117 protein-coding genes and 1 pseudogene (1 of these 118 only partly in view) are annotated in these 114,519 nt (G+C 50.9%); 32 read left to right on the top strand and 86 right to left on the bottom strand.

All coding sequences use genetic code 11. The annotated features are described in order from the left end of the window. Positions 1–13: the start of a pseudaminic acid cytidylyltransferase gene (gene pseF, locus QWY27_RS11650; RefSeq protein ID WP_290198540.1), read on the bottom strand. It extends 686 nt beyond the left edge of the window; 13 of the gene's 699 nt are visible here — the first part of the coding sequence; its start codon is at positions 11–13; its stop codon lies off the left edge, out of view. Beyond that, positions 10–1,191: a UDP-4-amino-4,6-dideoxy-N-acetyl-beta-L-altrosamine transaminase gene (gene pseC, locus QWY27_RS11645; RefSeq protein ID WP_290198539.1), complete on the bottom strand. Its 1,182-nt coding sequence runs from the start codon at positions 1,189–1,191 to the stop codon at positions 10–12. Before pseC ends, pseF begins: the two co-directional genes overlap by 4 nt. Before the next feature lie 220 nt (positions 1,192–1,411). Between pseC and QWY27_RS11640 the strand changes: the two genes are divergently transcribed. From QWY27_RS11640 to QWY27_RS11595, 10 genes are all read left to right on the top strand, one after another. After that, a complete protein-coding gene (locus tag QWY27_RS11640; protein ID WP_290198538.1) occupies positions 1,412–3,202 on the top strand; it encodes an FAD-dependent oxidoreductase in 1,791 nt (596 codons plus the stop codon). After that, the gene (gene asnB / locus QWY27_RS11635; protein ID WP_290198537.1) at positions 3,202–5,070 is read left to right on the top strand and encodes an asparagine synthase (glutamine-hydrolyzing); all 1,869 of its coding nucleotides are present in this window, start codon (positions 3,202–3,204) and stop codon (positions 5,068–5,070) included. The genes QWY27_RS11640 and asnB overlap by 1 nt, the downstream gene beginning before the upstream one ends. Positions 5,071–5,102: 32 nt before the next feature. Next, complete coding sequence (locus tag QWY27_RS11630) at positions 5,103–6,083, top strand: methyltransferase domain-containing protein (RefSeq protein WP_290198536.1); 981 nt, start codon at positions 5,103–5,105, stop codon at positions 6,081–6,083. Beyond that, the gene (locus QWY27_RS11625) at positions 6,049–7,254 is read left to right on the top strand and encodes a glycosyltransferase family 4 protein (RefSeq protein ID WP_290198535.1); all 1,206 of its coding nucleotides are present in this window, start codon (positions 6,049–6,051) and stop codon (positions 7,252–7,254) included. The genes QWY27_RS11630 and QWY27_RS11625 overlap by 35 nt, the downstream gene beginning before the upstream one ends. Before the next feature lie 20 nt (positions 7,255–7,274). Next, positions 7,275–8,309: a polysaccharide biosynthesis protein gene (locus QWY27_RS11620; protein ID WP_290198534.1), complete on the top strand. Its 1,035-nt coding sequence runs from the start codon at positions 7,275–7,277 to the stop codon at positions 8,307–8,309. Position 8,310: 1 nt separating this feature from the next. Beyond that, positions 8,311–9,423 (top strand): UDP-2-acetamido-2,6-beta-L-arabino-hexul-4-ose reductase, encoded by a 1,113-nt coding sequence (wbjC, locus tag QWY27_RS11615; protein ID WP_290198533.1) that lies wholly within the window; start codon positions 8,311–8,313, stop codon positions 9,421–9,423. Further along, positions 9,420–10,553: a non-hydrolyzing UDP-N-acetylglucosamine 2-epimerase gene (wecB, locus tag QWY27_RS11610; protein ID WP_290198532.1), complete on the top strand. Its 1,134-nt coding sequence runs from the start codon at positions 9,420–9,422 to the stop codon at positions 10,551–10,553. The genes wbjC and wecB overlap by 4 nt, the downstream gene beginning before the upstream one ends. A gap of 10 nt (positions 10,554–10,563) precedes the next feature. Beyond that, positions 10,564–11,811, top strand: a complete 1,248-nt coding sequence (locus tag QWY27_RS11605; protein WP_290198531.1) for a glycosyltransferase family 4 protein — start codon at positions 10,564–10,566, stop codon at positions 11,809–11,811. A gap of 326 nt (positions 11,812–12,137) precedes the next feature. Then, complete coding sequence (locus QWY27_RS11600) at positions 12,138–13,133, top strand: O-antigen ligase family protein (protein WP_290198530.1); 996 nt, start codon at positions 12,138–12,140, stop codon at positions 13,131–13,133. 11 nt (positions 13,134–13,144) lie between these two features. After that, positions 13,145–14,194: a glycosyltransferase family protein gene (locus QWY27_RS11595; RefSeq protein WP_290198529.1), complete on the top strand. Its 1,050-nt coding sequence runs from the start codon at positions 13,145–13,147 to the stop codon at positions 14,192–14,194. Between the two features lie 6 nt (positions 14,195–14,200). Here QWY27_RS11595 and QWY27_RS11590 read toward each other — a convergent pair whose 3' ends face one another. Genes QWY27_RS11590 through QWY27_RS11575 form a run of 5 tightly spaced genes read right to left on the bottom strand, consistent with a single transcriptional unit; the run spans position 14,201 to position 19,015 of the window. Further along, positions 14,201–15,511 carry a lipopolysaccharide biosynthesis protein gene (locus QWY27_RS11590; protein WP_290198528.1) on the bottom strand — a complete coding sequence of 437 codons (1,311 nt, stop codon included), beginning with the start codon at positions 15,509–15,511 and terminating at the stop codon, positions 14,201–14,203. Then, on the bottom strand, positions 15,504–17,339 hold the full coding sequence (locus QWY27_RS11585; RefSeq protein WP_290198527.1) for a carbamoyltransferase family protein: 1,836 nt from the start codon (positions 17,337–17,339) through the stop codon (positions 15,504–15,506). The genes QWY27_RS11590 and QWY27_RS11585 overlap by 8 nt, the downstream gene beginning before the upstream one ends. A 3-nt stretch (positions 17,340–17,342) precedes the next feature. Beyond that, positions 17,343–17,492 (bottom strand): DUF5989 family protein, encoded by a 150-nt coding sequence (locus QWY27_RS15330; RefSeq protein WP_353958775.1) that lies wholly within the window; start codon positions 17,490–17,492, stop codon positions 17,343–17,345. An 8-nt stretch (positions 17,493–17,500) separates the two neighbouring features. Further along, a complete protein-coding gene (locus QWY27_RS11580; RefSeq protein ID WP_290198526.1) occupies positions 17,501–17,923 on the bottom strand; it encodes an SxtJ family membrane protein in 423 nt (140 codons plus the stop codon). Positions 17,924–17,944: 21 nt separating this feature from the next. After that, a complete protein-coding gene (locus tag QWY27_RS11575; protein ID WP_290198525.1) occupies positions 17,945–19,015 on the bottom strand; it encodes an MraY family glycosyltransferase in 1,071 nt (356 codons plus the stop codon). Between the two features lie 219 nt (positions 19,016–19,234). Here QWY27_RS11575 and QWY27_RS11570 point away from each other — a divergent pair, with 219 nt between their 5' ends. Then, positions 19,235–20,239 (top strand): SGNH/GDSL hydrolase family protein, encoded by a 1,005-nt coding sequence (locus QWY27_RS11570; RefSeq protein ID WP_290198524.1) that lies wholly within the window; start codon positions 19,235–19,237, stop codon positions 20,237–20,239. On the opposite strand, the gene QWY27_RS11565 is transcribed toward QWY27_RS11570, so the two are convergent. From QWY27_RS11565 to QWY27_RS11515, 11 genes are all read right to left on the bottom strand, one after another. Further along, positions 20,236–22,314, bottom strand: a complete 2,079-nt coding sequence (locus QWY27_RS11565; RefSeq protein ID WP_290198523.1) for an O-antigen ligase family protein — start codon at positions 22,312–22,314, stop codon at positions 20,236–20,238. The genes QWY27_RS11570 and QWY27_RS11565 overlap by 4 nt on opposite strands. Before the next feature lie 11 nt (positions 22,315–22,325). After that, entirely contained in the window at positions 22,326–23,603 is a 1,278-nt protein-coding gene (locus tag QWY27_RS11560; protein WP_290198522.1) for a hypothetical protein, read from the bottom strand. Further along, positions 23,600–24,010 (bottom strand): GtrA family protein, encoded by a 411-nt coding sequence (locus QWY27_RS11555; protein ID WP_290198521.1) that lies wholly within the window; start codon positions 24,008–24,010, stop codon positions 23,600–23,602. The genes QWY27_RS11560 and QWY27_RS11555 overlap by 4 nt, the downstream gene beginning before the upstream one ends. After that, on the bottom strand, positions 24,007–24,945 hold the full coding sequence (locus QWY27_RS11550) for a UDP-glucuronic acid decarboxylase family protein (protein ID WP_290198520.1): 939 nt from the start codon (positions 24,943–24,945) through the stop codon (positions 24,007–24,009). The genes QWY27_RS11555 and QWY27_RS11550 overlap by 4 nt, the downstream gene beginning before the upstream one ends. Positions 24,946–24,956: 11 nt before the next feature. Next, positions 24,957–26,321 (bottom strand): UDP-glucose dehydrogenase family protein, encoded by a 1,365-nt coding sequence (locus QWY27_RS11545; RefSeq protein WP_290198519.1) that lies wholly within the window; start codon positions 26,319–26,321, stop codon positions 24,957–24,959. A gap of 5 nt (positions 26,322–26,326) precedes the next feature. Then, positions 26,327–28,294, bottom strand: a complete 1,968-nt coding sequence (locus QWY27_RS11540; RefSeq protein WP_290198518.1) for a hypothetical protein — start codon at positions 28,292–28,294, stop codon at positions 26,327–26,329. Between the two features lie 101 nt (positions 28,295–28,395). Then, positions 28,396–30,933 (bottom strand): glycosyltransferase family 4 protein, encoded by a 2,538-nt coding sequence (locus QWY27_RS11535; protein WP_290198517.1) that lies wholly within the window; start codon positions 30,931–30,933, stop codon positions 28,396–28,398. A gap of 5 nt (positions 30,934–30,938) precedes the next feature. Beyond that, on the bottom strand, positions 30,939–32,171 hold the full coding sequence (locus tag QWY27_RS11530; protein ID WP_290198516.1) for a class I SAM-dependent methyltransferase: 1,233 nt from the start codon (positions 32,169–32,171) through the stop codon (positions 30,939–30,941). Continuing rightward, positions 32,164–33,387, bottom strand: coding sequence for an ABC transporter ATP-binding protein (locus tag QWY27_RS11525; protein ID WP_290198514.1), 1,224 nt, complete (start codon positions 33,385–33,387; stop codon positions 32,164–32,166). The genes QWY27_RS11530 and QWY27_RS11525 overlap by 8 nt, the downstream gene beginning before the upstream one ends. Further along, entirely contained in the window at positions 33,387–34,178 is a 792-nt protein-coding gene (locus QWY27_RS11520; RefSeq protein WP_290198513.1) for an ABC transporter permease, read from the bottom strand. The genes QWY27_RS11525 and QWY27_RS11520 overlap by 1 nt, the downstream gene beginning before the upstream one ends. Next, positions 34,178–35,593, bottom strand: coding sequence for a mannose-1-phosphate guanylyltransferase/mannose-6-phosphate isomerase (locus QWY27_RS11515; RefSeq protein WP_290198552.1), 1,416 nt, complete (start codon positions 35,591–35,593; stop codon positions 34,178–34,180). Before QWY27_RS11515 ends, QWY27_RS11520 begins: the two co-directional genes overlap by 1 nt. Before the next feature lie 132 nt (positions 35,594–35,725). On the opposite strand from QWY27_RS11515, the gene gmd reads away from it, so the two are divergent. From gmd to QWY27_RS11500, 3 genes are read left to right on the top strand one after another with little or no spacing between them, the layout of a single operon-like run. Continuing rightward, complete coding sequence (gene gmd / locus QWY27_RS11510) at positions 35,726–36,766, top strand: GDP-mannose 4,6-dehydratase (protein ID WP_290198512.1); 1,041 nt, start codon at positions 35,726–35,728, stop codon at positions 36,764–36,766. Continuing rightward, on the top strand, positions 36,767–37,660 hold the full coding sequence (locus QWY27_RS11505) for a GDP-mannose 4,6-dehydratase (protein WP_290198511.1): 894 nt from the start codon (positions 36,767–36,769) through the stop codon (positions 37,658–37,660). Then, on the top strand, positions 37,660–38,811 hold the full coding sequence (locus tag QWY27_RS11500) for a glycosyltransferase family 4 protein (protein WP_290198510.1): 1,152 nt from the start codon (positions 37,660–37,662) through the stop codon (positions 38,809–38,811). Before QWY27_RS11505 ends, QWY27_RS11500 begins: the two co-directional genes overlap by 1 nt. Here QWY27_RS11500 and QWY27_RS11495 read toward each other — a convergent pair. From QWY27_RS11495 to QWY27_RS11485, 3 genes and pseudogenes are all read right to left on the bottom strand, one after another. Continuing rightward, complete coding sequence (locus QWY27_RS11495) at positions 38,790–39,434, bottom strand: glycosyltransferase (protein WP_290198551.1); 645 nt, start codon at positions 39,432–39,434, stop codon at positions 38,790–38,792. The two genes, QWY27_RS11500 and QWY27_RS11495, sit on opposite strands and share 22 nt — an antisense overlap. Positions 39,435–39,458: 24 nt before the next feature. Then, positions 39,459–39,899: pseudogene (locus QWY27_RS11490) on the bottom strand (glycosyltransferase); the annotation flags it as partial. Then, positions 39,899–41,005 (bottom strand): MraY family glycosyltransferase, encoded by a 1,107-nt coding sequence (locus QWY27_RS11485; protein WP_290198509.1) that lies wholly within the window; start codon positions 41,003–41,005, stop codon positions 39,899–39,901. The pseudogene QWY27_RS11490 and the gene QWY27_RS11485, both read right to left, overlap by 1 nt. Positions 41,006–41,168: 163 nt before the next feature. On the opposite strand from QWY27_RS11485, the gene QWY27_RS11480 reads away from it, so the two are divergent. Beyond that, a complete protein-coding gene (locus QWY27_RS11480; protein WP_290198508.1) occupies positions 41,169–42,446 on the top strand; it encodes an O-antigen ligase family protein in 1,278 nt (425 codons plus the stop codon). 34 nt (positions 42,447–42,480) lie between these two features. On the opposite strand, the gene QWY27_RS11475 is transcribed toward QWY27_RS11480, so the two are convergent. From QWY27_RS11475 to QWY27_RS11465, 3 genes are all read right to left on the bottom strand, one after another. After that, positions 42,481–43,614, bottom strand: coding sequence for a glycosyltransferase family 4 protein (locus tag QWY27_RS11475; protein WP_290198507.1), 1,134 nt, complete (start codon positions 43,612–43,614; stop codon positions 42,481–42,483). Positions 43,615–43,736: 122 nt separating this feature from the next. Further along, positions 43,737–44,333 (bottom strand): hypothetical protein, encoded by a 597-nt coding sequence (locus tag QWY27_RS11470; protein ID WP_290198506.1) that lies wholly within the window; start codon positions 44,331–44,333, stop codon positions 43,737–43,739. 11 nt (positions 44,334–44,344) lie between these two features. Then, entirely contained in the window at positions 44,345–45,313 is a 969-nt protein-coding gene (locus tag QWY27_RS11465) for a glycosyltransferase (RefSeq protein WP_290198505.1), read from the bottom strand. A gap of 226 nt (positions 45,314–45,539) precedes the next feature. On the opposite strand from QWY27_RS11465, the gene QWY27_RS11460 reads away from it, so the two are divergent. From QWY27_RS11460 to QWY27_RS11450, 3 genes are all read left to right on the top strand, one after another. After that, a complete protein-coding gene (locus QWY27_RS11460; RefSeq protein ID WP_290198504.1) occupies positions 45,540–46,421 on the top strand; it encodes a DMT family transporter in 882 nt (293 codons plus the stop codon). Positions 46,422–46,848: 427 nt separating this feature from the next. Continuing rightward, a complete protein-coding gene (gene clsB, locus QWY27_RS11455; protein WP_290198503.1) occupies positions 46,849–48,195 on the top strand; it encodes a cardiolipin synthase ClsB in 1,347 nt (448 codons plus the stop codon). A gap of 14 nt (positions 48,196–48,209) precedes the next feature. Continuing rightward, complete coding sequence (locus QWY27_RS11450; protein ID WP_290198502.1) at positions 48,210–48,425, top strand: hypothetical protein; 216 nt, start codon at positions 48,210–48,212, stop codon at positions 48,423–48,425. Here QWY27_RS11450 and QWY27_RS11445 read toward each other — a convergent pair. The 9 genes from QWY27_RS11445 to QWY27_RS11405 form a co-directional block, all read right to left on the bottom strand. Then, positions 48,422–48,709, bottom strand: coding sequence for an addiction module antidote protein (locus tag QWY27_RS11445; RefSeq protein ID WP_290198501.1), 288 nt, complete (start codon positions 48,707–48,709; stop codon positions 48,422–48,424). The genes QWY27_RS11450 and QWY27_RS11445 overlap by 4 nt on opposite strands. Position 48,710: 1 nt before the next feature. Continuing rightward, entirely contained in the window at positions 48,711–49,031 is a 321-nt protein-coding gene (locus QWY27_RS11440) for a type II toxin-antitoxin system RelE/ParE family toxin (RefSeq protein ID WP_290198500.1), read from the bottom strand. A 66-nt stretch (positions 49,032–49,097) separates the two neighbouring features. Next, positions 49,098–49,973 carry an endonuclease/exonuclease/phosphatase family protein gene (locus QWY27_RS11435; RefSeq protein WP_290198499.1) on the bottom strand — a complete coding sequence of 292 codons (876 nt, stop codon included), beginning with the start codon at positions 49,971–49,973 and terminating at the stop codon, positions 49,098–49,100. Further along, positions 49,974–51,770, bottom strand: a complete 1,797-nt coding sequence (gene aspS, locus QWY27_RS11430; protein ID WP_290198498.1) for an aspartate--tRNA ligase — start codon at positions 51,768–51,770, stop codon at positions 49,974–49,976. Between the two features lie 105 nt (positions 51,771–51,875). Beyond that, complete coding sequence (locus QWY27_RS11425; protein ID WP_290198497.1) at positions 51,876–52,508, bottom strand: DUF502 domain-containing protein; 633 nt, start codon at positions 52,506–52,508, stop codon at positions 51,876–51,878. A 37-nt stretch (positions 52,509–52,545) separates the two neighbouring features. Then, complete coding sequence (locus QWY27_RS11420) at positions 52,546–52,983, bottom strand: FmdB family zinc ribbon protein (protein WP_290198496.1); 438 nt, start codon at positions 52,981–52,983, stop codon at positions 52,546–52,548. A 211-nt stretch (positions 52,984–53,194) separates the two neighbouring features. Continuing rightward, the gene (locus tag QWY27_RS11415) at positions 53,195–54,610 is read right to left on the bottom strand and encodes an amidase (RefSeq protein WP_290198495.1); all 1,416 of its coding nucleotides are present in this window, start codon (positions 54,608–54,610) and stop codon (positions 53,195–53,197) included. A gap of 33 nt (positions 54,611–54,643) precedes the next feature. Further along, positions 54,644–56,296, bottom strand: a complete 1,653-nt coding sequence (locus QWY27_RS11410; RefSeq protein WP_290198494.1) for a GMC family oxidoreductase — start codon at positions 56,294–56,296, stop codon at positions 54,644–54,646. Next, positions 56,293–56,787, bottom strand: a complete 495-nt coding sequence (locus QWY27_RS11405; RefSeq protein WP_290198493.1) for a GAF domain-containing protein — start codon at positions 56,785–56,787, stop codon at positions 56,293–56,295. The genes QWY27_RS11410 and QWY27_RS11405 overlap by 4 nt, the downstream gene beginning before the upstream one ends. Positions 56,788–56,946: 159 nt before the next feature. Here QWY27_RS11405 and QWY27_RS11400 point away from each other — a divergent pair, with 159 nt between their 5' ends. Further along, positions 56,947–57,732 carry an IclR family transcriptional regulator gene (locus QWY27_RS11400; RefSeq protein WP_290198492.1) on the top strand — a complete coding sequence of 262 codons (786 nt, stop codon included), beginning with the start codon at positions 56,947–56,949 and terminating at the stop codon, positions 57,730–57,732. Between the two features lie 73 nt (positions 57,733–57,805). Further along, positions 57,806–58,219, top strand: a complete 414-nt coding sequence (locus tag QWY27_RS11395) for a nucleotidyltransferase substrate binding protein (protein WP_290198491.1) — start codon at positions 57,806–57,808, stop codon at positions 58,217–58,219. Between the two features lie 4 nt (positions 58,220–58,223). Here the strand turns inward: QWY27_RS11395 and QWY27_RS11390 are convergent, their stop codons facing one another. Beyond that, complete coding sequence (locus tag QWY27_RS11390) at positions 58,224–59,459, bottom strand: TIGR03862 family flavoprotein (RefSeq protein WP_290198490.1); 1,236 nt, start codon at positions 59,457–59,459, stop codon at positions 58,224–58,226. 27 nt (positions 59,460–59,486) lie between these two features. Beyond that, positions 59,487–59,840: a RidA family protein gene (locus QWY27_RS11385; RefSeq protein ID WP_290198489.1), complete on the bottom strand. Its 354-nt coding sequence runs from the start codon at positions 59,838–59,840 to the stop codon at positions 59,487–59,489. Between the two features lie 93 nt (positions 59,841–59,933). On the opposite strand from QWY27_RS11385, the gene QWY27_RS11380 reads away from it, so the two are divergent. Then, complete coding sequence (locus tag QWY27_RS11380) at positions 59,934–62,054, top strand: acetate--CoA ligase family protein (RefSeq protein WP_290198488.1); 2,121 nt, start codon at positions 59,934–59,936, stop codon at positions 62,052–62,054. Here the strand turns inward: QWY27_RS11380 and QWY27_RS11375 are convergent. The 5 genes from QWY27_RS11375 to QWY27_RS11355 form a co-directional block, all read right to left on the bottom strand. Next, on the bottom strand, positions 62,041–62,322 hold the full coding sequence (locus QWY27_RS11375) for a nucleotidyltransferase domain-containing protein (protein ID WP_290198487.1): 282 nt from the start codon (positions 62,320–62,322) through the stop codon (positions 62,041–62,043). The two genes, QWY27_RS11380 and QWY27_RS11375, sit on opposite strands and share 14 nt — an antisense overlap. A 56-nt stretch (positions 62,323–62,378) precedes the next feature. Further along, entirely contained in the window at positions 62,379–64,145 is a 1,767-nt protein-coding gene (locus QWY27_RS11370) for an IlvD/Edd family dehydratase (RefSeq protein ID WP_290198486.1), read from the bottom strand. A gap of 93 nt (positions 64,146–64,238) precedes the next feature. Further along, entirely contained in the window at positions 64,239–65,018 is a 780-nt protein-coding gene (locus QWY27_RS11365) for an SDR family oxidoreductase (RefSeq protein ID WP_290198485.1), read from the bottom strand. A 567-nt stretch (positions 65,019–65,585) separates the two neighbouring features. Further along, complete coding sequence (gene ssb / locus QWY27_RS11360) at positions 65,586–66,062, bottom strand: single-stranded DNA-binding protein (protein ID WP_290198484.1); 477 nt, start codon at positions 66,060–66,062, stop codon at positions 65,586–65,588. 119 nt (positions 66,063–66,181) lie between these two features. Then, positions 66,182–67,117: a LysR family transcriptional regulator gene (locus QWY27_RS11355; RefSeq protein ID WP_290198483.1), complete on the bottom strand. Its 936-nt coding sequence runs from the start codon at positions 67,115–67,117 to the stop codon at positions 66,182–66,184. Positions 67,118–67,243: 126 nt separating this feature from the next. On the opposite strand from QWY27_RS11355, the gene QWY27_RS11350 reads away from it, so the two are divergent. Genes QWY27_RS11350 through QWY27_RS11340 form a run of 3 tightly spaced genes read left to right on the top strand, consistent with a single transcriptional unit; the run spans position 67,244 to position 70,336 of the window. Beyond that, positions 67,244–68,119, top strand: coding sequence for a TauD/TfdA dioxygenase family protein (locus QWY27_RS11350; protein WP_290198482.1), 876 nt, complete (start codon positions 67,244–67,246; stop codon positions 68,117–68,119). A gap of 57 nt (positions 68,120–68,176) precedes the next feature. Continuing rightward, the gene (locus tag QWY27_RS11345) at positions 68,177–69,154 is read left to right on the top strand and encodes a Bug family tripartite tricarboxylate transporter substrate binding protein (protein ID WP_290198481.1); all 978 of its coding nucleotides are present in this window, start codon (positions 68,177–68,179) and stop codon (positions 69,152–69,154) included. 3 nt (positions 69,155–69,157) lie between these two features. Next, positions 69,158–70,336, top strand: a complete 1,179-nt coding sequence (locus QWY27_RS11340; RefSeq protein ID WP_290198480.1) for an alpha-hydroxy acid oxidase — start codon at positions 69,158–69,160, stop codon at positions 70,334–70,336. On the opposite strand, the gene QWY27_RS11335 is transcribed toward QWY27_RS11340, so the two are convergent. The 3 genes from QWY27_RS11335 to QWY27_RS11325 form a co-directional block, all read right to left on the bottom strand. Next, positions 70,329–71,471 carry a nucleoside hydrolase gene (locus QWY27_RS11335; protein ID WP_290198479.1) on the bottom strand — a complete coding sequence of 381 codons (1,143 nt, stop codon included), beginning with the start codon at positions 71,469–71,471 and terminating at the stop codon, positions 70,329–70,331. The genes QWY27_RS11340 and QWY27_RS11335 overlap by 8 nt on opposite strands. 25 nt (positions 71,472–71,496) lie before the next feature. Then, positions 71,497–73,323 carry a bifunctional metallophosphatase/5'-nucleotidase gene (locus QWY27_RS11330; RefSeq protein ID WP_290198478.1) on the bottom strand — a complete coding sequence of 609 codons (1,827 nt, stop codon included), beginning with the start codon at positions 73,321–73,323 and terminating at the stop codon, positions 71,497–71,499. Positions 73,324–73,436: 113 nt separating this feature from the next. Then, positions 73,437–74,627 carry an MFS transporter gene (locus tag QWY27_RS11325; protein WP_290198477.1) on the bottom strand — a complete coding sequence of 397 codons (1,191 nt, stop codon included), beginning with the start codon at positions 74,625–74,627 and terminating at the stop codon, positions 73,437–73,439. Between the two features lie 99 nt (positions 74,628–74,726). On the opposite strand from QWY27_RS11325, the gene uvrA reads away from it, so the two are divergent. Then, on the top strand, positions 74,727–77,699 hold the full coding sequence (uvrA, locus tag QWY27_RS11320; RefSeq protein WP_290198476.1) for an excinuclease ABC subunit UvrA: 2,973 nt from the start codon (positions 74,727–74,729) through the stop codon (positions 77,697–77,699). Here the strand turns inward: uvrA and QWY27_RS11315 are convergent. From QWY27_RS11315 to QWY27_RS11300, 4 genes are read right to left on the bottom strand one after another with little or no spacing between them, the layout of a single operon-like run. After that, complete coding sequence (locus tag QWY27_RS11315) at positions 77,696–78,547, bottom strand: hypothetical protein (RefSeq protein ID WP_290198475.1); 852 nt, start codon at positions 78,545–78,547, stop codon at positions 77,696–77,698. The two genes, uvrA and QWY27_RS11315, sit on opposite strands and share 4 nt — an antisense overlap. Positions 78,548–78,563: 16 nt before the next feature. After that, positions 78,564–79,703: a deoxyguanosinetriphosphate triphosphohydrolase gene (locus QWY27_RS11310; RefSeq protein WP_290198474.1), complete on the bottom strand. Its 1,140-nt coding sequence runs from the start codon at positions 79,701–79,703 to the stop codon at positions 78,564–78,566. A gap of 54 nt (positions 79,704–79,757) precedes the next feature. Continuing rightward, positions 79,758–80,846 (bottom strand): 3-dehydroquinate synthase, encoded by a 1,089-nt coding sequence (gene aroB / locus QWY27_RS11305; RefSeq protein ID WP_290198473.1) that lies wholly within the window; start codon positions 80,844–80,846, stop codon positions 79,758–79,760. Then, positions 80,834–81,553, bottom strand: a complete 720-nt coding sequence (locus QWY27_RS11300) for a shikimate kinase (RefSeq protein ID WP_290198472.1) — start codon at positions 81,551–81,553, stop codon at positions 80,834–80,836. Before QWY27_RS11300 ends, aroB begins: the two co-directional genes overlap by 13 nt. A 79-nt stretch (positions 81,554–81,632) precedes the next feature. Here QWY27_RS11300 and QWY27_RS11295 point away from each other — a divergent pair, with 79 nt between their 5' ends. Next, positions 81,633–84,059 (top strand): penicillin-binding protein 1A, encoded by a 2,427-nt coding sequence (locus tag QWY27_RS11295; RefSeq protein ID WP_290198471.1) that lies wholly within the window; start codon positions 81,633–81,635, stop codon positions 84,057–84,059. A gap of 34 nt (positions 84,060–84,093) precedes the next feature. Here QWY27_RS11295 and cyaY read toward each other — a convergent pair whose 3' ends face one another. After that, positions 84,094–84,423, bottom strand: a complete 330-nt coding sequence (gene cyaY, locus QWY27_RS11290) for an iron donor protein CyaY (protein ID WP_290198470.1) — start codon at positions 84,421–84,423, stop codon at positions 84,094–84,096. Positions 84,424–84,455: 32 nt separating this feature from the next. Between cyaY and lptM the strand changes: the two genes are divergently transcribed. Together lptM and lysA are read left to right on the top strand one after the other, a co-directional pair. After that, a complete protein-coding gene (gene lptM / locus QWY27_RS11285) occupies positions 84,456–84,677 on the top strand; it encodes an LPS translocon maturation chaperone LptM (protein ID WP_290198469.1) in 222 nt (73 codons plus the stop codon). Between the two features lie 29 nt (positions 84,678–84,706). After that, positions 84,707–85,990, top strand: a complete 1,284-nt coding sequence (gene lysA, locus QWY27_RS11280; protein ID WP_290198468.1) for a diaminopimelate decarboxylase — start codon at positions 84,707–84,709, stop codon at positions 85,988–85,990. A 39-nt stretch (positions 85,991–86,029) separates the two neighbouring features. On the opposite strand, the gene QWY27_RS11275 is transcribed toward lysA, so the two are convergent. The 5 genes from QWY27_RS11275 to QWY27_RS11255 form a co-directional block, all read right to left on the bottom strand. Further along, positions 86,030–86,971 (bottom strand): DMT family transporter, encoded by a 942-nt coding sequence (locus tag QWY27_RS11275; RefSeq protein ID WP_290198467.1) that lies wholly within the window; start codon positions 86,969–86,971, stop codon positions 86,030–86,032. 9 nt (positions 86,972–86,980) lie between these two features. Further along, on the bottom strand, positions 86,981–88,186 hold the full coding sequence (locus QWY27_RS11270) for an MFS transporter (protein WP_290198466.1): 1,206 nt from the start codon (positions 88,184–88,186) through the stop codon (positions 86,981–86,983). Further along, the gene (ccsB, locus tag QWY27_RS11265; protein WP_290198465.1) at positions 88,183–89,514 is read right to left on the bottom strand and encodes a c-type cytochrome biogenesis protein CcsB; all 1,332 of its coding nucleotides are present in this window, start codon (positions 89,512–89,514) and stop codon (positions 88,183–88,185) included. The genes QWY27_RS11270 and ccsB overlap by 4 nt, the downstream gene beginning before the upstream one ends. A gap of 40 nt (positions 89,515–89,554) precedes the next feature. Beyond that, on the bottom strand, positions 89,555–91,609 hold the full coding sequence (locus QWY27_RS11260; protein ID WP_290198464.1) for a cytochrome c biogenesis protein ResB: 2,055 nt from the start codon (positions 91,607–91,609) through the stop codon (positions 89,555–89,557). Positions 91,610–91,748: 139 nt separating this feature from the next. Continuing rightward, positions 91,749–92,450, bottom strand: a complete 702-nt coding sequence (locus tag QWY27_RS11255; RefSeq protein ID WP_290198463.1) for a c-type cytochrome — start codon at positions 92,448–92,450, stop codon at positions 91,749–91,751. Positions 92,451–92,544: 94 nt separating this feature from the next. Between QWY27_RS11255 and yihA the strand changes: the two genes are divergently transcribed. Continuing rightward, positions 92,545–93,168 (top strand): ribosome biogenesis GTP-binding protein YihA/YsxC, encoded by a 624-nt coding sequence (gene yihA, locus QWY27_RS11250; RefSeq protein ID WP_290198462.1) that lies wholly within the window; start codon positions 92,545–92,547, stop codon positions 93,166–93,168. Next, a complete protein-coding gene (hemB, locus tag QWY27_RS11245) occupies positions 93,165–94,184 on the top strand; it encodes a porphobilinogen synthase (protein ID WP_290198461.1) in 1,020 nt (339 codons plus the stop codon). Before yihA ends, hemB begins: the two co-directional genes overlap by 4 nt. Before the next feature lie 62 nt (positions 94,185–94,246). Here hemB and QWY27_RS11240 read toward each other — a convergent pair whose 3' ends face one another. From QWY27_RS11240 to QWY27_RS11220, 5 genes are all read right to left on the bottom strand, one after another. Beyond that, entirely contained in the window at positions 94,247–95,494 is a 1,248-nt protein-coding gene (locus tag QWY27_RS11240) for an MFS transporter (RefSeq protein WP_290198460.1), read from the bottom strand. 143 nt (positions 95,495–95,637) lie between these two features. Next, a complete protein-coding gene (gene dsbD / locus QWY27_RS11235; protein ID WP_290198459.1) occupies positions 95,638–97,749 on the bottom strand; it encodes a protein-disulfide reductase DsbD in 2,112 nt (703 codons plus the stop codon). Between the two features lie 2 nt (positions 97,750–97,751). Next, positions 97,752–98,081 carry a divalent-cation tolerance protein CutA gene (gene cutA / locus QWY27_RS11230; RefSeq protein WP_290198458.1) on the bottom strand — a complete coding sequence of 110 codons (330 nt, stop codon included), beginning with the start codon at positions 98,079–98,081 and terminating at the stop codon, positions 97,752–97,754. A gap of 138 nt (positions 98,082–98,219) precedes the next feature. Then, positions 98,220–98,615, bottom strand: a complete 396-nt coding sequence (rplQ, locus tag QWY27_RS11225; RefSeq protein ID WP_290198457.1) for a 50S ribosomal protein L17 — start codon at positions 98,613–98,615, stop codon at positions 98,220–98,222. A 216-nt stretch (positions 98,616–98,831) separates the two neighbouring features. After that, a complete protein-coding gene (locus QWY27_RS11220; RefSeq protein ID WP_290198456.1) occupies positions 98,832–99,815 on the bottom strand; it encodes a DNA-directed RNA polymerase subunit alpha in 984 nt (327 codons plus the stop codon). 49 nt (positions 99,816–99,864) lie between these two features. Between QWY27_RS11220 and QWY27_RS11215 the strand changes: the two genes are divergently transcribed. Continuing rightward, on the top strand, positions 99,865–99,993 hold the full coding sequence (locus QWY27_RS11215; RefSeq protein WP_290198455.1) for a hypothetical protein: 129 nt from the start codon (positions 99,865–99,867) through the stop codon (positions 99,991–99,993). 3 nt (positions 99,994–99,996) lie between these two features. On the opposite strand, the gene rpsD is transcribed toward QWY27_RS11215, so the two are convergent. Genes rpsD through rplN form a run of 16 tightly spaced genes read right to left on the bottom strand, consistent with a single transcriptional unit; the run spans position 99,997 to position 107,229 of the window. Further along, positions 99,997–100,620, bottom strand: a complete 624-nt coding sequence (gene rpsD, locus QWY27_RS11210; protein WP_290198454.1) for a 30S ribosomal protein S4 — start codon at positions 100,618–100,620, stop codon at positions 99,997–99,999. 11 nt (positions 100,621–100,631) lie between these two features. Beyond that, the gene (rpsK, locus tag QWY27_RS11205; protein ID WP_290198453.1) at positions 100,632–101,033 is read right to left on the bottom strand and encodes a 30S ribosomal protein S11; all 402 of its coding nucleotides are present in this window, start codon (positions 101,031–101,033) and stop codon (positions 100,632–100,634) included. Between the two features lie 13 nt (positions 101,034–101,046). Further along, positions 101,047–101,412 carry a 30S ribosomal protein S13 gene (rpsM, locus tag QWY27_RS11200; RefSeq protein ID WP_259660407.1) on the bottom strand — a complete coding sequence of 122 codons (366 nt, stop codon included), beginning with the start codon at positions 101,410–101,412 and terminating at the stop codon, positions 101,047–101,049. A gap of 17 nt (positions 101,413–101,429) precedes the next feature. Next, a complete protein-coding gene (gene rpmJ / locus QWY27_RS11195; RefSeq protein ID WP_003805360.1) occupies positions 101,430–101,543 on the bottom strand; it encodes a 50S ribosomal protein L36 in 114 nt (37 codons plus the stop codon). Between the two features lie 34 nt (positions 101,544–101,577). Continuing rightward, positions 101,578–101,796: a translation initiation factor IF-1 gene (gene infA, locus QWY27_RS11190; RefSeq protein ID WP_028816445.1), complete on the bottom strand. Its 219-nt coding sequence runs from the start codon at positions 101,794–101,796 to the stop codon at positions 101,578–101,580. A gap of 9 nt (positions 101,797–101,805) precedes the next feature. Continuing rightward, complete coding sequence (gene secY / locus QWY27_RS11185) at positions 101,806–103,131, bottom strand: preprotein translocase subunit SecY (protein ID WP_290198449.1); 1,326 nt, start codon at positions 103,129–103,131, stop codon at positions 101,806–101,808. A 13-nt stretch (positions 103,132–103,144) separates the two neighbouring features. Then, positions 103,145–103,585, bottom strand: coding sequence for a 50S ribosomal protein L15 (gene rplO, locus QWY27_RS11180; protein ID WP_290198448.1), 441 nt, complete (start codon positions 103,583–103,585; stop codon positions 103,145–103,147). An 11-nt stretch (positions 103,586–103,596) separates the two neighbouring features. Continuing rightward, a complete protein-coding gene (gene rpmD, locus QWY27_RS11175) occupies positions 103,597–103,782 on the bottom strand; it encodes a 50S ribosomal protein L30 (protein WP_028816448.1) in 186 nt (61 codons plus the stop codon). A gap of 3 nt (positions 103,783–103,785) precedes the next feature. After that, on the bottom strand, positions 103,786–104,304 hold the full coding sequence (rpsE, locus tag QWY27_RS11170) for a 30S ribosomal protein S5 (protein ID WP_290198447.1): 519 nt from the start codon (positions 104,302–104,304) through the stop codon (positions 103,786–103,788). 15 nt (positions 104,305–104,319) lie between these two features. Further along, positions 104,320–104,685: a 50S ribosomal protein L18 gene (gene rplR, locus QWY27_RS11165; protein WP_290198446.1), complete on the bottom strand. Its 366-nt coding sequence runs from the start codon at positions 104,683–104,685 to the stop codon at positions 104,320–104,322. Between the two features lie 21 nt (positions 104,686–104,706). Next, a complete protein-coding gene (gene rplF, locus QWY27_RS11160) occupies positions 104,707–105,240 on the bottom strand; it encodes a 50S ribosomal protein L6 (protein WP_290198445.1) in 534 nt (177 codons plus the stop codon). 12 nt (positions 105,241–105,252) lie between these two features. Next, a complete protein-coding gene (gene rpsH, locus QWY27_RS11155; protein WP_290198444.1) occupies positions 105,253–105,648 on the bottom strand; it encodes a 30S ribosomal protein S8 in 396 nt (131 codons plus the stop codon). A gap of 11 nt (positions 105,649–105,659) precedes the next feature. Beyond that, on the bottom strand, positions 105,660–105,965 hold the full coding sequence (rpsN, locus tag QWY27_RS11150) for a 30S ribosomal protein S14 (RefSeq protein WP_290198443.1): 306 nt from the start codon (positions 105,963–105,965) through the stop codon (positions 105,660–105,662). Positions 105,966–105,976: 11 nt separating this feature from the next. Further along, the gene (gene rplE, locus QWY27_RS11145; RefSeq protein WP_290198442.1) at positions 105,977–106,516 is read right to left on the bottom strand and encodes a 50S ribosomal protein L5; all 540 of its coding nucleotides are present in this window, start codon (positions 106,514–106,516) and stop codon (positions 105,977–105,979) included. A 12-nt stretch (positions 106,517–106,528) separates the two neighbouring features. Then, positions 106,529–106,849: a 50S ribosomal protein L24 gene (gene rplX / locus QWY27_RS11140; protein WP_290198441.1), complete on the bottom strand. Its 321-nt coding sequence runs from the start codon at positions 106,847–106,849 to the stop codon at positions 106,529–106,531. An 11-nt stretch (positions 106,850–106,860) separates the two neighbouring features. Continuing rightward, a complete protein-coding gene (gene rplN, locus QWY27_RS11135; protein ID WP_163651903.1) occupies positions 106,861–107,229 on the bottom strand; it encodes a 50S ribosomal protein L14 in 369 nt (122 codons plus the stop codon). A 306-nt stretch (positions 107,230–107,535) separates the two neighbouring features. On the opposite strand from rplN, the gene QWY27_RS11130 reads away from it, so the two are divergent. Beyond that, on the top strand, positions 107,536–108,963 hold the full coding sequence (locus QWY27_RS11130) for an NAD-dependent succinate-semialdehyde dehydrogenase (RefSeq protein ID WP_290198440.1): 1,428 nt from the start codon (positions 107,536–107,538) through the stop codon (positions 108,961–108,963). 110 nt (positions 108,964–109,073) lie between these two features. Here the strand turns inward: QWY27_RS11130 and rpsQ are convergent, their stop codons facing one another. The 12 genes from rpsQ to QWY27_RS11070 form a co-directional block, all read right to left on the bottom strand. Beyond that, complete coding sequence (gene rpsQ, locus QWY27_RS11125; protein ID WP_290198439.1) at positions 109,074–109,352, bottom strand: 30S ribosomal protein S17; 279 nt, start codon at positions 109,350–109,352, stop codon at positions 109,074–109,076. Between the two features lies 1 nt (position 109,353). Beyond that, a complete protein-coding gene (rpmC, locus tag QWY27_RS11120) occupies positions 109,354–109,545 on the bottom strand; it encodes a 50S ribosomal protein L29 (RefSeq protein ID WP_290198438.1) in 192 nt (63 codons plus the stop codon). 9 nt (positions 109,546–109,554) lie between these two features. Continuing rightward, entirely contained in the window at positions 109,555–109,971 is a 417-nt protein-coding gene (rplP, locus tag QWY27_RS11115; RefSeq protein ID WP_290198437.1) for a 50S ribosomal protein L16, read from the bottom strand. Between the two features lie 2 nt (positions 109,972–109,973). Then, positions 109,974–110,771 (bottom strand): 30S ribosomal protein S3, encoded by a 798-nt coding sequence (rpsC, locus tag QWY27_RS11110; RefSeq protein ID WP_290198436.1) that lies wholly within the window; start codon positions 110,769–110,771, stop codon positions 109,974–109,976. A 9-nt stretch (positions 110,772–110,780) separates the two neighbouring features. After that, positions 110,781–111,110, bottom strand: coding sequence for a 50S ribosomal protein L22 (gene rplV, locus QWY27_RS11105; protein ID WP_290198435.1), 330 nt, complete (start codon positions 111,108–111,110; stop codon positions 110,781–110,783). A 3-nt stretch (positions 111,111–111,113) separates the two neighbouring features. Further along, positions 111,114–111,389, bottom strand: coding sequence for a 30S ribosomal protein S19 (rpsS, locus tag QWY27_RS11100; RefSeq protein ID WP_259660390.1), 276 nt, complete (start codon positions 111,387–111,389; stop codon positions 111,114–111,116). Between the two features lie 11 nt (positions 111,390–111,400). Further along, the gene (gene rplB / locus QWY27_RS11095; protein WP_290198434.1) at positions 111,401–112,228 is read right to left on the bottom strand and encodes a 50S ribosomal protein L2; all 828 of its coding nucleotides are present in this window, start codon (positions 112,226–112,228) and stop codon (positions 111,401–111,403) included. Further along, the gene (gene rplW, locus QWY27_RS11090) at positions 112,229–112,525 is read right to left on the bottom strand and encodes a 50S ribosomal protein L23 (protein WP_290198433.1); all 297 of its coding nucleotides are present in this window, start codon (positions 112,523–112,525) and stop codon (positions 112,229–112,231) included. It abuts the gene before it with no gap. Further along, positions 112,522–113,142: a 50S ribosomal protein L4 gene (gene rplD / locus QWY27_RS11085; RefSeq protein ID WP_290198432.1), complete on the bottom strand. Its 621-nt coding sequence runs from the start codon at positions 113,140–113,142 to the stop codon at positions 112,522–112,524. Before rplD ends, rplW begins: the two co-directional genes overlap by 4 nt. Before the next feature lie 3 nt (positions 113,143–113,145). Continuing rightward, positions 113,146–113,835, bottom strand: coding sequence for a 50S ribosomal protein L3 (gene rplC / locus QWY27_RS11080; RefSeq protein ID WP_290198431.1), 690 nt, complete (start codon positions 113,833–113,835; stop codon positions 113,146–113,148). Positions 113,836–114,026: 191 nt separating this feature from the next. Continuing rightward, complete coding sequence (rpsJ, locus tag QWY27_RS11075) at positions 114,027–114,338, bottom strand: 30S ribosomal protein S10 (RefSeq protein WP_003806903.1); 312 nt, start codon at positions 114,336–114,338, stop codon at positions 114,027–114,029. A 54-nt stretch (positions 114,339–114,392) separates the two neighbouring features. Then, positions 114,393–114,519 (bottom strand): EF-Tu C-terminal domain-related protein (locus QWY27_RS11070; RefSeq protein ID WP_494338397.1); only part of this gene is annotated, 127 nt, incomplete at its 5' end.

Below are 114,519 nucleotides of genomic sequence, written 5' to 3'. Positions count from 1 at the left end.
CAGCGATCTTCATGCGTCCAGCATTTCACGCAGACAGCGAACAACGTCATTTTCTTGCTCTGGCGTCATCGCAGAGAACATGGGAATACTCAATGCTTCTCTAAAGTATTGCTCTGACTCTGGACAATATCCTTGCTTGAAACCCATCGCTTCATAATAAGGCTGACGGTAGACAGGAATGTAGTGCAGGTTAACGAGAATGCCTTGTCCATGCAGCGCATCATACGCTTTGCGCTGAGTGAGCTCACCGTCAACAAGCTTGAGTCTAATCGGATATAAATGATAACTAGAGTAGCTATCAGGATGCTGCCATGGAGTCTTTAAAGGCAGATCCGCCAAGGCTGAGTCATAACGTTTGGCGATAGCCTGACGTTGGCGCACAAATTCGTCTAGTCGGGTCATCTGGCTCAAGCCTAAAACGGCCTGTACATCGGTCATTCGATAATTAAAGCCCAGACTAATCTGCTGATAGTTCCAGATTTCGTCTGCAGGTCTGGCATGCATTTTATTCGCATCGCCGGTAATCCCATGACTGCGATGTCGATTCATCCGACTCGCTAATTCGGGATTATTAGTCATGGCCATACCACCTTCGCAGGTCGTGATGATCTTGACAGGGTGAAAACTAAAGACAGTAATGTCACTATATCGGCAGTTACCGACGGGCTCACCCCGATACTTGCCTCCGATCGCATGGGAGGCATCCTCGATAATCTTGAAGCCAAAGCGTTGGGCAAGTAAGTGAATCGCGCGCATATCCGCAGACTGACCACACAGGTGCACAGGCACCACCACTTTGGGTAGACGACCTTCACGTTCGGCAATCAATAACTTGCTTTCAAGTGCCTGAGGACACATGTTGCAGGTGCGTGGGTCGATGTCAACAAAATCAATTTTTGCACCACAATACAGTCCACAATTAGCAGATGCAACAAACGTAATAGGGCTAGTCCAAAGCCAGTCTCCAGGGCCCACCTCAAGTGCCATACAGGCAATGTGTAAGGCCGAAGTGGCACTGTTGACGGCCACCGCATATTTCGCACCGCAGTATGTTGAAACACTTTGTTCAAAAAGCGGGACTTTTGGTCCTTGTGTCAGAAACTCAGAGCGCAGAACTTCTACGACCGCATCAATGTCAGCTTGTGAGATGTCTTGACGACCGTAAGGGATAATAGGTTCAGACCGTCTCAATTTAGAGCTTCCTCTGGTTTTATACTCAACAAAAGCATTTTATCCTAACAGTTTTTCCCATAGTCATTGAGCCGCACCACAACAAAATTATGGCTTACGAAATAATAGCGTGCACCAAATTCAAGCCTACTTTTTCGAAAGCGATTACTATACTGTTTTTCGCAGTAGTACGCGCTATGCAGGCTTTACCCATAAAGCATATCTTTGAGAGCTTGACCGAATGCCTTCGACGAACAATTCAAAAAAAATGAAATTTGGGATCATTGGCTCAGGCGGGAGTTTCGGCTCTAAGTTAATTAAATATTTGACAGCATTTGGGGAGATTGCCTGGGAACGCAGAGGCAGTGACTGCGAATGGCCCGAACAAATCGTTGACTGGGTATTTATTGCGTCGCCTAATTTATATCATTATGAGCAAGCAAAATATTTTTTAAGCGCAGGGGTGAATGTTTTTTTAGAAAAGCCTCCGACACTTTCTATTTTATCGCTCGAAAACTTAATATCCACTGCAAAAAAAAATAATACGCATTTATATATTGACGATGTATTTTTATTTCGGAATGATATTGCCTTACCTAAAAATTTGAAATCAAAAGAAAATATTAATTGGAGCAAAACAACCGGTAAATCAGGTGCATTATTAGATCGCTTGACATACCATCATCTTTATTTATTAAATCGAGTGACCAACGACAATAGCAATATTGATAATATTATTGTTACAAGCAAAAAACCAGCACTTTTGGATTTTACTTTTAAATATAGTGGCACAACGATTTGTGCGAAGTACGAAGATTATGCCAGCCTAGCTAAACATATCTTTTTGGATATAGAGATTGAACCCAATACTGGCATGGCAATAAAAGCTATGCTCGAGTACATATTTTCCGGCAACGCCAATTTTTATGAAAATAACTCGACTGCCTTGTGGGTGTTACAACAACTCACTGAATTAAAAAAACATCTACAGCCTCGCATCGCGGTAGTTGGCGCCGGCCTTTTTGGTTGTACGGCAGCGCTAGAGCTGTCCGCTGCGGGCTATCAGGTCGATTTGCTTGAAAAGCAAAAGGACATCATTCAAGAAGCTTCCGCGATTAATCAGTATCGCGTCCATCGTGGTTATCATTATCCCCGCTCTGACGCGACGGTCAGTGAGTGTTTAGACGCCATTCCTTTGTTTGAGAAAAGTTATGGCCAAGCGATTATGCGCAATCAGGTCAAAGAAAGTCTATATGCAATTGCCTCACGGGATTCCAAAACCAGTGCCAGCCAATATCTTGATTTCTTAAATCGTCACAAACTTGAATATGAAGTCGTTGAAAGCTTACCGAATACTGATTTAACGGTTAGGGTTCGGGAGGACCTCTTTGACCCAGTCAAAATAAAAGATATTGTTGCCAATCGATTATTTGGCTCGGGTGTGACGGTCAAATGTGGAGTCCAAGCCACGAGTTCCCTACTGGATGATTATGACGGCGCTATTATTGCCACATACTCCCGTCAAAATACTTTTGCTGAAAAATCATCCTCTTATCAGTTTGAATTGGTTGAAAAGCCTATCTTCCAATTGCCTGAACAATACCGGGGACGCAGTATCGTTATTTTGGATGGCCCTTTTCTTTGCATCGACCCCTACTCAAATACCCCTTACCATGTCATGGGTAATGTAGTCCATGCCATTCACCACGCTAGTACGGGTTTCGCGCCTGAGATATTGCCAGGATACGAGGCGGTCCTCAACAAAGGCGTGGTTAAAAATCCACCAATGAGCAAAGTGAAAGAATTTCTTGAGTCCGCCAAAGAGTTTTTCCCTGGCATTGAGGCCTCAGACCATATCGGATCAATGTTTACAGTTCGAACGGTCTTGCCCTATCGTGATGAGGATGATGCACGTCCGACTGTGATTCACTTACTTGCCCCACAAAGGATTGGGATTTTTGCGGGCAAAATATGCCACTCGGTGGCGGCCGCGAGGGCGGCTAGGGCAATATTGGATGAGGGTCAGTTGTAATGTGCGGCATCATTGGCATAGCATCGTTGCGCCCTGTCCAGCGCAGAGAGTGGCTGCTGTCCGGCAGGAACGCCATGACGCACCGCGGACCAGATGATGCGGGCCTATGGTGGTCTGACAGCGGTCAAGTGGGACTCGCCCAACGAAGACTGTCCATCATTGATTTGTCTGCTGCGGGTCATCAGCCAATGCAAGACCCGAGCCAACAGCTCACCATCGTCTTTAACGGGGAAATCTATAATTTTGAGGATTTGCGCAAGGAGCTGATTGCGAAAGGGATCACCTTTGTCTCGCACTCCGATACAGAGGTCATTCTTGCTGCGTACAAGGTGTGGGGAACGGACTGCCTGACCCGCTTAAACGGCATGTTTGCGTTTGCACTTTATGACGCTCTCAAACAAACCTTATTTTTATCGCGGGATCGCGCTGGCGAAAAACCCCTTTATCTGTATCAGGCTCAAGGTGAGGTTCGGTTTGCCTCCGAACTGAAGGGATTGTTAGAGGATCGGTCTATTCCAAGGCGGATCAATCGCGAATCTGTCGACTGCTACCTCTCTTTTGGATCGGTACCTGGCGAGCGTTGCATACTGGAGGGATTCAACAAACTCCCTCCCGCCCACGCGCAACTCTTTGATCTAAAAACCGGCAAACACAAAACATGGCGCTATTGGCAGCTTCCTGAGCTTGAGTATGCATCGGATGATAGTCCGACCTCCGACGCAGAGCTGCTCAATGAGCTTGAGCAGCTCCTTGAGGACTCAGTTCGCAGACAGCTCGTGGCTGATGTCCCTGTCGGGATCTTGCTGAGCGGTGGCGTGGACTCAAGCCTAGTCACTGCGTTGGCTGTGCGCTCCTCGAGCAATGTGCAAACCTATAGCGTAGGTTTTCCTGGTCATGGGGCATACGATGAGACCGAGCACGCCCGCCTCGTGGCAAAGCATTTTGGTACAAAACACACCGAACTTGTGCCCGAGCCCTCAGGTGCAGATTTACTCGTCCGGCTCGCCAGACAGTTTGATGAGCCAATGGTTGACTCCTCAATGATTCCCACTTTTCTTGTCAGCCAACTAGTTCGGAAGAGTTGTACTGTGGCCCTCGGTGGAGACGGCGGTGACGAGTTATTTGGTGGCTACGGTTATTACAGCCGTTTGATCTGGCTGCAAAAACGCCTTGGCTATGTACCGCAAGGCCTGAGGCGCTTGGTTTCAATCGCCTCAGAAAAACTTTTACCAGTTGGCCTCAGAGGTAGAAATTGGTTCCAAAGTCTTGGAGAAAATCTAGAGACGGGCTTACCCCTGATTTCGGGTCTCTTTGATCAAACGACACGCAAAAGCCTGATGGCCCGTTATCCAGGCTGGCAAACCGTAGCGGAAAATATTTTGAGTCAGCGCGTGCCTGTTCATCCAGACCTCATCCAGCGTGTGACGCGCATGGATTTTCAAAACTATCTGGCCGAAGACATCCTAGTCAAGGTGGATCGTGCGAGTATGTTGAACTCGCTTGAGGTGCGCGCCCCATTTTTAGATCATCGTGTCATTGAGTTTGCCTTTGGCCGCGTACCGACTCGACTCAAAACAACGGAGACAGATAAAAAAATCATCCTCAAACAACTGTGTGAAAAATTGTTGCCCCCTGAGTTTGATCGTCAGCGCAAGCAGGGATTTTCCATCCCCTTGGCGCAATGGCTCAAAGGGGGGGAGATGCGCGAGTTGTTCTATGATATTTTGGAAAGATCAGATGGCCTCTTTGATCAAAAAACAATCTCAGGACTCCTTAAAGGGCAGGATCGTGGACGAGGCAATAGCCAACGCTTGTTTTCACTGGTCATGTTTGAGATCTGGCGCAGAGAATACGAAGTATCGCTTTAAAAGTATTGCTTTAAATACATAAGGTACGTTGAATGAAACAAGAGCTGCTCAAATTGCTGCGCTGCCCAGTCTCAGGACAAGGCCTCGTCCTGCATCCTGCCCCTTCCTCTGACACAGAAATCGTCGAAGGCAAGCTCGCGACAGGAGACGGCAAGTTTTCATACCCGGTGATGAGAGGCATTCCCCGTTTTGTCCCCCAGAGCAATTATGCAGACAATTTTGGCATGCAATGGAATCATTTCCGCCAAACCCAGCTCGATAGCTATTCGGGTTGCAAAGTTTCGTTTAACCGCTTTTGGAAAGCGACAGGATGGTCTGCTTCGGATTTAAAGGGAAAGTGGGTACTTGATGTGGGATGCGGTGCGGGACGATTTGCTGAGATTGCCCTCGAAGCTGGAGCACATGTTGTGGCCCTGGACTATTCAAGTGCTGTGGATGCGTGCTTTCTAAACTTAAAACACCACCCAAATCTTCATGTCGTTCAAGGGGATATCTATTCTTTACCCTTTGCTACAAACACGTTTACCTATGTCTATTCGTTAGGGGTTCTTCAACATACCCCCGATGTGCATAAGGCCTTTGCGTCCTTGCCTCCTATGGTCGCACCCAACGGCTTTTTGTGTGTCGACTACTATGAAAAGTCTCTCAAAGGCGCCTTAAATCCCAGGCATTTCTTAAGACCTTTGACTAAGAGAATGTCAAAAGCCACCCTGTTTGCCACGTTGCAAAAAACAGTACCCGGCATGCTAAAGCTCAGCGACCTCCTTGGAAACGTGCCGGCGATCGGATCTTTACTAAAAAGGATCGTGCCCGTTGCCAATCATTTTGATGGGATTGGACTCTCCCCACAACAAAAGAAAGAATGGGCCCTGCTAGACACCTTTGACTGGCTATCGCCTCAGTATGATCAGCCCCAAAGTGCCTCCACGGCAGAGGCCTGGATGATTGAAGCGGGACTCAAGCATATTGAAATACTTCGTGCAAGCCATCTCGTCGCGCGCGGGAGGAAGTAATTTGTCCTCAGACATCACCATTGGCATCGATGCTTCAAACCTAAGACGTGGCGGTGGTGTCACGCACTTGATTGAAATATTGCGCGCAGCCGACCCTACTGAACAGGGTGTATCCAAAGTGGTTGTGTTTGGTGGGTCGTCAACGCTTTCACAGATAGAAAATCGGCCCTGGCTGATCAAGCGTGCCCTGCCTGCGCTAGATGGCGGCTTGATCTCTCGATTATTTTGGCAATGTTTTACACTCACTTCGTTATTAAAAAAGGAAAATTGTTCAATATTGTTTGTCCCTGGAGGTAGTTTTTCCAGTTCATTCAGACCTGTCGTGACAATGAGTCGAAACTTGCTCCCCTTTGAGACTGTAGAAATGAACCGCTATGGCCTTTCGATGATGGGCTTAAAGCTCAGGCTGTTACGCTTTGGTCAAACACGCTCCTTGCGTGCAGCGGATGGCGTCATTTTTTTGACAGCCTATGCAAAATCGGCGGTCACCCGCGTCACAGGCCGATTAAAAGGCGTCGTGACGCATATTTCTCATGGGCTGGATTCGAGGTTTCTACGTGCCCCAAAAGTTCAAAAAAACATCACTGAATATAGGCCAGGCAACCCCTACCAATTACTGTACGTGTCTATCATTGACCAATACAAGCATCAGTGGTGTGTGGTAGAGGCAGCAGCCCTGTTGCGCAAAAAAGGCATTTGTCTGGCTCTCAATCTGGTCGGACCTGCCTATGCACCGGCACTCGAGACATTAAAACAAAGTATGGCGGCGCATGACCCCGAGGGCACGTGGATCCACTATCACGGCGCCGTGAACTATCAAGAATTGCATCATATTTACGCTCAAGCTGATTTGGGTGTTTTTGCGTCCAGCTGTGAAAATATGCCTAACATTTTGCTTGAAACTATGGCGGCTGGATTGCCGATCGCTGCATCGAATAAGGGCCCTATGCCCGAGGTGCTCGGTGATGCGGGGGTGTATTTTGACCCAACAAACCCTGTAGAGATCGCACGTGCGCTAGAAACGCTTATACACTCGCCTGAGCTCAGAATGCATAACGCGGCCAAAAGCTACACGCGTGTTCAACAGTTTTCATGGCAGCGCTGTGCCAAAGAAACCTTCGCATTTCTATCCATGATGGCCCAGCAGCATTCTTTTCGAAAATACAGTTAATTTTGCCTTAGGACTCCCTTATGTTGACCAACAAAACTTTACTCATTACCGGGGGCACGGGCTCATTTGGTAGTTCTGTATTAAGCAAATTTGTTCATACCGACTTAGCTGAAATCCGCATTTTTAGCCGTGATGAAAAGAAACAAGACGACCTGCGCAGACGCTTAAATAACCCAAAAATTAAATTTTATTTGGGAGATGTCCGGGATCCTCAAAGCGTTGACAATGTCACGCGCGGCGTCGATTTTATTTTTCATGCGGCCGCACTGAAACAGGTCCCTTCTTGCGAATTCCATCCGCTCGAAGCTGTCAAAACCAATATCCTTGGCACAGACAATGTACTTGAAGCGGCCATTAAACATCACGTTCAACGTGTCATTTGCTTGAGCACGGATAAAGCGGTCTACCCCATCAACGCCATGGGGATCTCAAAGGCCATGATGGAAAAAGTGATGATCGCCAAATCACGGGGTGTTGGCTCCTCCAACGTGGTGATCTGCGGCACACGTTATGGCAATGTGATGGCATCGAGAGGATCTGTCATCCCCCTCTTCGCTGAGCAAATCCTATCGGGTCAGCCCATTACGATCACTGATCCCTCCATGACGCGCTTCATGATGACGCTTGATGATGCGGTCGATCTTGTTTTCTTTGCCTTTAAGCATGCAAAAAACGGAGATATTTTTGTCCAAAAATCGCCTGCTGCAACGATTGAGACCCTCGCGCGTGCTATGTGTTTAGTCATGAATAAGCCTAACCATCCGATTAAAATCATCGGCACAAGACATGGTGAAAAAGTGTATGAAACGCTGGGCAGCCGAGAAGAAATGGCCTCCGCAGAGGACTTAGGTGACTATTTCCGCTTGCCACCTGATTTGAGAGACTTAAATTATGGGAAATTTGTCGAGCAGGGTGAAACACGCATCACAGCCGCCGAAGACTACCACTCTCACAATGCCGAGCAGCTCGATGTCGCTAGGATGAGCCAGCTACTGCGTAAGATTAATTTTATCCAGGCCATATCTCAGGGTGAGTCTGCTATTCCAGAGGATTGAAATGCGCATTTTGATCACAGGCTCAAAGGGATTCATTGGAAAAAATTTATCCGTGCGGCTTTCTGAAAAGAGAGAGCTTGAGGTTTTAACTTTTGACCGTGGCGAGTCACTCGAGGTCTTGCGACAAAAAGTAATGCTTGCTGATGCAGTGATACATTTAGCAGGTATCAATCGACCGACTGATCAGGCTGAGTTTTTTTCTGGCAATACCGAACTCACTGAAACGGTTTGTCAGTGCATTAAAGACTCTGGGCGTACTATTGCACTGCTCCTGACCTCATCAACTCAGGCGATGATCGACAACCCCTACGGCAGCTCTAAAAAGCAGGCCGAAATTGCCGCTGAAAAACTCGCCCTGGACACAGGCAATCCTGTGTCAATCTTTCGCTTGCCAAATGTTTTTGGAAAATGGTGTAAGCCCAACTACAACTCTGTAGTAGCAACTTTTTGCCACAATATCGCCCATCATTTGCCCATACAGATTCATGATGGGTCTAGGCAACTCAACCTCGTGTATATCGATGACGTTGTGAATGCCTTGATTGAGACCTTGACCCATCCACCTCAAGGCCTTGCCTGGCCCGTGGTCAAGCCTGTCTATCAGGTATCGGTTGAGGACCTTGCCGCGCAGGTCCAGCGCTTTAGTCAGGAACGCAAACAACTCCTCACAGATCGTACCGGCGTTGGGTTTACTCGTGCGTTGTATTCCACGTATATTAGCTATCTGCCGACGGATGAATTTTCGTATTTAATCCCTAGCCATTCCGATCAGCGGGGTACATTCGTAGAAATGCTCAAAACCCGCGACTCGGGACAGTTCTCTTTTTTTACTGCTCGGCCCGGTGTCACACGTGGTGGGCACTACCACCATACAAAAACTGAAAAGTTTTTGATTATCAAAGGCTCTGCCCGTTTTGGCTTCAAACACTTATTAACAAATGAGACTGTTGAGATAAGCTGTAGTGACCAGAAATATCAGATTATTGAAACAATACCTGGTTGGGCGCATGACATCACCAATGTCGGAAACGAAGATTTGATTGTCATGCTTTGGACAAATGAAGTGTTTGACCCTCAACGCCCAGACACGACCAGCATGAAGGCCACAAAATGAAAAAACTCAAGGTCATGACGGTTGTTGGGACACGGCCTGAGATTATTCGACTGTCTCGTGTCCTGGCTCGCCTGGATGAGACTTGCGATCATATCCTCGTTCATACGGGTCAAAATTATGATTACGAACTTAGCCAAGTCTTCTTTGAGGATTTAGGCATTCGAAAGCCTGATTATTTTCTAGATGCTGCAGCGGCAAGCGCCAGCGCCTCTCAGACCATCGGAAATATTATCAGCGCGATGGACCCTTTGTTAAAAGAAGTTCGCCCTGAGGCGATGCTGATTTTAGGAGATACGAATAGCTGTCTCTCCGTCATCCCCGCAAAAAGACAAAAAATCCCCGTCTTTCACATGGAAGCAGGCAATCGTTGTTTTGATCAGCGCGTGCCCGAAGAAATCAACCGCAGGATTGTTGATCATACCGCGGATGTCAATCTGACCTACAGCAGCATTGCCCGTGAATATCTCTTGCGCGAAGGATGTCCGCCTGATTTGGTGATCAAAACGGGTAGCCCAATGGCGGAGGTTCTCAATTTTTACAAAGACAGGATCCAAACCTCTCCAGTCTTATCTCTCATGCAGTTAAGCAAGAAAAAATATTTTGTTGTGAGTGCCCATCGCGAAGAAAATATTGACGCCCCTGCTTCATTTCATAAGCTCGTGAACGTACTGAATACGCTTGCACAAGAATATCAACTCCCTGTGATTGTCTCTTGCCACCCAAGAACTAAGAAAAAATGTGATGAAAATAAAGTGGTCTTTCATCCACTCATCAACATCATGAAACCAATTGGTTTTCACGATTATGTCAAACTACAACTGGATGCGAAGGCAGTTCTGTCCGATAGCGGTACGATTACAGAGGAGTCCTCGATTTTAGGATTTCCCGCATTAAATTTGCGCGAGGCACATGAACGGCCTGAGGGCATGGAAGAAGCCGCTGTCATGATGGTTGGACTTGAGATCGAGCGCATTCGGCAAGGTTTATCTATTTTAGACAGTACGCCCTCGAACATTCAGGCGACAAAACATGTCTCGGACTACGAGGCGCTGAATGTGTCCGAGAAAGTCGTCCGATTAATTCACAGCTATACCGACTACGTAAACCGCGTCGTTTGGAAAAAATATTAATCGTCTCTAAATGCGCATCCTCATTGTCACGCAGCGGTTTTGGCCAGAAAATTTCAGGATTAATGATCTGGCGACAGAGCTTGTCAGTCGTGGTCACGAAGTGACCGTGTTGACAGGCCTACCGAGCTATCCAGAGGGGCGGGTATTCGATGACTTTAAGGCTGCACCTGAAAAATACTCACAATATCAGGGTGTCGATATTGTTCGTGTCCCCATCATTTCTCACAGCACGCAAAAAATCAAACTGATATTCAATTACGTAAGCTTTGTACTGAGTGCCTCAGTCATCGGCGCCTATAAATTACTAGGCCAAGGCTTTGATGTGATTTTTACCTACGAACCATCGCCTGTGACAGTCGGGATACCGGCAGCAGTTTTTCGCAAACTCAAAAGTGCTCCTATGGCTTTTTGGGTTTTAGATTTATGGCCTGAAACACTTTCAGCTGTTGGAGTGGTACGCAACACATGGATTTTAAAAATGGTTGGGCTGATGGTACGAGCCATCTATCGCAATTGCGACTTGATTCTTGCCCAGTCTAAAAGCTTTATCGGTCAAATTCGAACATATACGCGCGCAGACAAGAGAGTTGAATATTTTCCGAGCTGGTCTGAAACAGGCTTTGAAGAGAACCACGTAGAACCTGCCGCGGAAATTGTCACAGATCCTGAAACATTCAATATCCTATTTGCAGGCAATATTGGTGCCGCGCAAGATTTCCCGAGTATTTTAGCGGCGGTCAAACTTCTACAACATCACACCCACATTCGTTGGCATATTGTGGGCGATGGCCGAATGGCACCGCAGGTTCATTCTTGGATCGCCGAACATGGGTTACAAAACAATATTGTCATGTACGGTCGCTTTCCTTTAGACAAAATGCCTTCGTTTTTCAAGCATGCGGATGCGCTGCTGGTGAGCCTGAAAAATGACCCCATTTTTGCAATGACGATCCCTGGTAAATTGCAAACCTATCTCTCTGCAGGCATTCCCGTGCTCGGCATGTTGGATGGGGAAGGTGCGGATCTGATTAATAGGTCGCGGGCCGGCCTGACGTGTCCAGCGGGTGATGCGACTGGTTTGGCAAAGATTGTGCTAGAAATGTCTAAAATGCCAGAGGCTCAACGCAAGGCGATGGGCAAGCAAGGCAAAGAGATCATGTCGCGTGAGTTCGACCGAACGCATTTGATTGATCAGTTAGAACAGTGGTTGCTGGATCTCAAGCAAATGCGAAACGCTTGTGATAGGAACTTAAATTGAAACCATCCTTTATGAAACCCCTCTCCTCTCTGCTTTCTACTTTCGGTACCGCTGGCTCGAACTATCGACTATACGGACTGGTGTTGCTGTTTTCATTTTTTTTAGTCCCCGTGTCTTTCTCAGTCCGAGGAGATAATGTCTCGAGTAATTATGCATTTGTCCTATTTCCCGCCATTGCTCTTTTGTTTGGCCAAAAACTACAAATGCCCTCCAAGACTATTTTGTCCTTGATCGCCATCTACATTTCTATTTTTATTGTTTGCTTTGCTTATCAAGATGATCTTCTCAAGTACTGGGACCGACGACTCATCAGTTTTATTCTATTCATGTCACTGTTTACGTTTTTCTTTGTCAAAATTGATGAGGAAATGTACACGGCATTTAAATACGCCATTATTTTAGTTTCCTTCATCTACTCGATGAATTCGATTTATCTCTATTTTGCCCATGGTGGCTCAGCTTTTGTTTATAGCAAGATTCACCCCATTGTGCAGTCCCAACGCTATGGTTTTATCTTGCTGTTCGCTTTTTGGCTCATCATTTTTGAAAAGACTAAAACACCCAGCGGCTTATTTTTAAAATTATTGATTATTTTCACAATCTTTAACGGCTTGGGCTTTACCTTTTCACGCAGCAGTGTCGCGGGGCTCTTAGTCTCTACTGCCCTCTTGTTTTTACTCTTGTTATTAAAACTTTGGACGTACCCCTTAAAGGACATCCCCCGAAAAAATATCGTATGGATGCTTTTCAGCATCGCTTTCGCGGCATTGGTAATCACAATTTCATATCATCTGATGCCCGCATACTATCAATATTTTTCTGAACGCTTTTTCAGGATCAGCATTACTCCGATGAGGGTAATGGATTTTTTTCCGTATGCTTTTTTTCCACCCTACGATACGACGGTATACCTCTCTCGCGATACATCCGAGGGCTACCGTATTTATATGATTACCGAGATCTTTAAATATCTGAGTAGTCACCCGCTTTTTGGCTCTGGTTATCTGGGTGTATGGATTATGTTCTCGGATCTTGCCGGATCAGCCCACAATCAGTTATTAGATGTTCTATTCAGAACGGGTTTTGTCGGTTTTGCCTGTTTCCTGTTTCTTTTATACAGGATCATTAAATTTAATCTTTTCTATCGCCATTGGGCCGTGCTGCTCAGCCTGGCCGGGATTTTAACAATCGGCATGTTCCATGAAACCTTTAAACTTAGTCATGGCTCTTTTGTTTTCGCATTCTTAGTGGCCCAAGCATTTAATCATGCTAGAGACACAACCATACCCGAGGCTCGTACCAAGGGAGGCATCTTTCAGTAATGAGTGCCCTGATGACATCACCGAAAATGATCTACGTAGGGAGCTTAGCCACCAGTCCTGATCGTGACTCGGGCTGGATCAGAGAGTTTCGAGACTTAGGCTGGGAAGTACTGAGTTTAGATACGAATATTGAACTGAAGGGCGGCTTTATTGTTAGAAAGCTCAAGAGACGCTTGCAGTGTTCTGCAGAGTATGTCGCTCTTGAGCAGGCGCTCATCGCACTTGCCGATGCAGAAAAACCATTGTGGGTGCATTTTAGATTACCCACAGAGTTCAGTAAAAACACGATTGCACAATTAAAAGAGCGCAATATCATCGTTACCCAATACTGTAACGACGATGCCTTTTCTACCAAAGCCCCAGTTGGTTTGTATCGTAAATTTAGAAATGCATTGCCTCTGTTTGATGGCCACTTTGTGTTTCGACATCGAAATCTTCGTGACTATCGCTCAGCTGGTGCACGCCATGTCGAGCATTGTCCACCCACCTTTGATCCCATTGCCCACAACCTCAATCAACGCGCAGCAGACGGCACTTTTATTGCTGATGTCGCCTTCGTGGGCCACTACGAAAACGATGGACGTTTGGCTTACATAGAAGGCTTACACCGTGCGGGTTTTCACCTCATTTTGAAAGGGGGAATGTGGGAGTCTGCCATTAAAAATGGTCCGCTTGCGAGCTTTCTTCCGATGGATCATGCTTTTGGAGATGAGTACAACCGTATATATGCAAATTCGATCGCGGGCTTATGCTTTTTTTCTAAAATTAATAACGATGAGTGGACACGTCGAGGGCCTGAAATTATTGCTGTGGGAGGACTGCTTGTTTGTGAGCGTACGGCCGAGGCGCAACAACGGTTCAAAGATCGAGAAGAAGCGTTTTTCTTTTCTTCCGTCGATGAGCTCGTCGAAATCGTTGGCTTCTTAATTAAAAACCCATACGAGCGTGAAAAGGTGCGCGCGGCTGGATATGCACGCCTAATGAGTGGCGGGTACACACTGACAGATCGAGCGCGCCAAATTAGCCACTTTGTCTCTGAAAAATTGCAGCGCAAGACTTGAGATTTTTTATTCGGCTCTCAGGGTGGCATCTGAGCGTGTAAGCCAAAGCATGCCCATCACATACACCGCAGAAAAAGTCACAAGCGCAGCAATCACGCCATGAATACCTGCGATCCATGCCCCTACGACGTTCAACACAACACCCAATACAGCCGTGCCGATTTTGACTGTCAACAAGATCCGTGGACGCACTTCACTCAGTACTTTGAGCACCAGCATTTGACCGGTTGCAAAAAGTCCACCGGCCAATACAAACCAGGGCAACAAATACGAATGCCCCCGAAACTCTGGACTGACAAAAATCATGAATATAAATCGATGCAGTCCCCACGTGATTAAAAATGCGACTACAGTTAAGGCCATCATGGTGTAGGTCACCATCATATTGATACGGTGTACCGATACAGTGCGCTGTTGATCAGTCGCATCCCCTGCACGACTGAAAAATATTGGCGTCAAAAAACTAGCTAACAGCCCAGACAGAGTAATGATGGGCACATAGCCCAACTGAAAGAGTACGGCGAACACTCCAACCTCTTGGGTACTTGAAAATATCTCAAGTGCCCAGCGATCAGACGCCTGCTGAGCCCAGGTGAAAATTCCCCAGGCTGAAAATGGCCACGCATACGTCCAAATCTGTCCTTGCCAGTTTCTCGATGCTTTCTGCGCAATAGTCTTTTCTTGTTTTTTTGGCGGGATGGCATATTTAAGCATGGCATTATTTGACAGAAAGACAATGGCAGCTGAAAGCAAATAGCCAACAATCACGATGGTGCTAGATGCACCAAGCAGTACGGTCGCCAAATAAACGAACACAATTTTAAAAATCGTGTCTAGGGAGTTATTAAAAACAACAATGGGACGATTGCGTGCCGCATTTTGTATGTCACCAAAGACGCCGTTGTAGTTACTCACGATTGAAAAAACGACCGTGACAAAAACAAGGGTGACCCACTCTCTGTATGATGATGCGGCAACGCCGATGAGCAACAGAACACCGATCAGTATTGTGACCAGTGCTGCATACTTGAGTAATGTGTAGGATTGAGAGAGATAGCCATCGAGATCTTCACGGCCTTTGGCGATCGAATAAAAGCGCCCAATGCCAGAAATAAGCCCACACATCACGACTTGGTTGATCAGGTTAGCGACGGTGAGCGCGAGTGCGAGTTCGCCATACTGTCCTGGACTCAGATATTCCGTCAGCAGTCGAACCAATGCCAACGAGCCGATGATGGAAATCAGCGCCCCAGTCACTAGCCACAAATTCTCGGTGACGAGCCGCCTCAAACGCGCAGTATCGAGATCCCTAATCAAGTTCGTACGCGTTTTTGTAGTCTAGAACAAGACTGGGGTCTTGCTCTTCCTTTCTGACAATGCAATTGCCTATCGCGAGCCATTCAATGTCGGTTCCCATCAAACATCGAAAAGCATCTTGAGGTGTACAGACAATCGGCTCACCTCTCACATTAAAAGAGGTATTGACCAAGACGGGACAACCTGTTTTTTCTTTAAAGCGCATGATCAACTGATGGTAGCGCGGATTGGTCTCTCTATGTACAGTTTGAATACGTGCAGAATTATCGACGTGCGTGACCGCAGGAATTGAGGAGCGCGGCACGTTGAGCAGATCAATACCAAAAAGGGCTCTGTCATCGTCAGAAATAGGAAGCTGATGGTCCCGCTGAACTTCAGCAACCAACAACATATACGGACTATCCACATCAAGATCAAACCATTCCTGAAGATCTTCGCGCAGGATACTAGGCGCAAATGGTCTGAAAGACTCTCGGTACTTCACTTTTAAATTAAGTTGCTTTTGTACAGAGGGGGATCTTGGGTCAGCGAGAATCGAGCGTCCGCCTAGGGCGCGAGGACCAAACTCCATGCGTCCCTGATGCCAGCCTACCGCTTTACCATCTGCCAGCGCCTGTGCCGTATGTTCGATCAGTTCTTCGTCCGAGACAGTCGTAAATTGTGCGCCGACCTCTCGTAAACCAGTCTCGATTTCCGCTTGGGTATAGCTCGGCCCAAGATACGAACCCTTCATCGCATCCCCGTCACTCACGTTGCGGGGAGCATTTAACTTTAAATGATACACACTGTAGGCGGCACCAATTGCACCGCCGGCATCTCCGGCCGCAGGTTGAATCCAAATCTGATCAAAAAAACCTTGCTTGAGAAGCTTGCCATTGGCCACGCAATTAAGCGCGACACCGCCAGCTAAGCACAAGTGCTTGAGACCGGTCTCTTGCCGAACGGCTTTGGCCAGTTTGATGGCGATTTCTTCAGTCACGACCTGAACTGAGGCGGCTAGGTCCATTTCTCGTTGTGTCAGCCTGCTCTCAGCCGCGCGAGGTGGACCTCCAAAGAGCGCGTCAAACCTCGAATTGGTCATCTTGAGCCCGGTGCAGTAATCAAAATACTGCATATCAAGATGAAAGGACCCGTCCTCCTTGATGTCGATCAAGTGCTCCTTGATCAAATCGGCATAAATGGGCTTGCCATAGGGCGCGAGACCCATGATTTTGTATTCGCCAGAGTTGACCTTAAATCCCGTGTAATACGTCATTGCGGAATAAAGTAAACCTAACGAGTGCGGAAACTGTATTTCACGATGTATGGACAGGTCATTGCCTTTGCCAACCGCGAGAGAGGTACTGGTCCACTCGCCGACACCATCCATCGTCAATACCGCGGCCTCTTTGAAGGGCGACGGGAAAAATGCCGATGCGGCATGGCTGAGATGATGTTCGGAGAAAAGTAGTTTCTTTTCCCAATCCACACCATCCCCAAGCTCCCGATTCAACGTTGAAAGAATACTGCTTTTTTGAAAAAGTTTGTCCTTGACCCAAACGGGTAAAGACATGGCAAAACTCTTGAAACCACGTGGAGCAAATGCCAGATAGGTTTCAAATATACGTTCAAATTTCAGAAAAGGCTTGTCGTAAAAGACTACAAAATCAACATCCTGAACACGTAGTTTTGCCTCTTTCAAACAATAGCGGATCGCCTGTAGAGGGAAATCAGAATCATGCTTTTTCCGAGAAAAGCGCTCTTCCTGAGCGGCGGCAACTAACTCACCATCGACCAATATACAAGCAGCCGCGTCATGGTAATAAGCAGAAAAACCAAGGATTCGCATAAATCAAAACAGTGTGTAAATAAACGGCGCAAACACAGACCCTTTCGCCGCAAGCAATAATCCGCCAATTAAAACAATTAGAAAAATAATCGGGGCTAACCATAATTTTTTGCGAACACGCAAAAATGCCCATAGTTCTTTAATAAACTGCATACTGCCACCTAAAACTGATTATGAAAAGAATCGCCCTTTGGACTCGGTGATTTTCTGTCCATCCAATATGTTGGCTGCGAACGAAGTGCCTGGCGCTTGAGCCTGAGCTCATCTCGCCCGAAGACTCGCCCAATAAAGGCAACTGGAGTGATAATCAGAAAAAAAATGACCCCTAAAACGATGGGGCTGATAATTTTTCCCAGTAAATCTCCAATTAAAAACCACGCTTTGTTTAAAGGGGCGAGAAGCCTAGGCTGAATGACAGTAATCACACCACACATCAGTGCTGCAATGGCGAGACTCAAACTCCATGCATCACCTGTTGCGAGTAGTAAATAGCAAAAAAAAGCAGCGGCAGCCAATACAAAAGTTAAGAACCAACCGAAGCGTGTATTAGAAGGCAGAGGATAGGGATGATTTGTATCGATCATTTTCAGTGGCGGTTTCAAGTGTCAATTGAGCCGGAGTACCCATTTAAATCGGACTAACCGCATGTAAATCAATGCATACAATACGGCGCAAAACAAAAAACTTAACGCTAAATATAATGTATTCATCCTAAAAAGTACTGAAAGTCCTGCTGGAATCGCTGCATAGAGCATCATAAATGGCAGCACCAGTGAGTTCTGTGTCAGTGCCGACTGTTTAGGAAAATGGATTTTTACGAGACGGGCCCACACCAAGCTGTGCAAATGCAAGCGATCTGGATGGCTCAAACTGCGTGTGCGTGCAAATCTGCGCAACATCGAAAACAAAACCTCAAGCACAGGATACGCACAAGCCAATAACGGTGCAAAGGCTGAAATGGCATTATTCCTGACGACCAGCATCACCGCAATCCAACCAAGTAAAAATCCAAGAAGATAGGCTCCGCCATCTCCTAAAAATATCTTTCCCAACGGATAATTTACAAGCATAAAACCGCCTGTGACGCTCGCCACAATGACACAAAAGCGGGTCAAATTGACGTCCCCTGCGGCATAGGCCATCAAACCAAGTGCGCTGAGACAGAGCATGACTGTTGCACCTGCTAGTCCATTCACGCCATCAATGATGTTAATGGAATTGGCGACACCGCCAACAGCAATGGCGGTGAACGCAATAGAAAAAGGGGCGAATGCCAATAGCGCATCCACACCCCATACGCCAACAGAGCGCAAACTGACGCCCGTCAACAACCACGCAATCAAACCGCTGGCAATCGTCGCCAGTAAGCGCTCTGATACCGAACCTCGCTTGGAGATGTCTTCAACTGTGCCAGAAACAAAGGCTGGAATAGATGCAATCAGGACAGGCCCCATCAGCTGCCGCATGGGACCAGGAGCAAAAAACCAGGCGACCATCAACCCAAAAATGATCGCTACCCCCCCAACCCTCGGCGTAGGCATCACATGAACCTTTTGTATGCCATGCGCGGTGTCCATCGTATGCTGGCTGTGTAAATGCTGCGTCAGGACAATCAATTGACAAATTAGAAAGGTCGCAAGGGCTCCCACAATCAGCGTTAAGTGAGGGACATTCAAGGTCACAATAGTCCTTTGTCACGTTCAAAAAAAAGAGAACCGCCCTTAATGAAAGAGCGGCAAAAATATTCTCTATAGATGGAGCTTAATTGCTCAACATTGAGCAATTTTACGACATTTGTATAATGAACTCAGGTCAATATTGAATCATCGAAAATTTCAGTTATGAATGGCGTACGGTCTCATCCCACCAAGCTATTTGCCGCATTAATATTACTGATGTTAATCATCGTTGAGCTGATCTGTTTTGGCTTGTACAAGCTCAATCCAGGCGAAATGCTTGATTGGCGGTATTATTCTTCAGCTTTTGAGCATACAAGCAAATCTACACTCCCTTTCGGATGGTCGAGTCCAGATGGCTTGCCACGGCCGAGTCAAGCACAATACCCCACGATCTGCGCTAGGGCCTTCGGTGATTCGTTTACATACGGTGAAGAGGTCTATAACCCAGAGCAAGTATGGACCAGCTTGGCGTCAAGCGAATTGGGCTGCCGTATTGAAAACTACGGCGTGGGCGGATTTGGTACGGATCAGGCGCTTGTCCTGTATGAATCGCTTCCGACGAATACGCCTATCGTCATACTGAGCATATATTCTGAAATGCTGCGCCGCAATCTCGCTGCGTCATGGCTATTTTATGCAGGACAAAAAGACAGAGCGCTCAAGCCTGCTTTCAAACTCAATCATCAAGGTCAAGCAGAGCAAATATCTTGGCCGAGCGACGCCTCCATCAATGAGCATAAGAAATATCACCGCCACGATCTATTTTTTAAATCTTATGACATCAAATTTCCCTATTTCTGGCATCTGTCTAAAAGTATTTTTTATCAAATTAAAACCCGTCTAGAAAATAAAGGAATTTTTTTTGATAAACATGCTAATACACTTCCTCTTCAGTTGGCACTCCTCGATGCATTTACCGCTCAAGTCGCAAATCGAGGCTCAGAAATGGTTTTAGTCTTTTTACCCTCTATCGCCGAACTCACAAATAATGACTTGAGTTACCGCACACAAATGAACGCCTACCAAGCGAAACATCCTAAAGCCTGTGTGATTGACGCTGCTCCTGCACTTCTTGAAGCCATGAAAAAAGGGATAGGCGTTGCCGCGCAATCATGGCATTACAACGAAAACGGCAACGCAATCGTGGCCTCAGTTGTTGCCAAGGGGATTAAGGCTTGCAATGCAACAAAGCCTCTACTGAAGACTGTTATTGGTGGCTAATTTTTAAGCCAAACGATCTCTTGCACCACTATGCCCATCCTCCGCGGATCGGCATTGACCCCCAGGTTCTTGGGAGTAAAGCATCTTGATGTCGTAAAGATGAGCTGTCTCAGCGTTTTGGAGCCGAAATCCTCAAAAGACACGACGATAGATTGTGGGCTCACTGGACCAAGCTCGTTGCGCAAAGTTTTCAGCTTTTCCGATGCATCTGGAGTCTTTGCACTCACCTCAAGAGATAACGGTACACCTTTTAAAAAGGGCTGGGACTCGCGAATGTTTAAGATCACACCTTTAGCATCAGCGGGGACATTCAAAACAAACATACCTGTTGTCCAATCGTCCGTTTTCAACTCAGTCGGGGCATAGCACCGGGCACCATAAAGGTAAGGGAACTTGCCAAAAGAAACATACACTTCACGCACAATCAACAAAACCAAAATCAAACTAAGAGGTAGAGCCCACCTTGAAAGGTGCTGGAACTTTATGTGATGAGCTTTAATGTCCTCATGCAACGGATTGATCTGAATATTTTGAGCTGAGTCAACGATGCGCTGCGCCTTCACGTACAACACTGCAATACATGCAGCAAACAAGAAGAAATTTTCTCTAATTAATAAAGAATGTGCAAAGATATTTCCCAAACCAAAAGCGATTAGCATGGTCCCCACAGGGAGTAGCCGTCGCGATCCTTTAGCACGCAAAACTGGAACGATAATCACTGCGGCGAAAACAATAAAACCAACTACTCCTGTTTCAGCCAATATTTGTAAAAAGTAATTGTGCGCATTTTCACCATTGATCGCGGCTAGAAATTTGGATCCTGAAAACTCTAGCGTCCCTGACATCCTATAAAACGTGCCCAAACCTAATCCCATCAAGGGGAAAGATTCAAACATCCGGATCGCGGCTCGATAAATCTCTGCGCGATGACCAAAATGGGCATTCAATGCCTCAAGATTGTGGATGTGTAATCGGGGTAAACTTTCTATATATTGAATGAACCATAACGGAATGATCGACATTCCCCATCGGTGAAAAATATATACGGCACCCATTCCAAAAAATATCGCTGTCGTGGCCATAAATACATACGCCTTATCCCGACGCCAAAGCCACCACCCCGCTAGCATCAAATAAAACATGCACGCTAAAAGTGCAGAGCCTCTAGATTTGCTAACAGCTAAACCAACGATACCCATCAAGATCGCCGCGGTGATTAACCAACGGCTGATTTTTGTATCTTTTAAAAAATAACAACCACACGCTCCCACAACGCCTAACAACATGTGTCCAGAAAACGCATGGATATCAGGCTGAAAGCCTGTCCCGGCGAAACCAAAGCCCTGGTAGTAACGATTCCCAGAGGCTGAAGAATGAGGCAAACCCAATCCTGTTTTTGATTGCAATACTGACCACAGCGCCGAAACAATCACCCCCCAAAGCAAAGGCTTGAGTACGGTGTCTTCTGGTCGTTCATCTTCGCCCAGTATTTGCAGCACGCAGGCAATAAATGCAATGGCCAAACCGTAGCTAAAAAAGTCGACAAGCGGATAATAGTCATCTCGCCAGCCGATGCTAGACAAATGCAATGCGTTGTATTTCAGACCGGCAAATGAAAAGACCGAAGCGGCTTGCCATAAGTTTCTGGCAATCGCCAACACCACGGATATAGTTAAAACAATGCAGGCCAGCGAGATCGTGGGTGGCAATGCCCAAGAAGTTCGTCCTTGGGTGGGGAGGGTCAGATATCGAACCACGGTCCCCACAACGAAACCTGCAATCAGATCAAAACCAGACAAGGTGCGCTTGACTTCTAACAGAGGCAAAATCGCTGCAAACTGTTGGTTGATCGTAGGTGTGAGTGGCAACAAAAAGATAACAATACTCAACCCTAAACTGCGTGAAAACCATCCCAATAAAAGCGCTGCAAAAAAGTACATCCAAGCATGTACCGGTATTCCAACAGCACCTTGACTCAGGTTATTACCCAATACAACAAGCGTACAAACTGCCGCCAAGGCAAGCGCAAACCATGACGAAGTCTGTATTCCTTTTTGTAGTGCAGCGCTAAACATGCGCAACCGCATCAATCACGACCCAAGCGCGCAGCAGCTCGCGCTTGCATAAAGATGCTTATAAGCAACGATAACAACAATGCCAAGGCTAAACCCATCCAAGCACCTTTTTCAGCATCTTTGCGTGGGTTAGGTGCCTGGCTAATATGAGCGGGTGTCTCTTTGATGAGACTATTATTAATCGCTTTATTCGCGAGCAACTGCGCGCGTAAAGTATCTAGCGGAATCAAACGGGCAGGATCATTTGTACTAAGCCTCTCGCGCATCGTTGCCTCTATTTTTAAAAGCTGCTCAATCGCCTGACGCGCCACAAACTGATGGCGCAAGATCTGCTGTGCCTCGTCCACAAACGTTTTCATCAATGCATTTTGCTGCTGTTTGACAGCGAGGGTTGCCAATTGCTCTGTCATGTCATCGATATCGATGCTGTTCGCAACGAGTTGAGAGGATATGGGTAAATATTTAATGAGTGCCGCATCCGTGATCGCAACAGATTGCGTGGGCTGGACTGGAAAATCTTGCTGCAGACGCAACAGTTTTTTCTGACGCGCCTCTAATACACTCAACTTGAGCTTAAGAGCCTCTCTCTCACTAGCAAGCTTGACCTCAGTATTCAATACATGTTGGGAAATCGAATCGATCAAAGCACGATAACGCAGCATCGCAAGAGCATTGAGGGTAGCGTCAGCGGTCACATCTGCGCGAGCGATTGCCTCCTGAGGCGTTTTTCCCCATGCCCGAACATGTAATTGAGAAATGCGCGCCGTTTCAGAAATCGCCCGAGCAAGAAACTTTAACTCTTGCTTTTCTTCGCTAGGTTTGCCCGTGCCAACAATCATGCTGTTGATGGCAAGGAGCTCCTTCGCCTCATGTGCAGGCAAAAATTTAGCTGGAGTGATGTGATGAGCAAACCACCAGCTAGAGGCCATCGAAGCTGCGACACCACGCATCTCAGCATTGGCTGGGTCTTTATCAGCAACCACCTCTCGCATAAAATCTGCCAGATTTCTCTGAGTTTCTATCCAAGCAATCAGGTCAAACGGAACGTCCTCCCGAGACAGGGGATCCATGGCATTCGGGATTGTTTCAAAACCACGATGTACATTCAAAACTGCTGTGGCCATATAGATGGCATTAGATCGAGAAATACCAAAGGCTATCAATGCACCTAGCAACGCTCCCGCAATATAAAAAATCCAACGCTTGCTGAGGTATCTGACAATATCGTAAATAGAAATAGAAATTGAATTGATTTCTTTCATGTTGTGCGCCGCAAAGGGTTGTTTCATACTTTAAACACCAATACTTTATTGCCCCAATAACTCAACATGAGTTGCATCAGCGTTGCAATAAGAAAGCCCGTCAAGTAATGGTGTTGATAATAGTCTGTCCAGACAAATAATAATCCAGCATGCAAGAGTGCGATACTGAGATACAAAAACAGAAATTTAAGCAGTTGTGAGGCGACTGTTTCTGCCGAGCTTGAAAAAACATAATAACGACTGCCAATAAACGAAGCCGCAATCCCAAATATGGCGGCTACACCATTCGCCATCCCGGCCGACGACCACTGTAAGACCTGAATATTAAAGACTAATACACCAAAATGCACGGCCGTCGCTACCGCACCATTCATTAAAAAGCGGAATGCGCGTTGCCGTATCAACCAAGAAATAGATTGAATATTTAGACTCATTCAAGCGTTTGCTTAAAATAAGCGATCGTCTTCGCAAGTCCTTGCTCAAGCGGCACCGTCAACGACCAGCCCAGCAAATGTTGCGCTTGAGAGATATCAGGCCTGCGCTGCTTAGGATCATCCTGCGGCAACGGCAAATGAATAAGTTTGCTTTTAGAGCCCGTTTGCTTCAATACTTTTTCAGCCAACTCAAGCATCGTAAACTCACCTGGATTGCCCATATTGATCGGACCAACAATCGATGCGTCGGAATTCATGAGCTTGATGAACCCTTCGACGAGATCATCCGCGTAGCAAAAACTACGTGTTTGTGAACCATCACCATAGATGGTTAGATCTTCGCCCTTTAGCGCCTGAACAATAAAGTTACTCACCACTCTGCCATCATCGGCAGCCATCCGTGGACCGTACGTATTAAAAATACGCACAACCTTAATGGGAATGCCAAGTGTCCGGTGATAATCAAAAAAGAGTGTTTCGGCTGCCCGTTTGCCTTCGTCATAACAGCTACGCGGGCCGATGGGATTGACGTTACCCCAATAGCTTTCGACCTGCGGGTGAACGGCTGGATCACCATAGACCTCAGAAGTCGATGCTTGAAAGGCTTTGGCACCTGTTCTTTTTGCCAGCTCCAGCACATTGAGGGCACCCAGCACAGATGTTTTCATTGTATGGACCGGGTCATACTGGTAGTGCACGGGTGATGCGGGACAAGCGAGGTTATATATCTCATCTAAGGCATCGATCGCAATAGGTTCTGTAACATCTTGGGAGAGCAATTTAAAACGTGGATGCGGCTTGAGGTGTGCGATGTTTGCCTGGCTACCTGTAAAAAAGCTGTCCAAACAGATGACTTCATGGCCCTGTGCGATCAGCCTGTCGCACAAGTGAGAGCCTAGAAATCCTGCACCGCCAGTGACTAATATTTTTTTCATAATGGGTGAGTTTAGTTGCGGCCAACGCCACTGTATTGAAATCCCAGCTGTTTAAATGCCGTTGCATCCAAATGGTTGCGGCCATCAAATATCACCAACGACTTTAATCTGCGCTTGAGGTCTTCAGGCTTGATTGCACTGTACTGTTTCCACTCAGTGACTAAAACAAGACAATCCGCGTCTTGCGCAGCGTCTAACGGCTCCTCTACGATGGTGAGATAACCACTCCGTATGAAATCAGAAAATACTTTCTTGGCCACTTCGTTAGCAACGGGATCGTGCGCAACAACGCGCGCACCAGCAACGCATAGATCTTGAATTAAATCGATCGATGAGGCCTCTCGCATATCATCCGTGTCGGGCTTAAAAGCTAAGCCCCAAACACAAACCGTTTTTCCGGCAAGACTCTTGCCGAGCTGAGCAACGATTTTTTCAAACAAATATTTCTTTTGCTTTTTATTGCGAGACTCAACGCCGTTGAGCACCATCGGCTCAACCCCAACGCTTTGAGCAATACGGACCAAGGCCTGAACATCTTTTGGGAAACATGAGCCACCGTAGCCACAGCCCGCTTTTAAAAACGCAGGTCCAATGCGGGAGTCCGAGCCTACACCCTGTCGAACAGCCTCCACATCAATGCCAAAGCGGTCACAGACCGTTGCGATCTCGTTCATAAAAGAGATCCGGGTCGCCAGCATAGCGTTTGAGGCGTACTTGATCAGCTCAGCTTCTTTGACACCCACGGTCAAGATTTGATGTTCATTTTTGACATAAGGCTTATAAAGCGAGAGCAATTGCACTTTCGTTGCCTCGCTCTCTGCACCAATGACAATCCGGTCAGGGTTAAAGAAATCGTCTAGTGCTGCGCCTTCTTTGAGAAACTCTGGATTGCTGGCGACATCAAAATCAATAAAGCACTTACGCTGGAACAACTCCCAGGCAACCTGGCCTTTGACCAGCTCTGCTGTCCCAACTGGGACGGTAGATTTATTGATCACAATGGTTGGAGACCAAATGATCTGGCCAATCTCCTTGGCGGCGGCCAAGACATAACGCAAATCTGCCGAACCATCTTCGCCTTGTGGTGTACCGACGGCGATAAAAATAAGTGTCGATGTCGCGTCTGAGCTCACTGCATCCGGAACGAGCGTTTTTAATCCCGATTCAATGCTGTTGGAGAATTTCAAATGTCCAGAGGCCACAGACGTATCGACAATCTCTTTCAGACCCGGCTCATAAATCGGGATCTCACCGCGCATCAGCATCGCAATGCGTGTTTGGTCTACGTCTACACACACCACTTCGTTCTGTGTACTAGACAAGCAAGCCGCGGTCACCAGACCCACATATCCTGCACCGACAACAAGAATCTTCATGAGTACTACCCTTTAACATCAATTTTTATTGAAGGAATCATCATTCCTAAATCGTGAAACCAGCGCACACCTTCCTGTACCAGGGTGACCTCAAGCAAATAGCTACCAGTTGCGGCAGGACGCGGGATCGTAAAGACTTCCTGATGGACTGCATCTGGTTTTAGATTAAATGAGAGATCTCTGCGGGTTTCCCAAGCGGGATCATTCATACGCTGCCCCAATTTATTTAAAGGAACATATCGCCAAGATAATCTAACAGGGCCTTTACCGAGCAAAGTGGAAAACGCAACGTTGAACCGATTTCTAACCACTAATGTTAGCCGAAGACCCTCTGCGCTTTCCACCGTACTAAGATTTAATTCAATATTTTCTGCTGCCTCGCCTGTAATCACCCAACCCGCGCTCACCGAAGGCTCGTGCGCACAGCGCTCTCTTGTCAGCGTCAATATTTGGCGTTCTAGACTTGATTGATTAAGCGTAGAAGTCGGGTATTGGGAAAAATAGTCATTTAATCGCTTCTTATATGAAATACAGGGATCTGGTGGGGTATAGCCCCTGGGCGCATTGCCTGAATAACCATTGAGCGTTCGTAACAGTCTGTCTTGTGCCACCACCATCGCATCGACTTCAGTAAAGGCGAAATGTTCGTCTTTTTTCTGAGTCAGATAAAGAATGGCATCCTGAGGGATATTGGCAGGTAATAGTTTTTCAACCTCAGCTTTCCGCTCTCGCCAAGCCGCAACGGGAGAGTTGTAAGGTTTGTACATGACGGTTTCAAGCGTCAGCACCAAAACCGCCACCATCAATAAAAGTGCACCAGTCAACAGATTCGGCTGTGACTGACCCTTCCATTTCTGATGGATCGCCTCAAAGGCCGCCGCCACCAAAATAGCGAGAGGCAGCATCATCACCAACACGATTCTGGAGACCGCTCTAACTGAGCTTAATCCTGGCACCTTCAACACCAGGTGATAAAAAGAAAACGATCCAAACAGCGTCGTCAACAGAATCAAGGCTAACAAAGTGATCGCTGCAACTTTTACGAGCGAGCCGTTATTTTCAAGCCGCCAGGCCAGCACACAACCCACAAAGGCGATCACACTGATTCCAAGGCCAAAAAACATTTGATGCTCGTGGCGCATCGGGATACCTGACACCCAGCTCCCCACCCAACTCGACAGCACAGACCGATCCGCCACAAGATAACTCTCAGGGCGCGGGAGCATCGTCATAATCTCCTCGACACTCCGACGAAAACCATACTGAAGAGAAACACTCTGATATTTATAGAGCAGTATTGCAACCAAAATAGCGCAAATAAAGATCACGCTACAGCTCATGATCCCAGATCGCGTGATGCCACTCGCTCTGAGTTGTCGCAGTTGGAATATTGTGCGTTGAGGATTGACGGCCCAATAAACGACAGCCGTTGTGAACAACAGATAGGCGAGGAACACGCCAAGATAAATGGAAAGATAAAATTGCACCGCACCCCAGGCTGCAGCTTGGGCGAGATAGACTGAACGACCACTCAGCAAAAACTGATAAAACGCGTAAAACGCGAGTGGAATCGCGAAGCGATATGTCAGCTGTGCATGCGCCTCTTTATGCAGCACCGCGAGACCAAATGCAAAGGTAAAAGCCCCGGCTGCAGCGGCGATGACTGAAAAGTTGAGTTTTTTGAGGGCGTAATAGCTTGCCCAGAAATTAAGAATGACGGCCACTGCAAACCAGCCGGCGTAGGCGTACTCGCGATCAAAACCCATCACTCTGATCAGCGCGTAAATCCATCCTGTACCAAAGTGGTTATCGCTAAAGGCGAGCGTTCCCTCAAAAGGATAAAAGAAAGCTGGACTCCACAACGTTGGGGCAAGCCCTGTCATCCACTGATACAGATGCTCTAAAACATAACTGTTGAATCTCGGATCGCCCAAGTCGCCTGGCAGCGCACGAAACCAATCCAGGGTATGCATGAGATAACCAAAGAATCCCATGGAGAAAATTGCAAGTAGCCCTAACCGCTCAAATCGCAGTTGTCGCCTGGCAGCTACGTTAGTGGAGGTAGAAAAGTCACTCATTGTGATGACGATCTTTGTAGGACGGCAACGATCTGCTCAACGCTTTGTTGCCACGTCAACCAAGGCATAGCCTCAGATTTCGGATGTGCGTCTTGCGCACGAAGACCGATCCATCGACGTATTGCTACCGCCATTGATTCTGGGTCATGCTGATCAGGGAAATAATAAGCATAGGTGCTCGCAACCTCCCTGAAAACAGGAATGTCCCGCGCGATAATAGGGAGACCCAGTTTCGCCGCTTCGATTAAAGGTAAGCCAAAGCCCTCATGATGACTCGCAGCAATCAGGCAATCCGAAACATCGTAGATCTTTTGCAAAAACTCATCGCTCACCCCTGAGAGCCAAAATAAACGCTGCCCAAGCTCTTTGTGCTCGCGGATCATCGCCATCAGCGTTTCTTGATCCCAGCCGGGCTTTCCAACTAAAACGAGATTGACATCACAACCGTCTTTCCACAAAACATCAAATGCTTGAACCGCCTGCATGATGCCTTTTCTTGGCTCAAGCGTTCCCACCATCAAGAATGTACTTTTACTTGCTAAAGCAGTGAGCACTTCGTCTGCATTGTCTGGCAGTCCGGTAGACGGGATCGATTGGTTGATATCCGCTCCCAAATGAAACCAATTGATCTCCAGAGGGCGCTTGGTCGTCAGATCCCTCGACGGCAATGCTCGAGCAACCTGCTCAGCAACCGTTGCGGAAATACATAACAAGTCATCCCCACGCGCAATGAACTCAAGCCACTGCGTGTGAACCTGCACCACGTGTGGTGGGAATAACTCGGGTGCGATGATCGGCAAGATATCGTATACGACAAAATGCGTATGAACGCCAATTTCTCGTAAATGTTTGAAAAAAAGATCCTGCTGAAGAACAAGATAGTTCAAATCCAAACCTAAAAATATATCACCGCTATAAACCTCGATCCAATCATCGTGTTCATTGGTAGGAGGATGACCCAAAAGACTCGCTGTAAATTGTTTTGCATGACGATAGCCGTGAACACCAGGCAAGGTATAAACCAAGTGCACCATATATCCTGCAGGCGGGTCATTTAAGAGGCCTGAGGCGATGCTGCGCACGACACGCTGTATGCCTGTTTGAGTGTCTCTTTGCGTCAACTCTGATACGTCAACGAAAAGGTGTTTATTTTTTGTTGCGCGATGATTTTGAGTTAAGGCCTTCGCCACAAAACGTAAAGACTGCTCATCCGGTGGGGTATCTGGAATGGATGCAATTTCTCTACATACCTGGGCGACATATTGCTCCTCTGCGGTATGTGTTTGTATTGCTTCGGTTGAGTGGTTCCTTTGTTCAAACCAGTCTTCAATAGCGGTTAACGCACTCTCTGCGCTGCGATCCCAAGAAAAGTTTCCCGCTTTTTCTATACCAACCCGCCGAAGATCTTGGCGCAGTGCATGATTTGATAAAACTTCAGTTATTTTGCGCGAAATCGCTGTCGAGTCGAAAGGATCAAACAAAGCATCTGCTCTTCCGATCACCTCGGGCACACTTGAGGTATTTGAACCAATCACAGGAGCCCCACACGACATTGCCTCAAGCGCGGGCAATCCAAAACCTTCATGCCAAGAAGGAAATACAAAAAGCTCGGTCATGTTGTACAGAGCAATCAATTCACGATCATCCACAGCGCCAGTAATCACAACTTCATGACTCGTGAGACCACAAGACTTAATTTGCGCCTCGAAACCCTGTCGGTGTACGTGGGGAAGTCGGCCCACGATCGCAAGCTGGTATTTCCCCCGTAAATCGGGAGGCAACATTGAAAACGCTTCGATCAGTCGTAAATGATTTTTACGCTCGTCAGAAGCGCCGGAGTACATCAAAAATGGTTTGGTCAGACCGAACTTGAGTCTCAGGGCGAACTTTTCATCTGATGCGATTTCAAGAGGCTTAAAGCGCTCATCTACTGCGGCATAGATGTTTTTGACACGCTCAGGCGGGGCATGTAAATACTGAATCACTTCTTGACGCGATGAATTGGAAATCGCAAGAAAAGCACTTGCTCTGGAAAGATGCGTTAAGCGCTCCATATAAAAAGCTTCAAACCTCTGGTGAGGTTTGAGATATACATCGCGCTGCATCAATGGAATGAGGTCATAAAGCGTCACAACGGTCGGCACGCCTTGCAGCGGTCCAACACCAATGCTGTGCACAGCATCGTCGTCATACCCTTCGATCATGCTGGTGATGTGAATCACATCGGGTTTCAGGCTCGCAATAAAGTCTGCGCGCAAGACTTCGGCGACACGTCCACGCCAAGCGTTGTCAGGATTGATATGCGCAACCGGCCCAGGAGCAAACCACACTCGGATATTTTCTTGTGGCAACAAGCCCCAGAATGCCGCCCGAATAGGTTCAATGGTTTCAGGAAACATACCATTGAGAACAATCAAGACCTCATGAGCTTGACGACGCTTTACCATCGCCAGTGCGAGCGCAAGCGAATATCGGCCTATACCTCGGTGACGGCTCGCAGTTTGTGCACCTTGCAAGTCAATAACAATTCGCATGCGATCTATATTCTCTTTTTTATTTCAATTTTTAACGTGTCCAACGTCTTTTCAGCCCTAAAGCTGCACGGACCTAATTGCAAATAGCTGTTTTGAAGTGCAACAGGGGGTAATTCATCCGTGCCAGAAACACGGCTAGACAACTTCTTAAGTAAATACTGTGCATTGAAGGCTTTCAATCCCGCTTGCGTCCAACTAAAAAGACGGGGGTAAGCTCTTAAAACTTTAACAATTAAGCGAATAAAAGGTCTTGCGATTTTTTTTATCAATAACTTCAGCCTTGTTGCAATCCCATGCTGTTTAAGCAGACTAAGTTGATGGCTAACCCAACGCAAGGGGGCAGTTAATTTCCATGAGTGGCTATTGTGAAGGGCCACCAAGGCCCGTTCAGCTTTCATAGCTTCGCGCATGGACTCCTCCGCCCTTTTAATTGCTTCCTCCGCTCTTTGAAGGGCTTGCTGTGATAAGGCTTCAGCATGTCCGAATTTCAATCGCAGTTGCTCATCAAATTTTGTTGAAATCATAGGCAAAGTCACGCCACGCTCAACAAAAAAAGCTGCACTCGTTTGTTCAGCGATAATGCTTGGTGCTTGGGATTGCGCGATCAACGCATAATCAGGACTGACATTCGTAAAAATATCAATCAATTCAAGCGCATACTCTGCTTTTTGAGCAGGCTCTTGAAGTCCTACCATCTTGATTTTCGAATAACCACCCACGTATTCAGGAAGGAATGCTAGTAATAGCGGAGGTATGGGTTTGACGTGAGTGGGATCAAGGTAAAAACTGGACGTACCAACGATTAAGTTTTCAGGGTTAGGCGTTTCAAAAATCAATAGTCCGGCAGGAACTAATACCCTCTTGGCCTCTTCAACCAAAGCCAATAAAACCTCAAAAGGAATATGTTCTATCAGATGGAACGCTGAAACAATTGCCTGGCTTGAATCAGGCAATTGCCGCAATGCTGTCAGTGCGTCCATTAATTCTGTCTTGAGATTTAATTCTCTGCACGCCTGCAACATGCCCTCATCCAGATCAACGCCGCGAGCATTAAATCCGACCTCGCCAAGCAGCTCAAGCCATTCTCCACGTCCGCAGCCTAAATCAATTGCCTGAGCCTCAGGATAGATATCCAGTAACGGCTTAACGAAAGGCATATAAGCCTCAAGCCTTCCTTTAATCAGCTGGCGTGAACCTCTATGCTTATCCTCGAAGGCTCTATAAAAATTTTTACTCATTTAAGAGCTCTACTTTTGGAGGCAACCACGTTACGCCGACAAAGCGGGACTGTTCGATATTGACAACATTAAAAATCAAAGCCAAGTCTCGCCACTCATAGTTTTTAGAAATATGTGTATCGGTGGTGTGTAGTGCTGTTGCGATTGAGTAAGTTCCCTCACCCAACATCATTGGAAAACTAAAGTGATAAATAAATTTTTGACCAGCCTCTACTTGTGTAAGCGGCTGCTTCAAGAAGTGCGTGTTCGTCCCGAAAATAGATTGGCCCAAACGATCTTTGATCAAATAGCCAAGAACTAACTCTGGCAAGGCATCGTTAACTTGGATTTCTACACGCAGGGTCACCTGTTGACCAACACCGACAACCTCAATGGGCTCTTCAACATTATTAAGTAATGCTATTTTATAAACGCTCGCCTCGCCGCTGCCGGAAGTCGTCTGAATCTTTCCTTGTGCATTGACTTCTTGGCGTACTGTTTTATTTTCACGTTTAGCCAGCAGAGCATTGTAATAATCCATCACACTTTCAGGATCACCTTCCATCGCAAGACGACCGGCATCGAGCAATATGGCCCGATCGCAAATCCCTTGAATAGCACCTCGATCATGAGAAACGATCAATAAGGTTGTACCTTCGCGCCGAAACTCTCGGATGCGTTCAAAACTTTTATGTTGAAAATAAGCATCGCCGACAGATAATGCCTCATCCACAATCAAAATATCCGGACGGTGTGCAGTCGCAACGCTAAATGCCAAGCGCATTTGCATGCCGCTTGAGTACACCCGCACCTGTTGATCCATATATTCACCAATTTCAGCAAAAGCCTCAATCTTGGGCATAAGCTGAGTGATCTCCTCTACGCTGTAGCCTAACAACTGCCCAGACATGTAGGCATTTTGTCGTCCAGTAAAGTCCGCATGAAACCCCATGCCTAGCTCAAGCATCGCCGCGACACGCCCTGAGGTATGGACATGACCAGTGGTCGGTGTCGTCGTTCCGGTGATCATTTTTAGCAGCGTGCTTTTACCTGCGCCGTTAATGCCTACAATTCCGACAGCTTCCCCAGAGTTGATCTTGAAACTAATATCTTTCAAAATCCAATGGAGCTGGTGCTTTGACTTAAAAAAAGGAAATACCCACTCGGCCAACCGCCCCCAACGCGATGGATATTGTTTGTACGCCTTACCAACATGATCAACAACGATTGCGCCCATCAAAGTTCATCCACCATTTCGCCAGAGCGCTTTTTAAAAAGCAAAAATCCCCACACGCAAAAAAATACAGCGAGCAAGGTCAATGGCCATAAAGAACTCCAGTTCGGCCCGCGGCCATATACAACGATGTCTTGATAGGCAACCATCAAATTGACCATCGGGTTATAGGCAAGATAAGCCCTCACTGACTCAGGCAAAATCGCCGCTGGATAAACAATCGGCGTAAGCCAAAACCAAAACTGTATGACAACACTAAAAAACTGTCCCACATCTCTGAAAAATACATTTAATACACCAAGCGTAATTCCTAATCCAATTGAAAAGGCAACCTGAATGATCAATAAAGGAATAAGCGATAAATAAATAAATCCAGGAAAGCTGCCGGAGATAATCAAAAATATCGTAAATAAACCAAAAATGATAAGAAAATTTAAGGTTGCATTCGCCACGATGACAACGGGCAAACATAATCGTGGAAAATTAATTTTTTTAATTAAATTGGCATTTTCTATGAAAACATTTTGAGCACGTGTCACAATTTCAGCAAAATACCCCCAGGTCAATACGCCTGTGCATAAGTAAATACTATATGCATACTGGCTTTCAATACCTGGTAATTTTGCCCGCATGATTTGAGTAAAAATCAGGGTGTATACAATAATCATTGCCAGCGGATTAATCACCGTCCATGCGGCTCCTAGCAACGAATTGCGATATCTCGACTGAAACTCTCTTTTGACACTACCGAAAATAAAGCTGCGATAGGCCCAAATACTAAATAGGATGCGCATTAAATACGCCCATAATTGTCTTGAAATCTCACAATATCATCCTCGCCTAAATACTGCCCACTTTGCACTTCGATCAATACAAGATCTATCTTTCCTGGATTTTCAAGTCGGTGTTTATGTCCAGCAGGAATAAAAGTGGACTCATTTGTGACAATTATGAGTTCTTTTTCACCGTTTACAACTTGTGCCATACCCTCAACAACAATCCAGTGCTCGCTGCGATGATGATGCATTTGTAGTGAAAGCGAAGCGCCAGGCTTGACGACGATTCTCTTGATCTTGAAATGCAAGCCTTCTTCAAGAATTGTGTAAGTGCCCCAAGGACGATGCACTGTGCGGTGCAATTTATATGACTCATGTCCAGCAGACTTTAATTGAGCGACGATCTGCTTTACGTCCTGCGCGTGAGACTTTTCTGCAACTAACAAAGCGTCAGGCGTATCAACAACGATCAAGTCTCTTATACCGACTGCCGCGACAATACGGTCCTCGCTGCGCAAATAGCAGTTTTGCACGTCATGTATAAAAACATCGCCTTGCGTATTATTTCCGTTGAGATCTGTCTTCGCTAGATCTCCGAGCGCACTCCATGAGCCAATATCACTCCAACCAATGCTACACGGCACAATGGCCGCGCGCTTTGTTTTTTCCATCAAGGCATAGTCAATCGAAATATTGTCAACAGCAGAAAATCTCTTTGGATCTAATTCGATCCGGTATTCTTGAGTACCCTCAATACATACTGATTGAGTCAAACTTTCCTCAACAATGCTCATCAAGTTTGGCGCATACTGCCTCAGTTCACTGAGTAAAGTTTCTAATTTTGCGCAAAACATTCCCGAATTCCAGAGATAACGCCCGCAATCCAGATAAGTTTGAGCAGTCGCCGCATCGGGCTTTTCCACAAATCGCATCACATGATGACCCGATGCCTCGATGTAGCCGTAACCAGTATTTGCCTCTGTAGGCTGTATCCCAAAGGTAACAATGCTACCGCTCATGGCTAACTCTATTGCTTGTTCAACGGCTTGATTAAATGCTGTCAAGTCAGCAATAAGATGATCTGCCGTTTGAACGAGTAATATAGTTTCTGGCTCATAGCGCACCACACACGCTAGGGCAGCTGCAGCTATGGCAGGTGCTGTATTTTTACCCTCTGGCTCAAGAATAAATCCTAGTCGGCAATTTGTCTGCCCAGTGCTTCTGTATTCATCCAAAGTCTTGAAATATAAATCCCGATTAGTAACTGTCAGGATTTCTTCTACTTTTGATATGCCTCGCGCCCTGAGAAAAGATTTTTGCAACAAACTTTGGCCATCTGACAACTGTATAAAAGGCTTTGGGTGTAGTTCACGAGATACTGGCCAGAGCCTAGTTCCGGCCCCACCTGAAAGAATGATTGGTACAATTTTCATGTAAGTATATTTTTTTATAGCAACGATCAAGATGAAGTCATTCTAGCGCATATGGATTGCACCTTAGGTAGGTCTTGCCTAGAGCAATGGTTATAATAATTATCAATTTAAAACAATAGGTTAGGTAACGGCGTGATAAACAAAATTGCGATTGTGACGGGCATCACTGGTCAAGACGGAGCATATTTAGCTGAGCTTCTTCTCAAAAAGAATTACTTAGTTTACGGCACCTATCGCCGCACAAGTTCTGTCAACTTTTGGCGCATCGATGAACTTGGTATCCAAAATCACCCTAACCTTAAGCTCGTTGAGTATGACCTGACCGATTTATCATCCAGCATCCGACTTCTTGAGACTACACAAGCAACTGAAGTTTATAACCTAGCAGCACAAAGTTTCGTTGGCGTCTCATTTGAACAACCTCTTGCAACAGCCGCCATTACAGGCATAGGTCCCGTCCACTTGTTAGAGGCGATTCGTATTGTCAATCCCAAGGTGAAATTTTATCAGGCCAGCACGTCTGAGATGTTTGGAAAAGTGCAGGCTATTCCACAGATTGAAGAGACGCCTTTCTATCCTCGCAGTCCCTACGGTGTTGCAAAGCTCTACGCCCATTGGATGACCATCAATTATCGCGAGAGCTACGATATTTTCGGCGCAAGCGGCATTTTGTTTAATCACGAGTCACCCTTACGCGGTCGCGAGTTTGTCACTCGGAAAATTACAGACTCTGTCGCCAAAATCATGCTTGGTCAACTCGACACGCTCGAACTAGGCAATATGGATGCCAAGCGCGATTGGGGCTTTGCTAAAGACTACGTTGAAGGCATGTGGCGCATGCTTCAAGCAGCCGAACCTGATACCTATGTGCTTGCGACCAATCGCACAGAAACTGTTCGTGATTTTGTCACGATGGCTTTTAAAGCCGCTAATTTCGAGCTTGACTGGAAAGGCTCTGCAGAAAATGAAACAGGTATTTGTATTAAGACAGGCAAGACACTCGTTCGAGTCAATTCCAAATTTTATAGGCCAGCTGAAGTAGATCTGTTGATCGGTAATCCAGCCAAAGCCAAAACAAAACTTGGCTGGGAACCTAAAGCTTCGCTTGAAGAGCTCTGCAAAATGATGGTGGTAGCCGATATCGACCGTAATCGAAAAGGTTTTTCTTTCTAAATGAGTGACGTCGATCAAAAGCGCGCACTCATCACGGGCTTAAGCGGCTTTACGGGTCGCTACATGGCTGCAGAGCTCCGTGCGCTTGGCTATCTGATCTGTGGGATCGGCGAGTCTTCCACTGAGGGCTTGTCAATCAAAGCCGACCTGACTGACTTATTATCTTTACAGGCTGCTATCGCTCAAATCAAACCACATGTCGTTGTCCATCTCGCAGGCATCGCGTTTGTTGGACATAGCCAGCCTTCGGCTTTTTATGAAGTCAACTTGATCGGCACTCGAAATCTCCTGCAAGCCCTCGAACCTTATGCGAATCAACTAGAGTGCGTCCTGTTGGCAAGCAGTGCCAATGTGTATGGTAACGCCCAAGAAGGTTTGATCGCCGAGACACATCCTCCTAACCCGTCTAATGATTATGCCGTCAGCAAGCTTGCCATGGAGTTTATGGCCAAGACCTGGATGCCTAAATTACCTATCGTCATTGCGAGACCTTTCAATTACACAGGGATCGGTCAAACCGACAATTTTCTTATCCCAAAGATTGTTTCCCATTTTTTACGTCAAGAAAAATCTATCAATCTCGGTAATCTCGAGGTCTGGAGGGAGTTTAACGACGTACGAGATGTGGTGAGCGCTTATCGGGAATTGCTCCTAAAAAAACCACTCGGAAAAACATTTAATGTGTGCTCCGGAAATTTGATATCTCTGCGTGAAGTGATGTCTCTAGCGTCAGACATTACAGGGCATCAAATTGAAATCAATGTCAATCCTGCTTTTGTCAGGGCCAACGAAGTCACCCGCTTAGGGGGTGACTGCACCCAGCTCACACAACTCTTCACAAACTGGGATCCTCGACCATTATCAGACACGTTGGCGTGGATGCTGAACAAGTAATGCTTAACGTCGGTTTTGGAGTCACTGCGCTTTGCAAGGGTCTGAACAACGGATCCCTAGACGGAATTGGCACTTACAGCAGAGAGCTGATGTCACAATGGAAGAGATCCGATCCGCTCAATGCGACACTAGAGCCTCCTAGGCTGATACCCTTTTCTTTTGGATCTCTGAACTGTCAAAGTCTTGCACCTGCGCCAATCAAGCTTGCGCCTTACCCTTTGAGCGCGGCGTGGTCTGTGGCGACTAAAAGAGGATTTTGTGGGTTAAGTCAATTATCCATAAAAGTCGACCTCATTCATGCGACAGATCGCTACGTTCCTAAATCATCCACCGTGCCGGTCGTCGCCACGATCATGGACGCCTTGCCACTTTCTCACCCCGAATGGTCCAGAAGTGAGTTCAGAGCGACTAAAAACTTTCTATGGCGTCGCGCTTTAGATTGGGCCGACAACATCATTACGATTTCGGATTACTCAAAACAACAGTTAATTCAATGGGCGAATATTTCGCCAAAAAAAATCACTGTCATTCCGCTGGGTGTCGCACCTGAATGGTTTGAGTGTGTCTCTCAAAAGCGCATCCATCATGTCAAGTACCAATATGCGCTACCAGAAATGTTTTTTATTTCTGTTGGGACCTTACAGCCCAGGAAAAATATCGCGCGCACGATTCAAGCGCACAGAATGTTGCCTGAAACCATACGCAAGAGAGCGCCTCTAATCATCGTCGGCAGTGCGGGGTGGAAATCTGAAGAAGTACTCAACCTGATTGACCAAGAAAAAATAAATGGCAGTGTGCGATGGTTACAGCACGTGCCACACGTAGACCTTTTACCTATCCTCACGCTTTCGAGCGCCTTGGTGTTCCCATCTTTAGCGGAGGGCTTTGGTCTGCCCGTCCTTGAGGCCTTTGCGGCGAACGTCCCGGTCATTACCTCTAATACGACCTCCCTTCCCGAGGTCGCTGGAGATGCAGCGATATTGATCAATCCACTTGATGTACAAGAAATTTGTATAGCGATGCAACGTTCTCTTGAGGACAATACTCTCGTGGAAAAGAACAAAAACCTAGGGCTCGCGCGAGCACGTCAATTTACTTGGGAAACATGCGCAAAAGCAACCTTGGGTGTTTATCGTAAAACGCTTTTATAGGTTTCAATATAGCGTTCGGCCATCGTCTGTGCACGAAATTTTTCTAGGTAGCGCTTCAGTGCCCCCTCACCCCAATGTTTCGTTTTTTCGGGGTTTTCCCAAAATATATCAAGTGCTGTTCTAAAGGCCACTGGGTCTGATGGCTCAACAACCAGCCCTGTCTGATTGTCCCGATTAACATAACTTGTGCCTGTTCCAATTTCGCACGAAATCATTGGCAGGCCCTGCTGAGCAGCTTCAATTAGAACGATACCAAAGGCTTCCGATGGCAAGTGAGAGGGGAAAACAAATCCGTATGCGGCCCGCATGAGACTTCGCTTTTCAACGTCATTGACCTCGTCAATAAAAAACACTTTCTTCAATCCTAACTCTTTTGCCTGGGATCTTAAGGCCTCTTGTTCGTTACCCCTTCCTACAATCACAGTCGGATAGTCACGGCCATGCAGGGCATCTAACAAAACATGCAGACCTTTATAGTAACGAAGGCCGCCAAGAAATAAGAAAAACCGCGGGCCATACTGTTGCCGCCAAGCTTGAACGGCCTTGTCATCCAGTGCTAACTGAGGGAAATGCTCAATGCCGTACGTAATCAACTGAGTTTTGTCATGAAACTTTTTTAGCACAGGACTCGAATGCATGATGGCAGGCGAGGCTGCGCATATCACTGCCATCTTTGAAAAAAATTGATTCCTAAGAGGCGCATAGAGTTTATTTAGAAAGGGCTGATTCACAACGTCTGAGTGATAGCTCAAGACCGAAGGTTTATTGACTCTTGATGCCAAATAACACATATCAGCAAACGGCCAAGGGAAATGCATATGCATGACATCTGCCCAAGCCGCTTCACGGGAAAAATGTGAAAACATGCTAAGCGAAAATCCAGTTGATGCAAGATACAAATCCTGCTTATACCGTTGAACAATGAACCCCGAAGGCTCAGTATCCTTTCGCGGCTGTCCAGCAGTCAAAACGATGACTCTATTTTCTATACCTAATGCCTGAGTGTGACTTGCAAGTATTTTTACGACCTGCTCTATGCCGCCATAGGTATCCGGGGCGAATGTCTTGAAAACATGTAGTACCCGCATTAACTATTTCTCTTCTTCTTTTGTAATACGAGCCATTTGGGCATGCGAAATAAAACTAATCGGCGATATAAGACCACATAACTCACCGCAAAAAGAAATACAAAAACCATCAGTACGTGAGGATACTGCCAAAACAAGACAGCAGGTATTGTCCCCATTGAAGAAAGGACCCATAAATAAGGTGAGGTCATCGCATTTCGTTGAGTGATCAGCCTCGCTTCGTCCGAACCGACCGCCCATCGCACAAGCCTTTTGTACACAAGCATATGGAGGTGAACACCATCAGGGACACCGGGGGACTTTCCTCGGAGCAGTTTTTTGCGGTAAATGGAAAAAAGGGTTTCAAATACCGGGTAAATACAAAGCAATAAAGGAAACCATGGGGACACCTCAGGATGTCTTGCGAGCATCAGAACAGAGATCGTACAAATCATGAAACCAATAAAATAGGCCCCACCATCGCCTAAAAAGATGAGCCCTTTTGGATAGTTCAACAGCAAAAAACCACAAATAGCACCGATCATGCCCACTGAAGCCACCAGTAACAATCGGTCTCCGAGGTAGAAAGATACATAAGCTAAACCTGCAAAAATCATTGCAGAAACAACTGAAGCTAAGCCGTTATAGCCGTCGATGATATTGATTGCATTGGCAGAGCCAGCGATCGCAAATATAGAAACCGTAAATGAAATAACCGTAAATTGTAATAACCAGTCAATGCCGATAATGTCTAATCTGGTCACAGCGGCTCCAAGCAGGGCATAGGCCAAAGCACCGCTGGCCAACGCCAATCCTAGTCGAACTCGGACGCGAACTTTCTTGGAGATATCCTCTGCCAATCCACCGAAGAAAACCGGCAAACTAGCCACAAGCAATAAAATTAAACCTTGAATTTCATCACCATCTCGATACGCTGCAATGACGCACGTACCGAGCATTGCAAAAAACAAAGCGATACCACCTACGCGGGGAACCAGTTGAGTATGGAATTTCTGGGTCCCCAAAAAGTCACTATCACTCGTATAGCGACCATGAAAGCGATGGGACTTCACCAAGAACAGGGTGCTGATTAGTGACAACACAAAAGTACCTAAGAGGTAAGTCATAAAAATTATGCGCTCTTTTGTAAGGAAGCGTTAAAATTTTCCTTTTGGCAGATCCCTTGCTTGGTATGCGTTAACTGAGTGCGTATCATAGTAAGAATTGCTTAACTTTATTTAGCCAGCTCATTTAAGGGACAGGCTATAAATTTGTCCCGGTAGAATCATAATGCTTTTGAACCGCATAGCTATGCGCTTAGTACCCCTGCTCATTGCCATGCTGCCCATCATGACCCTGAGCAGCATCGGCAATGTAAGCGCAGCGGCCTTTTTACTCGTTTTTTCAGCAGCTTACCTTTGCGTATCAAAATTTGAGCTCAATGACGCAAAATATTATTTTTCACAATACGGATATCTTGTTCTAGCTCTTTTTTCAAGCTCCCTAATTATACTGATATCAAGCGCCTTTCATGGAAAATTTAGCGGCCCAGACTTAGAGCGCTCACTTCGTCTCGCAGCTGGAGTCGCGTTGCTACTGGGTGCGTGTCTTAAGCTCGAAATTGACACCCTAAAGCAATCTATTTGGGGATTCATGCTTTCTGTCTGGGTCGCGGCTGGGTATGTTTTTTGGCTATTTTTACAAAATACAAGTGTTCGTCCCGAACTCAGCTTTATACATAATGCCCTGACTTACGGTAACCTTTTAATGCTGATGACTGTACTGTCAGCATTTTCAACTCTATGGAAACTGACTAAAAGTCCGAAGTTAGAAGCAGGCTTTAAGCTGCTCACAACAGCTGTTGGATTACTTAGCGTAGCAATTACTGAAACACGAACTGCTTGGGTAACCTTGCCGGTTTTCTTATTCATTGGTGGTCTAATTTTCTACAGGCAGCTAAATAGTAAAAAATCCATAATTTCCCTCTGCCTAGGACTGGTAGTCATCACTGGCGTATTCCTATCAAACTCCACTTTTCATGAGCGCATTAAATCAGGCGCCCGTGAAACAATGGAGTGCCTGTCAGTCAACACTGTTGCATGGACTTCTGATTGCATCAGACTGCAGCTCTGGCGTACCTCATGGATAATGTTCAAAGAAAATCCGCTCTTAGGCAGTGGCTCCACGGCAAATTTCCCTAAAAAGCTTAAAGAGCTTGCCACTGTTGGGGTAGTTTCTCCACGTGTTGCAGAAGAATTTGGTGAAGCACATAGCGAAAGCATGCAGACTCTCGCGGCTTACGGTTTTTTTGGTTTTCTAGCCTTATTACTCGCTTACTTTGCACCCGCTTATATTTTTTTACGCCGTATTATGACACGCGGATCTCCCCAGTCAGTCAAGGTCTCTGCGGCAATGGGGCTTGCAGTCAGTACAGGATTTTTTATGTTTGGCATCACTGAACTGATGTTTAGAGCCATGCATGTCGTCAGCTTTTATGCCGTCATGATTGCATGGCTACTTGCGATCTCTGACCCGCAAAAAAACAACCTACTACATAGGAAATGCTAAAGATTCTGAATGGCTTGAGCACAAAATACTTATTTCAAATAGCAACACTTTTATATACATTCAAGGTTTGTTGTGCGCAATGCGCCCAAGTAAATGATAAAGATCGCTTTCTTGCTCGAACAGCAAGGTCATGGCATAAATGCTGATCACTCGTGATTGCTTCTAGCTGTATCCGCAGTTTTTCTGAATCGTTCGGGTCGATCAAAATGCCTGTATCACCTACGACTTCTGGCAGTGTCGATACGTTTGAACAGATAACAGGCGTACCGCTCGCCATCGCCTCTAAAGGAGGCAATCCGAATCCTTCGTAAATAGAAGGATATATCAACGTCGTCGCACCAGCCATAATTGTCGCTAAATCATCTCGCGTTACATAGCCCAGTTGACGGATGTAGCCGGCACGCTGAAGGGGTGCAATCAACCGCTCTATTTCGGTGGAGTGCCAACCCGTCATCCCAATCACTACAAGTGGAAATCGTTTGCGAATTGAATCGGGCAGAGCTCCATAAGCCCTAATGGCTAGACTTAAGTTCTTTCTGGGCTCCAGCGTGCCAACTGTTAAAAAATAACTTTTATGCACAAGTCCATGCGTACGTAAGGTGTCTTGAGTTTCGCTCTCTGCCCTTGGCCTAAAAATCGACTCAACCCCTAAAGGAATAGCAGTGATTTTTTCAGGGCTCACACCAAAAGTATCAATAATTTCTTGTCGCACAAACTCAGCGTCAGTAATTAAAGCACTAGCTTGACGCAATGCTTTATCGAAATAACGATTCATCATTAAAACGCGCTCTGCCGGATGTGTTTCCGGGTAACGAATCCATGACAAGTCATGTACGGTAATGACAGTCGGACCGCTGAATCTAAGTGGCAAATAATTTGGCTCATGATAAACATCATATCTGCCAACTTTAGCTTGCTTAGAAAATTTATATTGGCGGTACAAACGGCTTATTTGTGTGTAATAAGGTGTAAGTCTCTTGACTAGAGGTGCTGCCTGCGCAAGACCTGGTGGCTTGGATACGATGCGCTTCTTATCCCAAAAGGTTCCATAGAAAAAATCAGTTTCCAAGTTTGGGGTCTGTAGAAGCTCGCCCGCTAAATGAAAACCATACTGGCCTATGCCGGTTAACGGACTCAGTAAAGCCGTTGCATTGAACGCCAAGCGCATATGATCACTTTATAAAAAACTTCTCGTATGATTTACTAAATCTGCTTACCAGGAAAACCAAGAAAAATTAGATGATTCAGTAGCTAAGCTATGAAACAAGTAATTAGAAAACGACCCAACAGTCACCTACACAAATAGTCTGTTCGCTCAAGGCTATTTTGCATCGGTGAAGTCAAGTCACTAGTGTAAGCATCGCCGATCAAACGATTTTTGGGCAATAGATTTTGTCTAATCCAAGTAGTAGTGCTGGCGACAAAGTGACCCCATTTTGTCAATTTAACGCAACCATTTTCAATCACGATCGTTCCAGATTGCTGCTGCTCAGTGAGACGAATATCAACTAGCCGATGCTCCTTCATGTACTCTTCTTTGAATACAACATCAAATGCAGCTAACTGAATCCCCCCATGGCGCTGTTGAAGTTTTTCTAAAATATACATAGAAAGAGAACGATCGATCACTGTTGGTACAGAGATGGCAAATGCATAGCCCAATAAAAGACAGATTAAAAACATCTGTAGCTTTTCAAAAATAGAAAATACGCCGAACCACTTTACTGTAGATGCAATGATCAATGTAACAAGTGCAGCCAATACGCCATCGCCGATCGCGCTATAAAACACCACATCCACTTTAAAAAACCAGCTGTGAATGACGTAAATGGCCATCAAAGCGATGACAAATACAAATATAAGAGTAAAAAATTTTAAATATTTCATCAGAAACTCAGTTAAATACTCTTTGTATAACTTACATGGTCAATATAGTTACGGTACTGCTGAGGTGATTCTGCGCCTCCTCGCATGACCCCGCCCAGCATCAGTGCAACCAGCGTCAAGGCACCCGTTTGTAAAAATACGATCAACAAAATCCCAATTGATACTGAAAACCAACCTGGTGTCGCAAAACCAATGACTTTCAACACTGTCGCCAAAAGTCCCGCAGCGATAGACAATGCAGCCACTAAGGCACTAACGATTCCAACACGCACTAAAACATCTTCAGCGAAAATCATCACGGCTCTAAAGCCATGCAAAGCTAAACCCGTGAAATTCATCTTACTTTTGCCAGCATAACGGGGGCCACGATCAATCGGCTCAGATTGTGTGCGTAATTTGGACAGCAAAACACAGCCAGCCAAATGCGTCCAAAGCTCCTGCATCGATGTCAGTCGTCTGACTGCTGCGGGTTTTAGAGCAACAAAGTTACCAAAGTTAATTTTTCTACCTGTAAGCAAGCGAAACAAGAACTTGTACAGTACATAAAACAACTTGAAATGCATCGTTTCCATTCTGCTCTTACGCTGCGCCACAACAGCATCAATGTCATCGGATTCAAGGGGGGCAATCAATTGCGGGATCGTACTCGGCAAATCCTCTCCATCAGAATCCATCACAACTGTGCATGGAGCATTAGGGAAATTATCTGCTACGTAATGCAATCCAATTGAAATCGCTCTCTGATGACCAACATTGCGTCGCAAATGAATAACAACTCCCGGTAAGCCGATTTCATCTAAATGCTCAGCATTAATAGGATTTTTAAGGGAACCATCATCAACAGCCACAATAAAAATTGAATTCCCGTATTGGGCATAGAGCTCGCGAAACAGCTGCCCAGCAGCTTCACGATCCTCGTAAACGGGCATGACGATGACAAGGTGATGTGCTTTTGCCGAAGCAACTAAAGAAGGGGTCATACGGACACTAGTAGTCACAGGACTCGACATAATTAGCACAGTTCTCCACAAGGGGATTAGATATAAGAGTAAAACAACTTCAAATACTCATCATTAACTTATATCAATTTTAAATTATCCTATGATTTCGTTTCGGATTGTTTAAATGATTCCGTGAATATCTCATCTAACTCTATTGCTGGTGTCTTATTTAACCCGCATCATCTCTTAAAAGCTTCACCCAATTATGCGCCGCACCGATGTCTACACCATGTTGTTACTTGCTGCGATCTGGGGTGGCTCTTTCTTATTCATCAGACTCTCTGTCGAGGACTTTGGTCCTGTCGCCCTCTCGGGTGCGCGCACGCTCATTGGTGGACTTTCGCTGCTGCCTGTCCTGTTTTTAAACGACAAGCTTTCCGTGATCCGACGTTATTGGCGCTCAATCATCATCGTCGGGCTGTTCAGTTCTGCGCTTCCCTTCATCTTTTTCAACTTCGCCACCATGACCTTGCCGGTCGGCACAATGTCGATTATCAATGCGCTCACGCCACTCTGGGGTGCCGCGATCGCCTGGGTCTGGCTCAAGGACAAGCTCCCGCCCCTGCGCATGTTTGGCCTGATGGTGGGCTTTGCCGGCATCCTGGTGCTGGTCTGGGACAAGCTGTCCTTTAGCGACACCGCATCGACCTATGCAGTCATTGCAGGCGTGGCCGCTCCGATCTTTTACGGGATCGCGGCGAGCTACACCAAGAAATATCTGATGGACGCCGACCCGATCGCGACTGCAGCCGGATCGCTGATCGCAGCGGGCATTGTGCTGCTCCCGCTCACGCTTTACACCTGGCCCGTGGCGCCGATTTCAACCACATCCTGGGCAGCCTTGCTCGGCTTGAGCTTGCTTTGCACGGCGATTGCCTACGTACTCTACTACCGCTTACTCATCCGCATCGGCCCGCCACGCGCCATGACCGTGACGTTTTTAATTCCCGTGTTTGGCGTGTTTTGGGGCTCATTGTTTTTGGGGGAAAGCATCACCCTAAGGGTCGTGCTCGGTGGCGGAGTGATTTTGCTGGGAACGGCGCTTGCGACAGGGTTTGTGGGTAGGCGGCCTGCACGAAAAGCATAAGGGAAAGCAAAAATTATCACCTATAAACGATAATTTAATTTTATCGCTTTTAGGCTATATAAATGCGATCGCAGGCGTATTTGCTTCGATCTTGTCAATAAGCTAGCAACATTCAGTTGCAATTCTTGTACTGTGGTGTTTACGTATCTAGGTGTTCGAAAGGATTGAATCTAAGGGATTGTTGGCTCAGACTGAGAGGCACTAACTATCAAAAGGGAAGCTTGTGATTTCGCCTGTTTTGACACAAATCGATTTAATCAACGCAACAGCTCAGTTAGAAAAAGCTATCCTTGAGTCAACTCTAGAACTTAAGTCTGACTGTCGTATTTTCAAATGGTGTTTCGGCATTATGCTTCCCACCATCATCACACTTCTATTACCTGTCCTGCATAGTGCCTACCAACAGCTGCTAGGTCATTAACCCGAAATGCAGCTCGCCCATCCTCATCTGCGTTGGAAAACCGGCAACGATGTTTCTCTTTTAGAAAACGGAACTCAACTTTTTCCTGCTCTCTGCGCAGCTTTTGATGGAGCGAAGAAGAGCATCCATGTCGAGATGTACATTTTTCGACTCGATATCGCTGGAAAGCAGCTGCTCCACCATTTGATGTTGGCTGCCAAGCGTGGTCTCAAGGTCCGGGTAGTGATTGACGGCTATGGCAGCGCTGCAGAGGATGAGACGATCGCACGTGCACTTAGGGCGGCGGGCGGGCAGTGCAGGATTTATCGGCCTGAGCCGAAACGCTTCACGTTGAAATCTTTTGATTTCATGCGCCTGAGGCGACTACACCGCAAAATCGTTGTCGTCGACGGCACGGTGGGATTTGTGGGCGGGATTAATTTTGAGGACGACTACTCCACTGCAGATCCTGATGTGCGCACAACCGACCCGCGCTATGACTATGCAGTGCGTGTAACCGGTCCGATTGTGACGGACCTCGTAGAGGCAATTGATCTGTTGTGGTTACGCACTCGAAAGTACAGCAAGGCAAACAATGGCGATAGCTCCTCTGACATCGAGTCAGGCCTTCGCCCGCAAAAGGTAGCACGCAGTTGGCGACCTATGCATCTCAAGCATTTGCGTATGCGACTGAGGTACTTTAAAAGAAACAGAGGCTCAACGCGCGCCCTCAAAGCAGCCAACTCATCAGTGAATACTCAAGTTTCACCCACTGCATCCCCTATCAGCCCAGTCAACATGCGCGCTGCTGTGATCTTGCGTGATAACTTGCGTTACAGGCGGACGATCGAGCGCACCTATTTATTTCATATCGCTGCGGCGCAAAATGAAATCATCATCGCAAACGCATATTTTCTGCCCGGCGGAAAACTCCGACGCGCGCTGATCGATGCAGCAAGACGCGGCGTCAAGGTTCGCCTCCTCCTGCAAGGCAAAATCGAATATCAGATGCAATATCACGCCACACGCTGGATCTATGATTTGTTTTTACGTGAAGGCATTGAGATCTATGAGTACCTGCCAAGCTTCCTGCACGCAAAGGTCGCCGTCATCGATGGCGTGTCGTTTGTAGGTTCATCCAACCTCGATCCCTTTAGCTTGTTGCTGGCTCGAGAGGCGAATGTACTCATCGATGATGCGGGTTTTACTGCTCAGCTGCGCCAGTCGCTAGAAAACGCCATGACACGAGGAAGTCAGATTATTGAGCTCACCCTCTATGGCCGTCGACCTCTGCTAGGACGGATTGCTGATGGGCTGAGTTATTTGCTGCTACGAATCGGTGTGGCGCTTTCTGGCAAGAGTGATCATTACTAAATTATTGACAGAGTATGTCTATAAAAAATCGACTCATAAAAATCAAAATAGATCTTTCTTCAAAATCCTGCGGTAGGATCGACACACACCGAGTGGATGCCACAACTGAAGAAGAGATTGAAGCTCAGATCGTTCAAGATGACAAAGAAGCAGAAGCTGCTTCAAAAATTAGGCTCAAATCAACTTTATTTTCGCCAAAATTAAAAAAGAATCGAAAGGTTGATTCTTAATGTGCTGATACTGCCATTTTTAAACCTGTAGCATTCAGTACTGCAAACAATGTTTTGATCGTTGGATTTCCGCGTGCGGATAAGGTCCTATAAAGACTCTCTTTTGAGAGATTTGTTTTTTCAGCGACTTCTTTTATCCCGCCTCTGGCCTCAACAACTAGTCTCAGCGCTGTCAAATAAGTTTTTGGGTCATCGTCCTCGATAGCCGCATTGATGAATTCCGCAGCGAACTCGGCATTTTGTAATTGATTAGTTAACCACTCATCATGATTCACGGTTTTCATTTCATTTCCTCTCTTTCCAATCTTGCCAGCGCACAATAGCGCGTTTGATATCAGATCTCTGTGTCCGCTTATCACCACCTTCGCAAAGCAAAATCACTTTCCCATTATCTATTGCGTAATAAATGCGATAGCCTGGTCCCGTATCAACACGTAACTCCCACACTCCTTCGCCGACAGGTTTACAGTCACCAAAATTGCCATTGTTAAGACGAACCAATCGTGCAGCGATACGAGAGCGTGTCCGTATATCAATAACTGAGTCTAACCAAGCTCCGAATAAATCATCACCAGAACTATTTACGTAATGCTTTAACCTATACATTATGTAATTTTAGCTTATAAGCTAAAATATTGAAAGCTCAATTTGCACGCTTTATCGTTTTCAAACTCAAGGCAACTCTAACTCCGCCAAGATTGGCGAATGATCCGACAACTGTGACCAGGGCTTGCCCCTGAGCACGCGCGCACTTCTCACAGCAAAGCCTCGCTGATAAATACGATCCAGCCTCAACATCGGAAACGCGGATGGAAACGTCCTCGGAGGTGGCAGCATGCTCTGCTGTCCCGGCATCATGAGTTGATTCCGCCGTTCAAGCTGTCGACCCACGACACCGGCGCGGATCTCTTCCAGACTCTCTCCACGCCACACGCCTTTCAAATGGTGCATGGACTCTTTGAGTCTGGGCGCGATGCCATGTGTGCGCGGTGAGTTGGCAAACACCTCGTACACGCCAAGCTGTTCGACAAAAAACGGCGCGAGTGTGTCTTTCCAGTCGTTAAAGTCACCGGCAATCAGAATAGGCGCGCCTTCGGGCACCATACGGTTGATTCGCTCGGCCATCACTTCGATCTGTCGGCGACGACCGCCGGCAAACAGTCCGAGGTGAACGACAAAGCAATGCACCTCTCGCCCCCCCACGCTAATCACGCCATGCAGCAAGCCGCGCTGCTCCAGCCGATGATCCGAGATGTCCTGGTTTTCGTAGGTGAGGATGGGATGGCGTGAGAGTAGCGCGTTACCGTGATCGGTTTTGCTACGGATGGCATTACAGCCATACGCGCACTCCATATGCAGCGCAGCGGCGAGTGACTCATGCTGAGCGTGCAGGCGCAGATGTTTATCATTGCGGCCCTGCACTTCTTGCAAAAACATCACATCGGGTCGCAGCCCATGCAGGCCGAGTCGTAGCTCCCCCATCGAGTCGCGCCCCGCAAGGGAGCGGCCTTTGTGGATGTTGTAGCTAACGACACGGAGCAGTGACATTTAGCCCTGTTTGACTTCTGGCTGACGCAAACGGATATGCAGTTCCCGCAACTGTTTCTCGTCGACAGGCGAGGGCGCTTGAGTGAGCAAGCACTGCGCGCGCTGTGTCTTGGGGAAAGCAATCACGTCGCGAATCGATTCTGCACCGGTCATCATGGTGACGATACGATCCAGACCGAAGGCGATACCACCGTGTGGAGGCGCGCCATACTGCAAGGCGTCGAGCAGGAATCCGAACTTGAGCTGTGCTTCTTCTGCGTCGATTTTCAGGGCGCGGAATACCTTGCTCTGGACTTCTTCGCGGTGAATACGCACGGAGCCGCCACCGATTTCCCAACCGTTGAGGACCATGTCGTACGCTTTCGCGATCGCCTTGGACGGGTCGGTCGTCAGCAGATCCTCATGGCCGTCTTTAGGGCTGGTAAACGGATGGTGTGCGGCGACGTAGCGATCTGCTTCTTCGTCGTACTCGAACATCGGAAAGTCCACGACCCACAGCGGCTTCCAGACATCGTCGAACAAACCGTTAGCTTTGCCGAACTCGCTATGACCGATTTTGACGCGCAGAGCACCAATGGCATCGTTGACGACTTTGGCACGATCCGCGCCAAAGAAAATCAAATCGCCATTTTGTGCGCCGGTGCGCTTGATCATTTCTGCCAGCGCGGCATCGTGGATATTTTTGACGATCGGAGACTGCAAGCCATCACGGCCGGTGGTGATGTCGTTGACCTTGATCCAGGCCAAGCCTTTGGCGCCATAGATCGCGACAAACTTTGTGTAGTTGTCTATTTCGCTACGAGAGATCGCGCCGCCCCCAGGAATACGTAATGCCACGACACGGCTGCCTTCGGTGGTGGCTGCTTGGGCAAACACTTTAAAGTCCACGTCTTTCATGACGTCGGTCAAGTCCGTGAACTCAAGCTTGACGCGCAGATCGGGTTTGTCCGAGCCGTAGAGTCTCATGGCTTCGCTGTAGGCCATGATGGGGAAGCTTGCGGGCAGGTCAACGTTTTGCACGGCCTTGAAGACGTGACGGATCATGTCCTCAAAAATCGCGCGGATCTCGGTCTCGTTCAGGAACGATGTTTCACAATCGATCTGTGTGAATTCCGGCTGACGGTCGGCACGGAGGTCTTCGTCACGGAAACACTTGGTGATCTGGTAGTAGCGATCAAAACCCGACACCATCAACATCTGCTTAAACAGCTGCGGTGACTGCGGCAATGCAAAGAACTCTCCGGCATTGACACGCGAGGGCACGAGATAGTCGCGTGCGCCTTCGGGCGTGCTCTTGGTGAGCATGGGCGTTTCGATATCGATGAAACCGAGCTGGTCAAGAAACTTGCGCACCTCGATCGACACGCGATAGCGCAGCATCATGTTGCGTTGCATCTGACCACGACGCAAATCCAAAACGCGGTGCGTCAGACGCGTCGTCTCGGAGAGGTTCTCGTCGTCGAGCTGGAATGGTGGCGTGACCGACGGGTTCAGGATCTCGACCTCGCGGCACAGGATCTCGACTTCGCCCGAGGCGAGGTCGGGGTTGGTCGTCCCGGCGGGACGCTCTCGCACGAGACCGGTGATACGAATACAAAACTCGTTACGCAGGCGCTCCGCCGTGGCAAAGCCCTCGGCATTGTCGGGATCAAACACGATCTGGGCCAGACCGGCGCGGTCGCGCAGATCGATAAAAATCACGCCACCGTGGTCGCGGCGACGATGCACCCAACCAAAAAGGGTGACAGTTTGACCAAGGTGGTCACGACAAACCTGACCGGTGTAGCAGGTACGCATGCAAACTCCAAAAGATCGTACAAATAGATCTGACAATTATTAATCGGGCAGTACTGATTCGTTTAAGGCAAATTCGTTTAGTGCAAACTCTGTACAACTTAGATATTACTCATTTGGCGGCAAGGACTTTTTTTTCGAAGCGGATGCAGCAGGCGCAGGCGCGACGACTCCCATCGAAACAATGTATTTCAACGCGGCGTCCACCGACATCTCCAGCGGATGGACCTCGCTGCGCGGCATCATCAAAAAGAATCCTGAGGTGGGGTTGGGCGTTGTCGGTATGTAAACACTCACATGGTCGCCAGGTAGCAATCGCGCAACCTCTCCGCTCGGCGCCCCCGTCAGCAGGCCGATAGTCCAACTACCCTGACGTGGATACTGCACCAGCACGGCCTGGCGAAAGGCCTGGCCGTTGGGCGCAAGCAGGGTGTCGCTGACTTGTTTGACGGAGTTGTAAATTGAACGCACGAGCGGGATTCGGCCAAGGATGTTCTCCCAAAGCTGGATGATCCCGCGCCCCAGAAAGTTGGCCGCCAAAATCCCGGTGACCAACACCACGACAATCACGACTGCGACTCTAAAGCCGGGAATATCGTGGCCAAACAAAGCCTGGGGCGATAAAAATGCCGGCACCACGCTCTCCAGCGTGTTCACCGCCAAACTCAGTACCCAAAGGGTGATGACCAGCGGCACCCAAATCAGCAAACCTGTGATGAAGTACTTTTTAAAGGATCGCATGATGTGGGTGTTATTAAAAATATGTGGTGCGGCAGGCCTAGGCAGCCGAGCCACCCGCAGCGGGCTTGCCCGCCGAAGAGGGTGAAGAAGCGGGTGCAGAGGCGGGCGCAGAGGCTGGGGCTGATGAGGCTGCCGGTGCAGGGGTAGATGCAGGTGCAGTTGCACTGGAGGCGCCACCTGAACCACTCGCCGAGGCATCAGAGGAAGCAGACGCTGCAGCCGCCGCGCCATCCGTGCCTGTGACAGCGGGTGCGGGCTCGCTGGTTTTAGCGCCGCCCTTGTCCCCGCCGCCGTTGTTACGGAAGTCAGTGACATACCAGCCCGAGCCTTTGAGCTGAAAACCCGCAGCGGTGACCTGTTTAGCGTAGGTCTGCTGATGGCACTCTGGACAGACTGTTAAAGGTTTGTCGGAAATCTTCTGCAGCACGTCTTGGGCATGACCGCAGGCAGTGCATTTATAAGCGTAGATTGGCACGATGAAACTCTTAGACGCGAAAACGAGGGAAAGCTTTGTATTTTAACGGCTTTTCAGCCGAAACCCTCATAAACAGTCATCAAACCCGCATCCAATGCGTGTTTGATGACCGCTTCATCGTGCAATCCTGCCTGTTAGCTGCGCATTTTCTGCCCATTACCTGCCGATTACATGCCCGTTAACTAAGCATGACCTAAGCATGGCCTGCCTTTTAGATCCCCAAAGAAGACAAATCCGGGCGCTTCAGATGCCATGAGGTCGCTGCCTGAAAGGCCATACCGATGGTCACGAGCGTGCCATCGTCAAAAGGCTTGCCCAGCAACTGTGCCCCGAGCGGCATGCCGTTGTCAGCAAACCCTGCCGGCAGGGACATGCCCGAGCAACCCATGTAGTTGCCGGCACGGGTAAAGGCGGCCATGGGTGTTTTAGACTCGTCGACCTCGGTCAACGGGCAGGCGCCAATTGGAGCGCTAGGCGACAACAGTGCATCGACGTTGCTCATCCAGTCGGTCCACGCCGCAATGGTGCGGCGATGATCTGCGATCGCGTCTATGTAATCGGCGCTGGAAATATTACGTCCGGACTGTACACGTTTACGGACAAACTCGCCAAACGGACGTGCAGCATCGTCGATATAGGCGCGATGGATCGCATAGGCTTCGGACGCGATAATTTGTCCATTGCGCAACATCATGTCATTAAAATCAAAGGGGAAAGGCTTTTCAACAATCTGTGCGCCGAGCTCGACTAGGACGCGACGGGTGTCATCGAGCATCTTGATCACATCCTTGCCCAAGGCGATCGGGTAATGCTCGGCCGGGAACATCGCGATACGGAATCCCGCCAAGGGCTTGGGACCTGCCGCAGGCGCCTTCCAATGGAACATCGGACGATTGCAGCTCGTTGGATCAAGCGGATCCTCGCCCGCCATCAAGCCTGTCAAAATCGCGGAGTCCTGCACATCGCGTGTCATCGGTCCGATCGAGTCCAGCGTCCCGGACAAGGCCAGCGCCCCATGCAGGCTAATCAGCCCGCGGGTGGTTTTTTGACCGGTAATGCCATTCAGTGCCGCGGGAATACGCACCGAACCACCCGTGTCCGAGCCCAGCGCGGCAGGCGCCAGACCGGCTGCGACCGCCACACCCGAGCCGCTCGACGACCCGCCGGGCACGCGGTGCGTCTTCAGATCCCAGGGGTTCCAGGGCGTACCCATCACGGGGTTGGTTCCCCAGCCACCAAAAGCGAACTCCACCATGTGTACCTTGCCCAGCATCACCATGCCGGCGCGCATCAGGCGCTCGACTGCCGTGCAGGTCGTGGGACTGCGACGATTGATCCAGTCCTGCGAACCACCCGTTGTGATTTGTCCCTCGATCTCGCAGAGATCTTTGACTGCCAGCGGCAAACCATCCACCACGCTCAGACTGTAGCCCGAAGCACGGCGCAAATCAGCCGCGCGTGCCTGCGTCAGCGCACTCTCTTCGTTCACACTCACATAGGCATGGAGCTTGCCATCGGCTTTTTTAATCCGGCCCAAATACTCGCGTGTGATTTCTTCGGAGCTGTATTTTTTTTGCTGCAGACCCTGCGCAAGCTGAGTGAGAGTGGAAAATGCGAGATCGGACATAAAGCCTCCGTAGAGTGAGTGGCAGGTTTGTAATCAAGTATTTTGTAAAAGAATGAGTCTGGCTGCTTTTTCCGCGATCATCATCGTGGGCGAGTTCGTGTTTCCAGAAGTAATCGTCGGCATAATCGAAGCGTCGGCCACGCGCAGACCTGTCAAGCCGTGCACGCGCAACTGATCGTCCACCACCGCGTGCGCATCGTGTCCCATTTTGCATGTCCCGACCGGATGAAAAATCGTGGTGCCAATATCGCCCGCGGCTTTTGCAAGCGCTTCTTCCGTGTCCTCGGCACCTTGTGCATCGATCGTGACGCCAGGCTTGATTTCCACTGGCTTATACCGTGCCAACGCCGACTGACCCACAATGCGACGCGTCAGCCTGATGCTATCGGCTGCGACATGTCGATCCTCTGGGGTTGAGAGATAGTTACAGAGTATTTCCGGGGCCTCTGCCGTGTCGGGCGAAACGATGTTGACGTGACCTCGACTGGTGGGGCGCACATTACAAATCGATGCGGTAAACGCTGGAAAATCATGCAGGGGCTCGCCAAAACGCTCAAGCGACAAAGGCTGCACGTGATACTCGACGTTGGCCCGCGTCTGCTCGGGACCGGACTTGGCAAATACGCCAAGCTGCGACGGCGCCATACTCATCGGGCCGCGACGCGTGAGCAAATACTCCAGTCCGATGCGCGCCTTGCCGATCCAGGAGTTAGCCAGCGTATTTAAAGTGCGCGCGCCTTCAATGCGATAAATCATGCGCAGCTGCAGATGATCCTGCAAGTTTTGTCCCACGCCGGGCAGCTCATGCACAAGCGGAATCCCTAAAGGGCCCAGCAGGCTTGCAGGACCGATACCCGAGGCTTGCAAGAGTTGTGGCGTCCCGATCGCGCCGGCCGCCATCACGACTTCGCGCGCCGCGCGGGCTTGATGAATCGCACCGTCCCGAATGAATGTCACGCCCGTCACGCGCTTGCCTTCCATACACAAACGCGTGGTGCGCGCCCCCGTCAACACGGTCAAATTCCGGCGATGCTTGATCGGACGTAAAAAAGCTTTGGAGGCGTTCCAGCGGAAACCCGCACGCTGGTTGACCTCGAAATAACTACTGCCTTCGTTGTCGCCGCGATTGAAATCAGGCGTCGGCGCGATCCCGGCCTGTGCTGCCGCCTCGCGAAACGCATCGAGGATTTCCCAGGACAGGCGCGCAGGCTCGACGCGCCACTCGCCCCCCGCTCCATGAAACGCGCTCTCACCCGCGTGATGATCTTCCATGCCTTTGAACAATGGCAGCACATCATCCCAGCCCCAGCCTTTATTTCCCAACGCGGCCCAACCGTCGTAATCCGCACGCTGGCCGCGCATGTAAATCATGCCGTTAATCGACGAGCAGCCGCCCAGCACGCGACCGCGGGGGTAACCCAGCTCGCGGCCGTTGAGGCCCGGATCGGCCTTGGTCCGAAAACACCAGTCTGTGCGGGGATTGCCGATACAGTACAAATACCCGACAGGAATGTGGATCCAGTGCCAGTTATCCGGACCACCGGCTTCGAGTAGCAACACCCGGTTGTTTGGATCGGCGGACAGTCGATTGGCCAACAGGCATCCTGCAGAGCCTGCGCCAACGATGACGTAATCGAATTCGAGTTGACCGTGCGTGTTCACGCTTGTTTGATTTGTTGTGCTCATCGAATACCAAATACCGAATCGAGATAAATTTGGCACAGCGTCTCCATGCCGCTTTGATCTTGTACATCAAAGCGCGCCGGAATTGGGCTGTCTACATCCCAAACTCCAATCAAACGTCCCTCGCGTATCAGCGGCACCACGATTTCGGAGCGCGAAGCGGCATCACATGCAATATGGCCGGGAAAGGCATGGACATCGGGCACCAGCTGGGTCTTGCGTGTGGTGGCCGCCGCACCGCACACACCTCGCGCCAACTGAATACGCAGGCAAGCAGGCTTGCCCTGAAACGGTCCAAGTACCAGTTCGGTTCCATCGTAAAAATAAAAACCGGCCCAATTCAGATCCGGCAAGACATGCATGACCAAAGCGGAGAGATTGGCTGCATTGGCAATACGGTCCGTCTCACCCTCCATCAGCACCCGCGCCTGTTGAGCAAGCTGTTGATATTGCTCGGGTTTAGGCAAATGCGATAGAGAGGAGGCATCAAACATGAACGTGTCGCTCAATGGGGATCGATGAAGGTCGATGGAATGGATCGTGAGTCGATTTTAGCCATCTTGAACCTGTAGACAGCGGCAACACCTCACGCCATAATGTGGAACACCCTGCCATATACTGAACTGTCACCTCTGCGCTCCATGAACACTGTTATGCCAGCGATCAAATCAGGTACTCAGGTCGTTCAGCGTGTCGCGGCACTGCTGCGTGGTGTCTCCGCCCGCAATCGTGTCGGCGCGCGTCTCATCGATCTCTGCACGGAAATCAATATCGAACGCCCGACGGCGCATAGGATCTTGCAAGGCCTTGTGTCCGAGGGGCTCATTCGTCAGGATGAGTCTACCAAGCGATACTTTTTAGGCAATGTCATTTACGAAATGGGCTTGGCAGCCAGTCCGCGCACCAATATGCGCGACCTTTGTCATTCGCACCTTCAACAAATCGCTCAATGCACGGGTGATACTGTCTTTTTAACGATCCGCGCGGGCTTTGATGGCGTCTGTATCGATCGAGCCGAGGGCGCTTTTCCGATCAAGGTCTTTGTGCTCGAGGTCGGCCGTCGTCGCCCGATCAACATCGGCGGCGGCGCACTCGCGATCCTGAGTTTTCTCGACGACAACGAAATCGAGCGCATCCTGAAAATCAACAAAGACCGCTGCGTCGAAAAGTTTCCCAACTATTCAGAAGCCGAAGTACGCAAAAATATCGCTCGCGCACGTGCGCGCGGCTACATCGTCAGTGAAGTGATCGAGCTACCCGGTGTGCGGACAGTGGCCGTTCCAATCTTCGACAAAAATAATCACCCCGTCGCCGCCATTAGCGTAGGTACCTTAAGCACCCGCATGGACAAAGACCGCATCGAGCTCGTACTGGACTCCATCAACAAAGCCATCGAACAAATCCAACCAAATTTGTTGAATATCGAAGCAGAGAATTAAAGGCCATAGGAGAGATGAATGGCTTCACTTAAAATGAAACATTCATAACGATTGACTAGATAGGCTGCAAACAATGCCAATACCTCTTGATTTGTCGGCCTTGTCAAAAGTTGTATCTCGGCTGGATGACGGACTGAGTCGACACCTTTCTTCGCCACAAGATTTGCAACTACAAGATGGGCTCATACTTAGGGTAAAAACCACCTACGAACTGAGCCTCGAGATACTTCGCCGCAATGTCTTCATGCATTCAAGTTATGCAGATCAACATCGACGCATGACTTTTGAAAACATCATATGTCATGCGCGAGAACAGGGTCTGATTAAAGGGGATAACCAAGACTGGCTTGTTTACCGTGGCATGTACCTCAACGCGAAACACGCCTATACAGAAACTGCTGCACAACAAGCGTTGATGGTTATTCCAAGATTTTTAAATGAGGCGAGAAATCTACTCTATACGCTGCTATCGCGCGCCAAGGACTAAGCATTCAAGGCTGCTCAGTCAACCACGTCAGCACTCCTCTGGCCGCCCATTGCCCGGACGCCATCACGCCATTGAGCAAGTAGCCGCCTGTCGGTGCCTCCCAATCGAGCATCTCGCCTGCACAAAACACACCAGGTAGATTTTTCAACATTCCATGCTCAGTCATGCCCTCAAACTGAACACCCCCTGCGGTGCTGATGGCCTCATCGATTGGACGACACGCATTCAACACAATCGGTAAATTTTTAATCCCGAAGGCAAGCTTATGCGGGTCGTTAAATACCTCTGCAGATAAACGCTCACGCAACAACGCCGCTCGCACTCCCTGCAAACCGAGTCGCGTACGCAAATGCGAGGACATCGAACGAGTGCCGCGTGCACGAGACACCTCGTCGAGCACGCGCTGTGGGCTATGGTCCGGCAAGAGATCCAGTAACAACATCGCTTTCCCGCGTGTCAAAATCCGCTCGCGTAACGATGCGGACAAGGCATAAATCGCGCCACCCTCGAGCCCATGCTGCGTCACCATACATTCACCGCGCAAAGGCGCAAGTTTGCTGCCCTCGATCCGAAACTGCGCAGTTTTAATCGGCTCTCCCGCGCACTTTTCCACAAAATGCGCAGACCACTTTGTCTCAAATCCACCGTTGCTCGGTAGCAAGGGGCTCAGGGGCACACCTTGTTCTTTGAGCCAAGGCCACCACGCACCATCAGAACCCAGTCTGGCCCAACTACCGCCCCCGAGCGCGAGGACTGTCGCATCAGGCGCTGTCGTGATTTCACCCTTGGGCGTATCAAATCGCAACTGCTGCGTATCGTTCCAACCTAGCCAGCGATGCCGCATCAAAAACTGCACACCCTCGATGCGCAAGCGGTGCATCCACGCGCGCAACAACGGTGCAGCCTTCATTTCATGGGGAAACACACGCCCAGACGAACCGACGAACGTCTCGATCCCGAGCGCATGTACCCAGTCACGCAATGCCTGGGCATCAAACTGCGCGAGCATGCTTCCCATTTCCGGCGCGCGGGCACCATAACGTGTGACAAATTTCTCAGTAGGTTCGGAGTGGGTGATGTTTAGCCCACCCCGGCCCGCCATCAGGAACTTGCGACCAACCGAAGGCTTTGCCTCGTAGACCCGCACCGTCAAGCCCTTGCGGACCAGCGTTTCCGCAGCCATTAAACCTGCGGGACCTGCTCCAATGACAGCAACGACAAAGCTTTTCTCTGATGACAAGTGATTTCCTAATGGATATTTTTACGATTACTTTTTGGCAGCTGTCACGATGACTTCGACCAGCAAGTCTGGTGCAGCCAGTTTGACTTCACCCGTTGCGCGAGTCGGCAATGCGTTTTTAGGCGCCCACTCGGCCCAGACCGAGTTCATACCCTCAAAGTCCTTGGTAATGTCTTTCAACCAGATCTGTACAGTTAACAGATGATGTTTATCCGTGCCTGCACTGGCGAGGTGGCCATCGATCTTTGCAAACACGTCACGGGTCTGGGCCACGATGTCGCCTTTCACGCTCGAGGTAATGCCTGCGACATACACGGTATCGCCATGGACCACGACTCGGCTCAGACGCTCGTTGGAATCAATGCGAGTAATTGCACCCATCGTTATTCTCCTGATTGAAAAAAATTCAACAAACTAAAAAAACAAAAGTCAGTGTAGCTGTAATATTTACGCAAACATAAAACAGAGACAACAATGCGCCCGAATGACCCTGCCCGTATCGCCAAACTCCTCAATCCACAATCCGTCGCCGTCATCGGCGCCTCTGATGATCCCTCGCGAATTGGCGGGCGACCCATTGCCTATATGCGTGGGCAGGGCTATCAGGGCAAAATTTTTCCCGTTAATCCAAATCGCGCGACGGTGCAGGGTCTCACCGCCTACCCCAGTGTCGCAGCGCTGCCCGAAACGCCCGATGTCGCCATCGTGATCGTACCTGCCTCGGCGGCACTCGAGTCGGTCACGGCGCTAGCCGAGCGAGGGTGCGCGGCAGCGATTTTATTTACGGCTGGATTTGCTGAAATCGGTCTCGAGGGTGCGCTTGAACAGCAGAAATTAGTCGATGCCGCACACAAGCATGGTATGCGCCTGATTGGTCCCAACTCGCTTGGTGTCATCAATCCCTGCAACCATTTTTATGGCACGTTCGCGACCGGCTGTGAGTTGGCCTTTCCCAAAGCGGGTAGTGTGGCCATCATCAGTCAATCCGGTGCTTATGGCGCGCATCTGATGGCAGTATCCACAGCCAACGACATCGGCCTCTCTGCCGTGATCTTGACCGGTAACGAAGCCGATTTGACAGTGGGCGATATGCTGCAAATGGTCGTGGAAGATCCCGCCACCAAAGTCATCATGCTTTATTCCGAGGGGATCAGGGAATCTGCGGGCTTGCTCGCAGGCCTCGATGCTGCGCGTCGCGCGCGCAAACCCGTACTGATGATGAAAGTCGGTCGCAGCGCCGTGGGCAGTGCGGCCGCCCAGTCACACACGGCCTCGATCGCGGGAGACGATCGTGTCACCGATGCCGTATTGAAAGAGTTTGGCGTCCTTCGCGTACAAACGACCGAGCAAATGCTCGATATCGCACGTCTGGCGACACGCGGTATTTATCCCGCCCACAATACGCTTGGCGTGATCACCGTCAGCGGTGGCGCCGGAGTCATCATCTCGGATGCCGCAGACGCCATTGGCCTGGCCATGCCGGAAATGCCTCAGGACTCCCAAGAACGCTTGCTGAAACTGCTGCCCTTTGCGGCACCACGCAATCCTGTCGATGTGACTGCGCAGTATCTCAACGAGATGTCTTTAATCAGCACCTTTACCGATGCGCTGATCGCCGAAGGCAAGTACACCTCCATCCTTGGGTTCTTTACCTATACGGGTGGTGCGGCGAGTGTCGCACCGCGCCTGCGCGAACAACTCAAGATCGCGCGCAGCAAACATCCCGACTGTATCTTTGTGTTGTCACTCATGGCGTCTCGCGAGCAGATTCGCGAATACGAAAGCGATGGCTTTATTGTCTTTGAGGATCCGTCGCGCGCTGTAGTCGCGATCGAGGCCATGGGACAGTTTGGTCGCGCCTTTGCCAAAGCGCCTGCTCAAGCCGCACCGACACTCGCACCCATTACGCTTCCTCAACAAAACCCCTCCGAAGCGCAAGCCAAACAGCTGCTTGCGCTCGCTGGCATCGCCTCCGCCCCCGAGGAGGTTTGCACTTCGGTTGAAGCCGCCATCACCGCCGCAAAAAAGATCGGTTTTCCCGTGGTGATGAAAATCGTCTCGCCCGACATCCTGCATAAATCAGAAATCGGTGGCGTGCTGCTCGACATCAACGATGAAGCCGCTGTGCGAGAAGGTTTTGCTTTGTTGTTGCAGCGTGGCAAAACTTCTGCGCCCAACGCGCGACTAGACGGCGTACTTGTTGCCAAACAATTGAAAGGCGGCGTCGAATGCATCCTGGGCATTCATCAAGATCCCGTGTTCGGTCCGGTTGCGATGTTTGGACTCGGTGGGATTTTTGTAGAGATTCTGCAAGACGTCGTGCTGCATCGCTGTCCATTTGGACCCGATGTTGCCGAGGAAATGATCCGCTCGATCAAAGGCGCACCTTTGCTGCTTGGCGCCCGTGGACGACCTGTGGCCGACATCAAAGCGCTCGCTGAGATGCTCTCGCAACTCTCGGCCTTTGCCGTTGCCGCCGGCCCACGCCTGCAATCCATCGACCTCAACCCCGTCCTCGCGATGCCACAAGGACAAGGGGCGTATGCGGTGGATGCAGTGATTGAAGTGACTTTTAAATCGCTTACAGGCGAATAGCCTTTTCAAGAGCAATCTTTGCAAACGGCCTGTTCGCATCAGGAAAAATCGCTAAATCAATTTTTCTTTCACCGAGCTTTTCATGCAGTTGGGCCAAAATCTCGAGCTTTTTCATTAACCCGATACGCTTTGATAAAACGAGCAAGTCTATATCGCCACCCCGGGCAGTGTCATCTGTTCGAGAACCGAACAGATAGACCTCTGCATCGACGTCAGCCTGATGGATGGCATCATGAATCGCAACTTGTTCTGGCACAGCTAAGCGCATCTCAATCCTCCCTCTAACAGTACTGACAATCGAAACAAATAAAACTCACGTTTATTTTACTTCGCCTTGGGCACTTTCCCTGTCATGGGTGGCATCAGGAAATCAAAGTCGACGCCTTTGTCTGCCTGGGTCACGCTCTCAAGGAAGAGCTTGCGATAACCGCGCTGTGCCGTCGGGATCACAACGGGTTTGGCCGCGCGACGCTTGGCGAGCTCTTCGTCACTGACCAGTAATGCCAGCTCGCGGTTTGCAACGCTTAGTCGAATGCGATCTCCGTTCTGCACATAAGCCAGGGGTCCGCCGATCGCCGACTCGGGCGTCACGTGCAAAACGATCGTGCCAAACGCTGTGCCGCTCATGCGACCATCCGAGATCCGCACGATGTCCTTGACACCTGCCGTGGCAAGCTTTTTAGGAATCGGCATGTACCCCGCCTCGGGCATCGTCGCACCTTTGGGACCGATGTGCTTGAGCACCAGAATGTCGTCTGCAGTCACATCGAGATCGGGCGAGTCAATCCGGTTGGCCATATCCTCGAGGTTTTCAAACACGACTGCACGACCCTCATGCTCCATCAGCTTGGGATGTGCGGCCGACTGCTTGATAATCGCACCACCCGGCGCGAGATTACCCTGCAACACCGCAATGCCGCCCTGGGGGTAAATCGGGTTGCTCGCGGTGCGCACCACGTCTTGCTTGAAACCTGGACCTGCCGCTTCGATTTCCTCGCCGAGAGTGCGACCGGTTACGGTCATCGCATCCAGATGCAGCAAAGGCTTAAGCTCACGCAGCAATGTTGCCATGCCTCCGGCGTGATGGAAGTCCTCCATGTAGTGCTGACCCGACGGCTTGAGATCCAACAGCACGGGGGTATCGCGGCCCATGCGATCGAGTGCCTTGAGATCCATTTCGAAACCCATGCGTCCCGCAATCGCAGTCAGGTGCACGATGCCGTTGGTCGAACCGCCAATCGCCAGCAAAACACGCATGGCGTTTTCAAAGGCTTTTTCCGTCAGGACTTTGTCGATCGTCAAACGTTTGCGCGCAATCTCGACTGCCAGCGCACCACTGCGTTCCGCCACGCGGATACGGTCCGCAGTGACAGCTGGTGGAGAGGCTCCGCCAGGCACTGTCATGCCAAGCGCCTCGGCGATACAGGCCATCGTACTGGCTGTTCCCATCACGGAGCATGTTCCAACGCTTGCCACCAACTGGCTGTTCACATCGGCGATTTCCTCGGCATCGATTTCCTCGGCGCGAAACTTTCCCCAGTAACGGCGGCAATCCGTACAGGCACCGACTCGTTCGCTGCGATGTGAACCTGTCAACATCGAGCCCGTGATCAGCTGCACGGCTGGCAAGCCCGCTGACGCGGCACCCATGAGCTGCGCGGGGACTGTTTTGTCACAACCTCCGATCAACACCACGGCATCCATCGGCTGGGCACGCAAAAGCTCCTCGGTATCCATCGACATGAGGTTACGCAGATACATGCTGGTCGGGTTGGAGAAACTCTCGTGAATCGAAATCGTCGGAAAATCCATCGGCAATCCACCAGCGAGCATGATGCCGCGTTTGACGGCCTCGATCAGCTGGGGTGCATTGCCATGGCAGGGGTTGTAGGCGCTACCCGTATTGGTAATCCCGATCACGGGACGCTCAAGTGCGGAGTCCGTATAGCCTGCGCCTTTAATAAAGGCTTTACGCAAGAACAAGGAAAAACCACGGTCGCCGTAATTGGCGAGGCCTTTGGACATCCCCTCGCTACTTGCGGCGGGATTCAGCGAGTGGCCTTTGTTTTCTTTGTTCTTTTCGTCTGACATGGTGTGTACCTGAAATGGAATAAATGAGATGAAAAAGTGAAATAACTGAATCAGCTTGATTGCAATGCGAGAATTAAATCAACATTAATTGAATCAAAGTGTACCGGGATAGATACCACCATCCAACACAAGGTTTTGTCCCGTCATGAACCCGACACTCGCGCTGCATAAAAACGCGCACGCCTGTCCAAACTCGGCAGGTGTGCCAAAGCGCTTGGCAGGCACTGCCAACATGCGTGCGTTCAAAATATCCTCGACGGACTGACCTGTTTCGCGAGAACGCACTTCGGCATTTTGCAAAATGCGATCGGTCGCAAAGGGGCCGGGCAAAAGGTTATTGATCGTGACGTTATGCGAAATAATCTGACGCGCCAGACCCGCTACAAAACCAGTCAGACCCGCGCGTGCGCCATTGGACATGCCCAGGCTCTCGATCGGATGTTTGACCGAGGCGGAAGTAATGTTGACGATGCGACCAAACTTGCGCGCGATCATCTTGTCGACCGTCGCGCGAATAAGCTCGATCGGTGTCAGCATATTGGCGTCCACAGCTGCGATCCAGTCCTCACGGCTCCAGTCACGAAAATCGCCTGGCTTGGGCCCACCTGCGTTGGTGACGAGGATATCGGGGTCCGGACAGATCGCCAACACCTTTGCGCGCCCTTCGGGCGTCGTGATGTCGGTGGCAACCGTTGTCACCTTGACGCCCGTCTCGGCGCGAATCGCCGCCGCTGCAGCCTCAAGCGCCTCTTGACCGCGCGCAAGCATCACAAGCTCAACACCCTCGCGCGCGAGCTGTTGGGCACAGCCCAAACCCAAGCCCTTGCTTGATGCGCACACAATGGCACGACGACCTCGAATGCCTAAGTCCATATTTTGTCTCCAGAGTTTTTATTTTGTTTAGGTGATGCAGCAGCTTAAATCAAAAGAGATGTGCGAGTTTAGCCATCGCGCTAATGATTGCAATTAAAGCGGCGATTTGTGTGCCCATCATCCAGATAAACTTTCTGTCCACATCACGTCGTAGGGATCCAAGATCGCTATGTATTAATGACATTGCGCTATGCATCTCGGTACGAAGTCCGCTGATTGAGCTGTTGACCTCATTACGTAATCCCGAGAGAGAATGGTGCATTTCACTACGCAAGTCAGCAACAGAATGATGCATCTCAGACCGTAAGTCAGCAACGGACCTTTCAAGATGATCCATTGATTTGCACGTCTGGGTGGCGGTGACTTCTAATGTGGTGATTCGTTTTTCCATGTTGTGATGGTAAAGGAGTCACTCCAAGCATTCAATCGTAAAACTTCGTATTTTTACGATCGTGCACTCACTTTTTTGTAAGTAATTATTTCATTGAGTGGAGCAACATAAACGGAGCGTAAAAACGGCGGTGCAACTCTGAAGTTACACCGCCGCATCCAACCTATCTAATTACTTTAAAACGGAATGTCGTCATCCATGTCCGTCAGGTTCGCTCCGCTGGCTGCGGGAGCCGCTGGGCGCTGTGCCTGAGGCGCGCGGGCTGGACGCGGCGCGCTTTCGCCACCGCCGCCACCCATCGAGCCGCCATCGCCACCATCGCGACCACCGAGCATTTGCATCTGGTCGGCAATGATTTCTGTTGTGTACTGGTCGACGCCTTCTTTGTTTTGCCATTTGCGTGTTTTCAAACGGCCCTCAATGTACATGGGGCGACCTTTTTTCATGTACTCGCCAACGACTTCGGCCAAGCGGTTGTAAAACACCACGCGATGCCATTCCGTTTCTTCGCGGCGCTCGCCTGAAGTTTTGTCTTTCCAGCTGCTGGTGGTTGCAATCGACACGTTACAAATGGCGCCGCCATCTGGGCTGTAGCGGACTTCGGGGTCGCGCCCAAGATTGCCAACCAGTATTACTTTATTGACCGATGCCATGCCGATCTCCGTTTTAAAAAATATTCAATTCATCAATGCCCTGACGGGCGCGTTCGAGGCGCTATCATTGTCCGGTCGGCCTTTTGGCGCCAGACGCAAAACTACGCATTGCAGACAGTTTACGGCACGTTTTGATAGGCGTGCCAGTCCGCCGCGGCAAACCATTGACGCAAAAAGTCCAAAAATGTTCTGACGCGCACGGGCAAATTTTTTCGACTCGGGAAAACCGCATAAATATCAACGCCAACCGGGCGAAACTGGGGCAACACACTCACCAGACGGCCAGCCTGGATATCCTGCATCACCATATAGGTGGGATGCATGGAGATACCGTGTCCAAGCAAGGCGGCATGGCGAAGCGGATCACCATAATTGGCGCGAATCGTGCCGTGGACGCGAACAGTTGTTTTGCCACCGGATTGTCCGGTCGTTGAGTCGCCCAAAAAGGTCCAAATGTTGGTGGGCGATTTCAAGGCATGCACCATGCAATCATGTGACGCAAGATCGGCAATCGTCTTGGGTGTCCCCCGTCGCTTCAGATAATCGGGCGATGCCACCAACAGCTGAGGCACGACGGCCAGGCGCTGGGCAACTTGGGAGGTGTCCTTGAGTGAGGTGGCGATCCGCACCGACATGTCCAGCCCTTCGGCCACGAGATCGGTGCGTCCATCGTCAAGATAGAGCACGACTTGAATATCCGGATGCGCCGAGGAAAAGGCGGTGATGATGGGCACGAGATGAAACGCGCCAAACGAAGGGGGGGCGCCGAGCCTTAGCATGCCTTTGGGCTCTTTGACTGACTGACGGACCGCGGCATCAATGCTGTCGACCCGATCGAGCAGTTCGCGGCCGTTTTCAAGCAAGGACAGTCCAGACTCCGTCAGGCTGACGCTTTTAGTCGTGCGGGTCAGGAGCTGAACGCCCAGTGACTGTTCAAGCCAGGCGATATGCTTGGTCACGTTCCCCTTGGCCATGCCAAGCCGCTGGGCAGCGCCCGAAAAGCTCAAGCCCTGTGCGACCTCGATAAAAACTTCGATTGCTTTGAGTTTGTCCATGATGTGGGTCAATTATAGGCATATTGTTTCCATTTCGAGAACACTCATTTCACAATTCGACCCTATTCCGGACCTCACTAAACCGCTAGACTTTCGCATCTTAAAGAATCAAAACGGGGAGCAATCATGCAAGTGACACCTAGCGGACAAGGACTCGGCGCGCGCGTGGAGCAGTTCGATGTCTCCAAACCCCTGTCCCAGGAAGACTACAAAAAAATCGAAGGGCTGCTTGGACAGTACGGTGTGCTGTGTTTCCCAAAACAAAACCTGACCGGGGCACAGCTCAAGGAATTTAGCAGCAAGTTCGGCACCCTCGAGGTGAACGTAGCCAATATGTATCAGGAGCCCGGACATCCCGAGGTCATGATCCTGTCCAACAAAAAAGTCGATGGCAAGCCTATCGGTCTCGGCGATGCGGGACAAGACTGGCACACGGACATGTCCTACAGCAAGATGATCGCGTTTACCAACGTGCTGTACGGCATCGAAATCCCCCACCGTAACGGAGAGCCGCTGGGCGGTACGGAGTTTTCAAATATGCGGGCTGCATATTTAGCTCTCCCCGAAGAATTAAAGAAAAAACTCGACGGCATGACGGTGCTGCATGATTTCAACAAGTTTTGGGAAAACATGCGCAAGCAACCCGGTTGCACCCGTCCGCCTTTGACAGAGGCGCAGCGCAAGGCAAAACCACCGGTGTCGCATCCAATATTTTTGACGCACCCGATCACGGGCGACAAAATTTTGTATGCCAATCCGGGTTATTCGATCCAGATTAATGAGTTGCCACAAAAAGAGAGCGACGAGATTCTGGAGTTTTTATTCGCGCACCAGTTGCAACCACAGTTTCGATATCGGCACCGCTGGACGGCGGGGGACGTGCTGATGTGGGACAACATGGGCACGATCCACAATGCGATTGCCGACTACGGTCCGGACGAACACCGCTTTATTAAGCGTTGCCAAGTCATGGCGGATCGGTATTTTCCCTTGGCGGCGTAGCAAGACGGGTGGGCAGGCTGTTAAGCTCACTTCACAATTTTTATAACTGGAAGACAAATGAAAAAATTCCTCCTTGGCGCCTGTCTGGCGCTGACCACGGCATTGCCTCTGACCAGCGCGGCACAGACCTCCAACTATCCTAATCAACCCGTGAAGATGTTGATTGGTTTTGCCGCGGGCGGCCCAACCGATGTGATTGGTCGTATTCTGGCTCAACACATGTCAACGGATCTGGGGCAATCAGTTGTGGTTGAAAACCGCACGGGCGCAAACTCGCTGATCGCGACGCGCGAAGTCGCAAAAGCTAAGCCTGATGGCTACACGGTGCTGTTCGCTTCGCTGTCGCACAACGTCAACAAGCTCTTGTTGGGTGACAAGTCTGAATACGATCCACTCAAAAGCTTTGCGCCTGTCTCGCTGGTTGCCAACTTGCCTTTGGTCATCGTAACTGCGTACGACTCGCCTTACAAAACACTCAAGGACTTGCTCGACAAAGCGAAAAGCGCCCCTGATGCCATCAGCTATGGCTCGGCAGGTAACGGTGGCTCGGCTCACCTCGCCGCTGCGATGATGGCCACGATGGCGAATGTCAAAATGGTCCATGTGCCTTTCCGTGGCAACGCGCCGGCCTTGACGGAAGTCATGTCGGGACGTGTGTCCTTCATGTTCTACCCAATGATCGGTATCGCGGGGCATGTTGAAAACAAACGCATCCGTGTATTGGCGGTCGGCTCTTCCCAGCCAATGCCTGACTTTCCGGGGGTCCCCACAATGGACGCCTCGGGCTTTCCAGGCTTTGAACAAACCGCGCCCTGGATCGGTATGTTGGCGCCTGCCGGCACACCACAGCCGATCGTGGACAAGCTCAATGCTTCCATCAAAAAAGCCATGGCCAATCCCGAAGTCATCAAGCGTATGAAAGACCTCGGTGCTCAACCTGTGGGCGATACGCCTGCCGAGTTCAGCCAGTTTTTGCTCAAGGATATGGAGCGCTGGGATCGTGTGATCAAAGCCTCCGGGATCAAAGCTGAATAAATCGTGAATCTGGATCGCACAGCAGCAAGTGCGTATAGTGTGGATGATCTGCGCGCGGTGGCCAAACGCCGTTTACCGCGCGCGATCTTTGAGTTTTTTGACGGCGGCGCCGAAGAAGAAGTCACGCTACGCGACAACATCGACGCCTTTCGTCGTCTTCGCATCGTTCCCAAAGCGCTGAACGATGTTTCCAAGGTTGATACAACGACCGAACTAGTCGGTGGTCCCTCGGCTATGCCGCTTGCCATTGCGCCTACCGGTGCCGCGGCCTTCGGCCGGCATGGTGCGGACATCGCGATTGCGCGCGCCGCAGCGGCAATGGGCATCCCCTACTCACTCTCGACCTCGGCCACGGCGTCGATCGAGCAGATCGCCGATGCAGCACCTGGTCGCTTATGGTTTCAGGCCTATATCCTGTCCAACAAAGAAAAACTCGCCTCACTGATTCAGCGTGCCCGCGAGGCTGACTACGAAGGTCTGATGATCACGGTCGACTTGCCCGTTGGCGGTAAAAGAGAACGCGATTTTCGTAATCACTTGGTGTTTCCTTTCAAATACACGCCACGCAATGTGCTGGACTTTGCTCTTCATCCGGGTTGGTCGCTGCCCATGCTGTTGAAAGGCGCCCCCGAGATGGAAAACATCAAAGAACTCAAACGCGACAATCAGGGAGGCAAGAAACTCGCCTCGTCTGTCGGTAAAAATTATGACCCGGCCTTTGATTGGCAACAGTTGCAAATCATGCGCGATCACTGGCCGCGCAAACTCATTGTCAAAGGCATCATGCGTCCGAGCGATGCACAGCGTCTGGTCAAAATGGGCGTGGACGCAATCGTCGTCTCCAACCATGGCGGCCGTCAACTCGATAGCGCGCCTGCAACCGTTGATGCCCTGCCCGCAGTCGTCGCGGCAGTAGAGGGGCGGGTCCCTGTGTTGGTGGATGGTGGTGTGCGACGGGGTGTGGATATTTTGAAAGCACGCGCGCTCGGTGCGCAAGGCGTACTGACCGGCCGTGCCACGCTTTTTGGTGCCGCAGCAGCAGGCTTGCCGGGTGCAACGCGCGCGCTGGATATTTTGAAGGACGAATTTGTCCGTGCCATGCAGCTAAGCGGTGTCAGCAAGGTCGCTGACATCGATCAGGACTTGCTGTTCAACCCCGCGTCCGCGCGTAGGTTTAATTAGTCGCGCGCAAAGTCTCGATAAAATTATTTTCGAATTTCGCAGCTTCGACATGCATACAGACTTGTATCGGTTGTCCACGCTCGGACAACACGGTCGCACCTGCAGCGGACTCGCTCAACGCATTTCTTTTTTGCCCGATGGCATTGATCAGGGGAAATAATTCCTGAGGCTGTCCGTTTGGCAGACCTGTATCGCGCCCTTTGTCTGTCACGACTGTGAGTTTTTTCTCATTCACCAAATCGCACAACTCAGGGTGTGCGGCAATCGCGGCGGTCAGAGGGTCCCAATGAAAATATTCGCCATTGGTGGTGGACTGGACGATATTTTTAAAAATCCGATGTGCGAACGCCTCGAGTGGATTGGGGTTGCGGTTGTCCAGGCGTGCGATAAAGTCTTTTGTCAGAGGGACTTTATTGGTTGCGTCCAAGGGAACAAGCAGGATGGGCACGCCGCTTTCAAAAACGATTTTCGCGGCGACTGGATCAATGTAGTAATTCCACTCGGCCTTGGTATTCGGATGATGATCTGTAAAGCCATGCACTCTCAAGTTACCACCGGTCGTGACCGCGCCGCCCATTGAAATGATGCGCCTGATTTTCGACTTCAAGTTTGGCTCCGCTCTAATTGCGGTGGCGATATTTGTCATGCTACCAATCGCCAAAATATCGACAGGCTCTTGACTCTCCCGCAACAAATGGGCCAGCAACGTCGGTCCGTCCCACTCCTGCTTGCCAGTGATCACTCCGGGTTTTTTCTCTCCCATCATGTCGGCCCCGGTCTCTCTCCAGATTTTGGGATAGGAAGCAAAACCATCCAGAGGCCAGTTGGAGCCGCAACCAACAGGCTTGTTTGCGTTTTTGGTTGACTTGCTCAGCAGATACTGCGCATTCTGAGAGGCATAGGCACAGGAGGCCAGGCCATTGCCAACGATCGTGATGCCACGCAAATCCACATGCGCATTCTGCGCAATATAGGCAATCGCCAGCCAGTCATCCGTACCCATGTCTGTATCGATAATCAAGGGGATCTGCTTTTTGGCTTGCGCATGGGCCGGTGAGCCGACCAACAGCGCGGCAGCCATGCACACAACAATCAGGGAAACAAAGCCAACCAGTGATTTCTTGATGTTCATCATGTCGCTCGCTCAGAGTATGAACGTGTTAAACGGCTGGGCACGTATGGCAGGTCACCCGCTTTTTAGGTGCAGGCATGGGAGATGATTTTGTGAACTTGTTGAAATAGGCGACGATTGCTTCGATATCGACATCACCCATATCCTGCAATCCGGTACCCTCTTTAAAGACGGTGAAATTGTCTCCGCCTTCTTCGGCCAGGAACGAGTCCGTCACAATCCGATACTTCTTTTTCAGATCAATAGGCTCCTGATTGGGACCGATCCTGATAGAGTCGACCAAGACCAAGTCTCCCTTGCCGCTAGGTTTACCCGGACCTCTGGACACGTCCCAGGTATAGGTCAGCGTCGCGCTTGGCTGTAAAAGCCTGCCACACATATTGACTTGGTTCACCACCAGAGGCTTGTTCTTGCAGTTGGGTTCCTCCCACTGCTGTTCAAGCAGGCGAATCAATTGTTCACCTGTCAGGTCGACATAAAACAAATTGTTGCCAAAGGGCGCGATGCCAAATAGCTGGTCATACGTCACGGGACCTGCCTGACGCAATCCGCCGCGCACGCCGCCCGGATTCAACAAGGCGATATCTGCTTGAACAGAGGCCGGTGCGCTTGCTAAGTAAGCATCCGCAATGACGTCTCCCATTAAATGCTCGGCATTGTTATTTCTGGAGTTTGTGCCGGCGATCGTGATCATGGGTAATGGTGCGGCAATGTAGCCCTGGATCACCGCGCGCTTTTTCTTGGAGATCTCGTCATAGCGCTGGACTTCGCGATCAATCTCAGGGTCCTTGCTCAACACGGTATATCCGCGTGGCAGTTTTTTATTGTTCTCTGTGAGCACAGGGATGTTATCGGCCTTTTTCGAGACAACGCCCTTTCCTGGCACAATGTCCAGCGTCATATCGGTCACGACGTTGCCGTAATAGTTTGCCTGGGTAAACAAAATACCCGTCTTGGGATCGGTACAGACGTACTCGCGGTGAGTATGCGCGCTCAACACCGCATCGACATTTTTAAGCCCTTGAACAATCGGGATGATTTGTCCGGTGAGACCGGGACAGGTTTTATCGTTCAGTGTTTTGGCTGTTGTGCCGCCCCCTTGGTGGAGCAAGACAACGACCGCCTCCACGCCTTGCTTTTTCAAGGCCGACGCCTGGGTATTGATCACCTCGATCTCGTCCAGAAAAGTAAGCCCGCCTGCGCCGCGGGTGGCCTTGGGTGTGTCACGCAAAGTCACGCCCACAAAGCCGACTGTCACATCACCGAATTTCTTCGTAAAGGTCGCGGGGAACAAAAGCTTCTGTGTGTCTTGATCAATCACGTTTCCCGCAAGATAAGGAAACTGCGCGCCTTTGAACGCGCCATCTTTGACACAGGTATCGACACCGATTTCTTTGCCAGGCGCGCAGCCACCGTTTTGCAAACGTAAAAGCTCCACCTTGCCGCGGTCAAACTCGTGATTACCCACGACAGAGACTTCCATTCCCATCTGGCCCATGATGTTGATGGTCGCTTCATCCTGAGTAAAAGATGAAATCGCGGGAGACGCGCCAACCAAATCTCCCGCACTCACGACGATCGCGTTCGGATTTTCCGCTTTCAGTTTTTTAATCAGGCTGGCGATATAGGCCACCCCACCGACCTGCACCCTGACTGGACTATTCGGTTGATCCGGATCACTCACATACAGTTCTGCATTGTCCGCACGATTCAAGTAACCATGGAAGTCGTTCAACGCAATGATTTTGACTGAAATGGCACCCGCCTGGCTTGAGCGATCTTGAGGCGTTGTGCAGCCTGTGATGATCAACAAACCCAACAAGGCGAGCAGGGGTGTGCGAAAAATTTTATTCATGGCAGGGCCGGTTGACCTAAAGATGATCGATCTCTATGCGTGAAGCATTGATCCTTAGGTCAGGATTCTAAAGACAATCATTTCTTTAAAAATCGACCAATTCCGACATTTAATCAGTGCTTCGCACTAAGGGGCTTTAAGCCCCAAGTCACCACCAGCCACAAGGCGGAGAGTCCGCAAGCAGACCAGAATACCGCGCTTGCTCCACCCAGTACCGCGACTGAACCGCCCAGTGCACCCCCTAAAAACAAACCAGCGGCTTGTGAGGTGTTGTAAAAACCCAGAGCCAGGCCCTTGAGCTCGGGCGGGGCGACACGCGACACCAGTGAGGGTTGTAACGCCTCCAGGACGTTGAACATCACAAAAAATCCTGTCAGCCCAAAAGCCAGCAGGTAAAAGTTCTGGCTGGCCCATGGCAAAAACGCACAGACCAGCACAAGGCCCGCAACAGCCAGGCGCAGCATGGCACGGTGCGCACGCCGCTTTTCCGCGACAAAAATAGCCGGCACCATGAAAATGAAGGAGCCAAAAATAACGGGCAGATAAACCTTCCAGAGTGATTCGGCATCAAGGCCACCGAGCTTGAGCAACAGCGGGGGAATCACGACAAACATCGCGATCTGGATCAGGTGCAAGCAAAACACACCAAAATTAAGCCTAAGCAAATCTGTGTGAGTGAGCACTTGCCTTGGCCGAGCGGGATGCAGGGGCTTGGGCGTAGGAGCGACGACCGGCACCACAAACCGCGCCACTGCCAGACAGACTACCCCCAACAGGGCGATTGTCCAAAACAATCCCGCCAGGCCTGTCGAGCCGACAATCAAGGGGGCGATGACCAAGGACAAGGCGAAGGACAAACCAATCGATCCACCCACCATCGCCATGGCGCGGGTACGCACCTCGGGTCGCGTCGCATCAGCCAACCACGCGGTCACCGCTGCGGAAATGGCGCCCGAGCCCTGGATCGCACGGCCGATCGTGACCCACAAAATATCGTCCGACAAGGCACAGACAACGCTCCCGATCACAAACAGAGTCAAACCTGCCAGCACCACGGGACGGCGCCCCCAACGATCCGAGGCCAAACCGAAGGGAATCTGCATAAAGGCCTGTGTCAGACCATACATGCCGAGGGCGATGCCGACCCAAAGCGGGTCATGTCCGCCTTTCAAGCCTTGTGCGGCCACGGCAAAGACCGGTAACAACAAGAACAAGCCCAACATTCGGGCGGCGAACAAGCTGGCCAAGGCCACGCTGGCACGGCGTTCAGTTGGAGTCAGGGATAAAGGAGTGTGTTCGGACATCAAGAATCTAGGGTCAGGAACTTAAATCAGAGTGAAGGGGTATCAGACGATTGACGCGCCAGCACGGTATAGTACCAAGTTGGCTTTCAAAAACGTGTCATGGACGAAATCCGAATCCGGGGTGCTCGCACCCACAACCTCAAAAACGTGTCTCTGGACCTCCCCAGGCACAAGCTCGTAGTCGTCACGGGCTTGTCTGGCTCGGGCAAGTCTTCGCTCGCCTTCGATACGCTGTACGCCGAAGGGCAACGCCGCTACGTCGAGAGTCTCTCGGCTTACGCCAGGCAGTTTTTGCAGTTGATGGACAAACCGGACGTGGATCTCATCGAGGGGCTGTCACCCGCGATTTCGATCGAACAAAAAGCGGCGGGCCACAATCCACGCTCGACAGTTGGCACCATCACCGAAATTCACGATTATCTGAGACTGCTTTACGCGCGTGTCGGAACTCCGTATTGCCCCTCTCATGGTTTACCGCTCGCGGCACAAAGTGTCAGCCAGATGGTCGATAGCGTGCTGAACTGGCCTGCGGAACGCAGGCTTGCCATCCTCGCGCCGATCGCGCGCACCCGCAAGGGCAGTTTCGACGACGAGTGTGCGAGTTTGCAAGCGCAAGGTTTTGTTCGTGTGCGCGTCGATGGTCAGATGGTCGACCTCGACAGCATGCCAGAGCTCAACAAGAATGAAAAACACGACATCGATGTTGTGATCGACCGTTTACGGATCAAACCTGAGAGCAAACAACGCCTAGCCGAAAGCTTTGAAACGGCGCTGACGCTGGCGCAGGGTCGCGTGGTCGCGCTCGACATGGACACCAACGAAGAGCATCTGTTTTCCAGCCGTTATGCGTGTCCGGTTTGCAGCCACAGTCTACCTGAGCTCGAGCCGCGGCTATTTAGCTTTAATAACCCGGTCGGTGCCTGTCCGAGCTGCGATGGTTTGGGACATGTCGGCTTTTTTGATCCCAAACGTGTGGTGGCCTTTCCGGAGCTCAGTCTCGGTTCAGGCGCGATCCGGGGTTGGGACAAGCGCAACGCCTTTACCTTTTCCATGCTGTCGAGCTTGTCGACGCATTATGAGTTTGACATCGAGGCGAGCTGGGAAAGCCTGCCCGAGGATATTCGACAAATCGTGCTGTATGGTTCGGGCGATGTCGAAATTCCCTTTTTCTATCTGAATGAAAGTGGTCGCAGTACGGTCAAGCGCCACACCTTTGAAGGTGTGATTCCAAACCTCGAGCGTCGCTGGAAAGAAACAGACTCCTCTGCCGTGCGCGAAGAACTTGGCAAATATCGCGCGGTGCAAACCTGTCCCGACTGCCACGGTTCACGCTTGCGCGCCGAGGCACGGCATGTGCGGATCGGTTCTGAAACCATCGCGCCGCCGAAATCTCTGATCGACACGCCCGAAGGCCGTAATTGGCAAGAGCAGGGGCTGGCCATTTACGAAGTCGAGGCGCAACCGCTTTCGACCTGTTTGAAATGGTTTCAAACACTCCAGCTCACCGGTGCGCGGGCCGAAATCGCGCAGCGGATCGTGCGGGAAATCGAAGCGCGATTAAGCTTTCTGAATAATGTCGGCCTGAACTATCTTTCTCTTGATCGCAGCGCCGACACCATCTCTGGTGGTGAAGCGCAACGTATTCGTTTAGCCAGTCAGATCGGCTCGGGCCTGACGGGCGTGATGTACGTTCTCGACGAACCCTCAATCGGTCTGCATCAGCGCGACAACGATCGTCTGATCGCGACGCTGCATCATCTGCGCGACCTGGGTAATAGCGTGATTGTGGTTGAGCACGATGAGGACATGATTCGCGAGGCTGACTGGGTGGTTGACATGGGTCCCGGTGCCGGCGAACACGGCGGGCAGATCGTTGCGCAAGGAACGCCCGAGCAGATTGAGCACAATCCGGCTTCGCTGACGGGTCAATACATGTGTGGCGCGCAGGCGATTGCCGTGCCAAAGCGCCGCCCCCTCGAAGCTGAACAAAAATGGCTGGCGCTCACAGGATGCACAGGCAACAATCTCAAGTCCGTCGATCTGCGTATCCCGGCGGGAAAGTTTGTTTGCATTTCTGGCGTATCGGGCTCAGGCAAATCCACGCTCATCAATGACACGCTTGCCGTGGTCATGTCGCGCGCGCTTCACCACGCGCAAGCCGAACCCGCACCCTATGAGAGTCTGGCGGGTCTCGAGCATTTTGACAAAATCATCAGCGTTGACCAGAGTCCGATCGGCCGCACGCCGCGCAGCAACCCCGCAACCTATACAGGTATGTTCACACCGATTCGTGAACTGTTTGCCGGTGTCCCCGAAGCCCGCACGCGCGGCTATGATCCGGGTCGGTTCAGCTTTAATGTCAAGGGTGGTCGCTGCGAAGCCTGTCAGGGCGATGGCGTAGTCAAAGTGGAAATGCACTTTCTCCCGGACATGTATGTGCCGTGCGATGTCTGCATGGGCAAACGCTATAACCGTGAAACGCTTGAAATCCGCTATCGCGGTCGCAACATTCACGAGGTGCTCGAGCTGACTGTTGAGCAGGCACTGACGTATTTCGAAGCCGTACCTGCCATTGCGCGCAAGTTGCAAACGTTGATGGATGTGGGCTTGTCGTATCTGCGTCTCGGGCAAAGTGCCACCACGCTCTCTGGCGGCGAGGCCCAACGCGTCAAGCTTTCACTTGAGTTGTCCAAACGCAGCACGGGTCAGACCTTTTATATCCTGGATGAACCCACCACAGGTTTGCATTTTCACGACATCGCCTTACTGCTGCGCGTGTTGAATCAACTCGTTGAGGCCGGTAATACGGTGGTCGTGATTGAACACAATCTCGACGTCATCAAAACCGCTGATTGGGTCATCGATATGGGTCCCGAAGGCGGCAATGGGGGTGGACAAATCGTTGCTCAAGGCACGCCCGAGATGATCGCAGCCTGCGCAGCGAGTCACACCGGACATTACCTTGGCAAGGTCTTGTCACTTCAGCTCAAGCGAAGCGTAGTCAAAGCGGACAGTGTCAAAGCGAGCGGTAACAAAGCGGACGATGCCAAGGCTGACAGCCTCAAAACTTAAGGCAAGCCAAGCAGGCGCAGTGGCACTGCCGCGCTGGACGGACACAGCCCGGACTCGACAAGCGGGAGTGCCGATTCGCACATTTGCGCATCGCTAAAGCGATCCGCGGAATAGGGGCGTCCGACATCCGCTTCGGTGCCGGGCATTTGTTTACCATCCCAATAGCCCCAGGCGACCTTGACTGAAGTGGATTGACGGCAACCGCCTTGCGTCTGTGCGTCGCAGGCATTGAACAAGGCTGTCAGGGCATTGCCAGGCGAAGGATGACCGCAAACGGCCGCTTGGGTCTGGAGCACACCACCGCCTTGTACCGTACCCTGTATCGAGACGACGGTCGCGAGCCATCCCGACGCACAATAGTTATCAAAAGAAACCTTTGGCGCCAGGCTTGCGCTCGTCGACAAATAATAGGCCTGAACCTGGCTGGTCACCTCGCGACCCGCGCGCGTGTCAGCAAATCCCATTGCACACTGATCACGTACGCCCATTTCATTGGCCTGACACACTTGCACAAGCGCCAGACGCTGCTCGCCTTCTTGCGCCTGACCACTGGTCATCACAGCAGCTGCCTGACCAGGGGCTTGTATTTGAGATTGAGGAGGTGTTTGAGACGGCATTTGATTTTGAGCCGGCATTTGGCCAGATGCTTCAGCCTGCGGACTTGTCCAGGATGGCGCGGCAGCCTCAACGTTCGTCGTGGGAGGCGCCACGGGAATAGCGACTGCAGCCGTGGGGGCCTCGGCGCGATCGACTGTTCGAATTGGCGCAGCGGCCTGTTGTGCGCAAGCAGACAACAAACCAATACTCACGATGCTCACAGCCAATAAACCCAAGCGGGTGGATGTCATAACGTTCTCCCTGATACTAATCAAACTGATTGCCCATCCGAAACAGCCGGTGGTGCTCACGAATCGCGTAGCGATCCGTCATCCCTGCGATGTAGTCGGCAATCGCGCGTGCCTGTGCGCCCGGCTGCTCATGCCGGTAGTCGGGCGGCAACAAACGGGGTTCATGCACGAATGCATCGAAAAGCTCTCGCACAATCCGCCGTGCTTTGTTGGTCATTCTCATCACCTTATAGTGACGATATAAATTTTCAAATAAAAACCTTTTTAGCGCATCGGCCTCTGCGCGTAACGCGGGTGAAAACGCAACGAGCGGTCCGCACAAACGGGCGGCATCTGCATGCGCGGGGGCGGCTGCCAGCAAGTTCGCTTGCGTCGTCTGTGTCACATCCGTAATCAAGGTGTTAATCATGCTGCGGATCGTCTCGGCCACGACACGACGCTCGTTCAAGCCGGGCCACTTCTGTGACATCGCTGAATAATGACGCATGAAAATAGGCACTGCTTGCAACTGCTCAATCGTCAACAAGCCGGAGCGCAGCCCATCATCTATATCGTGATTGTTGTATGCGATTTCATCGGCGAGATTGGCGAGCTGCGCTTCAAGCGATGGTTGGGTGCGGTCAATGAACCGCTGACCCACGTCACCCAGCAATCGTGCGTGCGCCAGTGAGCAGTGCTTCAACACGCCCTCGCGTGTTTCAAAACAAAGATTCAAACCGTTGAACGCCGCATAGCGTTCCTCAAGCTCGTCAATGACGCGCAAACTTTGCAAGTTGTGTTCAAAGCCGCCTGCCTCGGGCGCGAATTCGCGCATGCACGCGTTGAGTTCGTCCTGTCCGGCGTGACCAAAAGGGGTATGTCCCAAATCATGCGCCAGCGCGATCGCCTCGGTCAGATCTTCGTTTAACCGCAAACTGCGCGCCAGTACGCGCGCGATCTGCGCAACCTCTAAAGAATGTGTCAATCGCGTGCGAAACAAATCGCCTTCGTGATTGATAAACACCTGTGTTTTGTACTCAAGCCGCCTGAAGGCTCCGGCGTGAACAATTCGGTCACGATCACGCTGAAACTCGCTACGGTTCGTTGGCGCGGGCTCTGGATAGCGACGCCCACGACTATGCTCGGAATATGAAGCATAGGGTGCTAACTCAGACATCTCGGACTCCCTTGACTATCAGGCAGGTCGGCATTTCGCCGAGCGTGCTATCTCTCAAGCTGTATTGCGCAAAATCACGCGCTCCACCAACTCCGCGGGAGCGCCACGACGAATCGCTTCACCGATTTTGGGCATCAGCACAAAAGTGATTTCTCCCGCACGGGTTTTCTTGTCGCCGCGCATCAGAGACAGCCACTGTTCGACGCCGCCCAGCCGCGGACCGACTGTCGGACAACCAATCGCCTCGACCAGTTTGCGCACACGCTCGACATCTGCGCGCGCAAAGCCTAACAACTCCGCAGACAAATCAGCCGCCATGATCAGGCCGGTACCCACCGCCTCTCCGTGCAACAAAGCGCCATAGCCAGAACCGGCTTCAATGGCATGTCCAAACGTGTGGCCGAGATTCAGAATCTCGCGCAAACCACTTTCACGCTCGTCTTGTGAAACGACCCATGCCTTGAACTCGCATGAGCGTCGAATCGCCTGCGCCAACAGGTCGGGATCGCGTGCACGCAAACCGCCCGCGTGTCTCTCGCACCATTCGAAAAAAGGCGCATCAAGAATCAAACCGTATTTGATGACCTCGGCCAAGCCTGCAGACATTTCACGGTCAGGCAAGGTTTTCAACACATCAGTATCAATCTCGACCGCGATCGGTTGGTAAAACGCGCCAATCATATTTTTGCCAAGCGGATGATTGACTGCAGTCTTGCCGCCCACAGAAGAGTCGACTTGGGACAACAACGTCGTCGGGACCTGCACAAAACGCACACCGCGCATGTAGACGGCCGCGGCAAAGCCCGCCATATCGCCAATGACTCCGCCACCCAGCGCGACAATCACCGTACGGCGATCAAGTTGCGCGCCGAGCATGACATCAAAAATCTGATTCAACGTTTCCCAGGTTTTATGCGCCTCACCATCGGGCAAAATGATCGGGACGATGCGCTTGCCGGTTTGGGCAAGCACCTGCCTGACCGTATCGCCCATTAGTTTATCGATGACGGGGTTGGTCACCAGCGCGATGGAAGTGGCATCAGCCGGAATAGTTGCCGCAAGCGTGGCCAACCGGCCGGGGGCAATGTGGATGGGGTAATGACCACCCGGGGTTGCGACCTGGACGGTTTCTACGGTGTGCATGGCTTGTTCTCTTCTGGATGAGTGGCTGCAAAATCGGCGCGCATGCTGGCCGAGGAGTTGCCTGGGCGGCTTTGTGCGCCATGGTCGATCTGCTTGTTCACGCTCTGCAGACGTTCAACGATATGGGCCACTAAATGATTGACCGAAGTCGTTCCCGTATCGACCACGATATCGGCCACTGACTCGTAGAGCGGCTCGCGTTGCCCAAGCAGCGTGCGCAATGTCGCCTTGGGATCCGGGGTGGCAAGCAAAGGGCGATTGCGATCCCTGCTCGTGCGGCGATACAGCTCCTCGACGCTTGCCCGCAAATACAGCACGATACCGCGACTTTTCAAGGCAAGCCGATTTTCTTCGGCAAGCACTGCGCCCCCGCCCGTCGCCATCACGATATTCGGCTTGACGGTGCAATCATCGAGCACTTGGCACTCACGTTTACGGAACCCTTGCTCGCCTTCGATCTCAAAGATCACAGGGATGCGCACACCGCATCGTGCCTCTAACTCATGGTCGAGATCAATGAACTCTCTATTTAGTACCCGGGCAAGTGCCTTTCCAATCGTTGTCTTGCCGGCACCCATCATCCCGACCAGAAAAATCGGGCTGTCATGCTCCAGCAGACCTGCATGTTGGGGCAGATCCTGGGGCTCAAGGACTGGATTCAAGTCGCCGGAGGGGGTGGGCTCGGGCGCAAGCGTGTCATTATTCATCTCGCCATTATCCCATTGACCGCCCCGAGTCCCAAACAGATCCGGGCAAACCCTCGCAAAACCTTTAAAATATGCGGCAATGAGCAAATATACCCATCCCCACGACGAAGAAGACCAGACTGCGGACAAGCCGAAAGGCTCGTTTCTAGTCAGGTTTTTACTGAAATTCACGATCCTGTCCGCAGGGCTCGCCCTGTGTGGCGCCTTATTGCTTGGCATGGCGCTCGCGCTGGCGTGGCCGAACCTGCCGGATCTCAATGCGATGACCGACTATCGGCCACGTGTGCCTTTGCGCGTCTACACCGCTGACAAGGTACTCATCGGCGAATTTGGCGAAGAGCGTCGCAATGTGCTGCGCTTTGACGAAATTCCCGATGTGATGAAATCAGCCGTACTTTCCGCAGAAGACGATCGTTTTTATCAGCACGGCGGAATCGACTGGATCGGCGTGGTGCGCGCGGGTCTGACCAACCTGATTTCCATGCAGAAAAGCCAGGGCGCCAGCACCATTACGATGCAGGTCGCCCGAAATTTTTATCTTTCCTCTGAAAAGACCTGGTCGCGCAAGTTCTACGAGCTGTTGCTGACCTTCAAAATCGAAGCCAGCCTCTCCAAGGACCAGATTCTTGAGCTCTACCTGAACCAGATTTATCTGGGTCATCGCGCCTACGGTTTTGCTGCGGCTTCCCGCGTGTATCTGGGTAAAGAACTCTCGGAAATCACCGCTGCCGATGCCGCGCTGCTCGCAGGCATCCCCAAAGCGCCTTCTCGCTTTAATCCGATCGCCAACAAGCCCCGGGCGATCTTGCGCCAGCGCTATGTGCTAGGACGGATGCACTCGCTTGGCTATTTGACCGAAGCCGAATACAAGGCGGCGTTGGCACAGCCCGTCGTAATCAAGCCCTCGCAAGGCACGCCCGCAGGTGGTTATGCGGTGCATGGCGAATACGCCGCCGAGCTCGCTCGCCAGCTGATGATCAGCATCTATCCGGATAATGTGTACACGCGCGGACTGAACGTCTACACAACCATTCAATCCAAAGACCAAAAATGGGCCTATGACTCGCTGCGGGAGGGTGTGCTCGACTACACCCGTCGCGCGCCGTATCCCGGCCCTGAAGCGCAGCTCACTCTGCCCGCGGGCTTAGAAGACAACGCGGCTAAGCTCGATGAGTTTCTCGATGAGGTGTTTGACAAACACCCTGACCGCACCGACCTGCTCACGGGCGTCGTGCTCTCGGTCAAGCCTAACGAGGTGCGTGTCGCCCGCAGCTCTTCGGACATCATTGTCATCAACGACAAAAAAGCGCTTGGCGTGATCGCACGCGCCCTGAATCCGAAAGCACCGGCCGCCCAGCGTCTGCAGCGCGGCTCCGTGGTCTATCTGCACAAAACACCAGCCTACTGGGAGATCATCAATCTCCCGGCAGTACAAGCAGCCTTTGTGGCGATGCTGCCCCAGGATGGCGCCTTGCGTGCCATGGTGGGTGGTTTTGACTTCTATCACGGTAACTTCAACCGTGTCACCCAAGCCTGGCGTCAACCAGGCTCGGCCTTCAAGCCTTTTATCTACGCGGCTTCTCTCGAACGGGGCCTGACGCCTGGCACGATGATTTCGGATCAGCCCTTTGAGCTCACAGCCGAACAGACCGGCTCCGGAAAGGCTTGGACGCCGAAAAACTACGGGGGCGAATACGGGGAAATGATGTCCATGCGCGAAGCGATCGCGCGCTCTAAAAACATGGTTTCCATCCGGATTTTGCAAGCCATCGGGCCGCAGTACGCCCAGGACTTCATCGCCCGTTTCGGCTTTGACAAGGCCAAGCATCCCGCAGTCTTGCCCATGGCGCTTGGCTCGGGGGCTGTCACGCCCATGCAGCTTGCCGCCGGGTTTTCTGTCTTTGCCAATGGCGGCTACCGCGTCACGCCTTATCTGATTGATCACGTGACCGATGCCAATGGCCAGGTCCTGATGCGTGCGAAGCCTACCGTAGCGGGCGACTCGGCCGCGCGCGCGATTGATGCACGCACCGCCTACGTGATGGACGATATGTTGCGTGGTGTGGCCACCTCCGGCACGGCGGCGCGCTCCAGACAAGTCCTCAAACGTGGCGACTTGGCCGGTAAAACAGGCACCACCAATGATTCAGTCGATGCCTGGTTCGCTGGCTACACCCCCCAGATCGTAGGGGTGGCATGGCTGGGTTTTGACCAACCCAAATCCCTGGGCTCACGCGAGACCGGCGGTGGCGCTTCCTTGCCTATTTGGCTGGGCTACATGCAAAACGCGCTGAAGGACTTTCCAGAACAAAAACGAGGTCCACCGCCTGAAGGCTTGATTATCGAGGGCGGCAATATGTATTTCAAAGAATTCCCGCCCAAGGAGTCTGTCAGAAGTCTGGGTGATCCGAAACAAGACTCGCTGGGCGATTTGCTCGAGAGCTTAGGCGGTAGCGAAAGCAGCAGTAGCCGTGGGGGTAATCAACGCGAGCCGCTTGGCAACTAACAAGCTGCCGGATAGCGGGTCGCGCGATGACGACTTAAAGCTTGACTGAGAGTTTTTGTCCGGTTTCTTCGGAGCAGATTTGCGAAAGCAGCTCGTGCAAGTCACTGCCGCCACGCGTGTCTTTCCAGTGCTGGCCGTCGAACTTGTAGTGAAAACCGCCCGAGCGAGCCGCCAGCCACATTTCGTGCAAGGGCGCCTGGCTGTTAATGACAACCTGGTGACCGCTTTCAAAAATGAGGTTCAACACGTTACCGTTGCGCTTGGTTTCAACATCGAGATCCATTTGTTCAAACCAATGATCGGCTTGAGCCTCTATTGCATCTAGAATGGCGGTTGCGCGTGTGTGAAATTCAGTATCGTTCATAATCCTTATCCTCAAAGTTGAGGGAGTGTGCAGTGATTCGCAAAATCCATCGTCGTCGTTTTGCAGGCATTGTAGCGATGCTCACCCTATCGGGGTGGCTGGCTGGCTGCGGCTTTAAAGGACCTCTTTACATGCCTCCGCCCAAACCCACAACGGCAAAGCCTGCTCCAGCAACTGTGGCTATTGTGCTTGAGCCCATGCGCAAAACACCGAATACCCACAGCACCAACATGACCGCCTCAACGCTGCTTTAATGTCCGAATCAATCATCGTCTCACACTCTATGACAACCGCCGCCACACCCGCAGGATCACCACACTTTCACTATCGCAATGGCGAGCTGTTCGCCGAAGGTGTTGCGCTGTCGACTCTCGCTCAACAACTCGGCACCCCTCTCTACGTTTATTCACGCGCCGCGCTTGCGACAGCCTGGGCATCGTACCAAGAGGCCATCGGCGCGCATCGTGTGCTGGTGTGCTTTGGGATGAAGGCCAACTCCAATCTCGCCGTACTCAAAGAATTCGCACGGTTGGGGAGTGGATTCGATATTGTCTCTGGCGGAGAGCTTGCGCGCGTCATGGCCGCAGGCGCCAACCCTGCCAAAGTCGTTTTTTCCGGCGTTGGCAAACAAGACTGGGAAATGCAAGCCGCACTTGAAGCGGGCGTGAAGTGTTTTAACGTTGAATCGATCCCTGAGCTCAAGAAACTTTCTGCGGTCGCCACGCGTCTTGGCAAGGTGGCCGCGGTATCCCTACGGGTCAATCCCGATGTGGATGCCCAAACGCATCCCTACATCTCCACCGGCCTCAAGGAAAACAAATTCGGGATTGCCATCGAAGAAGCGCCTGCAACATACCAGCTCGCTACCACGCTACCCGGGATTCAGGTCGTCGGTGTCGACTGTCATATCGGCTCGCAAATCACCGAAGTCAGTCCCTATCTGGATGCGCTCGACAAGCTCCTCAAGCTCATTGAACAATTGGTCGGCATGGGTATCGCGCTCAAGCATTTAGACTTGGGCGGCGGACTGGGGATTCGCTACGATGACGAAACACCGCTTGCGCCTAAACGACTGCTCGACAAAGTGTTCGCGGAGCTCAAGGCTCGCGGTTTCGATCATCTCGAACTGGTGCTTGAGCCGGGCCGCTCACTCGTTGGCAATGCCGGCGTGCTGCTCACAACCGTGCAGTATCTGAAGCTGACAGAAGCGCGTAATTTTGCGATTGTGGACGCTGCGATGAATGACTTGATGCGCCCCGCCTTATACGAAGCCTGGCATGGGGTGTTGCCACTCAAGCCGCGCGTCAGTGAGCATACGCTGTACGACGTTGTCGGTCCGGTTTGCGAAAGCGCGGACTGGCTTGCCCGCGCGCGCCACCTCGCGCTGCACGAGGGTGATGTGCTAGCCATCGAGTCGGCTGGCGCCTATGGCTTTGTCATGGCGGGCAACTACAACAGTCGTCCGCGTCCGGCTGAGGTCATGGTCGATGGCGAACACTTTTATGTCATCCGCCAACGTGAGACCTTTGCAGACCTCATTCGGGGCGAGAGCTGCCTGCCGGATTAAGGCTTGCGTATTAAGGCTTGCGGACTTACGACTGCGGGATTAAGTTTTGCCGCGTTGAACCGCCCTGAGTCTGAGTGAGGCGATCAACATCGGTAACGTCAGTGCCAAGCCTGCCGACACAATCAGCGCAATGCCTGCAAACGATTGCAGGTTTGGCATCTGTCCGAAAAAAAGCTCGCCCAGTATCACTGCCAGGGCTAATTGAAAATAATTCAGTGGCGCCAACGTCGAAGCAGGAACGCGCTTAAAGGCCAGGATCAACAAATACTGGCCAACGCCCCCGCATGCGCCCATCACAAGCATCTCCAGCAGATCACGGCCTGTGGGCCACACCTCTGGCCAAAAAACAAGCATAACGGCAAAACCCATGAACCAGCAGGTGCTGGCTGCGTAAACAAACATCTGCTCGCTTTCCACACGGTTCGCCAGCTTGCGGGTCAGCAACTGCACCAGCGCATACGCACAGGCTGAAGTGAGCATCAGCGCGCAGCCGATCAGAGACAAATCACCGCCAGGATTCACGATCAGCAACATCCCCGCCATGCCAACGAGTACGGCGGCATACTGCTTCCAGCTGACACGCTCACCCAGCACAAAAGGCGCGAAAATCACCACGATCAACGGTGCGACAAAATAGATGGCAGTTCCCTCCGCGAGCGGCAAATACTGCAGAGCAGGAATGAAACAAATGCCCACCACACCTAGCATCGCGCCACGCAGCACAAGCAAGGCTCGTGACTCTTTAGGCGCGAAAATGGAGACGCGTTTTGCACGCATCACGGCGAACGCCAGCACAACAATCACGGAGTAACGCGCCATGTTGACAAGCGGCGCTGAGTAGCGATGCACCAGATCTTTGGCCAAAGCATCGAGCAAAGAAAAGCATGACAGGGCGCACAAGAAGATCCCGCAACCCACCAGCCACTGACGTTGCTGGGACAACGTGCTCGAGTCTGACAAGCTCTTGGCGGAAGGGGTCATGTCGACAAACTAGTTAGTGTCAACTGTAGGATTGCGATAGAGAGGGACCAACAGCATCAATATCAACACACCAAGCAAAGCCATCACGCCATAACTCAAGCCATAGCTGCTCAGCAGGCCTGCCAGCACACCAAATAGTGGCGGGCCCACCATGACACCTAAAAAGGTGATGCAAAGTGTGCCACCCGTGGCAATACCTGCCTGGCCTTTAGGCGCTTGCCTCGCGATTTCAGCTAAGAACACGCCATTCCAGCCGATTGCTGAAGATCCAAAAATGACCAGCACGGGAAACAGGAACCAGGGCGAAGACTCGGGTCCCAGCAAAGCGGTTCCCAACGCGCCAATCACCAACATCACGGCAATCACGATCAGCATCATGGTCGCACCCAGCCAGCGATCGGACACATAGCCCCACAGCATACGACCAGAAACGCCAGCGGCCTGCGCGACAGTCAGCGCACCACCTGCCGCCACCAGACTCCAGCCCAGATCTTCATACAAAAATGTCACCAGATAGCCCATGAGTGCCATCTGTGCAATCGAGAACATAAAGGACATGTACGACAATTTACGCAAGGTGCGATGACTGAAAATCAGCTTCAGAGGCAACACAAAACTTGTCGCCAGGGATGGCTTCACGGTTGGATCCCGATCATCGTCCAACCCCTCGCGCAAGGGCTGTACGGCCCAGGCACACAACGCGCACGCGATACCTGCGCAAATAAAAGCCCATTGCCAACCGATCCAGATATTGAGAGTGGGTACCGTCGCCCCCGCAATCATGCCGCCCAGGGGCACACCGGTCTGTTTGACCGAAAAAACGAAAGATAATTTTTCCGCGGGCGTAGATTTAATCAACAAGTGTGAGCTTGCGGGAGTAATTGGACCGTAGCCTGCGCCAATAAACAGCGCGCCCAGGGCAATGGTTTCCACATAGGGCATCGCACAGAGAAACAGGCCGATCGCGGCTAAAACAAGTCCGGACTGACTCAGCCGAATCGCGCCCCAGCGTTTGACCGCCGCTCCGCCCAACAAGGTCGCCACCATCGCGCCGAAATAGGCGAGCGAGACATAGGCTCCCAGATAATTTGTGGATATTCCGACATCTTTGGCCACCGCCGGTGCAACCACCGGCAGGTTTAACAAGGCCATCGCAACAAGAGACTGTACTGTTAGGGTCGCGAGCAACACGACCCAAGGTTTAGCTGGCGTCAAAGCGCACCATAAGAATGAAGACCTGAAAGGAACATGTTAACGCCCAAAAAGGCGAAACAGGTCACTAACAGACCAACAAGTGCCCAATATGCGGCCATCGTGCCACGCAAGCCTTTCATGAGGCGTAAATGCAACCATGCGGCGTAGTTCAGCCAAACGATCAGTGCCCAGGTTTCCTTGGGATCCCATTGCCAATACGCACCCCAGGCATCGGCGGCCCATAAGGCGCCGAGAATGGTGGCAACCGTAAAAAAGGCGAAGCCGATCGCGATCGCACGATACATGATGTCATCGAGCACCTCAAAAGAAGGCAGCCGGGCGGCAATGGGCGCACGGAACATCAAAATCGTCCCGACAATCACCGCACCGATCCCGAAGTAAATCATCCAGGTCGCGGACAAGCCTTCCGTGCGGAACACCATGGGCTCGGCAGCCAGCAGTACGCCGAGGATAAAAAGAGGTGCCAGCTTGAGCCAGGACTTTGTCTGACCATGCTGCTTGACCAGATAGGCAAAACCCACCATGGCTGCCAGAGAAAAAGTGCCATAGCCGATGAAGTTTGCCGGTACGTGGATTTTCATCCACCAGCTTTTCAGGGCCGGCACCAGAGGCTGGATCTGATAGGCCTCGCGTGTGAAGGAATACCAAAGCAAAAATACGACGGAAGAGGTGATGACCAGCATCACAAAACCGCCCAGCGCGCGCGTGCCGTAACGGCGCTCGTAGTAAAGATAAAACAGTGCGGTGACCAGCGCGAACAAGACAAAGACTTCGTAAAGATTGCTGACCGGGATGTGACCCAGGTCAGGCCCCATCAAATGTCCCTCGCGCCAACGCACCAGCATACCTGTGGAGCCCGCAAAAACAGCGCCCCACGTCAAAGCCGTCCCCAACCAGGCCGCTGTCACACTCACAAAGCCCGCCCAGTAGCAAAACGTGGCGATCACAAACAGCACCGACATCCAGAGAATGGCCGACTGGGAAGAAAGCAAATACTTTAAAAAGAAAACCTGTTCAGCGCGGGCCAAGTCACCCTGATACAGCCAGATCGCAAATAATGAGGCCACCGCCATGGCGATCATTAAGGTTCGCAAGGGTCGCCACAACCAACCCAGCCAAGTCAGTGCAGGTACCGTCAGCACCAAAATGGTTTTCTCGTAAACATCCATCGACTGGCTATATTGATTCAGCGCGAAGCCTGCTCCAACAGCCAGCAAGATAAAAAAGAGTGCATCCGTCCAGTCGGGGCGACCGCGCTCGATGCGCCCATCACCCGACTCCGACAAATCATCCCAATCGTTTGCAACAGCAGCAATGGGTTCATTCATAACGGTATCTCAATGATCAGTGTTGCGGCGTGCCGGTCGGCTAGCCTTGGTTCAGGCGCGCCAACGCCTGCTTGAAACGGTCGAACTCACGATTGAAATCGAGTGTACGCTTTTGCGAGGTCATAGCCGCCAATACTCTCGTACCGCCTGTGGTCTCAGCGGGGCGCAACCAAACCCAGATACGGCGGTCTCGCACATAAAACATGGTAAATATGCCAATGATCAACAACAGGCAGCCGATATAGACCGTGATCTTTCCTGGCGTGCGACTGACTTGAAATACGCTGGCCTGAACATGCTCAAATGTTTTCAGCGACATCATGATTGGCGAAGGATAAAGCGCGAGATCAGAAAGGCCCGCTACAGCAAGCCTCGACCAGTCTGCGACCTCTTCCATTTTTTCAGGCGTGTAATTGACAGGCGCCAGTCCCGCACGCTCGCGCGCAACATTTCTCAACTCTGCGATCGAGGAACCGAGCAGGCGAATAATGATGTCTGCCGCACGGCGCTGCTCGGCTTCGGGCACATTTTTTTCCAAGAAGTTTGAAATCGCAAGCAATCCGCCTGTCGCAAAAGTATCCAACGCCCGCTCAGCAGAGATTTGGAGTGCTTTTTGTTCTTCAGGGCTACCGCCATAGTTTGCCACCAAGCGTTGCGTCGCCAACTGACGGGCCGCGGGATCAGACAAGGCGGCTCTCAAGCGTATAAAGTCACCCATTGAGCTGTCTTCGTCGACAGGCAAACGTAAATAACGGAATCCTGCACCGCCAGGCTCCTGAACGCCCGCCAGCATCACACGCGCACCATCTAACTCAACTGGCACCATGTAATTATGAAAGAGCGTCGCCTGACCACTTTCATCAATCACGCGATACTCCACACTGGGACCAATATTTCGCAGATTTTTATTTGTCTTACCTGCAGCGCTTCCGGTAACGGCTGCAACATGCTCACCAAAAGGCTTTGGAGTGGAGGGATCCCCGGCAGACAGATCCTCGACATTGATCGGACGCAGCTTGGTCACCTCGACCTTGAGCGCTTTGCCAGCCGAAGTCATCGTGACATCGCTGGACTGCCCCACGCGCGACTTCAACTCGAAAGGTTTATCGCTCGGACCCGCGAGTGGATAGCCCACCAGCTCCACCAGACTGCCACCATCGTCAAAGCTTGATTGATAAACCGTCACGCCTTTGAAATGCAAAGGTTCGTTGACCTCGATCGTGGCATCGAACTTTTTACCCGTATCGGGATCCGTCACCTCGACAATGCTGGCAAAGCGGCTCGGCATACCCGTAGAGTAATAATCCACGATGAATTTTTTGAGCGCGATGCTGAAAGGCAGTGGTTGCACCAAAGCACCATCGTCAATATTGACAACAGCAGAATCGCGCGAACTGCCTTCTGGGATCAGGACGTTCGCACGATAGCTTGGGTTATTCACAGACAAGCGACCACGCTCAGGCACATCTGCAATCAGCATATTTTCCACGATCGGGGTCTTGCCCATGAGCCAGACCTGCAGACGCACTGGCAACTCGCTATCCAGTAAGCCACCCACGCAGATGATCACAATCGAGGCATGCGCAAAAATATATCCAAGTCGATTTCCGCTACCCCGTTTTGCGGCAAGCAAAACCGAATCGCCCTCATCGCGTTGACGCACGGCATAACCCTGGCGCTTAAGCCAAGCCTGAACTGAAGCCGTTGCCGCAGGGACTGCTCGCGTCGTGTCGAGCTCGACCCGATGGTGAAAAGACTGCAGGCTAGAGGTCCGAATGTGCTCACGAAACGATCGCGCTTCTTTGAGCATTTTGGGTGCATTGCGGATCAGACACAGGCTGGTAGAGGTCACGAGAAACGCCATCGTGACCAGGAACCACCAGTTGTTATAAATATGCCAAATCGAGAATTTGTTGAAGACATCGAACCAGAACGGACCAAACTGATCGATATAACTGTTGGCGGAACGGCCTTGGGGAATGACCGTACCAATGATGCTAGCCAAACAGATATAAACCAACAGACTAATCGCAAAGCGCATCGAACTCAGGAGCTCGATGAAATTAGCCAGTGGTCGTGAAACAGTCTTTGTCATGATCGATTCATTGCCATGGGTGCAGATGATTGAACGGATAATTCTCCGCGCGAAAAAAAAGGGGTGTCTGTGCGACCCCCCTTTTTACTTCCAGTCTTGCGCTAGACGGTTTCGTTCGTATTGCGACCGTAGTTTTAACTTAGCGCAAACCAGCTGCGTAATCAGACACTGCTTTGATATCCGCATCCGACATGCGATCGGCGATCTGGTTCATCATCGCTGAGTTGCCGCGGTGCCCGGAACGGAAAAGCTTGAGCTGATCTTCAATGTAAGAAGGGTATTGTCCACTGAGACGTGGATATTGTGCCGGAATACCAGCTCCATTGGGCGAATGACACCCTGCGCAAGCAGGGACATTACGCTCGGGAATGCCGGCACGCCAGATTTTCTGACCACGCTCAACCAGCTTTTCATTGGTAGCGGTTGCAGGCTGGGTCATCTTTTGCAAAGACAGAAAATATGCAAGGTTATGCATATCGGCCTCAGTCAGCGGAGTCGCCAACGCCTGCATCACCGAAGGCGCGCCATCGGCACCCTTGCGCAACGCTGTCTTGGCGCCTGCTTTGATACGAAACTCGACGAGCTGCTTGTACAAATACTCGTGCGACTGAGCGGAGAGGTTGGGATTAGCAGGGATCGTGCTGTTGCCGTTGGCTCCATGACAGGAGGCACAGGCCACAATGCCACGCGCCGCATCGCCCTGCTCATAGAGCTGGGCACCCTTGGCCGCGTCAGGCTTGGCGGGACCCGTGACAGGACCGGCAGCCATACTAGTGGAGATGGCAGACACCCCAAGCAGCAACCCGCTCACAAGCACTACCTTGGACAGCACACGCTTCATTGAAGACCTCGACGCTTGTAATCTATATAAAACAACAACTTCCAAACCCTAGATTATACAATAGCGGTTGAGCTTATTCTTAATGGCCTTCCTTGTGTCCATATTGCACCGCGCTTCGTTTTTCACATCAGCCGCCCGGCTGGATCAATTACCCTATCCCGGTGCCCCGGAAGTCTGCTTCGTGGGGCGCTCCAATGCGGGCAAGTCCACAGCGATCAACGTTCTGACCAATCAAAAGCGTCTGGCGTTCTCCAGTAAAACCCCTGGACGCACCCGGCTCATCAATATGTTTGGTTTGCCAGATCCCTTAGATCCCGAAGGGCATCTCGGTTTTCTGGTCGATTTGCCCGGCTACGGCTACGCTTCAGTGGCGCAGCGCGCCAAGGAGGAATGGGCCGATATCCTCGGGGGTTATCTCCAAAGCAGAGAGTCCTTGGCTGGGATTGTTTTGCTCATCGACATCCGTCGCGGTGTCACTGAGCTTGACCGACGGTTGGCCAACTGGATCGCACCCACCGGCCGGCCGGTCATGGCCTTACTGACCAAAGCCGACAAGTTTCCCTATGGCCAACGCATCAAGGCCGTCTTTGCCGTTAAAAAAGAGCTCGAAGACATCGGTGCGCTGAACGCCATACCATTTTCTGCCACCGCACGAATCGGGCTCGAAGAAGCCACTCTCCAAATCGAAAACTGGATCTCACCGAAGGTCGTACCATGACAACTCCACACCTCATCCTTGCAGACTTTCCCGCTAATCGTCCCCGTCGCTTGCGTCGCGATGACTTTTCACGTCGATTAGTGCGCGAGCACTCACTATCAGTAGATGACCTGATATATCCAGTTTTTGTTGTCGAAGGCACAGGCGTGCATCAACCGATCGCGTCGATGCCAGGCGTGCACCGCTACTCTCCCGACACGATTCTGGAAGTAGCGCGCGAGTGCGTCGAGCTCGGCATCCCTGTGATGGCGCTGTTTCCCGTCATCGATCCGTCGCTCAAAGCGCTCGATGGTGCCGAGGCCATCAATCCCAAAGGACTGATTCCGCGAGTCGTCGCCAGCCTTAAAAAGCACTTCCCGGAGCTGGGCTTGCTCACAGACGTCGCTCTCGACCCCTATACCAGCCACGGACAAGATGGTGTCATCGATGAAAACGGCTATGTCATGAACGACATCACCGTCAAAATCCTCACCCAACAAGCTTTGGTTCAAGCCGAAGCAGGCGTTGACATCGTCGCGCCCAGCGACATGATGGACGGCAGAATCGGAGCGATTCGTACCGCTCTCGAAGCAAACAATTTCATCCACACCCGCATCATGGCCTACTCGGCCAAGTTCGCCAGCGCCTTTTATGGGCCGTTCAGAGATGCTGTGGGTTCGGCTGCCAATCTGGGCAAGTCCAACAAGCTGGTCTATCAGATGGATCCCGGCAATATCGACGAAGCGCTGCGCGAGGTGGCCGCAGACCTACGCGAGGGCGCGGATATGGTTATGGTCAAACCCGGCATGCCTTATCTGGATGTTTTACGTCGTGTCAAAGACGCTTTCCATGTGCCAACTTTCGCTTATCAGGTCAGTGGCGAATACGCCATGCTCAAGGCTGCCTCCGCAAATGGCTGGCTCGATCACGACAAAGTCATGATGGAGTCTTTACTGGGCTTTAAGCGCGCGGGGGCGGATGGCATTCTGACTTATTTTGCTCCGGCTGCCGCCAAAATCCTGAAAGGGCTTGAATAAACAGGGAAGAATGATCAGGAGGGCGGCGCCAGTCGCTCAAACGATCATGAGCGGTGCAAGTTTTATGTAACACTCGTTTTTGCAGCGTCGCGCAGGCCAGCCTGGTGCAATCTCAAGCGCCAGGCAAAAAACCAGGCTAACACAGGCAGACCGACAATCCCGACCGGGAACACCGCGGATAGGCCAAAGTTATCGCCTATCCAGGCGCAGGCCGCCACGCCAAGCGACTGTCCTAAAAATAAACACGAGGCAAATAAAGCCACCGACGAACCGCGCGCAGTGGGTGCCATTTGTGTCGCATGCGTCTGCAACACGGCGTGCAGAAAATAATAGCCCAGCCCGGAAAGAATACTTGCCAGCACGCCCCAGTACCACACCGACGACAGCATGAAGGCCGCGTAGGCAATCGCCATCGTCAAACCACCGGTCATGGCCAGTCGACGCTCGCCTAGCCAAGTCACAAACTGATTGGCGCGCAGCGCATACATCAACGCACCAAGCGCGAAAAACCCACTAATCATGCCCGCCCAGGAAACAGGGATGCCATGACGTTCATGCAAAAAAGCAGGCACGAAAGCGAGCGGTCCAAAAACTAAAATGCCTTCGATACACACAACCACTAAAACCAGGATTGCCCATCGCGTCGACACGACCTGTTTAAGAGGGCCAAGTATGCTGTCGCCTTTTGCCGGCGTATGGACTTTTTCTGGAACATTTTTAAGGCGTGAGATCAACAAAACGCCCACAATGAGATAAACCGCCGCCATCCAGACAAAAGCCCAACGCCAACCAATCGTGTCTGCAAAAATCCCACCTAGCAGTTGGCCGAGCGCCAGACCGGAAATCGATCCAAGCAAAAACCGCGCAAGTGTTGCTTGCCGTTGTTCATACGGCACATGATCACCAATCCAGGCCATCGATAAGGGCACAATTCCCGCCGCCGTGGCACCGGATAGCAACCGACCCATTTCAATGACCTCAAGGCTCGGCGCGAACACCACGATCAAGGCGCCCATCGCACAACCAAGCGTCGCAAAGGAGACCACGCGAAACTTTCCGTAGCGATCACCAATCGGTCCGTAGAAAAACTGCATGATGCCGTAAGCAATCGCGAACAAAGTGACTGTTCCCGATGTTTGCGCCGTCCGCACACCAAACTCTTGTGCAAAGACAGGTAAAAGCGGATCACAAATCCGAAATGATGTCGACGCGGCACAGGCCGCTAAAGCAAACAGGATAATGACCGAGGTTGTCGATTTTTGTTGTTCGGTATTTTGTCCACTGTTTTTAGTTTCTGCTGCTTCAGTCATGTTGTCTCGTTGGCTTTACTTATTTTTGAGTATTTTTACTTATTTTTATTTATTCATACTTGCATGTTTATCACGGCGTCGCCACAGCAATTTGAAACGTTTATCACTTCATCTTTGGAGCATCTTAAAGCTTAAGCGCACGATTAAGGTTTGAGTGCGCGATCCAGACTCGCTGCGAAACGTGTCGCATCCTGAAATCCCACGACTCTGATATCTTTTCGTTCAATGCCGCCGGGTTTAAAAAATATTATCCCAGGCGGGCCAAACAAGCGGAATTTTTTCATCAGTGCGCGATCGTCCGCATTATTTGCCGTCACATCGACCTGTAGCAACAACATCTGGCTCATCCGCTGGGCGACACGGGGATCGACAAACGTGAAAGCCTCCATTTCCTTGCATGCCACGCACCAGTCAGCGTAAAAATCCAACATGACAGGGCGCGTAGATTGTTCGAGCAAACGCTCTAATTCGGCTACAGTTTTAACGCGCTGAAAAGTCGGATGCGCCGAAGTTGAGCGGCTATTTGTTTGTTGACTGCCACCGATCAGGCCAGGCGAAGCTGTTGCAGCTGTCGATCCTATTAGTCCAGTTTGTCCTGCTGATCCTGTTAAGCCTGTTAAGCCTGTTAAGCCAGTTACGCCTGTTGCTAACAATTGCTGCTTACCAGAGGTGCTCGACACGCCTGCAACACCTGAAGCGCTTGTGACTGACGTTGCAGCAGTTGATTGACTAACAAGCGAAAGATGATGAAGGGGTTGCAATAAAGAACGTCCGCCGCTCGCAACACCTAGTATCCATACCGTGCTCAGTACGATCAATAATAGTCCGAGCGTTTTCCGACATGCCCCGCCGATCCCGGAATCAGCCGTCAGCGGCTCAAACGGACGTAACAGCACCGCGGCAAACATCGTCAGCACAGCCCAGCCTATGATTTGTAATGTGGTTGGCAACAGAGGCGTCACCATCCACCAGGCCGTCGCCAAAAGCAACAAACCAAAAAACTGTTTGACGCCCTCCATCCACGCGCCAGCCCGCGGCATCAATTTACCTGCCGAAGCGCCCATCAACAGCAAAGGTACGCCCATCCCCCAAGCCATCGCAAACAGCGCCGAACCTCCTAACCAAACATCGCCAGTCTGAGAGATATAAAGCAGGGCGCCGGCCAACGGAGCGGCGACGCAGGGGCCCACGATCAGTGCGGATAAGGCTCCCATCATGACCGCTGCGCTCATCCTGCCACCGAGGATATGCGAGTTCTTCGCCATGAGACGAGACTGAATGGCGGAGGGCATTTGCAACGTGTACACATCAAACATCGCAAGAGCAAGCACAGCGAGCAATAATGCAAACAGACTCAGCACCCAGGGTGTTTGAAGCCAGGCCGCCAGCCCCGCGCCACTCAGCCCCGCAGCGATGCCCAGCGCCGTATACACAACTGACATCCCAGCGACATACCCGAGCGCAAGCGCAAACCCTCGTGCTTTTGATACATGCTGTTGTTCACCGACTAAAAGAACCGACAGGATTGGCAACATCGGTAAAACGCAGGGAGTCAATGCGAGCAAAAGTCCCAACACAAAAAACAATAGAACGATTTCTACCGCACCGGTTGATGACAAAATATCTGCCAGGCCAATGTCGCTGCCTCCAAACAATAGCTCAGACCAATTACCTTGCTTGATACGATCAATCAAGCCCAGCGAAATTGGCGTGTACTCAAGTAAATATCCGAGTGGCTCAGACGTTGCCTGCATCTTGACGATGAAATCCATCGGCGGATAACAAATACCCGCCTCGGCACAACCTTGTCCAGTGACTGTGAGAACAAATGGGGTTGCTTCAATGTCTTTGGGCCATGCCGTGATCGGAAGACTCATCACAACGTCTTTGTCATACACCTCCATCTTTCGATCAAACGTTGGATCGTATTTGACCTTGCCTGTTGGAAAGATTGCATCGCCAAGCTTGACGACATCCGTATCGATCTTGAAAGCAAACTGCTCTTTGTACATGTAGTAACCGCGAGCGATCTTGAAATTAAGGCTGACCACTCCGGGGGCGGACATGTGTGCTTGAAGCACAAAAGCTTTTTCAGGATCGAGGAAATCTTGCTGCTGAGCCCTCGCTGTCGTGAAAAACAAAGCGGCCATCATGCCAACGAAGAGCCAGATGCTCAAGCGCCAAACGCTTTTCATCCAGCCGTCTGGACTGAGGGCTCGTTCTGCTGTCGATGTCTCGCGTTTTACTCTATTCATGACTAGTTTCCGCTTGTCAGGCTTCGCACCCACTCAAGATAGGGCGGGTGACCGCCCAGTACCGGCACGACAAGCGCCTCAGGGACGTCATAAGGATGAAGCTCCACAAGTCGCTCGATCAAGGCGTGTTGCTTGTCTGTTGTGGTTTTGATGACCATGGGAATCTCTTCCGCACCCTCCACCTCTCCCTTCCAGCCGTAAATCGATAACATTGGCGTTCCAATATTCACACAGGCAGCGAGATTTTCCTCAATCAACAGGTGCGCGATCCGTTTGGCCAACAGCACATCAGGCGCATTGGTCATCACCATTACAACGTCTTGCTCAGGCATAGCGATTCGCCTCAAATGACTATGTTGGTGATTGTATCGACAACACGAATCTTCAGGATACAAAAAAGCCTCGGAATCCCGAGGCTTTTAAGCTTTTAAGTACAGACTCCGGTTCATCCCAGAGCTTGTAGATATTTCTTATTCTGCGGCAGTCTCTACAGCTGTTTCTTCAACCACTGGACGGTCAACCAACTCCATGAATGCCATGGGAGCGTTGTCGCCTTGGCGATGACCCATCTTCAGAACACGCGTATAACCACCGTTACGGCCTGCATAGCGAGGACCGATTTCAGCAAACAGTTTGACGACGAGTTCGCGATCACGCAAACGGGCAAAAGCCAAACGCTTGTTTGCCAAAGTTGGTGTTTTACCCATTGTGATGAGTGGCTCAACGATACGACGCAACTCTTTAGCCTTAGGCAAAGTCGTTTTGATTGCTTCGTGTGTCAACAGAGCAACTGCCATGTTGCGGAACATCGCAAGGCGGTGGCTGCTTGTGCGATTGAGTTTACGTAATCCATTGCCGTGACGCATGATACTTTCCTTATTGAATCTATTAAGAGCACATTCGCTCTGGATATTCAGCTCTTCGATCAGCAAAAAATGTGCTGCGGGCCGATTGGTATTGCTGGGTATTTATAAAAACTAAGTGCTAACAACTAAGTACTTACAACTGAACACTTAATAAGCCTTCCATTCTAACACTGCCAAAAGGCACAAGGGATTTAGGACCCCTGTGCCTATTGAGCATTATGGTCTTTCAAGGCCCATTGGTGGCCAGTTTTCCAATTTCATACCGAGAGTCAAGCCACGTGCAGCAAGGACTTCCTTGATCTCGTTGAGTGACTTACGACCCAGATTAGGTGTCTTAAGCAGTTCATTTTCCGTACGCTGAATCAAATCGCCGATGTAGTAGATGTTTTCGGCTTTCAGGCAGTTCGCTGAACGAACGGTCAACTCGAGATCGTCCACAGGGCGCAAGAGCACTGGATCAATCTGTGGAGCACCACGGCTTGGGGCCTCGTAGGAGTCACCCGCACCTTCGAGGGCTGCAAACACGGAAATCTGATCCATCAGAATACGAGCGGACTGACGAACTGCTTCCTCTGGGCTGATAACGCCGTTTGTTTCGACATCAAGCACAAGCTTGTCGAGGTCGGTACGCTGTTCAACGCGCGCGTTTTCAACAGCGTAGCTCACGCGACGCACGGGGCTGAACGATGCATCGAGAACAATGCGTCCAATTGTATGAGCACGGTCATCAATCAATGCACGGACGTTACCTGGAACGTAGCCGCGACCTTTCTCGACCTTGATCTGCATTTCGAGCTTGCCAGAATCCGTCAATGTCGCGATGACCTGAGTTGGATTGACAATTTCAACATCGTGGGGAAGTTCAATGTCAGAAGCGTAAACTGGACCGGCGCCTTGCTTGCGCAGCGTCAAGGTCACATCTTCACGGCTGTGCAGCTTGAACACCACGCCTTTCAAATTCAAGAGAATATCGACAACGTCTTCACGCACGCCGGGGATCGTGGAATATTCATGCACAACACCAGTGATCTGAACTTCTGTCGGCGCGTAACCGGACATCGATGACAAAAGAATTCGGCGCAGAGCGTTACCAAGCGTATGGCCATAGCCACGCTCGAACGGTTCCATGATGATTTTGGCGTGATTGGGGCCGACTGGTTCGACTTCGATCGAACGTGGCTTTAGAAAACCTTGTGACATTGCTGTGGTCCTTTTTCAATACCCTCGGCTCGTTACACCGATAAGGCTGATGGATAAGACAAAAGAGTCGCCAGAATTGTGCAGCGACAATATTACTGCTCAGACAACATTACTGCTCAACAAACAAATGTGTGGCACACGCAGCGCGCAAAACACGCTGATTGGCCACACACTTTAATGATTAGCGTGAATAAAGTTCCACAACCATCGATTCGTTGATGTCGCGCGCGACGTCTGCACGATCTGGAACCTGCTTGAACGTACCAACCAGCTTCGTTGTATCAACCTCAACCCACTGGGGGAAGCCGTTGCCAGAAGCGAGATCCACTGCCTCGCGGATACGAGCCTGCGACTTCGACTTTTCGCGAATGGCGATCACATCACCAGACTTGATCAACATCGAAGGAATGTCAGCTGTGCGACCATTCAACTCAATCGCGCGGTGCGAAACAAGTTGACGTGCTTCTGCACGCGTTGAGCCAAAACCCATACGGTACACGACGTTGTCGAGACGCGACTCAAGCAACTGGATCAGTTTTTCACCAGTGTTGCCTTTCTGACGCTCAGCTTCTGCAAAATATTTGCGGAACTGTTTTTCCATAATGCCGTACATGCGCTTGAGCTTTTGCTTTTCGCGCAGCTGCAAACCGTAGTCAGATGTACGGGCACCAGAAGTGCGGCCGTGCTGACCAGGCTTAGAATCAAGTTTGCACTTTGACTCGAGCGAGCGGCGTGCGCTCTTCAGGAAAAGATCAATGCCCTCGCGACGCGAGAGTTTGCATTTGGGACCGGTATAACGTGCCATGTGGGTTCCCCTTAGATACGACGACGCTTAGGTGGACGGCAGCCGTTGTGCGGTACGGGTGTGATATCGGCAATGCTCGAAATCTTAATACCCAACGCATTCAACGCACGGACAGACGATTCGCGACCTGGGCCTGGACCCTTGATGCGAACTTCGAGTGTCTTAATGCCGTATTCAATCGCCACCTTGCCAGCTGTTTCTGCGGCAACCTGTGCAGCGAACGGCGTGGATTTACGTGAGCCTTTGAAACCAGCACCACCAGACGTTGCCCATGATAGGGCATTGCCCTGACGGTCAGTAATGGTGATGATCGTGTTGTTGAAAGATGCGTGAACGTGCGCAATGCCGTCCGACACATTCTTTTTAACCTTTTTGCGTACGCGATTTGCGCCGCCGGCAGAAGCTTTAGCCATCTTCTAATCCTCTTTATTTCTTCAGGCTAGCAGCAGCGCGACGCGGTCCCTTACGGGTGCGGGCGTTGGTGCGAGTGCGTTGACCACGTACGGGCAAGCCGCGCTTATGACGCATGCCACGATAGGTACCCAGGTCGATCAATCGCTTGATCGAGAGCTGAACTTCGCGTCGCAGATCGCCCTCAACCGCAAACACACCTACGTGTTCACGGATGCGTTCGAGTTCTGCGTCGGTGAGATCCTTGACCTTTTTGGACAGGGGCACACCAGCAGCTTCACAAATTTTGCGAGAGCGAGTGCGACCGATGCCAAAAATGGCGGTCAGGCCGATCTCGGCGTGCTGATGTGGCGGAATGTTGATGCCAGCAATACGGGCCATGACTGTTCCTTGATGTATTAACCTTGACGCTGCTTGTGACGCGGGTCGGTGCAAATGACGCGCACAACGCCGTGACGTTTAATGATTTTGCAGTTGCGGCAAATCCGCTTAACCGATGCCATTACTTTCATGGTTGACTCCTGTTATCTTTCGTAACCCGGCCGCTCATTTGGAGCGGAATACGATTCTGGCGCGCGTTAAGTCATAGGGTGTGAGCTCCACTGTGACTTTATCGCCCGGCAAAATCCGGATGTAATGCATACGCATCTTGCCGGAAATATGGCCTAAAACTACGTGGCCGTTTTCCAACTTGACACGGAATGTTGCGTTAGGGAGATTCTCTAGAATCTCACCTTGCATTTGAATGACGTCGTCCTTTGACATTGCTCTCGCTTATCTCATTGGTATATTCGCGCCCTTGAAGTTGGCCTTCTTGAGCAGTGAATCGTACTGGTGAGACATCATGTAGGCCTGAACCTGTGCCATGAAGTCCATCGTAACTACAACAATAATCAGCAATGAGGTGCCGCCAAAGTAAAACGGTACATTCCAACGCATGACTAAAAACTCTGGAACCAAACACACCACCGTGATGTACAAGGCACCAGCCAACGTCAACCGCATCAAAATCTTGTCAATGAAGCGGGCGGTTTGCTCACCAGGACGAATACCGGGAACGAAAGCACCACTTTTCTTCAAGTTGTCTGCTGTTTCTCGGCTATTGAAAACAAGCGCCGTGTAAAAAAAGCAGAAGAAAATAATAGCGGCTGCGTAAAGCGTAATGTAGAGAGGCTGACGAGGTGCAAGTGCAGCTGCCAAATCCCCTAACCAACGCATACTTTCAGCACTTGAGAACCAGCTAGCGATCGTTGCTGGAAACAAGATGATCGATGAGGCGAAAATTGGAGGAATCACACCTGCCATATTCAACTTCAATGGCAGATGAGAAGTCTGTCCACCATACACCTTGTTACCAACCTGACGCTTAGCGTAGTTCACGGTAATCTTGCGCTGACCACGCTCGACAAGCACAACAAATGCGGTTACGAGCACGGCAAGCGCAACAATAAACAAGGCTGAGAAACCTGACATAGCATTGGTGCGAACCAAATCAAGCAGACCTGCCAATGCACTTGGTAAACCAGCAACAATTCCGGCGAAAATCAGAATCGAAATACCGTTACCCAAACCTCTTTCTGTAATCTGTTCGCCCAACCACATCACAAACATCGTGCCAGTCACCAACGTAACGATCGTGGTGACACGGAACATAACACCCGGCTCTATCACGAGACCTGGCTGCGACTCTAGAGCGACTGAAATACCCACTGCCTGGATCAGCGCCAACGCAACTGTACCGTAGCGGGTGTACTGCGTAATCTTACGGCGACCTGCTTCGCCGTCTTTCTTGATTGCTTCGAGGGTAGGTACGACTACCGACATCAACTGCATAATGATCGATGCAGAAATGTAGGGCATGATCCCCAAAGCAAAGATCGAGAATCGCTCTAGCGCACCGCCAGAAAACATGTTGAACAGGCCGAGAATCCCGCCCTGATTTTCACGAAACAAGTCAGCCAACGCATCTGGGTTGATGCCTGGGACAGGAATGTGCGTGCCTAGGCGGTAAACCACCAGTGCGAGCACCAGAAACACGAGACGACGCTTTAAATCGCCGTAGCGTGATCCTGACTTTCCTGCGGACTGTGCTGTTGCCATTCTCTAATCCGTCTTAAGCAATCGAGCCGCCAGCGGCTTCGATCGAAGCACGCGCGCCAGCAGTCGCGCCAATGCCCTTGAGGGACACTTTGCGTGACAATTCGCCAGATTTGAAAACCTTGACGTAACGCACTTGAGTACCCACTACACCAGCTTGCTTGAGCACCTGCACGTCAATTTCTTCAACGGGCAAAGCTTGCAAGTCAGACAAACGGACCTGAGCATACAGGTGACCGTCAAGTGTAGAAAAGCCGCGCTTTGGCAAGCGACGCTGCAAAGGCATTTGACCGCCTTCGAAACCGACTTTATGGAAACCACCGGTACGTGACTTCTGGCCTTTATGGCCGCGACCAGCTGTTTTTCCCAAACCTGAACCAATTCCGCGACCAACGCGACGCTTTGCGTGCGTTGAGCCTTCGGCTGGCTTGAGTGTATTTAATTGAGTAATCGACATCGTGATTCCTTTCAGACGTCCGAGACGGTCACGAGATAATCAACTTTGTTGATCATTCCGCGAACTTCGGGAGTGTCTTTCAGCACTTTGCTGCTGTTGACACGACGCAGACCAAGGCCACGCACTGTGTCGCGATGATCCTGCTTGGTACCAATGGTCGAACGGACCAGGGTGACTTTGACTTGTTTTTCAGCCATGATTTACCCCAAAATCTCTTCGACGGTCTTGCCGCGTTTAGCAGCAACTTCCGACGGTGTGAGCGATGCGCGCAGGCCATTCAGCGTTGCACGAACCATGTTGTAAGGGTTGCTTGAGCCAAGGCTTTTCGCCACGACGTTACGCACACCCATTACATCGAAAATTGCGCGCATTGGACCACCGGCAATCACGCCAGTACCTTCCGCTGCAGGCGAAATCAAAACTGTCGAAGCGCCATGCTTACCAACAACCGTGTGGTGCAATGTACCGTTCTTCAAAGCAACTTTGAACAATTCGCGACGCGCCTGTTCCATTGCCTTTTGAACTGCGACCGGCACTTCACGTGCCTTGCCTTTACCCATTCCGACACGACCATCGCCATCACCGACCACGGTCAGTGCGGCAAAACTCATGGTACGACCACCTTTAACGACTTTGCTGACACGGTTAACCGCGATCATCTTTTCGCGAAGGCCGTCATCCCGCTCTTCAGGAGCGTTCTTGCGTTGTTCTTTAGCCATTTGACTGTTCCTCGCTTAAAACTTCAGACCGGCTTCACGCGCGGCATCGGCCAAGGCTTTTACACGGCCGTGGTAACGGAAACCTGAACGATCGAAAGCAACAAGCTCAATACCAGCAGCTTTAGCTTTCTCTGCAACACGCTTGCCGATCAGTGATGCCGCAGCGGCATTGCCACCACGACCAGATTGGCCTGCAAGTTGCTGACGCACTTCTGGCTCAACGGTCGATGCCGATACCAGAACACGGTCGCCTTCGGGGGAAATAATGTTTGCATAAATGTGCAAGTTCGAGCGGAAAACCTGGAGGCGATTGACTCGCAACTCAGCGATTTTCTTACGCGTCGGGACTGCACGACGCAAACGGGAAATTTTTTTGTCCATGATCTTTCCTTGTTTGCGCGATTATTTCTTCTTGGTTTCTTTGATGATGACGTGCTCATCGACGTAACGAACACCCTTGCCCTTGTAGGGCTCTGGTGGACGATAGGCGCGAATCTCTGCAGCCACCTGACCAACAACCTGCTTATCCGAACCCTTGAGGATGATTTCCGTCTGGGTAGGACATTCGGCTTTTACGCCTTCAGGCATGGGGTGGACAACGTCATGTGAAAAACCAAGTTGTAATTTGATCGCGTTACCCTGGACAGCGGCGCGGTAACCCACACCAACCAGAGTCAACTTACGCTCAAAACCCTTGCTCACGCCTGTCACCATGTTTGCAACAAGTGCTCGCAGAGTTCCGGACATTGCTTTGGCTTCACGGGAGTCATCGGCAACGATAAAAGATAACTTTCCACCATCTTCGTTGACAATAACATTACCAATCAGCGACTGGCTCAATGTGCCCAGAGGACCTTTGACAGTAATCTGATCGGCTTTGATTGTTGCCTCGACGCCTTTTGGCAGCTCGACTGGATATTTAGCAATACGTGACATTCGGTATTCTCCTTAGGCCACGTAGCACAGGACTTCGCCACCCACGCCATTGGCGCGCGCTTTGCGATCAGTCATGACGCCACGTGAAGTGGAGACAATAGCCACACCCAGACCGTTCATGACCTGAGGAATGCTTCCGTTACCTTTGTAAATACGCAGACCAGGGCGAGAAACGCGTTCGATGCGCTCGATCACTGGACGGCCAGCGTAATACTTAAGTGTGATTTCCAGCTCAGGCTTTTGCGCTGTGCCTTTGATCTTAAAACCATCGACGTAACCTTCGTCCTGAAGCACGGTAGCGATTGCTACCTTAAGCTTGGAGGAGGGCATGGTCACCGATGTCTTGTCTACCTGCTGCGCATTACGAATGCGAGTCAGCATATCGGCGATTGGGTCGCTCATGCTCATGTTTTATTCTCCTACCAGCTAGCTTTGGTCATGCCGGGGATTTCACCCTTCATGGCCAATTCGCGCAGTTTCATGCGGCCAAGACCAAACTTGCGGAAAACTCCGCGAGCACGTCCCGTAATCGCGCAGCGGTTACGCTGGCGGATAGGGCTTGCATTACGTGGCAATTGCTGAATTTTCAGCCTTGCTTCGTAACGCTCTTCGTCGGTCTTGGATGAATCTTCGATGATAGCCTTGAGGGCAGCACGCTTGGCAGCAAATTTCTCTGCTGTTTTTGCGCGCTTTACATCGCGATTGATCATTGATAGTTTAGCCACGTCTGCGCCCCTTAGTTGCGGAACGGGAAGCTAAACGCTGTCAACAGCGCCTTGGCTTCTTCGTCGGTCTTAGCGGTCGTTGTGATGCTGATGTTCATGCCACGCAACACGTCGATTTTGTCGTATTCAATTTCGGGGAAAATAATCTGCTCTTTCACACCGATGTTGTAGTTGCCGCGACCGTCAAACGCACGACCGGAAATACCACGAAAGTCACGCACACGTGGCAAGGCCACGGACACCAGACGATCGAGGAATTCGTACATGCGCTGGCCACGCAGCGTCACCATGCAACCAATTGGGTAGTCTTCGCGGATTTTGAAGCCAGCGATCGCCTTTTTGGTCTTAGTGATCACAGGCTTTTGACCGGCGATTTTTGTCAGATCAGATACAGCGTGATCAATGACTTTTTTGTCAGCAACGGCTTCTGAGACACCCATGTTCAAGGTGACTTTTGTGATGCGTGGAACCTGCATCACACTCTTGTAGCCAAACTGTTCGCGCATTGCGGGAGCAATTTTTTGCAGATAGAGTTCGTGAAAACGAGACATCTTGTTCGCCCCTTAAGCTTTCGCGCCAACGGGTTCACCGCTGGAACGAAATACACGTACTTTGCGGCCGTCAACTTCTTTGATCCCAACGCGATCACCTTTACCGGTGGCGGGATTGAACAGCGCAACGTTCGAAATATGGATCGGCATTGTCTTTTCGATAATGCCGCCGGTTGTACCCTGCATGGGGTTAGGACGAACGTGTTTTTTCACCATATTGATGCCTTCGACCAACACATGGTCTGCATCAAGACGGGCCAACACGGTACCGCGACGCTTTTTGTCACGCCCTGTCAGCACTACGACTTCGTCGCCTTTGCGGATTTTGTTCATTTAATGGCTCCTTACAGCACTTCGGGCGCCAGGGACACGATCTTCATGAACTTCTCACCACGCAATTCGCGCGTGACGGGTCCAAAGATACGCGTGCCAATGGGCTCGAGTTTCGCGTTGAGCAAAACGGCAGCATTGCCACCGAAACGGATCAGTGAACCGTCTTTACGACGGACACCCTTAGCCGTACGCACAACAACTGCGTTGTAGATTTCGCCTTTTTTAACGCGCCCACGTGGAGCTGCGTCCTTGACGGTAACCTTGATAACATCGCCGATAGCGGCATAACGGCGCTTGGAACCGCCGAGCACTTTTATGCACATGACAGAACGTGCACCAGTGTTATCGGCCACGTCCAGCGTGGTCTGCATTTGGATCATGATTTTTCCTGTTCCAACTTAACCAAAAATTCCACATGCTGTTGCATGCAGTCAAATCAGTCAGTTTTGGTCCCGTTAGGTGCCACAGGGCACCCTGGGTTGAAATCTGCTAATTTTTTCCTGCTTTTCGGGCTGCTTTATTTAGTTTGGCTATGCTTTTATGGGCTAGCTTCTTTAAATACGCCACACGAATTGCGGGAAAGCCGTGCAGTATATCGTAGTATTTTTTTTTGTGCAAGTGGCTTTCAGATATGTCATATTATCTGTCTAGCGCCTTTGCCAACTTTTCGTTGTATTGGAATCCTTATGTACCCTAAACAGTCTTTATATATCAATGGTGAGTTCATTTCCGGCGAAGGTCGCCAGTCACAGAACATCATTAATCCAGCCACCCAGGAGGTTCTTGGTCAATTACCCCATGCGACGCAGGCGGATCTTGATATGGCTCTCCAGTCTGCCGAACAAGCTTTCGCAAGCTGGAAAAAGTCTTCACCCATGGATCGCTCCGCAATCCTTCGTAAAGTGGGACAACTGACTCGTGAGCGCGCAAAGGAAATTGCGCACAACATGACGCTTGATCAGGGCAAGCCACTAGCAGAAGCACTCGGAGAGGTGGTTGGCTGCGCCGATCATTGTGATTGGCACGCAGAGGAATGTCGTCGAATCTATGGTCGCGTGATACTTCCACGTAGTCCGGATGTGCGCCAGTTGGTTTTGAAAGAACCAATCGGCGTTTGTGTTGCATTTACACCATGGAACTTCCCTTACAACCAGGCCATCAGGAAAATTTGTGCTGCTATTGGCGCTGGGTGCACCGTCATTCTCAAAGGACCAGAGGACTCTCCAAGTGCGGTGATGGCGATTGCACAGATGTTTCATGATGCCGGCCTGCCTCCTGGAGTGTTGAGCCTTGTTTGGGGTGAGCCTGCAAAAGTTTCCGACTATCTGATCCGTTCGCCTATCAGTCGTAAAGTCTCCTTTACTGGATCTGTTCCTGTTGGCAAACAACTCGCGGCTCTTGCCGGCGCACACATGAAGCGGGTCACAATGGAGCTTGGTGGCCATTCGCCCGTAATTGTGTTTGATGATGCGGATATCGATCGTGCAGCCACCATGCTTGCAAAGTTCAAAATTCGTAATGCCGGTCAAGTTTGTGTGTCGCCCACTCGCTTTTATGTGCAAAAGAAGGCTTACGATAAATTCCTCGCAAAGTTTCTGGATGTTCTGAAAAACGTCAAGGTTGGTAACGGTCTTGAGGAAGGTGTCGAAATGGGCCCGCTTGCGCATGAACGCCGGGTCCCCGCCATTTCTCGTTTTGTTGAGGACGCACGTCAACGGGGAGGAAAGGTTGAAATTGGCGGTGACGCATTGGGTGGAAAGGGATTCTTTTTTCCACCTACCGTCATTACTGGTCTCAAAGACGACTCCATGCTGATGACTGAAGAACCCTTTGGTCCGATCGCACCTGTTGTTTCTTTTGACACGCTTGATGAGGTCATTACACGTGCAAATAGTTTGCCGTTTGGTCTGTCCTCATACATCTTTACTAATTCACTTCAAACAGCGACAAAAATCTCTAATTCGATTGAGGCCGGCATGGTCAATATCAATCACTTTGGCAGTGCTCTGCCTGAGACCCCATTTGGAGGTATCAAGGATAGCGGCATTGGTAGCGAAGGGGGTTCTGAGACGTTTGATGGCTACCTTGTGACAAAGTTTGTGACACACGTCTAATTGTTATCTTATTTGGCGCAAAAATAAAAAGCGCCAAATAAAATACGAAATAAAAACACGAAAAAAAACGCGACGAAAAATCGTCGCGTTTTTTACTTCTTTTTTGATACTTAAATCACGCGTGCGGCTTCGATCAACTTCGTTGCAGTCCAGGACTTGGAGCGCGAAATTGGACGACCCTCTGCGATTTCAACTGTATCGCCTTCGTTGTACTGATTGGTTTCATCGTGTGCTTTGTATTTAGCAGAGCGCATGATGATTTTGCCAAGCACGGGATGCTTAACACGACGCTCCACCAACACTACGATGGTTTTATCCATCTTGTTGCTGACGACTTTACCAACCAACGTACGTTGACGCTTAGGTTTTGTGGTTTGAGCTGTGGTCATATTATGATCCCGCCTTCTCAGTCATCAGTGTGCGCACGCGAGCGATATCGCGACGAACTTTGCTGATCTGAGTGTGGTTTGTGAGCTGCTGAGTAGCCCGCTGCATGCGCAGACCAAATTGAGCCTTCAGCAGGCTTTCGAGCTCTTGACCGAGCTCGGCGGCAGTTTTTGCACGGAGTTCGCTTGCTTTCATATCGATTCCTTAAGTACCGAGGTGACGCGCGACGAATGTTGTAGCGATTGGAAGCTTCGCAGCAGCAAGGCGGAAAGCCTCTCGTGCAATTTCTTCACTCACACCTTCCATTTCGTACAACACTTTACCTGGTTGGATTTCAGCGACCCAATACTCTGGGTTACCTTTACCGTTACCCATCCGAACTTCAGCCGGTTTCTGCGAAATAGGCTTATCAGGGAAGATACGGATCCAAATACGTCCGCCACGCTTGATGTGACGGTTGATCGCACGACGAGCTGATTCAATTTGGCGTGCTGTCAGACGGCCACGACCTGTAGCCTTCAGACCAAACTCGCCAAACGAAACGTTAGCGCCGCGCGTAGCAAGACCGGTGTTACGGCCTTTTTGCTCTTTGCGATATTTCCTGCGTGCTGGTTGCAGCATGCTTATTCTCCTTCGGGCGCAGGCGCAGCGGCATCAGCCTTGCGCGGTGCACGACCACGACCAGCGGGACGAGCTGCCGGACGGCCACCTTCGGGCTTATCAGCACGAGGTGCGCGACGTGGGCGACGCTCTTCTTCGCGGGGCGCAGCGGTTTCAACAGGCATTTCGCCGTTAGCCAACATGTCGCCTTTGTAGACCCAGACTTTGATACCAATCACACCGTAGGTGGTATGGGCTTCAGAAGTACCGTAGTCAATGTTTGCACGCAATGTATGGAGTGGCACGCGACCTTCGCGATACCATTCTGTACGTGCAATTTCAATACCATTCAAGCGACCAGCACTCATGATCTTGATGCCAAGGGCACCCAGTCTCATGGCGTTTTGCATGGCGCGCTTCATGGCACGACGGAACATGATCCGCTTTTCAAGCTGTTGCGAGATGGAATCCGCAATCAACTGAGCATCGGTTTCTGGCTTGCGAATCTCTTCGATGTTGACGTGAACTGGCACGCCCATCAAACGCTGCAAATCAGCTTTGAGACCTTCGATGTCCTCACCACGCTTACCGATTACGACACCTGGACGAGCCGAGTAAACGGTGATGCGTGCATTTTTAGCAGGACGCTCGATGACCACACGGCCAACTGAAGCGCTTTTAAGTTTCTTTTTGAGGTACTCACGGACTCGGATGTCGGAAGCAAGCATGCCACCGAAATCTTTGTCGTCTGCGTACCACTTCGAGCCCCAATTACGTGTAACCGCAAGGCGGAACCCAATCGGGTGAATTTTCTGACCCATCGTGACTCCTTAGGCTCCGACCTTCACAGTAATGTGGCAGGTCTGCTTTTCGATCTGGTTACCGCGCCCTTTGGCTCGTGCGGAAAAGCGCTTCATCGACTCAGCCTTGTCCACGAAAATCGTGGTGACTTTGAGTTCGTCGATATCTGCACCGTCGTTATGTTCGGCGTTCGCGATGGCCGATTCAACGGCCTTCTTGAGGATGCCTGCGGCCTTCTTGTTAGTGAAGGTCAGGATGTTTAATGCCTGCGCAACTGATTTGCCACGGATGAGATCCGCAACGAGTCTTGTTTTTTGCGCAGAGATATGCACCCCGCGGATAATGGCTGTGGTTTCCATTGCTTACCTCTTGGCCTTTTTATCTGCAGCATGACCCTTGAACGTACGGGTCAGCGCAAATTCGCCGAGTTTATGTCCGACCATGTTCTCGTTAATGTAAACGGGAACGTGCTGGCGGCCGTTGTGAACAGCAATCGTCAACCCGATGAACTCGGGAAGAATCGTTGAACGACGCGACCAGGTTTTGATCGGCTTCTTGCCTTTTTCGGCGACTGCTACCTCGACCTTTTTGATCAAGTGTGCATCGACGAATGGGCCTTTCTTGACTGAACGTGACATGATTCGCCCTCTTATTTACGCTTGCGGCGCTGGACGATCATATTGTCCGTCCGCTTGTTGCTACGGGTCTTGTAACCCTTAGCTGGGGTACCCCATGGGCTACGTGGCTCGCCGCCTTCACCGGTACGACCTTCACCACCACCATGTGGGTGATCAACCGGGTTCATTGCGACACCACGGACCGTGGGACGAATACCGCGCCAACGAACCGCACCGGCTTTGCCGATTTGGCGCAAGCTGTGTTCTTCGTTGCCGACTTCACCGATCGTTGCACGACATTCAATGTGCACGCGACGAACTTCACCAGAGCGCAGGCGAACCTGAGCGTAAGTGCCTTCGCGAGCCAACAGAACAGCCGATGCGCCAGCGGAGCGTGCCATTTGAGCACCCTTGCCAGGCAACATTTCGATGCAGTGAATCGTTGTACCCACCGGGATGTTGCGAATAGGTAAGGTGTTACCAGCGCGGATGGGGGCTTCTATACCCGACAACAGCGTTGTACCTACCTCAAGACCACGAGGAGCGATAATGTAACGACGCTCACCGTCTGCGTAACAAAGCAAGGCAATGTGAGCAGTGCGGTTCGGGTCATATTCCAGACGCTCAACCTTTGCTGGAATGCCGTCTTTGTTCCGACGGAAATCCACCAAACGGTAGTGCTGCTTATGACCACCACCACGGTGGCGAATTGTGATGTGACCGTTGTTATTACGGCCAGAACCACGGATTTTCTTTTCGAGCAACGAAGCAACCGGCGCACCTTTATGCAGTTCAGGTGAGACCACCTTGAGCATGCCGCGGCGTCCGGGCGAGGTTGGCTTAACTTTTAAGAGAGCCATTTAGTTGACCTCCGCCAGGTTGATTTCTTGACCTTCTTTCAGTGAAACATAAGCCTTGCGCTCGTTACGACGGCGACCGACGAAACGACCGAAACGCTTAGCTTTACCTTTGCGGTTCAAAACCTGAACAGCTTCAACTTGCACTTTAAAGAGCAACTCGACTGCAGCTTTGATTTCTGGTTTTGTTGCATCAGCAACAACGCGAAAGGCGACCTGATTGTTCTTCTCTGCTACAAACGTGGCTTTTTCAGTCACGATTGGCGCCAGGATGATTTGCATTAGACGATGATCGTTCATGCCAGCATCTCCTCGAGTTGAGCGATGGCCGGCTTTGTGATCAGCACTTTTTTGTAGTGGATCAACGAGAGCGGATCGGCATTGCGCGGCTCGACAACTGCAACGTGCGGCAAATTGCGCGTCGCGAGGTAAAGGTTTTCATCGACTGAGTCGGTGATGATCAAAACGGAGTCCATACCAAAGGTCTTGAGCTTTTCAGCTGCAAGCTTTGTCTTGGGTGACTCAAGCGTAAAAGCATCAACGATGGAAATGCGGTCTTCGCGAGCCAACTGGGAAAGGATCGAACGTAGACCCGCGCGATACATTTTCTTGTTAACTTTTTGGCTGAAGTTTTCTTCAGGCGAATTAGGGAACGCACGACCACCACCACGCCACAAAGGCGAGGATGTCATACCAGCACGGGCGCGGCCTGTGCCTTTTTGACGGAAGGGCTTCTTTGTCGAGTGACGGACCTCGTCGCGACCTTTCTGAGCTCGGTTGCCTGAACGCGCATTTGCCTGGAAGGCAATAACGATCTGATGAACGAGGGCTTCATTAAATTCGCGACCAAAAACCGTGTCAGGCGCCGCAAATGTAGCGGAAGACTGGCCTTGATCATTTAGGAGCTTGATATCCATGGATTAGGCTCCCTTTTTAGCAGGTGCTTTGACTGCCGGACGCACGACGATGTCTCCGCCAGCATAGCCAGGGACTGCGCCCTTGACCATCAGGAGACCACGTTCGGCGTCAACACGGACGACGTCAAGGTTTTGCACGGTACGAGTGTCATCACCCAAGTGACCAGACATGCGCTTACCGGGGAAAATACGACCAGGATCTTGCGCTTGACCAATCGAACCAGGCACGCGGTGCGAACGGCTGTTACCGTGCGATGCGCGTTGCGATTTGAAATGGTGACGCTTGATGGTGCCGGCGAAACCTTTACCAATGGTGGTACCGGTCACGTCAACTTGCTGGCCGGCTTCGAAAATGCTTTCAACAGCGACCACGCTACCAGGCGTGAATTCGGCTGCGCGAGCAGGATCGAGACGGAATTCTTTGAGGATACTACCGGCCTCTACACCAGCTTTGGCGTAATGACCTGTTTGTGGCTTGGCTACACGGGAAGCGCGACGAGCGCCGTAAGCAACTTGAATGGCGGCGTAGCCGTCAGACTCAAGTGACTTTACCTGGGTGACGCGGTTGTTCGACACGTCCAGTACTGTCACGGGGATGGACTCACCATCTTCCGTAAAAATACGGGTCATGCCGACCTTGCGGCCCACCAGCCCAAGCCGATGTGCGGCAGGCGTGGGTGTCGATTTCGACATCGTTTTCTCCGGGGTAAAAACCCGATTCCCGACTGCGATTGGTCGGGGCTGATAAAACCCGAATATTTCGGGTGCTCATTTTTATCTCGCCAAAATTCGGCAAGTCTTGCATTCTAGCACCAATGTTTGCTGTTTTGCAAGCCACAAAGGCTTGAAAGCTAACAAACATGCGGTGCTATGACTAACAATCTTTACTGAAGTGCGATTTCAACATCCACACCAGCAGGCAAATCGAGGCGCATCAATGCATCAACAGTTTTATCTGTTGGGTCAACAATGTCCATCAAACGCTGATGTGTACGGATTTCGAACTGGTCACGTGAAGTTTTGTTCACGTGTGGTGAACGCAACACGTCATAGCGACGAATACGTGTGGGCAGTGGAACCGGACCTCGCACCACTGCACCGGTGCGCTTGGCCGTATCAACGATCTCTGCAGCCGACTGATCGATGAGTTTGTAGTCAAACGCTTTCAGACGGATGCGGATTTTTTGATTTTTCATGGCGATTCTCAAAGAGCGATATGCTGCGAGCCACTCGGCTCGCAGCGAAACAAGTTACTTCAGGATTTTAGCAACGACGCCGGCGCCGACGGTACGGCCACCTTCGCGGATTGCAAAACGCAGACCTTCTTCCATAGCGATTGGTGCGAGCAGCTTAACTGTCATACCAACGTTATCGCCT

The organism is Zwartia vadi, from assembly GCF_030410375.1.
GTDB classification, from domain to species: Bacteria; Pseudomonadota; Gammaproteobacteria; order Burkholderiales; family Burkholderiaceae_B; genus Zwartia; species Zwartia vadi.
The sequence above is the reverse complement of the archived record's forward strand: the minus strand, read 5'-3'. Positions and strand labels throughout refer to the sequence as shown.

What these genes read in the sequence shown, in the direction of transcription:
- secY (WP_290198449.1), bottom strand. Translation starts at nt 103,131, where the DNA reads ATGGCAACAGCACAGTCCGCAGGAAAGTCAGGATCACGCTACGGCGAT.
- QWY27_RS11640 (WP_290198538.1), top strand. Translation starts at nt 1,412, where the DNA reads ATGCCTTCGACGAACAATTCAAAAAAAATGAAATTTGGGATCATTGGC.
- QWY27_RS11475 (WP_290198507.1), bottom strand. Translation starts at nt 43,614, where the DNA reads ATGCGCTTGGCGTTCAATGCAACGGCTTTACTGAGTCCGTTAACCGGC.
- rplC (WP_290198431.1), bottom strand. Translation starts at nt 113,835, where the DNA reads ATGTCGAAATCGACACCCACGCCTGCCGCACATCGGCTTGGGCTGGTG.
- QWY27_RS11530 (WP_290198516.1), bottom strand. Translation starts at nt 32,171, where the DNA reads ATGAGTAAAAATTTTTATAGAGCCTTCGAGGATAAGCATAGAGGTTCA.
- rplN (WP_163651903.1), bottom strand. Translation starts at nt 107,229, where the DNA reads ATGATCCAAATGCAGACCACGCTGGACGTGGCCGATAACACTGGTGCA.
- QWY27_RS11605 (WP_290198531.1), top strand. Translation starts at nt 10,564, where the DNA reads ATGCGCATCCTCATTGTCACGCAGCGGTTTTGGCCAGAAAATTTCAGG.
- rpsD (WP_290198454.1), bottom strand. Translation starts at nt 100,620, where the DNA reads ATGGCACGTTATACCGGTCCCAAATGCAAACTCTCGCGTCGCGAGGGC.
- QWY27_RS11450 (WP_290198502.1), top strand. Translation starts at nt 48,210, where the DNA reads ATGTCTATAAAAAATCGACTCATAAAAATCAAAATAGATCTTTCTTCA.
- QWY27_RS11545 (WP_290198519.1), bottom strand. Translation starts at nt 26,321, where the DNA reads ATGAAGATTCTTGTTGTCGGTGCAGGATATGTGGGTCTGGTGACCGCG.
- aspS (WP_290198498.1), bottom strand. Translation starts at nt 51,770, where the DNA reads ATGCGTACCTGCTACACCGGTCAGGTTTGTCGTGACCACCTTGGTCAA.
- rpsM (WP_259660407.1), bottom strand. Translation starts at nt 101,412, where the DNA reads ATGGCCCGTATTGCTGGCATCAACATTCCGCCACATCAGCACGCCGAG.
- rpsH (WP_290198444.1), bottom strand. Translation starts at nt 105,648, where the DNA reads ATGAGCATGAGCGACCCAATCGCCGATATGCTGACTCGCATTCGTAAT.
- QWY27_RS11505 (WP_290198511.1), top strand. Translation starts at nt 36,767, where the DNA reads ATGAGTGACGTCGATCAAAAGCGCGCACTCATCACGGGCTTAAGCGGC.
- wecB (WP_290198532.1), top strand. Translation starts at nt 9,420, where the DNA reads ATGAAAAAACTCAAGGTCATGACGGTTGTTGGGACACGGCCTGAGATT.
- QWY27_RS11565 (WP_290198523.1), bottom strand. Translation starts at nt 22,314, where the DNA reads ATGTTTAGCGCTGCACTACAAAAAGGAATACAGACTTCGTCATGGTTT.
- QWY27_RS11240 (WP_290198460.1), bottom strand. Translation starts at nt 95,494, where the DNA reads ATGACTGAAGCAGCAGAAACTAAAAACAGTGGACAAAATACCGAACAA.
- cyaY (WP_290198470.1), bottom strand. Translation starts at nt 84,423, where the DNA reads ATGAACGATACTGAATTTCACACACGCGCAACCGCCATTCTAGATGCA.
- QWY27_RS11435 (WP_290198499.1), bottom strand. Translation starts at nt 49,973, where the DNA reads ATGTCACTGCTCCGTGTCGTTAGCTACAACATCCACAAAGGCCGCTCC.
- aroB (WP_290198473.1), bottom strand. Translation starts at nt 80,846, where the DNA reads ATGCACACCGTAGAAACCGTCCAGGTCGCAACCCCGGGTGGTCATTAC.
- QWY27_RS15330 (WP_353958775.1), bottom strand. Translation starts at nt 17,492, where the DNA reads ATGCAGTTTATTAAAGAACTATGGGCATTTTTGCGTGTTCGCAAAAAA.
- QWY27_RS11535 (WP_290198517.1), bottom strand. Translation starts at nt 30,933, where the DNA reads ATGCGAATTGTTATTGACTTGCAAGGTGCACAAACTGCGAGCCGTCAC.
- rpsC (WP_290198436.1), bottom strand. Translation starts at nt 110,771, where the DNA reads ATGGGTCAGAAAATTCACCCGATTGGGTTCCGCCTTGCGGTTACACGT.
- rplX (WP_290198441.1), bottom strand. Translation starts at nt 106,849, where the DNA reads ATGAACAAAATCCGCAAAGGCGACGAAGTCGTAGTGCTGACAGGGCGT.
- QWY27_RS11595 (WP_290198529.1), top strand. Translation starts at nt 13,145, where the DNA reads ATGACATCACCGAAAATGATCTACGTAGGGAGCTTAGCCACCAGTCCT.
- asnB (WP_290198537.1), top strand. Translation starts at nt 3,202, where the DNA reads ATGTGCGGCATCATTGGCATAGCATCGTTGCGCCCTGTCCAGCGCAGA.
- QWY27_RS11375 (WP_290198487.1), bottom strand. Translation starts at nt 62,322, where the DNA reads ATGCGCTTAGCTGTGCCAGAACAAGTTGCGATTCATGATGCCATCCAT.
- QWY27_RS11215 (WP_290198455.1), top strand. Translation starts at nt 99,865, where the DNA reads ATGGATAAGACAAAAGAGTCGCCAGAATTGTGCAGCGACAATATTACT.
- QWY27_RS11480 (WP_290198508.1), top strand. Translation starts at nt 41,169, where the DNA reads ATGCTTTTGAACCGCATAGCTATGCGCTTAGTACCCCTGCTCATTGCC.
- rpsJ (WP_003806903.1), bottom strand. Translation starts at nt 114,338, where the DNA reads ATGAAAAATCAAAAAATCCGCATCCGTCTGAAAGCGTTTGACTACAAA.
- QWY27_RS11525 (WP_290198514.1), bottom strand. Translation starts at nt 33,387, where the DNA reads ATGGGCGCAATCGTTGTTGATCATGTTGGTAAGGCGTACAAACAATAT.
- QWY27_RS11335 (WP_290198479.1), bottom strand. Translation starts at nt 71,471, where the DNA reads ATGATGAACATCAAGAAATCACTGGTTGGCTTTGTTTCCCTGATTGTT.
- QWY27_RS11400 (WP_290198492.1), top strand. Translation starts at nt 56,947, where the DNA reads ATGCCAGCGATCAAATCAGGTACTCAGGTCGTTCAGCGTGTCGCGGCA.
- QWY27_RS11500 (WP_290198510.1), top strand. Translation starts at nt 37,660, where the DNA reads ATGCTTAACGTCGGTTTTGGAGTCACTGCGCTTTGCAAGGGTCTGAAC.
- QWY27_RS11380 (WP_290198488.1), top strand. Translation starts at nt 59,934, where the DNA reads ATGCGCCCGAATGACCCTGCCCGTATCGCCAAACTCCTCAATCCACAA.
- rplO (WP_290198448.1), bottom strand. Translation starts at nt 103,585, where the DNA reads ATGTCGATTACTCAATTAAATACACTCAAGCCAGCCGAAGGCTCAACG.
- rplV (WP_290198435.1), bottom strand. Translation starts at nt 111,110, where the DNA reads ATGGAAACCACAGCCATTATCCGCGGGGTGCATATCTCTGCGCAAAAA.
- hemB (WP_290198461.1), top strand. Translation starts at nt 93,165, where the DNA reads ATGACAACTCCACACCTCATCCTTGCAGACTTTCCCGCTAATCGTCCC.
- QWY27_RS11405 (WP_290198493.1), bottom strand. Translation starts at nt 56,787, where the DNA reads ATGTTTGATGCCTCCTCTCTATCGCATTTGCCTAAACCCGAGCAATAT.
- QWY27_RS11515 (WP_290198552.1), bottom strand. Translation starts at nt 35,593, where the DNA reads ATGAAAATTGTACCAATCATTCTTTCAGGTGGGGCCGGAACTAGGCTC.
- uvrA (WP_290198476.1), top strand. Translation starts at nt 74,727, where the DNA reads ATGGACGAAATCCGAATCCGGGGTGCTCGCACCCACAACCTCAAAAAC.
- rplR (WP_290198446.1), bottom strand. Translation starts at nt 104,685, where the DNA reads ATGGACAAAAAAATTTCCCGTTTGCGTCGTGCAGTCCCGACGCGTAAG.
- QWY27_RS11585 (WP_290198527.1), bottom strand. Translation starts at nt 17,339, where the DNA reads ATGCGAATCCTTGGTTTTTCTGCTTATTACCATGACGCGGCTGCTTGT.
- rpmD (WP_028816448.1), bottom strand. Translation starts at nt 103,782, where the DNA reads ATGGCTGAAAAACAAGTCAAAGTCACCCTGGTCCGTTCGACCATTGGT.
- QWY27_RS11315 (WP_290198475.1), bottom strand. Translation starts at nt 78,547, where the DNA reads ATGACATCCACCCGCTTGGGTTTATTGGCTGTGAGCATCGTGAGTATT.
- QWY27_RS11260 (WP_290198464.1), bottom strand. Translation starts at nt 91,609, where the DNA reads ATGACAAAGACTGTTTCACGACCACTGGCTAATTTCATCGAGCTCCTG.
- rplW (WP_290198433.1), bottom strand. Translation starts at nt 112,525, where the DNA reads ATGAACGATCATCGTCTAATGCAAATCATCCTGGCGCCAATCGTGACT.
- QWY27_RS11425 (WP_290198497.1), bottom strand. Translation starts at nt 52,508, where the DNA reads ATGCGATCCTTTAAAAAGTACTTCATCACAGGTTTGCTGATTTGGGTG.
- QWY27_RS11520 (WP_290198513.1), bottom strand. Translation starts at nt 34,178, where the DNA reads ATGCGCATCCTATTTAGTATTTGGGCCTATCGCAGCTTTATTTTCGGT.
- QWY27_RS11300 (WP_290198472.1), bottom strand. Translation starts at nt 81,553, where the DNA reads ATGAATAATGACACGCTTGCGCCCGAGCCCACCCCCTCCGGCGACTTG.
- dsbD (WP_290198459.1), bottom strand. Translation starts at nt 97,749, where the DNA reads ATGAATAGAGTAAAACGCGAGACATCGACAGCAGAACGAGCCCTCAGT.
- QWY27_RS11485 (WP_290198509.1), bottom strand. Translation starts at nt 41,005, where the DNA reads ATGACTTACCTCTTAGGTACTTTTGTGTTGTCACTAATCAGCACCCTG.
- ccsB (WP_290198465.1), bottom strand. Translation starts at nt 89,514, where the DNA reads ATGAATGAACCCATTGCTGCTGTTGCAAACGATTGGGATGATTTGTCG.
- QWY27_RS11130 (WP_290198440.1), top strand. Translation starts at nt 107,536, where the DNA reads ATGTACCCTAAACAGTCTTTATATATCAATGGTGAGTTCATTTCCGGC.
- QWY27_RS11385 (WP_290198489.1), bottom strand. Translation starts at nt 59,840, where the DNA reads ATGGGTGCAATTACTCGCATTGATTCCAACGAGCGTCTGAGCCGAGTC.
- QWY27_RS11555 (WP_290198521.1), bottom strand. Translation starts at nt 24,010, where the DNA reads ATGAGTCTAAATATTCAATCTATTTCTTGGTTGATACGGCAACGCGCA.
- wbjC (WP_290198533.1), top strand. Translation starts at nt 8,311, where the DNA reads ATGCGCATTTTGATCACAGGCTCAAAGGGATTCATTGGAAAAAATTTA.
- QWY27_RS11255 (WP_290198463.1), bottom strand. Translation starts at nt 92,450, where the DNA reads ATGAAGCGTGTGCTGTCCAAGGTAGTGCTTGTGAGCGGGTTGCTGCTT.
- QWY27_RS11560 (WP_290198522.1), bottom strand. Translation starts at nt 23,603, where the DNA reads ATGAAACAACCCTTTGCGGCGCACAACATGAAAGAAATCAATTCAATT.
- QWY27_RS11410 (WP_290198494.1), bottom strand. Translation starts at nt 56,296, where the DNA reads ATGAGCACAACAAATCAAACAAGCGTGAACACGCACGGTCAACTCGAA.
- rpsE (WP_290198447.1), bottom strand. Translation starts at nt 104,304, where the DNA reads ATGGCTAAAGAACAACGCAAGAACGCTCCTGAAGAGCGGGATGACGGC.
- QWY27_RS11540 (WP_290198518.1), bottom strand. Translation starts at nt 28,294, where the DNA reads ATGCATACCCTGGATTGGTTTCGTGCGCTGCCAGGCGACTTGGGCGAT.
- QWY27_RS11460 (WP_290198504.1), top strand. Translation starts at nt 45,540, where the DNA reads ATGCGCCGCACCGATGTCTACACCATGTTGTTACTTGCTGCGATCTGG.
- rplD (WP_290198432.1), bottom strand. Translation starts at nt 113,142, where the DNA reads ATGGATATCAAGCTCCTAAATGATCAAGGCCAGTCTTCCGCTACATTT.
- QWY27_RS11470 (WP_290198506.1), bottom strand. Translation starts at nt 44,333, where the DNA reads ATGAAATATTTAAAATTTTTTACTCTTATATTTGTATTTGTCATCGCT.
- QWY27_RS11445 (WP_290198501.1), bottom strand. Translation starts at nt 48,709, where the DNA reads ATGAAAACCGTGAATCATGATGAGTGGTTAACTAATCAATTACAAAAT.
- QWY27_RS11600 (WP_290198530.1), top strand. Translation starts at nt 12,138, where the DNA reads ATGTCACTGTTTACGTTTTTCTTTGTCAAAATTGATGAGGAAATGTAC.
- ssb (WP_290198484.1), bottom strand. Translation starts at nt 66,062, where the DNA reads ATGGCATCGGTCAATAAAGTAATACTGGTTGGCAATCTTGGGCGCGAC.
- rplF (WP_290198445.1), bottom strand. Translation starts at nt 105,240, where the DNA reads ATGTCACGTATTGCTAAATATCCAGTCGAGCTGCCAAAAGGCGTCGAG.
- QWY27_RS11330 (WP_290198478.1), bottom strand. Translation starts at nt 73,323, where the DNA reads ATGAATAAAATTTTTCGCACACCCCTGCTCGCCTTGTTGGGTTTGTTG.
- QWY27_RS11630 (WP_290198536.1), top strand. Translation starts at nt 5,103, where the DNA reads ATGAAACAAGAGCTGCTCAAATTGCTGCGCTGCCCAGTCTCAGGACAA.
- rplQ (WP_290198457.1), bottom strand. Translation starts at nt 98,615, where the DNA reads ATGCGTCACGGCAATGGATTACGTAAACTCAATCGCACAAGCAGCCAC.
- QWY27_RS11580 (WP_290198526.1), bottom strand. Translation starts at nt 17,923, where the DNA reads ATGATCGATACAAATCATCCCTATCCTCTGCCTTCTAATACACGCTTC.
- rpsQ (WP_290198439.1), bottom strand. Translation starts at nt 109,352, where the DNA reads ATGACCACAGCTCAAACCACAAAACCTAAGCGTCAACGTACGTTGGTT.
- rpmJ (WP_003805360.1), bottom strand. Translation starts at nt 101,543, where the DNA reads ATGAAAGTAATGGCATCGGTTAAGCGGATTTGCCGCAACTGCAAAATC.
- clsB (WP_290198503.1), top strand. Translation starts at nt 46,849, where the DNA reads ATGCAGCTCGCCCATCCTCATCTGCGTTGGAAAACCGGCAACGATGTT.
- QWY27_RS11310 (WP_290198474.1), bottom strand. Translation starts at nt 79,703, where the DNA reads ATGTCTGAGTTAGCACCCTATGCTTCATATTCCGAGCATAGTCGTGGG.
- rpsK (WP_290198453.1), bottom strand. Translation starts at nt 101,033, where the DNA reads ATGGCTAAAGCTTCTGCCGGCGGCGCAAATCGCGTACGCAAAAAGGTT.
- rplB (WP_290198434.1), bottom strand. Translation starts at nt 112,228, where the DNA reads ATGGCTCTCTTAAAAGTTAAGCCAACCTCGCCCGGACGCCGCGGCATG.
- lysA (WP_290198468.1), top strand. Translation starts at nt 84,707, where the DNA reads ATGACAACCGCCGCCACACCCGCAGGATCACCACACTTTCACTATCGC.
- rplP (WP_290198437.1), bottom strand. Translation starts at nt 109,971, where the DNA reads ATGCTGCAACCAGCACGCAGGAAATATCGCAAAGAGCAAAAAGGCCGT.
- rpsS (WP_259660390.1), bottom strand. Translation starts at nt 111,389, where the DNA reads ATGTCACGTTCAGTCAAGAAAGGCCCATTCGTCGATGCACACTTGATC.
- QWY27_RS11275 (WP_290198467.1), bottom strand. Translation starts at nt 86,971, where the DNA reads ATGACCCCTTCCGCCAAGAGCTTGTCAGACTCGAGCACGTTGTCCCAG.
- QWY27_RS11220 (WP_290198456.1), bottom strand. Translation starts at nt 99,815, where the DNA reads ATGTCACAAGGTTTTCTAAAGCCACGTTCGATCGAAGTCGAACCAGTC.
- QWY27_RS11345 (WP_290198481.1), top strand. Translation starts at nt 68,177, where the DNA reads ATGAAAAAATTCCTCCTTGGCGCCTGTCTGGCGCTGACCACGGCATTG.
- rplE (WP_290198442.1), bottom strand. Translation starts at nt 106,516, where the DNA reads ATGTCTCGTTTTCACGAACTCTATCTGCAAAAAATTGCTCCCGCAATG.
- QWY27_RS11370 (WP_290198486.1), bottom strand. Translation starts at nt 64,145, where the DNA reads ATGTCAGACGAAAAGAACAAAGAAAACAAAGGCCACTCGCTGAATCCC.
- QWY27_RS11415 (WP_290198495.1), bottom strand. Translation starts at nt 54,610, where the DNA reads ATGTCCGATCTCGCATTTTCCACTCTCACTCAGCTTGCGCAGGGTCTG.
- QWY27_RS11550 (WP_290198520.1), bottom strand. Translation starts at nt 24,945, where the DNA reads ATGAAAAAAATATTAGTCACTGGCGGTGCAGGATTTCTAGGCTCTCAC.
- QWY27_RS11355 (WP_290198483.1), bottom strand. Translation starts at nt 67,117, where the DNA reads ATGGACAAACTCAAAGCAATCGAAGTTTTTATCGAGGTCGCACAGGGC.
- QWY27_RS11395 (WP_290198491.1), top strand. Translation starts at nt 57,806, where the DNA reads ATGCCAATACCTCTTGATTTGTCGGCCTTGTCAAAAGTTGTATCTCGG.
- QWY27_RS11620 (WP_290198534.1), top strand. Translation starts at nt 7,275, where the DNA reads ATGTTGACCAACAAAACTTTACTCATTACCGGGGGCACGGGCTCATTT.
- QWY27_RS11295 (WP_290198471.1), top strand. Translation starts at nt 81,633, where the DNA reads ATGAGCAAATATACCCATCCCCACGACGAAGAAGACCAGACTGCGGAC.
- infA (WP_028816445.1), bottom strand. Translation starts at nt 101,796, where the DNA reads ATGTCAAAGGACGACGTCATTCAAATGCAAGGTGAGATTCTAGAGAAT.
- QWY27_RS11365 (WP_290198485.1), bottom strand. Translation starts at nt 65,018, where the DNA reads ATGGACTTAGGCATTCGAGGTCGTCGTGCCATTGTGTGCGCATCAAGC.
- cutA (WP_290198458.1), bottom strand. Translation starts at nt 98,081, where the DNA reads ATGCCTGAGCAAGACGTTGTAATGGTGATGACCAATGCGCCTGATGTG.
- QWY27_RS11570 (WP_290198524.1), top strand. Translation starts at nt 19,235, where the DNA reads ATGTTAATCATCGTTGAGCTGATCTGTTTTGGCTTGTACAAGCTCAAT.
- QWY27_RS11350 (WP_290198482.1), top strand. Translation starts at nt 67,244, where the DNA reads ATGCAAGTGACACCTAGCGGACAAGGACTCGGCGCGCGCGTGGAGCAG.
- QWY27_RS11440 (WP_290198500.1), bottom strand. Translation starts at nt 49,031, where the DNA reads ATGTATAGGTTAAAGCATTACGTAAATAGTTCTGGTGATGATTTATTC.
- QWY27_RS11325 (WP_290198477.1), bottom strand. Translation starts at nt 74,627, where the DNA reads ATGTCCGAACACACTCCTTTATCCCTGACTCCAACTGAACGCCGTGCC.
- QWY27_RS11465 (WP_290198505.1), bottom strand. Translation starts at nt 45,313, where the DNA reads ATGACCCCTTCTTTAGTTGCTTCGGCAAAAGCACATCACCTTGTCATC.
- rpmC (WP_290198438.1), bottom strand. Translation starts at nt 109,545, where the DNA reads ATGAAAGCAAGCGAACTCCGTGCAAAAACTGCCGCCGAGCTCGGTCAA.